This is a genomic window from Bradyrhizobium sp. 87 (genome assembly GCF_023073015.1).
Lineage (GTDB): Bacteria > Pseudomonadota > Alphaproteobacteria > Rhizobiales > Xanthobacteraceae > Bradyrhizobium > Bradyrhizobium canariense_D.
Window position 1 is genome coordinate 222803 of record NZ_JADPIQ010000075.1, and the last position, 115343, is coordinate 338145.

General features: G+C 62.8%; 92 protein-coding genes, 3 tRNA genes and 8 pseudogenes (2 of these 103 running past the window's edge). 43 read left to right on the forward strand and 60 right to left on the reverse strand.

Annotated features, from left to right (window positions below; translation table 11 throughout):
- From ilvD to IVB50_RS17720, 7 genes are all read left to right on the forward strand, one after another.
- A protein-coding gene (gene ilvD / locus IVB50_RS17690; protein WP_247296702.1) for a dihydroxy-acid dehydratase crosses the window boundary here: on the forward strand, window positions 1–609 show its final stretch. 1242 nt of this gene lie to the left of the window's left edge; the window shows 609 of its 1851 coding nt (coding positions 1243–1851); its start codon lies off the left edge, out of view; it ends in the stop codon at window positions 607–609.
- A 238-nt stretch (window positions 610–847) separates the two neighbouring features.
- Entirely contained in the window at window positions 848–1171 is a 324-nt protein-coding gene (locus tag IVB50_RS17695) for a hypothetical protein (RefSeq protein WP_085385228.1), read from the forward strand.
- A 283-nt stretch (window positions 1172–1454) separates the two neighbouring features.
- A tRNA-Ser gene (locus IVB50_RS17700) sits at window positions 1455–1544 on the forward strand.
- A 170-nt stretch (window positions 1545–1714) separates the two neighbouring features.
- A complete protein-coding gene (locus tag IVB50_RS17705) occupies window positions 1715–2851 on the forward strand; it encodes an integrase arm-type DNA-binding domain-containing protein (protein WP_247296704.1) in 1137 nt (378 codons plus the stop codon).
- Window positions 2852–2993: 142 nt separating this feature from the next.
- The gene (locus IVB50_RS17710; RefSeq protein WP_247296706.1) at window positions 2994–3173 is read left to right on the forward strand and encodes a transcriptional regulator; all 180 of its coding nucleotides are present in this window, start codon (window positions 2994–2996) and stop codon (window positions 3171–3173) included.
- Between the two features lie 155 nt (window positions 3174–3328).
- On the forward strand, window positions 3329–4426 hold the full coding sequence (locus IVB50_RS17715; protein ID WP_247296708.1) for an AAA family ATPase: 1098 nt from the start codon (window positions 3329–3331) through the stop codon (window positions 4424–4426).
- A gap of 243 nt (window positions 4427–4669) precedes the next feature.
- Window positions 4670–4966, forward strand: coding sequence for a hypothetical protein (locus IVB50_RS17720; RefSeq protein ID WP_247296710.1), 297 nt, complete (start codon window positions 4670–4672; stop codon window positions 4964–4966).
- A gap of 863 nt (window positions 4967–5829) precedes the next feature.
- On the opposite strand, the gene IVB50_RS17725 is transcribed toward IVB50_RS17720, so the two are convergent.
- Window positions 5830–6285: a DUF4145 domain-containing protein gene (locus IVB50_RS17725; protein ID WP_247296712.1), complete on the reverse strand. Its 456-nt coding sequence runs from the start codon at window positions 6283–6285 to the stop codon at window positions 5830–5832.
- A 635-nt stretch (window positions 6286–6920) separates the two neighbouring features.
- A complete protein-coding gene (locus tag IVB50_RS17730) occupies window positions 6921–7181 on the reverse strand; it encodes a DUF1708 domain-containing protein (protein ID WP_247296714.1) in 261 nt (86 codons plus the stop codon).
- A 303-nt stretch (window positions 7182–7484) separates the two neighbouring features.
- Here IVB50_RS17730 and IVB50_RS17735 point away from each other — a divergent pair, with 303 nt between their 5' ends.
- Both IVB50_RS17735 and IVB50_RS42720 read left to right on the forward strand, forming a co-directional pair.
- The gene (locus tag IVB50_RS17735) at window positions 7485–7928 is read left to right on the forward strand and encodes a DpnI domain-containing protein (protein WP_247296716.1); all 444 of its coding nucleotides are present in this window, start codon (window positions 7485–7487) and stop codon (window positions 7926–7928) included.
- Between the two features lie 227 nt (window positions 7929–8155).
- A pseudogene (locus IVB50_RS42720) lies at window positions 8156–8361 on the forward strand (hypothetical protein); the annotation flags it as partial.
- A gap of 184 nt (window positions 8362–8545) precedes the next feature.
- On the opposite strand, the gene IVB50_RS17740 reads toward IVB50_RS42720, so the two are convergent.
- From IVB50_RS17740 to IVB50_RS17750, 3 genes are all read right to left on the reverse strand, one after another.
- Window positions 8546–9598: a nucleotidyl transferase AbiEii/AbiGii toxin family protein gene (locus IVB50_RS17740; protein WP_247296718.1), complete on the reverse strand. Its 1053-nt coding sequence runs from the start codon at window positions 9596–9598 to the stop codon at window positions 8546–8548.
- Window positions 9595–10296, reverse strand: a complete 702-nt coding sequence (locus tag IVB50_RS17745; RefSeq protein WP_247296720.1) for a DUF6088 family protein — start codon at window positions 10294–10296, stop codon at window positions 9595–9597. The genes IVB50_RS17740 and IVB50_RS17745 overlap by 4 nt, the downstream gene beginning before the upstream one ends.
- A 981-nt stretch (window positions 10297–11277) precedes the next feature.
- Window positions 11278–11517: a hypothetical protein gene (locus IVB50_RS17750; RefSeq protein ID WP_247296722.1), complete on the reverse strand. Its 240-nt coding sequence runs from the start codon at window positions 11515–11517 to the stop codon at window positions 11278–11280.
- A 191-nt stretch (window positions 11518–11708) separates the two neighbouring features.
- Between IVB50_RS17750 and IVB50_RS17755 the strand changes: the two genes are divergently transcribed.
- From IVB50_RS17755 to IVB50_RS17765, 3 genes are all read left to right on the forward strand, one after another.
- Complete coding sequence (locus IVB50_RS17755; RefSeq protein WP_247296724.1) at window positions 11709–14000, forward strand: hypothetical protein; 2292 nt, start codon at window positions 11709–11711, stop codon at window positions 13998–14000.
- 93 nt (window positions 14001–14093) lie between these two features.
- Window positions 14094–17717: a CHAT domain-containing protein gene (locus IVB50_RS17760; RefSeq protein ID WP_247296727.1), complete on the forward strand. Its 3624-nt coding sequence runs from the start codon at window positions 14094–14096 to the stop codon at window positions 17715–17717.
- Window positions 17718–17798: 81 nt separating this feature from the next.
- Window positions 17799–20996: a CHAT domain-containing protein gene (locus tag IVB50_RS17765; protein WP_247296730.1), complete on the forward strand. Its 3198-nt coding sequence runs from the start codon at window positions 17799–17801 to the stop codon at window positions 20994–20996.
- 88 nt (window positions 20997–21084) lie between these two features.
- Here the strand turns inward: IVB50_RS17765 and IVB50_RS17770 are convergent, their stop codons facing one another.
- The 3 genes from IVB50_RS17770 to IVB50_RS17780 form a co-directional block, all read right to left on the reverse strand.
- The gene (locus tag IVB50_RS17770) at window positions 21085–21825 is read right to left on the reverse strand and encodes a hypothetical protein (RefSeq protein WP_247296732.1); all 741 of its coding nucleotides are present in this window, start codon (window positions 21823–21825) and stop codon (window positions 21085–21087) included.
- A gap of 144 nt (window positions 21826–21969) precedes the next feature.
- Window positions 21970–22266, reverse strand: coding sequence for a hypothetical protein (locus IVB50_RS17775; protein ID WP_247296735.1), 297 nt, complete (start codon window positions 22264–22266; stop codon window positions 21970–21972).
- 1403 nt (window positions 22267–23669) lie between these two features.
- Window positions 23670–24041 carry a hypothetical protein gene (locus IVB50_RS17780; RefSeq protein ID WP_143275131.1) on the reverse strand — a complete coding sequence of 124 codons (372 nt, stop codon included), beginning with the start codon at window positions 24039–24041 and terminating at the stop codon, window positions 23670–23672.
- Window positions 24042–24836: 795 nt separating this feature from the next.
- On the opposite strand from IVB50_RS17780, the gene IVB50_RS17785 reads away from it, so the two are divergent.
- Complete coding sequence (locus IVB50_RS17785) at window positions 24837–25172, forward strand: hypothetical protein (protein ID WP_018457874.1); 336 nt, start codon at window positions 24837–24839, stop codon at window positions 25170–25172.
- Between the two features lie 330 nt (window positions 25173–25502).
- Window positions 25503–25667: a hypothetical protein gene (locus IVB50_RS17790; protein ID WP_198957648.1), complete on the forward strand. Its 165-nt coding sequence runs from the start codon at window positions 25503–25505 to the stop codon at window positions 25665–25667.
- A 201-nt stretch (window positions 25668–25868) separates the two neighbouring features.
- Here IVB50_RS17790 and IVB50_RS17795 read toward each other — a convergent pair whose 3' ends face one another.
- Both IVB50_RS17795 and IVB50_RS17800 read right to left on the reverse strand, forming a co-directional pair.
- Window positions 25869–26117, reverse strand: a complete 249-nt coding sequence (locus IVB50_RS17795; RefSeq protein ID WP_018457872.1) for a hypothetical protein — start codon at window positions 26115–26117, stop codon at window positions 25869–25871.
- Between the two features lie 14 nt (window positions 26118–26131).
- Entirely contained in the window at window positions 26132–26311 is a 180-nt protein-coding gene (locus IVB50_RS17800) for a hypothetical protein (RefSeq protein WP_085385231.1), read from the reverse strand.
- A gap of 517 nt (window positions 26312–26828) precedes the next feature.
- Here IVB50_RS17800 and IVB50_RS17805 point away from each other — a divergent pair.
- Window positions 26829–27572 carry a DUF2786 domain-containing protein gene (locus tag IVB50_RS17805; protein WP_018457870.1) on the forward strand — a complete coding sequence of 248 codons (744 nt, stop codon included), beginning with the start codon at window positions 26829–26831 and terminating at the stop codon, window positions 27570–27572.
- A gap of 41 nt (window positions 27573–27613) precedes the next feature.
- Here the strand turns inward: IVB50_RS17805 and IVB50_RS42725 are convergent, their stop codons facing one another.
- Window positions 27614–27820 carry a hypothetical protein gene (locus IVB50_RS42725; RefSeq protein WP_007591053.1) on the reverse strand — a complete coding sequence of 69 codons (207 nt, stop codon included), beginning with the start codon at window positions 27818–27820 and terminating at the stop codon, window positions 27614–27616.
- Window positions 27821–28127: 307 nt separating this feature from the next.
- Here IVB50_RS42725 and IVB50_RS17810 point away from each other — a divergent pair, with 307 nt between their 5' ends.
- From IVB50_RS17810 to IVB50_RS17825, 4 genes are all read left to right on the forward strand, one after another.
- A complete protein-coding gene (locus tag IVB50_RS17810; RefSeq protein ID WP_018457868.1) occupies window positions 28128–28424 on the forward strand; it encodes a hypothetical protein in 297 nt (98 codons plus the stop codon).
- A gap of 186 nt (window positions 28425–28610) precedes the next feature.
- Entirely contained in the window at window positions 28611–30638 is a 2028-nt protein-coding gene (locus tag IVB50_RS17815) for a VTT domain-containing protein (RefSeq protein ID WP_247296737.1), read from the forward strand.
- Window positions 30638–31333 (forward strand): endonuclease/exonuclease/phosphatase family protein, encoded by a 696-nt coding sequence (locus IVB50_RS17820; protein WP_039800285.1) that lies wholly within the window; start codon window positions 30638–30640, stop codon window positions 31331–31333. Before IVB50_RS17815 ends, IVB50_RS17820 begins: the two co-directional genes overlap by 1 nt.
- 129 nt (window positions 31334–31462) lie before the next feature.
- On the forward strand, window positions 31463–31654 hold the full coding sequence (locus IVB50_RS17825; protein WP_018457865.1) for a hypothetical protein: 192 nt from the start codon (window positions 31463–31465) through the stop codon (window positions 31652–31654).
- Window positions 31655–31703: 49 nt separating this feature from the next.
- Here IVB50_RS17825 and IVB50_RS17830 read toward each other — a convergent pair whose 3' ends face one another.
- The gene (locus IVB50_RS17830) at window positions 31704–31928 is read right to left on the reverse strand and encodes a hypothetical protein (protein ID WP_247296740.1); all 225 of its coding nucleotides are present in this window, start codon (window positions 31926–31928) and stop codon (window positions 31704–31706) included.
- Window positions 31929–32166: 238 nt separating this feature from the next.
- Here IVB50_RS17830 and IVB50_RS17835 point away from each other — a divergent pair, with 238 nt between their 5' ends.
- The 3 genes from IVB50_RS17835 to IVB50_RS17845 all read left to right on the forward strand — a co-directional run bounded on the left by IVB50_RS17835 (window position 32167) and on the right by IVB50_RS17845 (window position 34448).
- Window positions 32167–32484 carry a DUF1476 domain-containing protein gene (locus tag IVB50_RS17835; protein WP_026233455.1) on the forward strand — a complete coding sequence of 106 codons (318 nt, stop codon included), beginning with the start codon at window positions 32167–32169 and terminating at the stop codon, window positions 32482–32484.
- A 41-nt stretch (window positions 32485–32525) separates the two neighbouring features.
- Window positions 32526–32840 carry a hypothetical protein gene (locus tag IVB50_RS17840; protein WP_018457862.1) on the forward strand — a complete coding sequence of 105 codons (315 nt, stop codon included), beginning with the start codon at window positions 32526–32528 and terminating at the stop codon, window positions 32838–32840.
- Window positions 32841–33512: 672 nt separating this feature from the next.
- Window positions 33513–34448, forward strand: a complete 936-nt coding sequence (locus IVB50_RS17845; RefSeq protein ID WP_247296742.1) for a septal ring lytic transglycosylase RlpA family protein — start codon at window positions 33513–33515, stop codon at window positions 34446–34448.
- Here the strand turns inward: IVB50_RS17845 and IVB50_RS17850 are convergent.
- On the reverse strand, window positions 34442–35398 hold the full coding sequence (locus tag IVB50_RS17850) for an alpha/beta hydrolase (RefSeq protein ID WP_247296743.1): 957 nt from the start codon (window positions 35396–35398) through the stop codon (window positions 34442–34444). The two genes, IVB50_RS17845 and IVB50_RS17850, sit on opposite strands and share 7 nt — an antisense overlap.
- Window positions 35399–35549: 151 nt before the next feature.
- On the opposite strand from IVB50_RS17850, the gene IVB50_RS17855 reads away from it, so the two are divergent.
- From IVB50_RS17855 to IVB50_RS17895, 9 genes are all read left to right on the forward strand, one after another.
- Window positions 35550–36812 carry a D-alanyl-D-alanine carboxypeptidase family protein gene (locus IVB50_RS17855; protein ID WP_247296744.1) on the forward strand — a complete coding sequence of 421 codons (1263 nt, stop codon included), beginning with the start codon at window positions 35550–35552 and terminating at the stop codon, window positions 36810–36812.
- A gap of 2 nt (window positions 36813–36814) precedes the next feature.
- Window positions 36815–37501 carry a dTMP kinase gene (gene tmk / locus IVB50_RS17860; RefSeq protein WP_018457857.1) on the forward strand — a complete coding sequence of 229 codons (687 nt, stop codon included), beginning with the start codon at window positions 36815–36817 and terminating at the stop codon, window positions 37499–37501.
- Window positions 37498–38544 carry a DNA polymerase III subunit delta' gene (locus IVB50_RS17865; protein WP_247296747.1) on the forward strand — a complete coding sequence of 349 codons (1047 nt, stop codon included), beginning with the start codon at window positions 37498–37500 and terminating at the stop codon, window positions 38542–38544. Before tmk ends, IVB50_RS17865 begins: the two co-directional genes overlap by 4 nt.
- A gap of 110 nt (window positions 38545–38654) precedes the next feature.
- A complete protein-coding gene (metG, locus tag IVB50_RS17870) occupies window positions 38655–40658 on the forward strand; it encodes a methionine--tRNA ligase (protein ID WP_247296749.1) in 2004 nt (667 codons plus the stop codon).
- 13 nt (window positions 40659–40671) lie between these two features.
- Window positions 40672–41448, forward strand: a complete 777-nt coding sequence (locus IVB50_RS17875; protein ID WP_204511191.1) for a TatD family hydrolase — start codon at window positions 40672–40674, stop codon at window positions 41446–41448.
- A gap of 13 nt (window positions 41449–41461) precedes the next feature.
- Window positions 41462–42259 (forward strand): MBL fold metallo-hydrolase, encoded by a 798-nt coding sequence (locus IVB50_RS17880; protein WP_247296751.1) that lies wholly within the window; start codon window positions 41462–41464, stop codon window positions 42257–42259.
- A gap of 165 nt (window positions 42260–42424) precedes the next feature.
- A complete protein-coding gene (locus tag IVB50_RS17885; protein ID WP_018457852.1) occupies window positions 42425–43018 on the forward strand; it encodes a TRAP transporter small permease in 594 nt (197 codons plus the stop codon).
- A gap of 2 nt (window positions 43019–43020) precedes the next feature.
- On the forward strand, window positions 43021–44334 hold the full coding sequence (locus IVB50_RS17890) for a TRAP transporter large permease subunit (protein WP_007591091.1): 1314 nt from the start codon (window positions 43021–43023) through the stop codon (window positions 44332–44334).
- 38 nt (window positions 44335–44372) lie between these two features.
- A complete protein-coding gene (locus IVB50_RS17895; protein WP_247296753.1) occupies window positions 44373–45350 on the forward strand; it encodes a TRAP transporter substrate-binding protein in 978 nt (325 codons plus the stop codon).
- Between the two features lie 87 nt (window positions 45351–45437).
- Here the strand turns inward: IVB50_RS17895 and IVB50_RS17900 are convergent, their stop codons facing one another.
- Genes IVB50_RS17900 through IVB50_RS17910 form a run of 3 tightly spaced genes read right to left on the reverse strand, consistent with a single transcriptional unit; the run spans window position 45438 to window position 50035 of the window.
- On the reverse strand, window positions 45438–47087 hold the full coding sequence (locus IVB50_RS17900; protein ID WP_247296756.1) for an acyl-CoA synthetase: 1650 nt from the start codon (window positions 47085–47087) through the stop codon (window positions 45438–45440).
- A 23-nt stretch (window positions 47088–47110) separates the two neighbouring features.
- On the reverse strand, window positions 47111–49000 hold the full coding sequence (locus IVB50_RS17905) for a TRAP transporter large permease subunit (RefSeq protein WP_247296759.1): 1890 nt from the start codon (window positions 48998–49000) through the stop codon (window positions 47111–47113).
- Between the two features lie 15 nt (window positions 49001–49015).
- Complete coding sequence (locus tag IVB50_RS17910; protein WP_018457847.1) at window positions 49016–50035, reverse strand: TRAP transporter substrate-binding protein; 1020 nt, start codon at window positions 50033–50035, stop codon at window positions 49016–49018.
- A gap of 456 nt (window positions 50036–50491) precedes the next feature.
- Here IVB50_RS17910 and IVB50_RS17915 point away from each other — a divergent pair, with 456 nt between their 5' ends.
- Complete coding sequence (locus IVB50_RS17915; protein WP_018457846.1) at window positions 50492–51688, forward strand: Xaa-Pro peptidase family protein; 1197 nt, start codon at window positions 50492–50494, stop codon at window positions 51686–51688.
- 83 nt (window positions 51689–51771) lie between these two features.
- Here the strand turns inward: IVB50_RS17915 and mdoH are convergent, their stop codons facing one another.
- The 10 genes and pseudogenes from mdoH to IVB50_RS17965 form a co-directional block, all read right to left on the reverse strand.
- The gene (mdoH, locus tag IVB50_RS17920; protein ID WP_026233451.1) at window positions 51772–53916 is read right to left on the reverse strand and encodes a glucans biosynthesis glucosyltransferase MdoH; all 2145 of its coding nucleotides are present in this window, start codon (window positions 53914–53916) and stop codon (window positions 51772–51774) included.
- The gene (locus IVB50_RS17925; protein WP_026233450.1) at window positions 53904–55412 is read right to left on the reverse strand and encodes a glucan biosynthesis protein G; all 1509 of its coding nucleotides are present in this window, start codon (window positions 55410–55412) and stop codon (window positions 53904–53906) included. Before IVB50_RS17925 ends, mdoH begins: the two co-directional genes overlap by 13 nt.
- Before the next feature lie 235 nt (window positions 55413–55647).
- On the reverse strand, window positions 55648–56475 hold the full coding sequence (locus tag IVB50_RS17930; RefSeq protein WP_018457843.1) for a hypothetical protein: 828 nt from the start codon (window positions 56473–56475) through the stop codon (window positions 55648–55650).
- An 83-nt stretch (window positions 56476–56558) separates the two neighbouring features.
- The gene (fsrB, locus tag IVB50_RS17935) at window positions 56559–57851 is read right to left on the reverse strand and encodes a siderophore utilization protein FsrB (RefSeq protein WP_018457842.1); all 1293 of its coding nucleotides are present in this window, start codon (window positions 57849–57851) and stop codon (window positions 56559–56561) included.
- 52 nt (window positions 57852–57903) lie between these two features.
- Window positions 57904–59888: pseudogene (locus IVB50_RS17940) on the reverse strand (TonB-dependent siderophore receptor).
- A gap of 518 nt (window positions 59889–60406) precedes the next feature.
- Complete coding sequence (locus tag IVB50_RS17945) at window positions 60407–61072, reverse strand: methionine ABC transporter permease (RefSeq protein WP_018457839.1); 666 nt, start codon at window positions 61070–61072, stop codon at window positions 60407–60409.
- A complete protein-coding gene (locus tag IVB50_RS17950) occupies window positions 61062–62228 on the reverse strand; it encodes a methionine ABC transporter ATP-binding protein (protein ID WP_018457838.1) in 1167 nt (388 codons plus the stop codon). The genes IVB50_RS17945 and IVB50_RS17950 overlap by 11 nt, the downstream gene beginning before the upstream one ends.
- 226 nt (window positions 62229–62454) lie before the next feature.
- Entirely contained in the window at window positions 62455–63927 is a 1473-nt protein-coding gene (locus tag IVB50_RS17955; RefSeq protein WP_018457837.1) for a DASS family sodium-coupled anion symporter, read from the reverse strand.
- 112 nt (window positions 63928–64039) lie between these two features.
- Window positions 64040–64846 (reverse strand): enoyl-CoA hydratase/isomerase family protein, encoded by an 807-nt coding sequence (locus tag IVB50_RS17960; protein WP_018457836.1) that lies wholly within the window; start codon window positions 64844–64846, stop codon window positions 64040–64042.
- A 33-nt stretch (window positions 64847–64879) separates the two neighbouring features.
- Entirely contained in the window at window positions 64880–65638 is a 759-nt protein-coding gene (locus tag IVB50_RS17965; protein WP_018457835.1) for a hypothetical protein, read from the reverse strand.
- Window positions 65639–65700: 62 nt separating this feature from the next.
- Between IVB50_RS17965 and nthA the strand changes: the two genes are divergently transcribed.
- From nthA to IVB50_RS17980, 3 genes are read left to right on the forward strand one after another with little or no spacing between them, the layout of a single operon-like run.
- Window positions 65701–66324, forward strand: coding sequence for a nitrile hydratase subunit alpha (nthA, locus tag IVB50_RS17970; RefSeq protein ID WP_085349816.1), 624 nt, complete (start codon window positions 65701–65703; stop codon window positions 66322–66324).
- Complete coding sequence (gene nthB / locus IVB50_RS17975) at window positions 66321–66980, forward strand: nitrile hydratase subunit beta (protein ID WP_018457833.1); 660 nt, start codon at window positions 66321–66323, stop codon at window positions 66978–66980. Before nthA ends, nthB begins: the two co-directional genes overlap by 4 nt.
- Window positions 66980–67360 carry a nitrile hydratase accessory protein gene (locus IVB50_RS17980; RefSeq protein WP_018457832.1) on the forward strand — a complete coding sequence of 127 codons (381 nt, stop codon included), beginning with the start codon at window positions 66980–66982 and terminating at the stop codon, window positions 67358–67360. Before nthB ends, IVB50_RS17980 begins: the two co-directional genes overlap by 1 nt.
- A 158-nt stretch (window positions 67361–67518) precedes the next feature.
- Here IVB50_RS17980 and queC read toward each other — a convergent pair whose 3' ends face one another.
- Window positions 67519–68232, reverse strand: coding sequence for a 7-cyano-7-deazaguanine synthase QueC (gene queC, locus IVB50_RS17985; RefSeq protein ID WP_018457831.1), 714 nt, complete (start codon window positions 68230–68232; stop codon window positions 67519–67521).
- Window positions 68233–68368: 136 nt separating this feature from the next.
- Here queC and mazG point away from each other — a divergent pair, with 136 nt between their 5' ends.
- Window positions 68369–69223: a nucleoside triphosphate pyrophosphohydrolase gene (mazG, locus tag IVB50_RS17990; protein ID WP_018457830.1), complete on the forward strand. Its 855-nt coding sequence runs from the start codon at window positions 68369–68371 to the stop codon at window positions 69221–69223.
- 20 nt (window positions 69224–69243) lie between these two features.
- Here mazG and hflX read toward each other — a convergent pair whose 3' ends face one another.
- From hflX to IVB50_RS18010, 4 genes are all read right to left on the reverse strand, one after another.
- Complete coding sequence (hflX, locus tag IVB50_RS17995; protein ID WP_026233449.1) at window positions 69244–70626, reverse strand: GTPase HflX; 1383 nt, start codon at window positions 70624–70626, stop codon at window positions 69244–69246.
- An 11-nt stretch (window positions 70627–70637) separates the two neighbouring features.
- On the reverse strand, window positions 70638–70886 hold the full coding sequence (hfq, locus tag IVB50_RS18000; RefSeq protein WP_007591126.1) for an RNA chaperone Hfq: 249 nt from the start codon (window positions 70884–70886) through the stop codon (window positions 70638–70640).
- Between the two features lie 235 nt (window positions 70887–71121).
- Window positions 71122–72492: a sigma-54 dependent transcriptional regulator gene (locus IVB50_RS18005; protein ID WP_007591127.1), complete on the reverse strand. Its 1371-nt coding sequence runs from the start codon at window positions 72490–72492 to the stop codon at window positions 71122–71124.
- A gap of 15 nt (window positions 72493–72507) precedes the next feature.
- Complete coding sequence (locus IVB50_RS18010; RefSeq protein ID WP_247296762.1) at window positions 72508–74901, reverse strand: PAS domain-containing sensor histidine kinase; 2394 nt, start codon at window positions 74899–74901, stop codon at window positions 72508–72510.
- A gap of 174 nt (window positions 74902–75075) precedes the next feature.
- Between IVB50_RS18010 and IVB50_RS18015 the strand changes: the two genes are divergently transcribed.
- Complete coding sequence (locus IVB50_RS18015; RefSeq protein ID WP_018457826.1) at window positions 75076–75222, forward strand: hypothetical protein; 147 nt, start codon at window positions 75076–75078, stop codon at window positions 75220–75222.
- A gap of 166 nt (window positions 75223–75388) precedes the next feature.
- Here the strand turns inward: IVB50_RS18015 and ntrC are convergent, their stop codons facing one another.
- Genes ntrC through dusB form a run of 3 tightly spaced genes read right to left on the reverse strand, consistent with a single transcriptional unit; the run spans window position 75389 to window position 79014 of the window.
- Window positions 75389–76831 (reverse strand): nitrogen regulation protein NR(I), encoded by a 1443-nt coding sequence (gene ntrC / locus IVB50_RS18020; RefSeq protein WP_007610301.1) that lies wholly within the window; start codon window positions 76829–76831, stop codon window positions 75389–75391.
- 9 nt (window positions 76832–76840) lie between these two features.
- Window positions 76841–78016, reverse strand: coding sequence for a nitrogen regulation protein NR(II) (locus IVB50_RS18025; RefSeq protein ID WP_026233448.1), 1176 nt, complete (start codon window positions 78014–78016; stop codon window positions 76841–76843).
- Window positions 78013–79014 (reverse strand): tRNA dihydrouridine synthase DusB, encoded by a 1002-nt coding sequence (dusB, locus tag IVB50_RS18030; RefSeq protein WP_247296839.1) that lies wholly within the window; start codon window positions 79012–79014, stop codon window positions 78013–78015. Before dusB ends, IVB50_RS18025 begins: the two co-directional genes overlap by 4 nt.
- Before the next feature lie 282 nt (window positions 79015–79296).
- On the opposite strand from dusB, the gene IVB50_RS18035 reads away from it, so the two are divergent.
- Both IVB50_RS18035 and IVB50_RS18040 read left to right on the forward strand, forming a co-directional pair.
- Window positions 79297–80478 carry a bifunctional 2-C-methyl-D-erythritol 4-phosphate cytidylyltransferase/2-C-methyl-D-erythritol 2,4-cyclodiphosphate synthase gene (locus tag IVB50_RS18035; protein WP_247296764.1) on the forward strand — a complete coding sequence of 394 codons (1182 nt, stop codon included), beginning with the start codon at window positions 79297–79299 and terminating at the stop codon, window positions 80476–80478.
- A 3-nt stretch (window positions 80479–80481) separates the two neighbouring features.
- Window positions 80482–81093 (forward strand): CinA family protein, encoded by a 612-nt coding sequence (locus IVB50_RS18040; RefSeq protein ID WP_247296767.1) that lies wholly within the window; start codon window positions 80482–80484, stop codon window positions 81091–81093.
- A 97-nt stretch (window positions 81094–81190) separates the two neighbouring features.
- On the opposite strand, the pseudogene IVB50_RS18045 reads toward IVB50_RS18040, so the two are convergent.
- Window positions 81191–81325 (reverse strand): annotated as a pseudogene (locus IVB50_RS18045) (mechanosensitive ion channel domain-containing protein); the annotation flags it as partial.
- Between IVB50_RS18045 and IVB50_RS42730 the strand changes: the two are divergent.
- A pseudogene (locus tag IVB50_RS42730) lies at window positions 81319–81423 on the forward strand (cytochrome c4); the annotation flags it as partial. The pseudogenes IVB50_RS18045 and IVB50_RS42730 sit on opposite strands and share 7 nt — an antisense overlap.
- Window positions 81424–81564: 141 nt before the next feature.
- On the opposite strand, the gene IVB50_RS18050 reads toward IVB50_RS42730, so the two are convergent.
- A complete protein-coding gene (locus IVB50_RS18050; RefSeq protein WP_018457820.1) occupies window positions 81565–82035 on the reverse strand; it encodes a type II toxin-antitoxin system RatA family toxin in 471 nt (156 codons plus the stop codon).
- Window positions 82036–82041: 6 nt separating this feature from the next.
- Window positions 82042–82998, reverse strand: coding sequence for a lipoyl synthase (lipA, locus tag IVB50_RS18055; protein WP_007591147.1), 957 nt, complete (start codon window positions 82996–82998; stop codon window positions 82042–82044).
- Between the two features lie 130 nt (window positions 82999–83128).
- Here lipA and IVB50_RS18060 point away from each other — a divergent pair, with 130 nt between their 5' ends.
- Window positions 83129–83731, forward strand: a complete 603-nt coding sequence (locus IVB50_RS18060) for a DNA-3-methyladenine glycosylase (RefSeq protein WP_247296769.1) — start codon at window positions 83129–83131, stop codon at window positions 83729–83731.
- A gap of 2 nt (window positions 83732–83733) precedes the next feature.
- Here IVB50_RS18060 and IVB50_RS18065 read toward each other — a convergent pair whose 3' ends face one another.
- The 10 genes and pseudogenes from IVB50_RS18065 to IVB50_RS18110 all read right to left on the reverse strand — a co-directional run bounded on the left by IVB50_RS18065 (window position 83734) and on the right by IVB50_RS18110 (window position 95217).
- Window positions 83734–86610, reverse strand: coding sequence for a valine--tRNA ligase (locus IVB50_RS18065; RefSeq protein WP_247296772.1), 2877 nt, complete (start codon window positions 86608–86610; stop codon window positions 83734–83736).
- Between the two features lie 140 nt (window positions 86611–86750).
- Window positions 86751–87548: a DUF2497 domain-containing protein gene (locus IVB50_RS18070; RefSeq protein WP_247296774.1), complete on the reverse strand. Its 798-nt coding sequence runs from the start codon at window positions 87546–87548 to the stop codon at window positions 86751–86753.
- Between the two features lie 306 nt (window positions 87549–87854).
- Window positions 87855–89246, reverse strand: coding sequence for a TolC family outer membrane protein (locus IVB50_RS18075; protein ID WP_247296776.1), 1392 nt, complete (start codon window positions 89244–89246; stop codon window positions 87855–87857).
- A 203-nt stretch (window positions 89247–89449) separates the two neighbouring features.
- A complete protein-coding gene (locus IVB50_RS18080; protein WP_247296778.1) occupies window positions 89450–90112 on the reverse strand; it encodes a protein-L-isoaspartate O-methyltransferase in 663 nt (220 codons plus the stop codon).
- A gap of 136 nt (window positions 90113–90248) precedes the next feature.
- Window positions 90249–90428, reverse strand: a complete 180-nt coding sequence (locus tag IVB50_RS18085) for a hypothetical protein (protein ID WP_026233446.1) — start codon at window positions 90426–90428, stop codon at window positions 90249–90251.
- Window positions 90429–90604: 176 nt separating this feature from the next.
- Window positions 90605–90679, reverse strand: a tRNA-Asn gene (locus tag IVB50_RS18090).
- 134 nt (window positions 90680–90813) lie between these two features.
- Entirely contained in the window at window positions 90814–91182 is a 369-nt protein-coding gene (locus IVB50_RS18095; protein ID WP_085349822.1) for a hypothetical protein, read from the reverse strand.
- An 887-nt stretch (window positions 91183–92069) separates the two neighbouring features.
- Window positions 92070–93605 (reverse strand): annotated as a pseudogene (locus IVB50_RS18100) (amino acid ABC transporter permease/ATP-binding protein); the annotation flags it as partial.
- Window positions 93605–94522, reverse strand: coding sequence for an ABC transporter substrate-binding protein (locus tag IVB50_RS18105; RefSeq protein ID WP_247296780.1), 918 nt, complete (start codon window positions 94520–94522; stop codon window positions 93605–93607). The gene IVB50_RS18105 and the pseudogene IVB50_RS18100, both read right to left, overlap by 1 nt.
- Before the next feature lie 432 nt (window positions 94523–94954).
- A pseudogene (locus tag IVB50_RS18110) lies at window positions 94955–95217 on the reverse strand (hypothetical protein).
- Window positions 95218–95473: 256 nt separating this feature from the next.
- Between IVB50_RS18110 and IVB50_RS18115 the strand changes: the two are divergent.
- The gene (locus tag IVB50_RS18115) at window positions 95474–95686 is read left to right on the forward strand and encodes a hypothetical protein (protein WP_085349828.1); all 213 of its coding nucleotides are present in this window, start codon (window positions 95474–95476) and stop codon (window positions 95684–95686) included.
- A gap of 87 nt (window positions 95687–95773) precedes the next feature.
- Here IVB50_RS18115 and IVB50_RS18120 read toward each other — a convergent pair whose 3' ends face one another.
- From IVB50_RS18120 to IVB50_RS18160, 9 genes are all read right to left on the reverse strand, one after another.
- Complete coding sequence (locus IVB50_RS18120) at window positions 95774–95920, reverse strand: hypothetical protein (RefSeq protein WP_247296782.1); 147 nt, start codon at window positions 95918–95920, stop codon at window positions 95774–95776.
- 188 nt (window positions 95921–96108) lie between these two features.
- Window positions 96109–96182 (reverse strand) — tRNA-Cys (locus tag IVB50_RS18125).
- Between the two features lie 58 nt (window positions 96183–96240).
- Window positions 96241–96993, reverse strand: a complete 753-nt coding sequence (locus IVB50_RS18130; RefSeq protein ID WP_085349829.1) for an ABC transporter ATP-binding protein — start codon at window positions 96991–96993, stop codon at window positions 96241–96243.
- Between the two features lie 10 nt (window positions 96994–97003).
- Window positions 97004–97720, reverse strand: coding sequence for an ABC transporter permease (locus tag IVB50_RS18135; RefSeq protein WP_085385242.1), 717 nt, complete (start codon window positions 97718–97720; stop codon window positions 97004–97006).
- 197 nt (window positions 97721–97917) lie between these two features.
- A complete protein-coding gene (locus IVB50_RS18140) occupies window positions 97918–98652 on the reverse strand; it encodes a tRNA-uridine aminocarboxypropyltransferase (RefSeq protein WP_018457801.1) in 735 nt (244 codons plus the stop codon).
- Window positions 98653–98693: 41 nt separating this feature from the next.
- Entirely contained in the window at window positions 98694–101798 is a 3105-nt protein-coding gene (locus IVB50_RS18145; protein WP_085349830.1) for an efflux RND transporter permease subunit, read from the reverse strand.
- Window positions 101798–104947, reverse strand: coding sequence for an efflux RND transporter permease subunit (locus IVB50_RS18150; RefSeq protein WP_247296784.1), 3150 nt, complete (start codon window positions 104945–104947; stop codon window positions 101798–101800). The genes IVB50_RS18145 and IVB50_RS18150 overlap by 1 nt, the downstream gene beginning before the upstream one ends.
- 36 nt (window positions 104948–104983) lie before the next feature.
- Complete coding sequence (locus IVB50_RS18155) at window positions 104984–106393, reverse strand: efflux RND transporter periplasmic adaptor subunit (protein WP_204511169.1); 1410 nt, start codon at window positions 106391–106393, stop codon at window positions 104984–104986.
- Entirely contained in the window at window positions 106383–107867 is a 1485-nt protein-coding gene (locus IVB50_RS18160) for an efflux transporter outer membrane subunit (protein ID WP_026233443.1), read from the reverse strand. The genes IVB50_RS18155 and IVB50_RS18160 overlap by 11 nt, the downstream gene beginning before the upstream one ends.
- Window positions 107868–108594: 727 nt before the next feature.
- Between IVB50_RS18160 and IVB50_RS18165 the strand changes: the two genes are divergently transcribed.
- A complete protein-coding gene (locus IVB50_RS18165) occupies window positions 108595–109629 on the forward strand; it encodes a cysteine synthase A (RefSeq protein ID WP_247296786.1) in 1035 nt (344 codons plus the stop codon).
- A 21-nt stretch (window positions 109630–109650) separates the two neighbouring features.
- Here IVB50_RS18165 and IVB50_RS18170 read toward each other — a convergent pair whose 3' ends face one another.
- From IVB50_RS18170 to IVB50_RS18185, 4 genes and pseudogenes are all read right to left on the reverse strand, one after another.
- Window positions 109651–110184: a DUF805 domain-containing protein gene (locus IVB50_RS18170; protein ID WP_018457795.1), complete on the reverse strand. Its 534-nt coding sequence runs from the start codon at window positions 110182–110184 to the stop codon at window positions 109651–109653.
- Window positions 110185–110299: 115 nt separating this feature from the next.
- Window positions 110300–112556: pseudogene (locus IVB50_RS18175) on the reverse strand (tetratricopeptide repeat protein).
- 113 nt (window positions 112557–112669) lie between these two features.
- Window positions 112670–114909, reverse strand: a pseudogene (locus IVB50_RS18180) (tetratricopeptide repeat protein).
- A gap of 125 nt (window positions 114910–115034) precedes the next feature.
- Window positions 115035–115343 carry the 3' end of a tetratricopeptide repeat protein gene (locus IVB50_RS18185; RefSeq protein ID WP_247296788.1) on the reverse strand. 1932 nt of this gene lie beyond the right edge of the window, so only the last 309 of its 2241 coding nucleotides appear in the window; the start codon falls outside the window, past its right edge; its stop codon occupies window positions 115035–115037.

Sequence of the window (115343 nt, forward strand, 5' to 3'; positions counted from 1 at the left end):
GCCTTCAGCAAGGACGGCGGCCTCGCCGTGCTCTACGGCAATCTCGCGCAGGACGGCTGCATTGTGAAGACCGCCGGCGTCGACGCCTCGATCCTGATATTCTCCGGCCCCGCCCGCGTATTCGAAAGCCAGGACGCCGCCGTGGAAGGCATTCTGGGCGGCAAGGTCGTTGCCGGCGAGGTCGTGGTGATCATCTATGAAGGCCCGCGCGGCGGTCCCGGCATGCAGGAGATGCTGTATCCGACCAGCTATCTGAAATCGATGGGCCTCGGCAAAGCCTGCGCGCTCGTCACCGACGGACGCTTCTCGGGCGGCTCGTCGGGCCTGTCGATCGGCCATCTGTCGCCGGAAGCGGCCGAAGGCGGCAACATCGGTCTGGTCAGGACCGGCGATCGCATCGCCATCGACATCCCGAACCGCAGCATCACGCTGGAGGTCTCCGACGAGGAGCTCGCCAGGCGCCGCGCCGCGGAAGAGGCGAAGGGCGATGCCGCATGGCAGGCGATCGGCCGCAAGCGCAACGTCTCGACCGCGCTTCAGGCCTACGCCGCGCTCACCACCAGCGCCGCGCGCGGCGCGGTGCGCGAGGTGAAGCGGCGCCCGAAGTAAGTGCGTCACGTGCGGGTGTGATCGCAAGCATCACGCATCGCGCATGGTCAACAAGTTCTGAACGGCGGGCGCGAGCCGGCCGTTTGCATTAAGGATGCCCCGATGAACTTCGGCAGCTCAGAATTTTGCGGCGTATACTGCCATCGATCTTCGCAAATCCGTTTCGGGCAATTGGGGCACCACAATAATGTCTCGCACTCTCGCTGTCGTTTTCTCAACAGTCGTCGCTGCGATTTCAATGACCGGCGCGGCTTCCGCCGGCTGCTACAATTGCTACACGCCGCCGCCGTGCACGACCTGCTACCAGCAGCAATACGTGCAGCCGCAATACCGCACCGTCGACGAGACCGTGATGGTGTCGCCCGGCTCCGTCGTGGCGCACCGCGCACCGGCGCAGTACCGCACCGTGATGGTGCCGCAGACCGTGATGGTGGCGCCGCCGAGCGTCCAGTACGAGCGCATCCCGCCGCAATACGCCACGCGCCAGCGCGTCGAGATGGTCCAGCCGGGCTATTCCTATTACGCCCCGGTGCAGATGAACTGTGCCTCCTGCGGGTACTGAGCCCAAGCTAGCTTACGAAGAATTCAAGCGGCGCTCCCAACGGGGGCGCCGCTTTTCTTTGCAGCCAGCAAACGAGGCCCGGAAACGGAGGCGACTCCAAACCGGGCCTCGCAACCGGCGACGCCCTGGGAGATGTCGCCAGTGTCCGGGATCGCCGAGAGGGCATAGGGTAAGGGAACAGGCTGACGCTCGCCTGACAGATCCGATGTCGGGGAAGGGGCGGGCGCCAACTTCGCGTTGCCATGCGCCGTCGACTGCGTTAAGCGACAGCAATTCCGAACTTGGAAGGGTGGCCGAGTGGTTTAAGGCACCGGTCTTGAAAACCGGCGTGCCCGCAAGGGTACCGTGGGTTCGAATCCCACCCCTTCCGCCACCTGCTAATCCATCAGCGTCTATACACGTCCATCCCTGACACCTAAGCCATTGAGACTTAACGAGAACTTTTATTCTCATGTCGTTCAATGTGTTCGCGTGTCAACCGGCATCCACGGTGCCGACGTGGGTTGGGGCGTGGGTTTAGGCGGACACTTTTGGAGATAGCAGATGGGAATTCTAACAGCGGTGCGCGTGAAACACGCAAAGCCCGGTGACAAGCTCGCGGACGGCGACGGCCTGCGACTCGACGTCGACAAGAACGGGAATGCGAGCTGGGTCTTCCGTTTCAAATCGCCCGTGACCGGCAAAGAGAGGTTCATGGGACTCGGTCCCATTCGGGACGTCGGGTTAGCAGGGGCGCGGGAGGCGGCCGGCGCGGCGCGCGCGCTGGTGCGCAGCAATACCGATCCGATCGAACATCGCATCAGTGAGCGCGCCAAGGCCAAGGCGGCGGCAACGGGAAGTCTCACTTTCGAGGCTTACGCGAAGCAATACATCGCCGGCAAAGAGGTAGGTTGGAAAAACGAGAAGCACCGGCAGCAATGGTCGAATAGCCTGCGCGACTATGCCCACCCGATCATCGGACAGCTCGCCATTCCGGATGTGGATACCGAGTCGGTATTGAAGGTTCTGCGCCCCATCTGGAACGTCAAGAAAGAGACCGCGCGCCGCGTGCGGGGGCGGATCGAGGCGATCTTGAACGCCGCGAAAGCGGAAGGGCTGCGAACCGGTGAAAACCCCGCCTTGTGGCGCGGTCACCTTGACCAAGTGCTTGCGCGGCGCCGCAAGTCAGACGTGAAGCACCACGCGGCGCTGCCCTATGAAGAGGTGCCGCAGTTCTGGCGATCCCTGGCCAGCGACACGAGCGATGCTGCCCGGATGCTTCGATGGATCATCTTGACCGCGTGCCGCTTCAATGAAGCTGCCGATATGGACCGGGCCGTCGAAGTGAAGGGGGAGCTTTGGACGATCCCGGCGATCCGCATGAAAGCGGAGCGTGAGCACAAGGTGCCGTTGACGAATCTGGCGCTGGCGCAACTTCCGTTCCGGCCTGTGTCCGACGTGACGCTCAGCAACTGCATTGCGCGCCATACGGACACGACCGCGACCACACACGGCATGCGGTCGACCTTCCGCGATTGGGCCGGCGACTGCACCAGCTTCCCGCGGGAGATAGCCGAAATGGCTCTGGCGCACGCGGTCGACGACGAAACCGAAGCCGCGTACCGGCGATCCACCGCCCTCGTGAAGCGACGCGAGCTGATGGCCGCGTGGGCTGCCCATTGCGACGGGGCAGGGGCCTAAATCGGAATCTCGTTTTACTTTTGTTTCCTTTGTGGGCGCGTAATTGCCAACGTGGACGCACAAGTGTCGCGTCCCTTTCATATCTGCTCAACCCGCGAATGCGTCGCTTCCGCGCACGGTTCGCCATGTCAGGACCTCAACAATGGACGAATCTTTCACCATCAAAGAATTCTGCGCTGCCGAAAAAATCTCGCGAGCCTTTTTCTACAAGCTGCAATCGCAGGGCAAGGCGCCGCGGACGTATCCGGTCGGCAGCAATCGCCGCATCAGCCGCGAAGCTTACATTGCCTGGCGAACCGCACGCGAAGCCGAAGCCGCTTAACGCAAAAACCCCGACCGCGTGGCGCGCGACCGGGGCTGACTGCGTTCTTGGAATTGGCTCGACACTAGTTTCATAGCGCAATCGGCCTCAAAAATCAAGGCGCTCGCGACCGGGTTTCTGACCGCTGCACGTTCGTGCCGCAGAAATCCAAGTCAATGTCCGATAACGACACGTTTAAATTCAAAACTCTCGGGGATTGCTTCCTCAATCAAGCCGAAAAACAATGGATCATCAAAAACGTCATCGCGAAAGGTGAAACCTCTTCATGGTTCGGGCCGCCCGGCGCAGGTAAGAGCGCGCTTCTGGCCGAGATAGCCTTTCATGTTGTCGCCAAGCCCGACTGGAGAGGGTTCCAGGTCTGCCCCGTTCAAGGCTACGAGAGACAAGCCGTTCTATATTTTGCGCTTGAACGCGCAGACCTAACGGAGCGGCGCATGCTGGCGCACGCGTATCGAGAGGGACTACCGGCCAACCTCCCTTTTGCGATCAGCTCCGAGCCGCTGAATCTCTTGGACCCTAGATGCGTGGATTTGGTCGTCAATACGGTGAGCAAGTTCGAAAATGCGATCGGCGACAGTACCTGCGTCACACTCATCATCATTGACACCTATTCGAAAGCGATCGTCGGAGGCGACGAAGACAAGGCCCAAACGCAGAACCTGGCTGGGATGCACATTCAGCGGATACACGATTGCCTCTACGGCACAGCTCACATTGCGACGGTGGGACACAGCGGCAAAAATCCGTCGGCCGGAGAGCGCGGCAGCAATGCCAGAACGGGCCACGTCGATCTTGCGGTGCAAATATCTGGCGACAAGGTACGCACAGCGACGGTGGTGAAAGCGAATGATCAGCCGCACGGACCCCTTACAACGTTCGCGATTGAAGAATATCAGATGGCTAATTATTGGGGAGATGATTATGCCCTCAAGCCATACACCGTTGCCATCCTAGCGGCTGCCACGCCAGCGCCAGAAGCCCGCACAGCCGCTCCGCAGCGTATCACCGGCAAGCATGCGCAGGCGCTGGACGCGCTCGGGCGGGCGATTGTAGGGCGTGGTGACGCGGGCGCAGTACACACCGACTATTGGAAAGAGGAATTGGCCAAGGTCGGCCTGATAAGGGCGGACGATAAAAATCCGCGCGCCACGTTTGCGCGAATTCGGACCGGAATCAGTCAACACATAATTGCGGAACCGAACGGGCTTGTTCGGATCAATCTTCAACCTGGACAAATACCCCCGCCCGCGTAGCCGTAGCATCGTGTAGCAGCAAACCCCTATAGGGTTTTGCTACGCTACGCTACGTTTCGGGTCTGTAGCATTGCTACCAAATTGCTACGCTTTGCTACATGCTACACAACAATCTCAAAGCCTTAAGCAACCAACAGCATCAACCTGGAAAAAACACGTCTCAATGAGCATCGCTGCGGTTCGGACGATCAAATCACCGCACGAACTGCAAATAAGCATTGAGTATCGAATAGGAGTAAACCAATGAACCAATTAGCTGCCCGTGGAAACCCGAACATGCGACCCGGCGCGCCGTCCGTGAACCCGAAGGGGCGGGGACCGACGAACCGCCAGAAGATTGCGGAGCGGCTGATATCCGATCTCGCCGACACATGGTCGACGCACGGCGCTGCGGTGCTGCGACACTTGGCGACGGAAGACCCTGGCAAGTTCGCGACGATCGCGTTCGGGCTGTTGCCGCGTGACGTGTTCGTGCAGGTCCAGCAAGCCACGCCTGGCGGCCTCACGCCGGAAGAGTATGCGCAAGCGCGGATTGCTTGACGCGATTGAGGCGGCTCGCCTGGGTGATGTAGAGCCCTCGGAAATCTTTGCGGGTATCGAGACCTACCTGAAGGGCAGCTTCGCGAAGACGATCGAACACGCGCCGGTCAGCGTCTCGCCACCGCCATATTGACCATCGGCGGATACAGCATCCTCCAAATGCGCCTGATTTTATTGGGCGTTCACACGTTTCTCGTTTTCCATCCACGGCGCCATCCCCGTTCGATCCAAGACGAAATCTCGCCGTTGGAGAAAGATCAAACGGGGACGTCGGCTCGCACTTTTTCAAATAAGCGACGATTGGAATACGCGCGGGTAGGCCAACTTGGACAGCAAAGCGCTCACGACCCCGCGCTCGGCGATTGGGCAAAGATCAATCGAGTTGATTTAAGGCGAACATCCCCCGCAGTACGCGACCCTTGGACCCTTGCGAGGGCATAACAGATATTTGCACTAGGGTGAGACGCCAAGGCTCTGCGGCAATCCAGTCGAGACGAGGCCCGACGCGCGGCACTCGCTGCTGAGCGAGCGTCAGAGCTGCGACAAAAACGGTCCCGATAGGAAATCCGAGTCGGTCGTGCTGCGGCCTACAACTTGATAGTCTTGTGCTACGACTCAACGGCTATCGCGTTGACGATTGCAGGGGCGGGCGCATTGCAGGTCAAGATTACGTGCGTTGTTAACAGTTCAGCGACCTTTACCTAGAAGTGCGGTGTCAGGGGTGCGACACTAATCAAACAGTGGCGCTAGACATCGTTCGGCGCGCGAAGACGACACCGGTCTATGAGCGCTGCCTACGTTGCAATGGTCGCTCACGGGTGCGAAATCACCAGTATAGGCGCAGCGGGTTTGCGTCGGCCTCTTCATTTTCCCTTTGTCGCTCGAATTTTCTTGGCCAAGGTTTCGATCCTCAAGCCGTCACTGGGTCTGAACAGTAAGTCGAGCTGATGCTCATAAATCTCAAATGCGTTGAGGACTACCTCGCGGCGAACGCCGCTTCCGTGGCTCCCAACGTTGCCGACTTCTCGGAGAGCGTGAAAGACTTCGGACCGTAGATTGTCAGCGCCCTGGATGGACTCAATACGTTTGGCCAGCGGAGGAAGTTCAGATAGGCCAAGCGAGTCGAGCAGTCGTTCAAGGCTTACTCTAATCTTGTTTGCGCACGACGAAAGATCGACCCAGAAGAGGGCGAACGCGGCATCTAGCTCGGCAACAACAGCGCGGGGGGTAGCAGCGGGGACGGTAATGATAGGCGGTGCCGGGTAAATGCCTTTTGGCACCAGAATGTCGTCCTTGCGGACATAGCCCACAACGGCCACTGAACCCTCACACGCGCGACAGTCCAGCATTCCCATGAAAGCAGAGTCGGTGAGCTTTGCTGATTTGTCGTGATAGGGGCCTGCTCGCCGTACGGAATCTTTCCGCAAAACTAAACTGCCCGCCTTACAGTGCGGACAAGGGTAATTCGGTCCTCGTTCCGCGTTAAACGAGTAAGCCCAAAGTCTTTGTTGAAAAGCCATGGTGATGCCTCGGGTAAAACGGCACAATTAGCACATGTTTTGTGCCTTTAAACATCCACCCTTTGTTGGTGGCATAGTTCCTATCGTTTGCTGCCCAGGGGCGGCAAGGGCGACGTCGACATCTGCGAGACCTTGCCTTCAATTTTTCCAATGCGGTGCGCGTGCGCAATCAACCAATATAGCCGGCGCCTCGCGCAGCGCCGCATCGTCCTGGCGCGTCATAGCGACTTCTAACCGGGCGATGAATCCTGGAATTGCAGCGATAGTCTCAGAGGATTTCGACGCAAATCTTGCGGCGCGCGGTCACGCTGCGGGTCACTCGCTGGCGCAATATTGATTCATCTAAATCGCCTGCATTTCACCGCTGCAATGCTAGGTATGTTAATGATAAGTGCCGGTATCGTCGCTTCTCATATAGAGATGAGGACTGTTGTTCACACCGAGGTCTCTCGGTCGACATAGGCCATCCAGCTAGCGAGACCGGCGTATTCTCTCGCCATGCCGTCGAGCAAAATCTGCTGATGCGCTTCTGCGGGAATCACCTGGGGCAAAATTGTAAGGAACAATGCCTGGCGCGGGTGGTCACTGTCCAACATGATGGTCTTGAGCAGATCCTCTCCGTGATGCTTGGGCGCAATGATGGACTCGGCCAGCCGGTAGGCTTTGCCTCTCATGATCGGGTATAGATCAGGCATTCGTTCTCCCTCGGTCTGGCGTACTGAATAGGGAGTAGCACGCCGACGCTCAAGGTCTTGACATCGGCAGTCACCGGTCGAAAGATTTGCTAACCGTCAAAATTGTTTCAGGAGTGAGCCTTGACACGGTTGTCCCCGGAGTGCTGGGCGACCAGCCTAAACTATCGGTGATGCCGCAACTTCGTCGGCGGCCCCTTGCTACGCTTCTTTGATTTTTCAAATAGCTAACCTACCCAAGGCGGTACATAGAAGTGCTGCCCCAGAATCGAATATCAATAGGTTTTTCGTGCAGGAGGGGGATGTATGGCGACCACCCGTCAAGTACTTGGAGATTTCGGAGAAGCTGTCGTAGCGAAAACCTGCCGCTGCCCAAAGTGCAAGCGGCCTAAGACGTTAAGGCGCCTTCCAAATAATTTCAAATGCGCCGATTTGATTTGTGACTTTTGCGGATACTTGGCGCAGGTGAAGGCATCCACAGTTCGTGATCACGATGTCCTTCCGCAGGCGGTATTGGGCGCAGCTTGGGGGCCGCAGCAAGAGCGGATGGAAGCAGCTATCTATTTTCCGCTATTTCTTGTCTTGGTCGCCAGGAAGAAATATTCGATCTTCTATTTGTCGGCCGATCTTCAAACACCCGAGATGTTCAGAGCCCGGAAACCGCTGTCCGCCGATGCGCGACGGGCGGGCTGGCAGGGGTTCGTCTACGACTTAGCAGCAGCGAAGGATAGCTTCGTGCGAATCAAGTAGTAGGCTGGCGAGCGGGTCTCCTGGTGCAAACTAGGAGGGCCAGTCTTCCGCGCAAAGCAATGTGGAATACGTCGTGGATGAAACCCCGGATCCACCGAATTTCGAAGCAAGATCAATAACCCTTGGCGGAGGGTAGATCCGCCGTTGCCCTCCAGCGACGTTCCCAGAGTGGTGGGATAACGTCGGGAAGGGCTATTCGACTAGACGAGCCGGGTAGTCAAGCTCGGATAGAGCAGCTGTGAAGGGCAAAGCAAAAACGGCAAATCATATTCGCAAGTCATAACGCAAATCTCGTGTAAATGGCGACGCAGAGTTGGTGGTCTGGTGCGACTACAGGACCCCTGGAGACCAATCGCGAGGAGGGCCGAGTGAAGGCGCGATCGACGTGCCAAAGGTGCGAGAAGCTATCGAGCGAATAATGGAAGGTGGGAAAACCGGGCGTGCGCGGCTTGCTGTGCTTCAGGCCCCCAGGCCGGACTTGTCATGTTGGGCGGTTGAGACTCGGGTGTATGCGATTGCCGTTTTCATGGGTTTTTGACCTGATTCTGGAACGTCTCGACGACCGCCGATATGTTCCGAATCTGCTGTAACAGGCGAGCGTCATGTTCGGCTCCCTTCTATACAGCGTTTAATTGATCTTCCGCGTGGGCAACGCTTTCGAGGACTCTCTCGAAGCTAGGCACCTCCCCGAAAATCATGACTGACATCGCCTCGTAGTCCCTGCGGAGTGGATCCAGCATTGGCTCGGTAGGACGTAGTCGAAACGAGCCGCGTTGCGCGGCGTCTAGGCCAGTTTTGGTTCGGTGGAAGAACATCCGGGCGTGTCGTACGCAGTCTTCTATCAGCGGATGGTCGGTACAGGCGTTTTCCCCGACAGAGGCGCCCATAAGTCGGTGAACGTCATAGTAATGACGCGACATCCGGCCGTTTCCACGTAACGCGCCTGTCGCTTCAAAATAGAATGTCATGCCGTGCAGTATGAGAATCTTGTCAAGGAAGGTGCGCTCGGGGTCGATGGTCGTCACCTTAGGAATGTTTAACGCATCGCCTTCGATAAAATCGGGTGCGAGATATGGAATGATCGTCTTTTCTTCATTTGGATCGAGCGCAGATTTCGCGCCCGACTCTATCTTTATCGATGGTGTCACGTATTGGGACTTCTCGACCGCGCTCGGGTAGTGGATCAGCAAGCTCTGCCTGTCCTGATCCGCACCGTCCAGAACGACGCTCAGGGATGTGGGATCCTTGCCTGCGCTCTCCATGGTCTTTTTGCCTAACGCATCAAGTTCAACACGCAGCGTATCATCGATATAGGTTTGGCATGCAGTTTTGATGGCGTCGAGGCGCTTAATGCGCTGCTTCTTACTCAAGGCTTCAAGCTCCTGAAAGTCAGCGTCTTCGCCGATATCGGAGCGAAACACCGTAATATCAATGTCCTCGGAAAACCGGGATATCAAACCGTGGCCCTTCGATAACGACGTGCCGCCTTTGAACAGTAGCCGCGGCCCACCAACGTTCAGCCGATGGAATAAGGCGTCGAGAGTCCAACATACCCAGAAGTCTTTTTCTATGTTTTGGACGGTGGTGCCTACCCGGTTAGCCGTTGTGAGGAATAGCCCGCGCTGATCGTCTTCGCTGGACGAGATGATTTTTTGATAAGCGGGGTTCATGCGACGGGAGCTTTCCGGCGCTTTTTGTGACTTGCGGATTTGGGAGCAGAGGTACGTTTGGTGGAGAGCAGGTCGCGCAAAAAATCCTGCATCCAGATCGGCAGAGCTGGTAGCCCTTTCTTTAAATCCCTGCGCATTGCTGCACCTTGTTTGGAGTCAGACAAAAGAGCTTCCATTCTACGCTTGATGCTTTGGTACTCATCGGGGTTCTCGAGCTTTGGCTTCAGCCAATGCAGGGCCTGGACAATGCGCATGGCAGGGTGGCCGGCCCAATAGAGCTTGGTGGCGGAGGTTGGCCGGAAGGTGATGATAAGATTGCCGAGTCGAAGCGGCTTCAGGCGAGCATCCGTATGCACGACGACACGTCCGGGCACAGCATCACTTAGGCCCAAATCGTTGGCGGCCGTCATCCCGTCGACAAGGACACGCACTTGGTCGCGCCGTGCGATAGCGTCGATGACAGCGCGATAATCTGGGGCAGTGGGTTTGCCCGTAAGCCGATTTTTGCGTGGCCGGTCGTACAGGCCGGGGTCGATGCGACGCAGATTGCCAGCGGCTTCCAGACGCTGGAGCGCCTTACTGATCGCGTCACGAGGGCCAAAATCGGAAAAGTCCCCTATCGACCAAACCGCCTGAGGGGAGCTTGCGCAAATTCTTCCGTAAACTCTTGATTTTATGTCATAATTTTCTGTCTTCATGGGTTTCCCTTGTCCCATATTTGTATACGTGTTTGGGACAAATCAAAGACCAGAATCGCTTGTCGAACCAAGGTGAAGATCCAGCCCATTTCATCCTAATGTGGTGAGGTATATATACCTCACCACATTAGGAACTAATTCGACCGGGCCCCAGAAATTTACGCTGATAGGCTAGGTATATATACCATGCCTATCAGCCGCCTTTGTCACAGGAAACATGGCCAGACCGAGCAGCCTAAGCCTAGCAAGGAAAGATATCTTCACGTGGTTCTCTGAAGCCCCACACAGAGTCTACACGGAAACGGAGATAGCTCGGGTCCTTCTTCAAAACCGCTCCGGTTGGAAACTGGCCGCGAGTACACGAGCCTCAGATTTCATTTCGTTTCTGGGAAAACAGGGTGAACTGAAAAAGCAACAGTTCCGATCGACATCCTATGATCGACAAATCACCCGCTACTCGTGGGGAAAGGCTTCTCTTTACGAAATAGCACTTTCCTTTAAACAACGTGCCTATCTTTGCCACGCCACGGCACTGACCCTGTCATTCGGCGCGCTGTTTGACACCCGATCGGCGCCGAAGGTTGACCCCGGTCAACGTCGCCCAATTCCTTGAACCGTCACCGGAATGTTCGTCACGCGTGGGGTCAATGTTGGAAGCCGTTGGGGGTCAAAGTTCGGCGCTTTTTTTCACTGGGCGTGGCGAGGCCGCTCCGGACCTGGAATCCGGGAGGAGATTGAACGAGCGAGCATCCTGGGGGCACCGCATTGGACGTCAGTGGGTCGCCCTGCAGGAAAGGCGATCCGGCCTGTGACCGCTTGATGCCCTCAATCGAGCGCAGACAGAGACCACCACTCGCGAGCTGGGTCTAGACCCCTGAATGGTGCTGATCGTCCACCAGCTTGGCCGTCACCAAACTCCTGACGGGATTCAGTAAAGCCGAACAAAGCTTAGCCTTTAGCAACTGGGACGCTCATACCCGGTCATTGATTCGGCTTGCAGGGAGGACCGAGGTCGGTCCCTTCGCGCTGCAAAACATCGTAAAGGTCCTGGCACTCGGCGGTACAAATCAACAGCGGCTTGCAACTCGCCAGGTATGTCTGAGTGTATTGTTTGATCCTCTCAGGCTTGGATGCTCGTTTCGCATTCGCAGCGGACGCATCTGTTATCCAGGCCGCCGCCGCGATCACAACCGATGCGTAAATCAATTCGCTGCGCTTCATCTCTTGTTCCCTGTCAAAATATAGCCGTGGCCGTTTCAGCTATGACAGAACCACGGCTCGTTCAATTTAAGCCGCGAAGTCAGGCCGAATAGCGCCGGACAAAATCACAACATTCACAACCAAATCGTACCCCTGTCGGGTAGGTCGAAAAATATCCATGCTCAATCTTAACGCGACTATAGCCGAGCGCAATGGACTACAGTAGCTTTTTGCTAGGAATGGACATTTGGGGCGAGGCGAGCATGCGGCTAGGTGATTGTGCTCTGGTTCTCTATTTCAAGAAGTACTTTCACACATTGAACTCGCTCAAGAGTCCGTTGTTTCTGTGCTTGGCGTTTGTCGCATGTGTCACGCTCCCTGGTCAGACTCTCGAACTCTATCGGTACACCGCGCAAGCTTTCGCCGAGTCTTATGCCTCCATCGGGAGCACTCACTCGCATTTCGGGGATCCGCAAGGACTAATCGGATTCATCGTCTTGGCGACGTCGGTGCTGATCGTGTCCTTTGTATTTTTGTCGGTCGCCGCTCATGCTCACAGGACCGCGGTCTCAGATGAGCTCGACGACAGCGACGGCCAGTTCACCCCGGGGCCTTTTTTGACGATTGCCTGCACGCCAGCCCTAGCAGTTGGCGCTGGACTTGTTCTGGCTTCAGCCGACTTTCGTGTGGAGAACATCAAGGAAGTTATGTTGGCCGGCGCACGACTGTCCATTGCGAAAGATTTTTCGGCTCCGGTCCGGATCGAGCAACTCTCCCAAAGCTATGTCGAGGCTCAACTTCAGGTCAACTGGTGGTTACATTTCATGGCCGCGGTCTGCGTCGCGATCGGAGCTTTAGTGTTTCTTCTGTCGCGGCCTTATCTGAGAAAACTGCGCGTGTCCGCCGAACGGACGAAAACACGTTGCGTATATCTCATTGGGTTCGGCTTGCCGATAGTTTTGACCGCTGCTTTCGTCCTTTCGCCAGTCTGGCTCGCCCGAACGCTTTCTTCGTTCGGGGTGCTTTGCCTGTTCTTTGCGGCAGCATCCGTGTTGTTGAGAGCAGTATCGCTCCTGGAGATTCAGGTGAGAATGCCACTGATGTTTCTCGCACTGGTTTGCGCAGCCATCTTCGGTATCTTCGGTCTGAATGACAATCACGCTGTTCGCGCAGTTCGGTCCCCTGAAACAAGCCAGTCATCACGATCACCGCCGGGGACGATTGCAGACGGGTTCGCGCAGTGGCTCAAGGAAAGACGCGATCGCCCCCTCTACGATGTCTATCCGGTGTATGTCGTCGCGACTGAAGGGGGAGGTATTTACGCGGCATATAGAACTGCGACTTTGCTGGCTTCCCTCCAAGACCGATGCCCGAGATTCTCCCATCATGTTTTCGCTATCAGCTCCGTTTCCGGCGGGAGTGTCGGCGCTGCGATATTCAACGGTCTTACACGAAAGATCAGGCAAAGCGACGATCGTTTCAAAGCCGGTTCGGGATGCCGCAAACCAGGTGACAATGTGGGCGGTCAATTCTTCGCCGATGTTTCCGAGGACATACTCAGGGATGACTACTTGTCTCCTGTTCTCGGCGCATTCCTGTTTCCCGACTTCCTGCAGCGCTTTCTGTTCTTCCCAGTCCCGCAATTTGATCGATCGATTGCCTTGGAGAAATCGCTCGAGGAGTCCTGGCAGAGTGGCGTGAAATATTACCAGACCCGTTTCAAGGAACAGTGGGTTGACGAAGGCAATCCCCTGAGTGCTTCATTCTCGACGAGCTGGAGTCCTCGGTTGGAGGCGCCGGCGCTTTTGATCAATACGACCGAAGTGGCATCGGGGCGAGGGCGTGTGATATCACCGTTTTCGATCGATACCGATGAGTTTAGAAGTTTTCCTTGGTTCGCTTCTGGCGATGCGTCGCGCCCCTCTGTCGACATTTCGCTGAGTACGGCAGCTGTTCTGAGTGCGCGATTTCCGTGGCTTACTCCGCCGGGCTCATTCAGCATTGACGTTGCCGGTTCAAAAAAATCGTCGCGCCAGAACATCCAGCTAGTGGACGGGGGCTACTTCGACAATTCGGGAGTGACGATGGCGCTCGCGGCAATGCGCGAAATCGAAGGAGCCATCGCGAACTTAGATCCGGCGCAAAAGATTCAAATCAATCTTATCGTTCTGACGAGTGCCGACTTTGGTGACCCGAGCGGGACGCATAGCGACTATCTGGCACCGGTCCAAACCCTGCTAAGCACGCGTTCAGCACGCGGTGGAATCGCCGTGAAGGAGGCGGAACGCGTCTTTGCAGCCGAAAAGCTGCAAGCAAGCCCGTTCCATTCGCTCGGCAAAGCAGAACTTCTCGGTTATGGCTACCCGTTGCCACTTGGATGGCGGCTGTCACCCATTACTCGATTGTTGATTTTGGGTCAGAGTGACGGAGGCGCGAGCTGCCGACAAAATGTCGGCGACAAACGCTGCTTCCTGGCAAGCGTTGTAGAGGAGTTAAATAAGTAGCGGGGTTTCGTCTCGACGACATCGCCGAATGTCTTTGTCGCCCGTAGATTTGCAGGCGGTGGGCGCGCCCATTTCCAACCAGGGAAGGTCGCTATGAGTTGGTCCCGCGTTTTGTCAGTTGTGGCGCTAGGTCTGGCGCTGGCGGTTGTGCATGAGACGGCTAATGCCCAACGTGATTCGGCCGCCTCACGCGACCAATTCAACTCCGAACTGGGCGCAATCGTGCAGCTTCTCGAATCGAACCAGTATCAATTGGCATTGGCGCGCGCCGTGGAATTCAGAAGCAGCGCGCGCCGCCAGTTCGGAGCATTCAGCCTGGCATATCTTAAATCCCTTGATTTGCTTGCGGAATGCCAGAGGGGCATCGGAGCACTGAAGGATACTGGCGATACTCTCAAAGAGGCATTGGCGATCCAAATCAGGAATAGCGGACAAGACACACCCGACGCTGTGAGACGAGAGTTTGAGCTTGCTGATCTGCTCGCCGGGAATGGCGATCTTCAAGCGTCAGTGCAGCTCTACAAGACGGCGCTCCCCATATTGGAACGGCGCTTGGGAGTTTCGCATCCAACAATCGCACGATTTCGGCATGACTTTGCTCTCGTGCTTCACAAATCGGGTGATGATGCGGCCGCGGACGAAATAATGCGTCGATCGTTGGATGCCTTTGACAAGGGCGGATCGCAATATCTGCTTGTTGTCTCCAGGGTGAAGACCGACCTGGCCGTCATATGCTTGTCCACGAATAAATTGGATGAGGCAGAAAGTCTCCTTCTTTCCGCATTGGAGATCCTCGATGACCCGCGGCAAGAGATCGTGGGTCAGGTAGAGAAGTCCCTCATAGCGCTGGCTGAAGTATATCGCAGAACCAACCGCGAGGAAGCGGCAAGAAAATCCGAGGAAAGAGCTCGCGTAGTGGCTCCTAACCATCAAGCGGAGAGCGCTGCTAAGCTTGAGGCGCTTTTGAGAGGCTTGGCAAACCTCACTATGTCACCCTCGGCAATTCCCACGGCCGAGAGCGTTGCGATCCTTACAGAGCAGTTGTATGGCCCTCGGCGCTACCAAACCGGTATTGCGCTCAACGATCTCGGTCAAATGTATTCCGAGGTAGGACGCTACACAGAGGCGGAGGCGAATCTTAAGCGCGCGGTCGATGTTTTTGATCGAATCCCGGACCGAGACTCCTATCGCGGTTGGGGATCCAACATGGCCACTTCGCTGAATAACCTCGGCCTCTTGTACACGTACACCAGCCGCTATGATGAAGCTCTGCCTTTGCTTGAGCGGGCGCACTTATTGGACCTGGCATTCAGCGGCGAGAACAGCAGCGACGCAGCCGCCAGCATAAACAATATTGGGCTCGTCTATTTGCGAACAGGAAGATTAAGAGAGGCGGAACAAGCATTCAGAGACGCGCTCGAAACAGACGAGCGCATTTCGGGGCCGGCAAGCCGACTTGTCGGAATCCGGCTTATGAACCTGGCGGCTGCGCTGGCCGGTGCTGGAAAGTATGATGAAGCGATGCCCCTGATGCAGCGCGCGCGGACCAACCTCGCGAAGAGGGCTGGAGAAAATTATATCGGCGTAGCGAGTATAGATGGACAAATTGCTGGGCTATTTGCCGAGCTTGGAAAGCTGAAAGAGGCGGAAACCCTCTATTCGCGGGCCATCAGGTCTGTTGATGAATTTCGCCGGCAAGATGGTCAAAAGCTTGTCTCAACGCTCGGGGTCGACAACACCCAGATGTCGCTGTTCAAGGGCTTTGGCCGTGTCTTTGCCAAGGAGGCCAATTGGCAGGAAGCAGTTCGCAACCTCGGCTCGGCGGTGACCCTTGCCGTCGGCCAGGTGGAAGCCCAAGCATCGTCACTGCAAAGAATCAACTCCGGGCAAATCGCCAATCGCGACACCAGGATCCAGCCTACATTCGAAGAATTCGTGAGCGCGGCGGCGCAGTTGAGGCGAGAGGACCCATCGCGAAACTCTGAGCTGGCCGGCCGCACCTTTGAGGCCGCTCAATGGGCGCGAGCGTCGGTGACCGCAGGATCGCTGGCCGAGATGGCTATGCGCGGGTTGGGACGTGGAGAGTTCAAAGCGACAATTCGGGAATTGCAGGACCTGATTGTCGAAAAGGGGTTGATCAGCGCTTACATGGACAGTGTTGTCGGCAATAGCGCCTTCGGGCGCGATGCTGACAAGGAGCGTCGACTGTCGATACGTGCGGGCGAAATCGACGCGCGCATCCTGGCGATACGTTCGTCGCTGAAGGAGGAGCTGCCAAAGGTCGCTAGCCTGATGGAATTCAGCCCCGTGTCGGTTCAAGAGTTACAGGAGCACCAGCTATCTGACGATGAAGCTTTGATACTCTTCCTGGATGCACCAGACACCGGCGTGCGGCCCGAGGAAACGTTCATTTGGGTGATTACGAAGACGAGCGTGGTGTGGGCGAACTCGGATCTCGGGACGTCAGCACTGGCTCGTGAGGTGGCGGCACTACGCTGCGGAGTGGACTACGATGGTGCATGGGTCGTGTTACGGTCGCGCTGCCCAGAACTCCTTAAGGTCGAGCATACCCGAGCAGATGAGGATGCCGGTAAGCCCCTCCCATTCGACCTGGGGCGCGCGCATTCGTTGTATAAGAGCTTGTTCGGGCAGGTGGAAGAAAGCATCAAGAACAAGCGCCTGCTGATCGTTCCGTCGGGAGCGCTGACGCAGTTGCCGTTCCAAGCGTTGGTTACCGCCACCCCGAAGCTCGGTATCCCCGTAGCTTCCGCGGATTATCGTGATGTCGCGTGGTTTGCGCGAAAGTATGCCGTAACCTTGCTGCCAGCCGTCTCGTCCCTCAAGGCGCTTCGGCAATTCGCCAAGGATAGCGTTGCCCCTGAGCGGTTTATCGGTTTCGGTAACCCGCTGCTCCTTGGCGATCCACATGATGCTGGCGATGCTGCCGCCGCAACAGAAGCGCAGGAGAAGCAGCGCTGCGTGGAAGTCAACAATCGACATAAATCGCCTCGCCGTGGCCACCGAAGCGTCGTGTATGACAAGAGCGGCGCGGTCGACCTTGCTGAAATTCGATCGCAGGTGCCGTTACCGTCCACCGCGGACGAGTTATGTGCGATTGCGAAAGATTTGGACGTTGACCCCGCTACCCAGGTGTTCTTAGGCGCACAAGCGACGGAGGCACAAGTTAAGCGGCTATCTGACAGGAACGATCTGCAGAAGTACCGGATCGTCGACTTCGCGACCCATGGCGCAGTAGCTGGTGATTTTTCGAACGCATCTGAACCGGGCCTGATCTTGACGCCGCCAAGAGAGGCAACGGACCTGGATGACGGTTACTTGTCGGCTTCCGAGATCAGCAGCCTCAAGTTTGATGCCGATTGGGTGATCTTGTCGGCCTGCAACACGAGTGCAGGGGTTGCGCCGGGGACCGAAGCGCTTTCCGGTCTGGCGCGTTCGTTTTTTTATGCAGGCGCAAGATCTTTGCTTGTTTCCAACTGGGCCGTCGATTCAGATGCCACGGCTAAGTTGGTGACAAAGGCGGTCGCCGAGCTGAATTCCCATCCCGAGTATGGGAGAGCAGAGGCGTTGCGCCGGTCGATGCTCGATATGATCGATTCTGGAAGTGCGGACGAGGCTCATCCGGCAATCTGGGCGCCGTTCATGCTTGTAGGCGAGGGTTCTTCGTTGACTTCCAGGACCAACATCAAGGCGAGATAGAGCGGCCTTTGGGCGATGCTCGAGCTCTTCTGTGTCGTTCCGCTAAAAGTAGGGACCAAGATGAGACGGCGCGACAGATTTTTGAAACGTATCATCTCTTTGAAGTTCATCGCCAGCATCAGCCTGGCCGTTCTGATTGTCTCAAGTACGCTTTCGGCAGCGCAAGACAGGAGCGTCGAGAAGCTTACGGGGATTGTCGGAAATCTCTACGCGCTAGGGAGGACCGGTGAGGGCGTCGCGCTAGCCGAAGCAGGATTGACAGTAGCCGAGCGGCAGTTCGGTAAGAACGACAGCAATATTGCAACGATACTGAATGTCTTGGCTGGGGGCTATCGGGAGCTCGGACGCAAGGACGATGCCGAACGTGCGTGGCGACGTGCGATGAAGATCGTCGAAGACACGTCGGGCTCCGACGCGGTTCAGTTGGCCCCCATTTTGAACAATTTTGCCAAGCTCCTCATCGAAGAAGATCGGCTGGTAGAAGCAACCACGTTGGCCGATCGGTCGCTTGCAATTCGAGAGCAGAAGCTAGGAAAGGAGCATCAGGCGATGTTCTCGGCATTAGACACAATGATCATGCTCAACAATAAAAAGGGCGCAAGGAGAGACAACGATGCGATCTACAGGCGCATCATAGCTTTGTACGAGAAGCGGAGTGGCCCGCTATCTCCTGACATTGTGCGCGAGGCCACGGCTTACGGGCAGTCCTTGGAGGATCAAGGGCGGTACGAGGAAGCGGAGCCATACTACAGACGAGCCCTGTCGATCCGCGAGCAAGTGTTAGGGCTAAATCATCCCAATCTTAGCGACAGCCTCCAGAATATCTCTGGGCTCTTGGCCAATCAGGGACGCTTTGACGAGGCCGGGTCTTTTGCTGAGCGAGCGCTAAAGATCGATACCGACGCATTCGGACCAAATTCGGGTCAGGTCGCCAAATCGTTGTCGGCTCTGGCGATCGTCCGGCTCGGCCAACATGACTTTGCCGAGGGGGCGAGGCTCATGAAGCAAGCGATAGAGATTTATGACAAGGTTCTCGGTCCCGAATCGGGAGCGTCGGCAACGATGAGGCAGAATCTTGCCGGGACTTTGGCTCAGTTGGGCGAACTCCAAGAGGCGGAGTCGGAAGTTCGAAAGGCCATCGACGTCTTCGAAAAGAGTAATAATCGCCTGATGTTGGGGGCCGCATACGGCGCGCTTGCGTCCATCGAGTACCGCACGGGTCGGGCGGCAGAGGCCGAAGCTCACTATTTGAAGGCGCTCGAATACACACGGGCAACGCTTGGCGACGATAGTCTCGGCACTTATCTGGTCCTCGATTCGCTCGCGGGGTTATTTTTCGAAAAGTCGGACTGGACATCCGCGAACCGATATTATGCCGAAGCTGCAAGTATGGTGGTTCATCACTTCACGCGCAGATATGCGCTTGGCCAAGCGCAAGCGAGCGATGGCAGCGGTGGCGATCAGAGGTTCCGAAGCACTTTTGAAGCGGCGATCAAATCGAATTTTCGAGCAGATGACGTCGTTGAGACAAATGCCGCCCGCACCGCGCGTGCCTTCGAATATGCGCAATGGGGGCAGGCGTCGGCGGCTTCCAATGCCCTGGCCCAGATGTCGGCCAGAGGGGCGATTACAGACGAGAACCTGTCAAAGTTGGTGCGGGAGCGGCAGGATCTCGCGCTTGAATGGCAAGAGAAGAACAAGAGTTATCTTGCGTTCGCGTCCCAGAGCCTGAGAGACCAGTCGAGCGAAGCGCAGTTGCGCGACGCAATGGCAAAGATCGATGCAAGGATGGCTGAGATCGATCGGACACTCAATCAGTCGTTTCCGCAATACATGGACTACGCAAATCCGTCGGCAACGACGATATCGGAAATCCAAACCTTGTTGGGTCCCGACGAAGCGATGATCGGCTTCTTCAGTTCATCTGAGAAGAAGCCGACGACTCAGGAAACGTTTGTCTGGATTGTTACGAAGGACAAGGCGCGGTGGGTGCGCTCTGATGTTGGTACGGAGGCGCTGGGGCGCGAGGTCGCGGCGTTGCGGTGCGGTCTCGACTTTGAGGGTTCCTGGTTGGTGTTAAAGTCTCGATGCCCAGATCTCTTGAAGGTCGAATATACGAAGGCAGACGACGAAAAGGGAAAGCCGCTGCCGTTCGATCTGACGCGGTCCTATAGTCTCTACAAGGCTCTTTTTGGCCAGTTCGAGGACACAATCAAAGACAAACATCACCTTCTGATAGTGCCCTCGGGCGCACTGACTCAATTGCCCTTTCAGGTGCTGGTGACCGATCCGCCCCCAGCGACCGGATATCGTGATGCGCGGTGGCTTATCCGCAAGCACGCGATTTCCATCCTGCCGGCCGTTTCTTCGCTCAAGTCCTTACGGAAGCTGGGGAAAGGCAGTCAGGCGAGCGATCTGTTTATCGGCTTTGGCAACCCCTTGCTGGACGGCGATCCCGCAAGTGAGCCGGATCCACAGAAGAAGGAGGCGATCTTGAAAGCCGCATCTGCAGCGCGCGCATTTGCGAGTTGCGGACCGTCTCCGGGAGGGCTAGCAGCTTCACCGGAACGCAAGGTGGGGACACGCACGCCTTCAAAGGGAAGGGGCGGTCGCATCGATATCGAATACATTCGCCGTCAGGAGCCAATCCCCGAAACCGCGAGCGAACTTTGTGATGTGGCCCGGGATCTGGGTAGCGATACGGCAACGCACGTGTATCTTGGTGCGAAAGCTACGAAGACTGAGCTGAGGTTGTTGTCGGAGAGCGGGGTCCTTGCCAAGAGCAAGATCGTTCAGTTCGCGACGCATGGCGCGATAGCCGGCGACATTTCGCCCACTTCCGAACCGGGGCTGATCTTGACGCCTCCGGCAAGAGACGGCAAAGCAAGCGGGACGGATGACGGATATCTGAGTGCTTCTGATATTGCCGCGCTAAGACTTGACGCGGACTGGGTCATTCTTTCAGCGTGCAACACGGCAGCAGGAGAAGCGGCCGAAGCGGAAGCGTTATCTGGTCTTGCTCGCGCGTTCTTCTACGCGGGAGCGAGGTCATTGCTGGTGTCTCATTGGGAGGTTGATTCTGACGCTACCGTCAAACTCATCACCAGCTCTATAGCGGAGCTCAGGGTGGATCCGGCGACTGGGCGTCCCCGAGTTGATCGGGCCGATGCTCTTCGCCGCGCAATGCTGTCGATGATCGATACCGGCGATAATCGTGAAAGTCACCCGGCGGTTTGGGCGCCGTTTGTTCTTGTCGGCGAGGGGGCCGCGCCACAGTAAGCCATACTGCGCTTTGTGGCTGAGAGATGCCTACTGTGATGATGCGGTGGCCGTGACGGTCTTTGCGTGTTCATTGGCGGCAGCGTCGCTACGGCAGCCGCTGAAGACTGCGTATACCGCTCAGTTGCGTGCCCAAATTGTTGATGAGTTGCTGTTCGAGCACCCGGTTCGCGCCAGCGAACGTCGAGGGCGGCGTCGCCTGGTGTGACTTGAACGGCGTTCCCGCATTCTTGCCGACGGCGAAGCCGAAGCTGAGCTTGTCGGTATTGACCCTGGAAACGGACGCCAAGTTGCCGGGGCCAGCGAAATGAGTGAGCGTCCAGGTCGGACCCGTCGAATTGAGGTTTCGGGTCAAGACGAAGTTGACGATGCCGCCGAACTCTCCGCCCGTCGGGGATAGGTCCGCCTTCTCAACCATGTCAGGCGTGTCGAGCGCGGACGTAACCATGCGTCGCAGGCCGAGATTGCCTGCAAGGTTCGTATCCATGGCCGGACAGATGGAAAGGTCTCTATCCTGGTCCCATCGATGAGCGAGCTCTCTCATGGAGTAGGTCAGATTGATGTTGAGCGTGTCCTCGCGGGATTGGTTGACATTGGCTCCCAGGTTAAAGGCGAAATTGCCATAGGGAAGATTGAAGGAGGGGGCTAGGCCACCGGTGTCGTTGACGTCGAGGCTGAGCAGCATCGCCACTTCGTAGTCGAAGCCGAGCAGCAGCTTGCGATGCTTGTAGGGCTGAGGCACGTCATCGCGGATGAGGTCGATCAGCTCGCACTTGATGCGTTGCACAATGGTGCCGGTCGACGGTGTCCCATGCACGTCGCTCGGCACATCGAAGTTTGGCGGGATCGCCGCACAGCCGGAGAGCGCAATTGAAAAGCTGCAAACCAAGAGACGGAATCGAAGGCCGCAAAGCATCGCGCCAACCCTATAGTAAGCGTTTGGACGTCGCCGTGGAGCGTGCCCGTTCGGGCATCACTGAGGACAGACTGAGCCGGGTATGACGGTCCGACTGAAGCCGCCGACGCTCTTTGCGAGGTTCTGGCAGGCATCATTTGTCATGCCGTTGCGGCAATAGTCTTCCTTATCCGTACCCGGAAATACGATCAGGCACATGCCGGTGGCTGCGGCTGCAGCTCCGCCGGGAGAGGCATTAATGGATGCTGCCGCGGCGTCTATTTCTGCGCGACTGGGTGGCGTTCTGAATTGGTTGAGTACCGCGTGATAGCCCCACCGCATCTTGTCAAAAAGCGAAAAATCATCGTCAGGCATTGGCTGCTCCCCCAAGCGGCAATGGCCGAAATCATGGGAGAGCGTAACCATAGGTAGAAGATTTGCAAGAGGACATTCAATCCATGCTTGTGGATTGCGGAGCGATAGGGGCGATCAGCTTGGAGAAGCCGACGCGCCGGGCGGCTTCAGCTCGTTCAACAGCGCGGCGGGATTGTCAAAAACCCGCGCCAATGGCTTTGGAAGAAGCGCCTTGCTCGCCTGCTGTCATTCGGCGCGCTGTTTGACCCCCCGTCAAAGTTCGGCGCTTATTTACAATCTTGCGCGAAGTGGTCGGGGGCGGCATGGCGTCGAACTATGGGGGCCTGGCGACGCTCTTCAGCGCCGGCATCGCGGCGCGGCTGCACGGTCCCGCGTCGTGGAGCTTAAGACGCCGTGACCTTTTCGCTCCGGCGCTCACGCGTGTTGGCCTCGACCTCCACGCGTCATTTGTTGCGAAACCTGGAAAGACCGCTACGTGCTTCCCGCGATGGAAGAGGGCTTGCGTTGCAAGGGGCTCGCGGCCGCGGTTGGCGAGGCTAGCGGGCCCTGAGGCTCACAACCCACGTGGTCCGGTGCTCACGTGGGATAAGCCGTGGGTTGAGTTTTCAAAATCGGAAATTTAGTCGCAAAAACAGTGTCCTTTGGTTGACACCCCGTCCGCCAAAACACCAGCAAAATCAGCTACTTAGACTTGTAGATTGGCTCCAGCGCACAATCGAACGTACAATCAGCGCGCGCTATCGCGAGCCCGACATTGAGTCAATCTGCCGCACGTTGGCGGCCCAGACTGACGATCCGGTAGAGCGCGCGGCGCTGCTGGAGATCGCCGGCAACTACAGGAAAGCCCCGCCATGTTGAGGCGGCGCGAAGGGCCGCCAGGTGAGGCAACAGGGGTCCTCTGAAGGGCCGAGAACCTACGGCGAATTGACTATCTATTCTTGCGGAACCGGCGCCTAGTAATTCCATCACCGGCCCATCACGGCATATATCGGTGACTGAGAGCCACGTGCTCCCGCCAAATACGCGGAGCCATCTATGGTCAAGCTCATCCCTTCTCTCACTGAACGCCTAACTCAAATGGCGAGCGCCGCTCGAACCCGGGCCGAAGCAACGCCTCCGGGGCCAAAGCGGGAAGCTCTTTTGAAGGCCGCGCAGCTCAGTGAGAACGCGCTGCATATTCAGCAATGGCTGAGCTCCACGAGCTTGCGAAAGCCAACGTAACGATGGGTTCGCAAAGGCCCGCCAGCGTGAACCGGCGCATACGGCCGCCAACTAAGGCAACGTACTTCTACGTGTTCCGCTTATAAATACACGCGCAAGGAACAAACGAAGATTTATTATTAGCGCAATCTGTTCTCGCCCGGAGAACAACGGGCCCGCCGTGAACCGGCGGGCCTGGAGGCTCAGGCTTCGCCCTTCGTCGGGGCAGCCATTGCGGCCAGATCCATCGCGACGGAAACTGAAATCACCGGATCGACATGGCGTAGGTGCGGCTGCCTGACGTCCTCAAAGACATAGATCATGCAAGCTTTGAGGCACAATTCGGCAAGGTCGCGGACCTTGACGTTCGCCAAGGCAAGTTGTGCGGCCTTGAAGGCGTCGCGCGCCTTCTGATGCGCATCGAAGACCGCATCATAGTTGATCTCGTCCATGTGCTTATCGTAGCGCCGGCAATACTTCTTGTGAGCGCGGTGGGCGCCCGGCTGCGGATTGGCTTTTTGCCATTCGCCGCAAGCCTTCCATACCCTTTGGAAGTCCGCAGCCGTCAGCTTCAAGGCCTCGTTCGCTTCATCGAGCTTGTAATAGGCCTCGCGCATTGCGTCGCCGCATTGGGAGCCATCGAAGGCAAGCTTTGGCACGCTGGCTGGAAGCGGCGAGGCCAGCGCTTCTAGAGGCATGCTGGCTACGGAGGCTGCTGCTGCGCCGACGAATACGTTCATGATTGATCGCCCGCATGGGGCGAGATCAGCACGACACCGACGAACTCCCGGCAATGGAGCGACTGTGCCGCGACCTGGTGGAGGAGAGCAGGGTGCCAGGCGAGGCCGGCGCGCTGCTTAAGATGGCCGAAAAGTTCGGTCGTGAGGTTGCGAGACTAACCGTGGATAGGACCGTAGATTGTTCTCGGCGCAGGTGGAAAAGACGAGCGATTCAGCGAGGTTGACCGGGCCCCATTCCGCCACCTCCTAGTCCAATAGTGCCCTAATCCGTCTTTCTGTGTCGAAGAAGCGCTTGATCTAAAACGGTTGGGTTCGTTGCTTGGGCTTGGTGGCAGCGCGGGCTCCAGCAGCGTGCCCACGTGGTCTGGTGCCGCTCTCGGCGCCGGAGCGGGCGGCCTCTCCATTCCCATGTTCGCAAGCGGCACCAGTTCGGCCCCGAGTGGACTCGCCATGGTGGGCGAGAAAGGTCCCGAGCTGGTCAACCTTCCGCGCGGCGCGCAGGTTTTCAAGCCGGTCAAGCGCGGAGAATGCTGGAGGATCAGAGCGGCCCTGCTGTGGTCATGCAGGACGGTGTGCTGGGAGTAGCTGCCGAACTTGTGGACTGGCCGCTCCGCCGCTACGATTTGCGGCATGGGACAGACCAAAAAGCTGATCGATTGCCACGACTGTGACCACCCGGTTTCACCGAGTGCGTCGGCCTGTCCAAATTGCGGCTCGAAGGTGCCGTTCGGTCCTCCCGTTCTTCACCGCAAAAGGCCCCCGGTCTATAACATCGAGGCGCGCAACGACCGCAACATGGTCGTCTTTGCCGTGACGCTGGGAGGCTTAGGCGCAGCTTACGGATTTGCGACAAGCGCAGGGCCGCTTAGCGCTGCGCTGCTGGTCACATCGTACGGCATGCTGGGTGTGTTGGTAGGCGTCCCGCTTGCGGCGTTGTTCAACGTCACGCGCCGGCTGTGGCGGTAGCGACCTCCGGAATCTGGGAAGTCTACGTACCAGCCCAGCGTCGCTCCCGGCGCTCTCATCCGCAATGAGCATGGGCCCTAGTAAGGAAGCGGTGCCATTTCCAAACCCGAGTGACAATCCGGGCCACCCCGAATTCCGGTAGTCTTACGGAATCCTTTTTCGGAACACGGTGTTCTACTGTGAGAACACCGGCGAGATTTAAGTACCAGTTTCTAATTTGCCCGGGATGGCCGCAGTGGGGGCTGGAACCACCCTGCGGCCTTTCGCTTTAGCGAAACCCATTTCTAAGTTGAGCCGTACCGTCTCGGAGGCGAAGTCGGCGGAGAATTCGTGAGCATTCAAATCATTATAGCCGCCATGTTGGAGCGCGAGCTAGCGGCGCGCGGCGTGCAATCGTTGGGACCTTCCGATTGCATGGAGATCGTCGAGAACCTGCTTGAGCGCTTGAAAGATCTGGATCGGGAGTTAGCTGCGCGAGGCGCAACGCGGCGGTAGGCTGATGGACAGACGGCCCCGGGGTCGGAAGGGCCGGGGACTGGTTAGACCGAGGCCGCTACGCGGGAGCTTTGGCATTCTCTTGTTCACGATGCAGGTCCGCAGGAGTCGCAATCGATCGCGGATCGACATTTGCGATTGCGGTCTGGCAGGCGAGCAATCCGGTCATCGGGACGCGTCGCGCCGTGAGCACGATGAGTTTTAGATCGTCTTCCGGTGTCCAATGGTCAGTGCGTATTTGTCCGCTCCAGGCTCAAGATGCTGAGGCCAGTCAATTGCCGTGCAGAACAAGCCGCGTCGCTCGATTTCCCGTGCAAGAGCTTCCGCGCGCAGCCTCGCTGGCAATCCGACAAAACGCGCGCCGGCTAGCCTATCTGCTTGAACCTCTTGGCGAATGAACTCGTGCATCCGCAGAATGAAGTGGTCAGAGAGGCCTTCGAATTCGCTCATGCCAGCCAATCGCGTCAGTCAAAGATATAGGCAACCAGAAAGGTGGATGGCTGCCAAGCGATGAACCCAATCGCCTCCAGCGAAACAGCTGTGGCCAGGAGGGCTACAGCGCTGAAGGTGAGGGGAATGACGAGATCAAAAAAGTTGTGGGGCTCGTCTGCATCTGCAGTTTGAAATGCGGTTCTATTGGACATTCGAATATTCCTCTATTCGAGGTCATATCGAGTTCGACGCTCTCAGCCAAACGTTCGCTGGGGTTAACCTGACCGCTAAACCTTAACAGCGGGTCCAGTCCCTATGTGTCGCGGCACAAAACCGATCGACGGCCTTGATCAGTGCGTCCTTCAATCCACCACTCTGCTGCGGCTAACCTCAACAAGCGCAGGGATCAAAGCCGGCTGGCTGCAAGCTCGAAATACTGTGAACACGACGCCGCCGCCAAAGCCAAGGCGCTCACGCAACCCCGTTCGGCTTGTGGTGGTCTGCTCCCGACAGTGATTTGTCAGTTGCGGTGGAAATCGAGCGAGAGCGCGATTGTAGTGAAGCCTCGTCTCTGCATTCTATGGTCAGTGCCGCGAGGTCGTGCACCGCACGTAGAAGGAGTGAGGTCCGTTCGAAAAAAGTCGAAGATCAATACAGTTGACAAGAGACCCCTTCCGCCGGTCTATCCGACCGGGTTCTATCCGTCGGGTTTACCCGGACAGGTGATCGGTGAATCAGACATCCAATCCAGCTGCACTCGACAAGCTGAAGCTCCGCATTCAGGCGTTGCGTTCCAAGACCATCGCCAATGGCTGCACCGAGGACGAGGCGCTGTCTGCGGCCGCCAAGGTCGCCGAACTGCTGGATCGCCACGATTTGTCGCTGTCCGACGTCGAACTGCGGGCGTCGCCGTGCGAGCGGAAGGTCTACGAGACTTTTCGCAAGAAGCGAATTCCCCTGGACGACTGCATCGGGGCGATCGCTCGTTTCTGCGATTGTCGGGTCTGGCGCGAGAAGAACACGGCCGGCGAGAGCAGCTATGTGTTCTTCGGCCTCGGCGCGGACATCGAGGTCGCGCATTATCTGGCCGAATTGATCGACGGCGCCGTCCGCGCCGAGCTCGGCCGCTTCAAGACCTCGGTCGACTACAGCAGGTTCCGGCACCAGGAGCGGCATCTGGCCAATGCCTCCTTCGCGCTCGGGATGGTGGGGTCCATCGCGGACAGGCTGGTGGCGATCAAGGCCAGTCGCGATCAGATCAACGAAAGCACCGGCCGCGGGCTGGTGGTTCTCAAGACGTCGGTGGTCGATGCGGAGTTCGACAAGCTCGACCTGAAGATGCGGACCCAGCGCAGCAGCAGCCGGATGGTGTCGATGACGGCCTATGAAGCCGGCGGCGCCGCCGGCGCGTCGCTGGCCATCAATCCCGGGCTTGCAGGGTCGCAGTCAAGGACCGCTCCCAAAGGGAGCTGAGCGCGTCGGGGGAGGGCGTGCAGCGTCACCGTCATTGCAGTTCAGTCGATCGACTTCTCGAGCTTCTGGGCTGCCCGGAAGTCGTCCATGTGCTGCAGGTTGGGCCCATACGCAGCCTCCTTGGTCAGCAGGTGGTAGATCCGGGCCACGACGGTTTGCAGATGTTTCATTCGTCCGCGCGGCATCGCCCGGGCCTTGCAAAGGGCTCGGACCGCGTGCGCTCGGAAATAATCAAAAGCGTCTGACATCGCGGACTCAACGTCCCGCGAAACGATTGGTTCTTGGATTGGTCCTCGTTCGCGCGCCCCAAAGCGCCTCCAGGAACGCTGTCGAATGGGAGAACTTAGCTCGTCACGAAGCTATGGGATGGGCGAGGTATGTTCTTCTTTTTCTCGAACCGGCTGGGATGTCTCGGCTCGCTGCTGGTCTCCGGGTTGATCACTCTCGCGCTGCTTGTTCTGTTCGGGATCGTTCGGTTCTAACCGCCCGCGGGTTCAGGAACCTGGCCCTCGCTGACCCGTTGTTGGCACTCTCGTCCAGCCATGGAGGGCGCCCTTGGAAAGTACGATCATCGGAGAATTCGACACGCGCCGCGGCGCCGAGCTTGCGGTTGAGCATGTCGTGCAGGAATGCGGCGTGCCGCGAAGCGACGTCTTCGTCCAGCCCGTCGGTGGCGCGAACACGTCGGGGACACGCCCGGCCGGTCCTGACGCCAAGGCCGCGCCTGCGCCGGAGGGACACCAGAAGCTGGAAGGCCGGATCGAGGTCTCCGTGGATTTTCACGGCGATGCGCCTGAGAAGATCGCGGACGCCTTGAAAGGCGCAGGTGCGAAGACTGTCCGAACCAAGTAGCGGCAATGGGCGACTGTGGCGCCGGAATCCGCGCACGCTGAACGGCCACTCTGGTTCTGAGTCGGGGAACCCCTTGCGCGGTCAGTGCGTTTCAACGCGAACGCAGATTGCGAGGTCTCCCTGCTTCAGAGCTCATCGACCCTGATCCCCGGCGACACCGTCTGGCGGCGGTGCGAGGCGCGGCGTGTGGCGGTTCTGAACGATGCTGCCGCTTATTTCGCGGCCCTGCGGCAGACCCTGCTGCAGGCGCAGGACCTCGTCTATATCGTCGGGTGGGATATCCATAGTGAGACCAGGCTGGTCGGCGAGTCCGGGCGAGCGGATGATGGCTTGCCGGAGCAACTCGGCCCATTCTTGCGCGCGCTGGTCCACCGCCGTCCCACCTTGCACATCAACATTCTCGTCTGGGACTTCGTCTCGTTCTACGCCTCCGAGAGGGAATGGAATTCCGCGGCCAAATTTACCGCCGACACAGATGGCCGCGTCCGGTTTCACCTGGATGCCACGCTTCCCTTTGGGTCGGCCCAACACCAGAAGATCGTCTGTGTCGATGGTTCACTGGCGTTCGTCGGCGGGCTCGATCTGACGATCAGGCGTTGGGACACCAGTGATCATCGCGCCGATCACGCATCGCGCTGTGATCCCCAGGGCAAGCCATACCTGCCGTTTCATGACGTTCAATGCGTGGTCGATGGGGATGCGGCGGCGCAGTTGTTCGACCTCGTGGAGCAACGCTGGCGCGCGGCGGGCCAACAGATTGATGATCGGCGCCCGCTGAAAAGCTTGCGCTGGCCGGCGATTGTGCCGGTCGAGGCTGAACATATTCCGGTGGGTATCGCCAGGACCGAGGTGGTTTGTCCGGCAGGTTCGACGCTCCGGGAGGTCGAACGCTCGCTGATTGCAGCGATGCGGTCCGCGACGAAATTCGTGTACATCGAGAACCAGTTCACCAGCGCCACCAAGATCGCGCGCGAATTGGCGGAGCAGATGCTGCGCGTGCCTTCGCTTCGGGTTCTGATCGTCACCCCAAAACTGCACTCCTCATGGCTGGAATCCCAAGCGATGCAGAACGGCCGGGGCGCTTTCATCGATTGCTTCAGTTCGGCCGGCGTCGCCGATCGCATCCGCTTCGTCTACCCGGTCTCGGGGAACGGGGATACGGAAGCGGCCGTGATGGTGCACAGCAAGCTCATGATCGTCGACGATCGGATCTTGAGGATCGGTTCGGCCAATTTGAACAATCGATCGATGGGTGCCGATAGCGAATGTGACCTGATTTTCGAAGCCGCATCAGACGAGCATCGGGAGTTCATCGCCTCGGTCCGCCGTCGCCTAATCGCCCATTTCTGCGGTCTCGATGAACAGACCGTCGCGCAAAACGAAGATCGTCTTTTTGCGCTCCTGGACGACGTCGCAAGCGGGACGAAGGCGCTGCGGGACGTGGAATCCTCGGTCCTGACAAGCGCTCTGGCCACGATGGTTCAGCCGGTGGCGGACCCTGAGGCGCCTCTTCATCTGGAGCGGGCGGCATCGCGCATGTGGAGCACGAAGACAATCATCGGGATCGTCTCGATAGCCGTGGCGCTTTTCGGCCTCGCGATGGCCTGGTCGTACACCTCCTTGAGCGATTTCGCCGACGCGGGCCGAATGTCGACATTCCTGTCTGCCTACGCGCACTCCATCTGGGGGCCGCCATTCGCGATTGCAGCTTTCGTCGTCGGCGGGTTGGTGGTGTTTCCGGTTCTCGTGCTCATTGCGGCAACTGCTGCCGCACTCGGACCATGGCTGGGCTTCGTCACCGCCATGACGGGCGTCTCGCTCAGCGCCTTTGTCCTGTTTGCGATCGGGCGGGCACTCGGCCGCGAACGTCTCCAGCATTTGCTGGGGCGACGTACCGCGCGCATCCAGGAACGCGTTGTCGGCAAGGGCATTCTGGCTGTCGTCGTCATCCGGATGATCCCGATCGCGCCGTTCTCAGTGGTGAATGTCGTGGCTGGCGCGAGCACGCTGCCTCTGCGTGACTTCCTGGTCGGAACGCTGCTAGGCATGACGCCCGGCATTCTCGCCATGGCAGTTTTGGGGGCTCAGATCGCTGATCTCGCCAGGAACGCGTCCTGGGTCAACATGTTGCTGCTCGCACTGGCGTTCCTGGGCTGGCTCGCGATCTGCGCCGGCGCGCAATTCGTCGCGACGTGGCTCGCCGGGAGGCGCTGATGCGCTTCATGACGTGGAATGTGCATGGCACCTTCAATCTCAATCCGAAGTTCGATCTGGAAGGGATCTGTTCCATCATTCGCAAATGGGCTCCCGATGTCGTCGCGCTTCAGGAGGTGGATTCGCGATCGCGATCGGACGATCCGTTTGCGAAGCTGGCGAGCGTTGTCGGCGATCACGGTGTTCACGCCAAGTCGATCGTCACGGCCGATGGCGACTACGGCCAGACGCTCCTGAGCCGCTTTCCATTCTCCGGCCCGCCCGAGATCGTCGATGTGTCGTATCGTGAGCGGGAGCCGCGCCGAGCGATCGCCGCGGGACTGCTGACACCGGTTGGCGATGTTCGCGTGGTGGCCACGCATCTCGGCCTGAGCATCCACGAGCGCCACGCGCAGGCTCAGGCGCTGGTGAGCCTGGTGAAACCTGGAAGGACCGTCGTCCTCGGGGATTTCAACGACTGGTTCTGGATCAAATCGGTGCGGCGCGTGCTCGCGCAGGTCTGCCCAAACCGTACGCGGCTGCGAACTTTCCCGTCGCATTTGCCCCTGCTGCGGCTTGACCGGATCTATGCGACGTCCGACAGCCCGATCGGGAAGGTTTGGACCGACGAAGGCGCGAGGGCCTATTCAGACCATTTGCCTGTTATTGCAGACATCGAGATCCCTGCGGGGTCAAACGCATCGAAAGTGCGATAAAAAAAGTGCTGTCTGCAGAAGGACTTGGCTACTGTGCTTGGGGTTGTTTTCGCACAACATGCAGTCGGCCCGCAGTGCCGCTCAGCGGGACCACGAGGAACTCTTTCCTCACCTCAGCATTATCTGGCCATGACGGAAGACATTTCCTACCGGCGCAAGCCCTTGACTCCCGAGCAGCGGCAGGCGCGCGATGCGACACGCCGTGTCGAAGCCGAAAAAGCCATGCGCGATCATGAAGCTGCGCAGAAGGCGTTTTATGCCAACAAGGAACGGCTAAGGGCCGAACGGTTGGCACGTGAACAGACGGAGGCGAAGGGCTGACCGTACGCGGTCGCCCCGTCAAGGATGTCCTTGCCCGCGAGCGCCGGTCTCAGTGCCGGTGAGGGATGCGGGTCACGCTCAACGCCTGCTTCAGCGCCTGAACGGCACTTGCGAAAGGTCTGCGAGGCGATTGCGCCTCGATCGCTTCGGCTGCGACGCGACAATCGTCAGCGACCTTGAGCAACCCGCCTCGCGCGAGGTCCATGGTGGAGAGAGCTGCCTGCTCCAGGCAGACCCGTTCAAGCCGTCGAAACTCCCGCAGTTCTTTGCTCATGCGTCAGCTCTCGATGTCCCCGGCGCCATGCCGGCGCTGAGTCTGCTTAATGAACAGTAAACATCTCTGCCTAGCCGGGTTGGCTGGCGTAGAGCTAGTGGGTGCCTTGGGCACGCCCAGCGGGCTTGACGGCGTTTGGCTTCCGCCGGAAGCTTCCAACGACCCTGAATTGAACCACGGAGACGTTCGCTTCCAGCCAGTCCGATCCCGATCAGCGCAAACGACAATGGAGCTGACCATGACCACGTTCGACAAGCGCGAGCAGGGCTTTGAGGCCAAATTCGTCCACGACGAGGAGCTCATGTTCAAGGCCACGGCCCGGTCCAACAAGCTGCTCGGGCTCTGGGCCGCAACCCAGCTCGGCCTCAGCGGCGATGCCGCGGCCGGCTACGCGACCGCGTTGGTGACGGACCATCTGGAGAGCCAGTCGATGGATGAGATCCTCGACAAGGTGGCAGGCGATCTTGCCGCCAAAGGCGTCGCACGCGAACAGGTCGCAGCCAGGCTTCAGGAATGCTTGCACCATGCGTTGTTGCAACTCGAAGCGGACAAGTGAAAGCAAGCCGGCCCTCGACGGCTGGGATCGGGAGGCGGGCGGTGACTTGCGGAATATCTTGCGGAGTATCTTGCAGCAGCCTCGGCAAATGGGCCGGCGCGATCGCACTCGCTGCTGCGATCCTGGTCGGCTGCAGCGGCGCTGAGGTATCGGCCACGCCGCTGACGCCATTTCGCTACGAGGCGCAGGCGCAGCGTCATTGCCCGCACGACCGGGTTGTCTGGCTCGATTTCAGCAAAGGTGTCTATTACGGCAAAGGCCAGAAGCGGTACGGCCAGGGTTTTGACGGCAGCTTCGTCTGCCTGAGCGAAGCCCGTGACAGTCTTTATCGGCGTTCGCTGCTTGGACTGCGGTAAGCGTATTGTTCGGGAAGTGCTGGGTGCTCAGGCGAAGGCCAATGCCACGAGGCTGGAGCACAGCAGGACCAGACCACCGGCGGTCAATGCCAGGAAGCCATCGGATACGAGGTCATGGTTGCGCATGGGACACCTGCCGCTCTCGTCTGCGATGCTCGATCGGATCGATTAAAAATGTCCGAACGCGCCGTCTTGAAAGGGTGATGCTTGCCGTCCGCGCGAGTGCCTCAGGCCCTCGTGCGGTAACCTTCAAACGCATGGGCCAGGAAGATCCCCGCGCTTACCAAACCCATCAGTGCCGAAACCGTCTCGATCATCGTCTCATTCCATTCCGCCCTGCACGCGAGAAAACGCGGGCGGCCTTGCACAGTCAAAAGAATTCCAGTGAGCGGCGCGACAATGGGGGTGGAGTGAGGATTTGGCGCAACAGAATGTCCAGGCGTGGCACAGAGCAGGGCACCGGCGCCCCGTAGTTCAACGGGGCGAGCGCATACCCCCTGTTTACCATCCCGGCGTGAACGCCGTGCGCTCCCCATTTCCGCCGTGTTCGGGTTGCGTTATCGTTACCACTTCCGACGCGGTGGTGGGCCGCCTCGGAGCAAAGGACCGGACAGCGCTACCCGTAGCCAAAGCGGGTTAGGTACGCCTCCGGCAAAGTGGTATTTGGGGCGAATGGGGATCCGACGGTCAGATTCGGTTTTGCGGGCCGCGCGCGCTGCTGCGATGGCCGCGACCTGCCTTGCGCTCGCCAATTGCGCCTCCTCCAACAAATTCGCCAGCCGGGTCGATCCGAAATACGGCGTGTCCTCGAGCCCCCGGGTCGTGGCTTTGGGCGATCCGGTCCCGAAGGGCGGCGGCGCCTATCGCGTCGGCAAGCCCTATGTGGTGGGTGGCCGGACCTATGTGCCCGAAGAGGACGTCAACTACCGCGCCGAGGGCATGGCGTCCTGGTACGGCGACGATTTCCACGGCCGCCTGACCGCCAATGGCGAGGTGTTCGACATGGGCTCGCTGACCGCGGCGCATCCGACCCTGCCGATGCCGTCCTATGCGCGGGTCACCAACGTCTCGAACGGCAAGTCGCTGATCGTCCGCGTCAATGACCGCGGGCCCTATCACGGCAACCGGCTCATCGACGTCTCGAACAAGGCCGCCGAACTGCTTGAATTCAAAGGCAATGGGATCGCCAAGGTCCGTGTCGAGTATGTCGGCCGGGCGCCGCTGGAAGGCTCCGACGACCGCCAGCTGATGGCCACCTTGCGCACCGGGACCCCGGCGCCGTCACCGTCGATGGTCCGGGTCGCCTCGGCGAGACCCTTCGTGCCGGAGCTGCCATCGTCGAACCGCGGCGCCATGCGCGGCGAAGTTCCGACGCCGGAGGGACGGCCCTACAATCTCGGCAACACCTCCGCCGACATGGCTTCACTCAGTGCGACCTCGGAAATGTCGGCCTCGAGCCGCAACCGGGGCCGGGCGCTCCAGAACGCGCGCGCCGTGTCCTATGACGGGGACGGCCGCTATGCGACCGAGAGCACTCCGTCCGGCGCCTACGCCTCGGATGGCGCTGCCGAGGCCCGCGGCATCCTGAGCGGCCGCGGCCTCTACTGAGCCGCGCTTTCCTTCAGGAAACTCATCAACGCCGCATTCACCTCGTCGGGCCGCTCCTGCTGGACCCAATGGCCGGCGCCCTCGATGATCAGCTTTCGCTTCAGATTGGGCAGCACGCGCTCGAGTTCGTTGACGCGCTTGGCTCCGATCAGGCCGGTGATGACGGCGTCTTTCGAACCGGCAATGAAGAGCGACGGCTGATGGATTTGCGCGTCCTGCCAGGGCGCCGTCAGCTCCCAATTGCGATCGAGGTTGCGATACCAGTTCAGCCCGCCGCGGAAGCCGGACTTGCGGAAGGTTTCGGTGAAATAGGCAAGGTCAGTCTCGGTGAGCCAGGCCGGCACAGGCTCCTCCGGGTTGCCGTGGCCGAGGAATCCCTTGCCCTCCAGCACGAACATGGCTGCGGAGGGATCGGCAAGGCCGCGCCCGCCGAGCACGATGCGCATGGTGCGCGCGACGTCGCGCTCGAACTCGGCTTCGGCAACGCCGGGCGCCTGGAAATACTGCCAATAGAAATTGGTGATGCCGCCCTGGCGCAGGAGATCGAGCGGCTTGCCGCGGCCGCGGAACGGCGGCGGCACGCTCAGCCCGGCGACCGCCGTGAAGATGTCGGGCCGGAACAGCGCCGCGTGCCAAGCCACCGGTGCACCCCAGTCGTGGCCGACCACCATGGCCTTGGTCTCGCCAAGCGCCTGCACGAGGCCGACGATATCGCCGACCGTGTCGAAGATCGAATAGGCCGTCGCCTCGGGCGGCGCTGAGCTCTGGCCATAGCCGCGCATGTCGGGGGCGACGACGCGAAACCCGGCCTGCGCCAGCGCCGGGATCTGGTGGCGCCAGGAGTAGGAGAGTTCCGGCCAGCCGTGGCACAGCACCACCAGCGGCCCCTGACCGGCTTCACGGATGAACAGGTCGATCCCGTTGGCCTTGATCACGCGGGTGGATGACATCGCTTTTCCGCCTTGTTTCAGGGGTTTGGTCAGAAAATCTGAGGTGCCACGATAGGGGCGGGACGAGAATCGTGCAATCTCGGGACAAGCGGCCACCCCGTGTTGTTTGCACCGGCTCCAACTGTTAGAACGCCGCTCTCAGGGCTTGGCCATGGAATTTCATCTTTCCTCGTTTAGGCGCACCCGGTTTACCGCCGGAGCGCTGGCGCGCTGGCTGATCGCGACGGCTCTGGTGGCGGCCATTGGCTGGAGCGGGGCGCTCTACGCCGCCAACCAGAGCGTCCAGGGCGCCAAGAAAACAGATGATTCCGGCTTCGACGGCGACGCCCCGACCGCGATCCTGATCGAGGCCTCCAGCGGCAGTGTGCTGTTCGAGAAGAACGCCGACGAGCTCCGCGCGCCCTCGAGCATGATGAAGCTGATGACCGCCGAGGTCGTCTTCAACGCCATCAAGAAGGGCGACATCAAGCTGACCGACGAATACCGGATCAGCGAGAACGCCTGGCGCAAGGGCGGCGCACCCTCCGGCGGCTCGACCATGTTCGCCGCCATCAACAGCAAGGTCACGGTCGACGATCTCCTGCACGGGGCGATCATCCAGAGCGGCAACGACGCCTGCATTGCGCTGGCCGAGGCCATGGCGGGCAGCGAGCGGATTTTCGCCGCCGACTTCATGACCAAGCGAGCTCGCGAGCTTGGCCTCACGAAATCGACCTTCGGCAATTCCAACGGCCTGCCGGACCCCGCCAACAAGATGACGGTGCGCGAGCTCGGCATTCTCGCCCGGCACATCATTCTCGACTTCCCCGAATTCTACAAACTGTTCGGCGAGAAGGAATACACCTGGAACAAGATCCGCCAGCCCAACCGCAATCCGCTGCTCAATTCGATGGAAGGCGCCGACGGTCTGAAGACCGGCTACACCAAGGAAGGCGGCTACGGCATGGTCGGCTCGGCGGTGCAGAACGGCACGCGGCTGATCGTCGTCATTAACGGGCTGGAAGACCCCGACGATCGCGCGACCGAAGCCAAGAAGATGCTTGAATGGGGTTTTCGCAATTTCGAGACCCGCACCCTGATCGCGGCCGATCAGCCGGTCGGCTACGCCAAGGTGTTCGGCGGCGAGAGCCGCTCGGTCAAACTGGTCGCCAAGACGCCCGTGAAGGTGATGGTGCACAAGAACGGCAGCGACAAGCTGATCGCGCGCGTCGTCTATAACGGCCCGGTGCGCGCGCCGGTCGAGGCCGGGCAGAAGGTCGGGCTGGTCAGGGTCTGGCGCAGCGGCAACATCGCAGTGGAGACGCCGGTCTATGCCGCTGACGCGATCGGCACCGGCTCGACCGTGCGCCGCGCGATCGACGGCGCCAGCGAGCTGGTGATCGGCATGTTCCGTGCGGGCGCCGAGAAGCTCTGATCATGAGTGAAAGCGCGGTAAAGTGGCCGTCCGGACGCGGGCGTTTCGTCACCTTTGAAGGCGGCGAGGGGACGGGCAAGTCGACCCAGATCAAGAAGCTCGCCGACCGTCTCAAGGCCGCCAGGATGCGTATCCTCGTCACGCGCGAGCCGGGCGGCTCGCCGGGCGCCGAGATCATGCGCCATCTGGTGCTGTCAGGCATGGGCAAGCTGCTCGGACCCGAAGCCGAGACGCTGCTGTTCGCGGCCGCCCGCGACGATCATGTCCACACCGTGATTCAGCCAGCGCTCAACCAGGGCACGTGGGTGCTGTGCGACCGCTTCGCCGACTCGACGCGGGCCTATCAGGGCAGCCTCGGCCGCGTGCCGGCCGCGCTGATCAACGCGATGGAGCGGGTCACGATCGGCGATCTCAAGCCGGACCTCACCATCATCCTCGACCTGCCGGTCGAGATCGGCCTGCAGCGCGCGGCCGCGCGCCGCGGCAGCGGCACGCCGGACAGGTTCGAGGCCGAGAAGCTCGGTTTCCATCAGGGCCTGCGCGAAGCCTATCGCAAGATCGCGGCGGACGATCCCGCGCGCTGCGTGCTGATCGACGCCAATTCCGATCCCGACACGGTTGCCGGACGCATCTGGATCGCGATGCGTGATCGCCTGCTCCCGACGCCGGCAACGGTGGTGTCCATATGAGCCCGCGTCAGACCGAGCGCGAAACTGCCATGTCTCATCCGCGCGAGACGAGCGTTCTGTTCGGCCATCGCGAGGCCGAGACCGCGCTGCTCGCCGCCTATCGCAGCGGGCGCATCCCGCACGCCTGGCTGATCGGCGGGCCGCAAGGCATCGGCAAGGCGACGCTGGCGTATCGGATGGCGCGCTTCGTGCTCGCTCACGGCCAGCCGCTGGCGCCTTCCGTGCAGCGCGCCGAAGACCTCGCCATCAATCCCGATCACGCCGTGGCACGGCAGGTTGCTGCGAGTTCGCACGGTGGCCTGCTGACGCTGGAGCGCACCGCCAACGACCGCGGCGTAATGCGCACCGTGATCACCGTGGACGAAACGCGCGAGACGATCGGTTTCTTCGGCTCGACCGCGACAGCCGAAGGCTGGCGCGTCTGCATCGTCGACACCGTCGACGAGCTCAATCCGAATGCCGCCAACGCGCTGCTGAAAATTCTCGAGGAGCCGCCGCAGCAATCGCTGTTCCTGCTGGTGAGCCACGCGCCGGCGCGCGTGCTCGCCACGATCCAATCGCGCTGCCGCAAGCTGCGTCTCCGCGCGCTCGCAACCGACGACGTGATTGCTGCAGCCGCAACCGCTGCCGATCTCGACCCGAACGATCCGGCGTTGCGCGAGGCGGCGGAGGCGTCCGAGGGCAGCGTCGCGCGGGCGCTGACGCTGCTCGGCGGTGACGCCCTGAAGCTTCAGCAGCGCACGGCCGCGCTGCTGGCGCGACTGCCGCAGGTCGATCCGCGCGAATTGCATACGCTCGGCGAATCGCTCGGCACCAGCGACCGCGTTGCGCTTGCCGCCTTCATCGACGGCATCGATCGCTGGATCGCGGAACGCCTGCACGCCGACGAGGCCAATGCCAACCAGAACCTGCCGCGCCTTGCGCGCCTAGCTGAGGTATGGGAAAAGATCGTCCGCGCCGCGCGCGACACCGAAACCTATAATCTGGAGCGAAAGCCCTTAGTCTTCTCGGTGTTCGGCTGGCTGGCGGACGCAACGCGCTAGAGCATGATCCGGAAAAGTGTGCAGCGGTTTTTCCGATAGGATCGTGCTCAAGACAATAAACTAACGCAGGTTCGTTTCCCAATTTCGAGAAGCCGGTAAAGGAATTCGTCGTGGCAGCGCGAGCTAAGAAAATCGCTAAAGGCAAGAGCAGCAAGAAGAAGGCTGCCACCAAGGCCGTCAAGAAAGGCGCGAAGAAGGCCGTGAACGCGCGCGCGCGCAAAGCTGCCAAGAACGTCAAGAAAGCCACGAAGACCAAAAAGACGGCCGCCAAAAAAACCGGGAAGAAGAGCGCCGCGAAGACGGCAAAGAAGGCAGCGAAGAAGCAGGTCGTCGCCAAGAAGACGGTGAAGACAGGAACCAAAAAGCCAGCCAAGGCTTCGGCGAAGAACAAGGCCTCGGCGAAGAAGATAGCCAAGACGGCGAGGGTGGCTGCGTCCGCAGTGACCGCCGCACCAGCTCCTGTCGCGACGCCGCCGAAGACTGCGAAGCCCGATGTATCGAAACCCAAGGCCCCGCGCGCGCCGAAGTCCATCGCAGCGCCGCACGCCAACACGCCCGTGGCCGTCCCCGCGCGCGACAACGTCTTCTACATCACGACTGCGATCGCCTATCCCAATGGCAGCCCGCATATCGGCCACGCCTATGAGGCGATCGCGACCGATACGTTGGCGCGCTTCGCGCGACTCGACGGCAAGGATGTGTTCTTCCTGACCGGCACCGACGAGCACGGCCAGAAGATGGTTCAGACCGCGGCCGGCGAAAAAATGTCCGTCTCGGAGCTCGCCGCCCGCAATGCCGGCCGTTTCAAGCAAATGGACGAGCGCCTGAACGTGTCGTTCGACCGCTTCATCCGCACCACCGAGGAGCAGCATCACCGCTCCAGCCAGGAGATCTGGCGGCGCATGGAAGCGAACGGGGATATCTATGCCGACATCTATGCCGGCTGGTATTCCGTGCGCGACGAAGCCTATTACGCGGAGGACGAGACGCGCCTGAACGAGGACGGCGTGAGGCTCGGGCCGCAGGGCACGCCGGTCGAATGGGTCGAGGAGAAGAGCTACTTCTTCCGCCTGTCGGCCTATCAGGACAAGCTGCTCAAGCTGTACGAGACGCAGCCCAATTTCATTGGGCCCGACTCCCGCAAGAACGAGGTGGTGAGCTTCGTCAAGGGTGGCCTGCGCGACCTCTCGATCTCGCGCACGACGTTCGACTGGGGTGTCAAGGTGCCCGGCGACGAAGATCACGTGATGTATGTCTGGGTCGACGCGCTCACCAACTACATCACCGGCGTCGGCTTCCCCGACGAGAGCGACAACAACTGGCGTTATTGGCCTGCCGACGTGCACATCATCGGCAAGGACATCATCCGCTTCCATGCGGTGTACTGGCCGGCTTTCCTGCTGTCGGCCGGGATCCCCCTCCCGAAGCGGGTCTATGCCCATGGCTTCCTGTTCAGCAGGGGCGAGAAGATGTCGAAGTCGGTCGGCAACGTGGTCGATCCCTTTAACCTCGCCGACCAGTACGGCGTCGACCAGATGCGCTATTTCTTTCTGCGCGAGGTGCCGTTCGGCCAGGACGGCAACTACAATCACGAGGCCATCGTCGCGCGCATCAATGCCGATCTCGCCAACGATCTCGGCAATCTCGCGCAGCGCTCGCTGTCGATGATCGCGAAGCAGCTCGGCGGCGTGCTCCCGGAGCCCGGCGAATTCAGCGATAACGACAAGGCGATCCTGTCACAGGCTGACGACATGCTCGCGGCGTCCCGCGAAGCGATGGCGACGCAGCAAATCCATCACTGGCTCAATGCCGTGTGGGCCGTGGTCGCGGAAGCCAACCGCTATTTCGCGGGCGAAGCGCCGTGGGCGCTCGCCAAGACCGATCCTGTCAGGCAGAGGACGGTGCTCTACGTCACCGCCGAAGTCGTGCGCCAGATCGCAATCCTGGCCCAGCCGGCGATGCCGACGGCCTCGGGATTGCTGCTGAACAGCCTCGGTATCCCCGAAGCGGAGCGCAACTTCGCCGCGCTTGGTGGCGCAACGCGCATCGCGCCCGGTACGACGCTGCCCGCGCCGACGCCGGCCTTCCCCCGCTATATCGAGCCGGCAGCCTAAAGGCGTTCGCACCATGCTGGTCGACAGCCACTGCCATTTGGATTTTCCGGATTTTGCGGAGGATCTCGACGGGATCGTGTCGCGGGCGCGAGCGGCCGGCATCGGCCGCATGGTCACGATCTCGACGCGGGTGAGGAAACTGAACCAGCTTTTGGCCATCTCCGAGCGCTATGACGACGTCTATTGCTCGGTCGGCACCCATCCGCATAACGCTGATGAAGAAGACGGCATCGCGCCGGACGAGCTGATCGCTTTGACGCAGCATCCCAAGGTCGTCGCGCTCGGCGAAGCCGGGCTCGACTATTTCTACGACAACGGCTCGCCGGAGGCGCAGGCGAGGGGCTTTCGTGCCCACATCGCCGCCGCCCGCGCCACCGGCCTGCCGCTGGTGATCCACACCCGCGAGGCTGACCAGGATTGCGGCCGTATCCTTGAAGAGGAGACGGCAAAGGGATCGTTTCGCGCGGTGTTGCATTGTTACACCGGCGGGCGCGAGCTGGCGCTGAAGGCGGTCTCGCTCGGGCTCTATATCGGCTTCACGGGCATCCTGACCTTCAAGAAGTCCGAGGCCTTGCGCGCGCTTGCGGCCGAACTGCCGTCCGACCGTATTCTGGTTGAAACAGACTCGCCCTACCTTGCGCCGGGCAAGTTCCGGGGCAAGCGCAACGAACCGGCCTATGTGGTCGAGGTCGCAAAAGTGCTCGCCGAAACACGCGGCGTGTCGTTTGACGAGATCTCGCGCCAGACAAGCGAAAACTTCTTTCGCCTGTTCTCCAGGGTGAAACCTTAGAACTGGGAGCCGCATGACGCTGACGCTGACGATCCTGGGCTGCGGCTCCTCCGCCGGCGTGCCGCGTCCGGCACTCGGCTGGGGTGCCTGCGATCCCAACAATCCCAAGAACCGCCGTCGCCGCTGTTCGCTGCTGGTCGAGCAGACATCGGGCGAGGGCACCACGCGTATCGTGATCGACACCTCGCCTGACCTGCGCGAGCAATTGCTCTCGACCAATGTCGACCACATCGATGCCGTGTTCCTGACCCACGAGCACGCCGATCAGACCCACGGCATGGACGACCTGCGTTCGGTCGTGATGCACATGCGCCGGCGGATTCCGACCTATCTCAATCAGACGACTGCGAACGACATCATGTCGCGGTTCTCCTATTGCTTCGTCTCACCGGCGGGCAGCGACTATCCGCCGATCCTGACGGCGCAGTCGATCGAGGCCGGTGACAGCCAGACCATCCAGGGGAAGGGCGGCCCGGTGACGATGACGGCCTTCCTGGTGCAGCACGGCAACATTCCCGCGCTGGGCTATCGCATCGGCGATGCCGCCTACACGCCCGATCTCAACGACATCCCACGCGAGAGCTGGAGCGCGCTGGAAAATCTGGATCTCTGGATCGTCGATGGCCTGCGCTACACCAGCCATGTCAGCCATTTCAGCATCAACGACGCGTTGTCCTGGATCGAGCGCTTCAAGCCGAAGCGCGCCGTCATCACCAACATGACGGCCGACGTCGATTATGAGGTGATCCGGCAGTCGCTGCCGGCGGGAGTGGTGCCCGCGTATGACGGGCTGCGGCTGGAGACCCGCTGAACCTGCGGGGGAAATTCCGGCGAGAGCCGGCATACTCCTTGCTTGCGCTAGCCCCATCATGTTGATCTAACGTCTGAAAGACAGGCGCCGGGCAGGGGCGATATTCATGCAGGACCGGCGCGCGACGTGCGATCGCCGGGACCTTCTGAATCGCTTCGTATGAGGATGGGGATCGCGTTGGCAGGGGACGATGTTACGAGCCGGGGGCCGGTGCGACGCGCGCTAGATCTCCTTTATCTCGGTGCGGGCTACGCCGCCGGAGCCTTCATGGTTGCGATCTTTGCAATCATGATGATCATGTCGATCGGGCGCCAGTTTGCGGTCAACATTCCCGCCGGCGATGATTTCGCCTCATGGTGCATGGCCGCGATGGCATTCCTCGGCCTCGCTCACACCTTCAAGCGCGGAGAGATGATCCGGGTCGGCCTGTTGCTGGAGCGTCTGCATGGGCGCTCCAAACAGGTGGCGGAGGTCGTGGCCCTTGGTATTGCCGCCGCTTTCATCCTCTATTTCACCCGGCATGCCGTGCAGATGACCTACGATTCCTGGCGCTTCAACGACGTGGCGCAGGGCGTCGTCGCGCTTCCGCTCTGGATTCCGCAGCTCGGGTTTTCCGGCGGACTCGTGATCCTCTCGATCGCGCTCATTGATGAAATGGTCAGTGTCATCAGCGGCAACCGGCCGAGCTACGAGAAGGGCTCGCCGGACGAGACTCCGGACGAATTCATCGAGCGGATATCGCAGGGCGGCGGAGGTTGACGATGGCCAATCTCGGCATGATCGAACTATCGTTCATTCTGCTCGGCGTCATGATCGTGCTGCTGGGAAGTGGCATCTGGATCGCGGTTTCGCTGGGGCTTGTCGGCTTCGTGGCGATGGCGCTGACCACGAGCCTGCCGCTCGGCTCCGTGCTTGCGACCACGACATGGAGCGCAAGCTCGTCATGGACGCTGGCTGCGCTGCCGTTGTTCATCTGGATGGGCGAGATCCTCTTCCGCACCAAATTATCCGAGGAAATGTTCCGGGGCCTGTCGCCCTGGGTGCAGTGGCTGCCGGGGCGTCTGACCCATGTCAACGTGATCGGCTGCGGCATCTTCGCGGCAGTGTCGGGTTCGTCGGCGGCGACCTGTGCGACCATCGGCAAGATCGCGCTGCCCGAACTGGACAAGCGTGGTTACGATAAGGGCTTGAGTCTAGGCTCGCTCGCGGGCTCCGGCACGCTCGGCCTGCTGATCCCGCCGTCGATCCCAATGGTGGTCTATGCGGTCACGGCGAATGTCTCCGTGCTTCAGGTGTTCCTCGGCGGCTTCCTGCCGGGCGTGCTCGTGATGGTGCTCTATTCGGGCTACATCATCATCTGGTCGCTGCTGAACCCGAAGAAGATTCCGCCGCGCGATCCCCCGATGCCGTTCCGCCAGAAGCTGCGCGAGTCGGCCAGGCTTGCGCCCTGCCTGTTGCTGATCCTGGCAGTCTTCCTCTCCCTCGTGCTCGGCTTCGCGACGGCGACGGAATGCGCCGCCTGGGGCGTTTCGGGCGCGCTGCTGCTGGCGTGGTGGAGCCGCACGCTCACGCGCAAGAACTTTCTCGAGAGCATCATGAGCGCGACGCGCCTGACCTGCATGATCATGCTGATCCTGGCAGGCGCTGCCTACACGACCGCAGCGATGGCCTATACGGGCATTCCGGCGGCGCTCGCCACCTGGGTCCAGGGCCAGCAGCTGACGCCGGGCATGCTCGCGCTGTATCTGAGCATCATGTACATCATCCTGGGATGCCTGATCGACGGCATCTCGATGATCGTCCTGACCGCCGTGATCGTGCTGCCGATGGTCAAGCAGGCCGGGCTCGACCTGGTCTGGTTCGGCGTCTATCTCATCATCCACGTGGAGATGGCGCAGATCACGCCGCCGGTCGGTTTCAATCTGTTCGTGCTCCAGAACATGAGCGGGCGTGATACCTTGACCGTCGCGCGGGCGGCGTTCCCGTTCTTCGTCCTGTTGCTCGCCGCCGTGTTCATCATCACGGAATATCCGCAGATCGTGATGTTCCTGCCCAAGCTTGCTTTCCCAGACTGAGCGTACCGGTTTTGAAATTGACTGTGAGGAGAAGCCCGATGATGTCTCGTTTATTCCGCGCATCCTTGATCGCCAGCGCCGTGCTGGCTGCGACACCCGCTTTGGCTCAGACCAAATGGAATCTGCCGGCGGCATATCCGGCCGACAATCCGCACTCCGAGAATCTCGTCGCGTTCGCCAAGGACGTCGAAGCCGGCACGTCCGGCAAGCTCCAGATCACGGTTCATCCGGGCGCCTCACTGTTCAAGGCGCCCGACATCAAGCGCGCGGTGATGACCGGGCAGGCGCAGATGGGCGAAGTCTTGCTGTCGATCCACGAGAACGAGGATCCGGTATTCGGCGTCGACGTCGTGCCATTTCTGGCGACCAGCTTCCCGGATGCCATGAAGCTGTACCAGGCGTCGAAGCCGCTGATTACCAAGAAGCTCGATGCGCAGGGTCTGAAGCTCCTGTTCGTCGTGCCGTGGGCGCCGCAGGGCGTCTATGTCAGCAAGCCGCTTGCGACCATCGAAGACATGAAGGGCCTGAAATGGCGGGCCTACAACGTTGGGACCGCGCGCATCGGCGAGCTGGTTGGCGCGCAGTCGGTCACCATTCAAGCCGCCGAGCTGCCGCAGGCACTTGCGACCGGCGTCGTGAACTCGTTCATGTCGTCAGGCGGCACGGGCTACGATGCGAAGGCATGGGAGTCGCTGAAGTACTTCTATGATGTGCAAGCCTGGATCCCGAAGGACTACACCTTCGTCAACAAGGCGGCGTTCGAGGCGCTCGACAAGCCGACCCAGGAGGCCATCCTCAAGGCCGCCGCGACCGCGGAAACCCGCGGCTGGAAGGCCTGGCAGGACAAGAGCACCTGGTACATCGATCAGCTCAAGGCCAAGGGCATGACGGTCGAGCCGCCGAGCCCGGCCCTGAAGGCTGGCTTCCAGAAGATCGGCGAACAGCTCACCGCCGACTGGCTCAAGAAGGCGGGAGCCGACGGCCAGGCCCTGGTTGACGCCTACAAGAAGATGTGAGGACGACGGGGCTCGGCGAACCCGACTAGTCGAAACTGCGCAACGACTTCGCGGCGACACCCAACCGCCGCGGAGGTCGAGACAAGCTCAGGCCGAGATCGCCTTCGCCGATCCCGCTTCATTGCGCAGCAGGAATTTCTGGATCTTTCCCGTCGACGTTTTCGGGATAGGCCCGAACACCACGGACTTCGGCGTCTTGAAGCCGCTCATATGCGAGCGGCAGAAGGCGATGATATCGGCTTCGCTCGCGCTTGCGCCGTCCTTCAGCTCGACGAAGGCGCAGGGCACTTCGCCCCATTTCGGATCGGGCTTTGCGACCACGGCGGCGAACAGCACGGCCGGGTGCTTGTAGAGAATGTCCTCGACCTCGACGGAGGAAATGTTCTCGCCGCCGGAGATGATGATGTCCTTGGAGCGATCCTTGATGATGACGTAGCCGTGCGCGTCGAGCACGCCGAGATCGCCGGTGTGAAACCAGCCGCCCTCGAAGGCTTCCTGCGTCGCCTTGTCGTTCTTGAGGTAGCCCTTCATCACGATGTTGCCGCGGAACATGACCTCGCCGATGGTCTCGCCGTCGTGCGGTACTTGCCTCATGGTTTGCGGATCGATGACGGTGACGGCTTCCTCGAGCGGGTAGGGCACGCCCTGCCGCCGCTTCAGGCTGGCGCGCTCGGCTGCGGGCAGATCATCCCAGCCAGGCTGCTCGGCGCAGACGGAAGCGGGGCCGTAGACCTCGGTCAGGCCATAGACGTGCGTCAGCTTGATGCCGATGCTCTCGGCGCCCTCGAGCACCGCGACCGGCGGCGCGGCACCGGCGATCAGGCCGACGACGCGGCGCGCGGCATCGCCCTTCGGTGCATCGGGCGCGTTGATCAGCGTGTTGTAGACGATCGGCGCGCCGCACATATGGGTGACGCCGTGCTGCTTGATCAGCTCGAAGATTTTCGTCGGCTCGACCTTGCGCAGGCAGACGTTGATGCCGGCGGCGGCTGCGATGGTCCAGGGGAAGCACCAGCCGTTGCAGTGGAACATCGGCAGGGTCCAGAGGTACACCGGATGCTGGCCGAGTTGGCCCGCGAGAATATTGCTGACGGCGTTCAGATAGGCGCCGCGGTGATGGGTGACGACCCCCTTGGGATTTCCCGTGGTGCCCGAGGTGTAGCTCAGCGCGATCGCATCCCATTCATCGCCCGGCAGGATCGCCGCGAAGTCAGGATCGCCTTGCGCGAGCGCGGCCTCGTACTCGATCTCGCCGATGCGCCCGCCGCCTTTGAAGGCGGCGTCGTCGACGTCGATCACGAACGGTTTTGGGCCACTCATCTGTGACAGCGCATCGGTGATCACGCCGGAAAATTCGGGGTCGACCAGAATGATCCTGGCGCCGCCATGGTCGAGCTGAAATGCGATCGAAGGTGCATCCAGCCGGATGTTCAGCGCATTGAGCACCGCACCCGTCATGGGGACGGCGAAATGCACCTCGTTCATCGCCGGAATGTTCGGCAGCATCGCCGCGACGGTGTCGCCGACGCCGATGCCCTTGCCGGCAAGGTACGAAGCAAAGCGCTTGCAACGCTCATGCGTCTCGCGCCAGGTGAAGCTGCGCCCCTCGTAGACCGTGCTGACGTGATCGGGATAGACCGCGGCGCTGCGTGTGAGAAAGCTCAACGGGCTCAGCGGCACGTAGTTGGCGGGCGTCTTGTCGAGGCCGATATTGTACTGGTTCTGCCGCTCGCTCATCGACACCTCCCTTACGCGCCGGCCTACAGGAATCCGATGGAGATCCACGGAAAGACGGCGACCACGATCAATCCTACCAGCAGCGCCAGCAGATAGCCCCAGATCGGCCTGATGCCTTCGGCCGGATCGACGCGTCCGATGGCGCAGGCGGCATAATAACCGACCCCGAAGGGCGGGGCGAATAGCCCGATACCCATGGCGAGAATGATGACCATGGCATAGTGCACCTCGTGGACGCCGACGGCGCGCGCAATCGGAAATAACAGCGGCCCGAACAGCACGATCGCCGGGATGCCCTCGAGCACGCTGCCGAGGATGGTGAAGGCCAGGATCGAGACGGCGATGAAGGTCGCCGCGCCGCCCGGCAATCCGGTCATGGCGGATGCCAGCGCCCGCGAGAAGCCTGATTGCGTCAGGCCCCAGGCCATGCCGGTCGCCGTGCCGATGATCAGCAGGATCGCGCCCGACAGCGCCGCGGTTTCGACCAGCATCGGAAACAGCCGCCGCCAGTCGAAGCGGCGGTAGACGAGGAGGCCGACCAGGGCGCCATAAACGATGCCGATCGTGGACACTTCGGTGGCGGTGGCGATGCCTTCGACCACGGCGTAGCGGATCACGAAGGGCAGCGCGAGCGCGGGCAGGGCGATGACGAAGGTCTTGCCGATCTCGCCGCCTGTGGCGCGGCGGACATGGCTCATGTCCTCGTGGCGATAGCGCCACCACACCAGCATGCACAGCGTTATGGCCAGCACCACGCCGGGCAACAGGCCGCCGGTGAACAGCGCGGCGATCGAGACGCCGGTGACCGATCCGATCGTGATCAGCACGAGACTCGGCGGAATGGTTTCGGTCTGCGCGCCGGTGGCCGCAAGAAGCGCGACGAGATCGCCGGGCTTGGCGCCGCGCTGTTTCATCTCCGGGAACAGCACGGGCGCGACCGCGGCCATGTCCGCGGCCTTGGCACCTGAGATGCCGGAGACCAGGTACATCGCGCCGACAAGCACGTAATGCAGCCCACCGCGGACATGGCCGAGCAGGCTGGCCAGGAACGCCACCATGGCCCGTGCCATGCCGGTCATTTCAATCAGGAGCCCCAAAAATACGAACAGCGGCACCGAGAGCAAAATGAGGTGGCTCATGCCCTCGTCCATCCGCCCGACCAGTACCATGACCGGCGTGCGCGTGGTCAGTGCCAGATAGCCGAAGATCGCGAGCCCGAAGCCGAACGCGATGGGAACGCCGGCAAAGACGCAGAAGCCGGCGACGCCGACGAAGAAGATGACGAGGTTGAGATTGCCGAGCGGCCGCAGATATGGCTGCGCCAGCCAGAACAAGCCGACGACGACGGCAACGGCGACCGCGGCCGTCAGCACCATGCGGTAATCGACTGCGCGCAGCAGCCGCAACAGCGCGAACGCCGCCATCAGGCAGATGCCGGCCGGCAATGCCGCGGCGCGCCACATATTGGAGATCTGCAGCGCCGGCGTGGTGATGAAGCTTTCCTCGTAGGCGTAGTCCCAGGACGGCCAGACGATCAGCGCCAGGAAGGCCAGCGCCGCGCAGGTCGCGACCAGATCGAGCCAGGCCCGCGTGGCCGGCCTGGTGCTGGCGACGACCGCGGTCATGCGCATGTGCTCGGAACGGCGGAACGCCACCGCCGCGCCCAGCATGGCGAGCCACAGGAACAGGATCGAGGCCAGCTCGTCCGACCAGATCAGCGGCCGGTGCAGGCCGTAGCGCGCGACCACGCCGGCAAACAGGATCGCAATCTCGGCGACCACCAAAATGGCCGCCGGAATTTCGACGAGGAGACCGAGTGCGCGCTCCGTCGAGGCCAGCAAGGAAGGCCGGCGAGGGGACCGAACAGCCGCCTCGCCCGCCACTCCGCTCACTTCGACCTCAAGATGAGCCATGACGGCTCCAACGCGTTACGACAGCTTGCCGACGGCTTTTTCCAGCAGGTCCCAGGCCTGGTCGCCATATTTGCCTTTCCACTCGGCATAGAAGCCGGCGGAGCGCAGCTTGTCGCGGAACGGCGCGACCGCGGGCTGATTGAAGGTCAGGCCCTTGCCCGCGAGCTCCTGCTGCAGATTGGCATTGAGCTTGGCGGTATCCTCACGCTCCTTGAGCGCTGCGGCATTGATGTTCTTGGCGACGATGGTGCGCACATCCTCGGGCAGGCTGCTCCACGCCTTGCGATTGGCCAGGAACCAGAAGCCGTCCCACATGTGGTTGGTCAGCGAGCAGTATTTCTGCACCTCGTAGAGCTTGGCGGTCGAGATGATCGCCAGCGGGTTCTCCTGGCCCTCGACGATCCTGGTCTGCAGCGCGGAATAGACCTCGGCGAAATTGATCGAGGCGGGCGCCGCATCGAATGCCTTGAACATCGAGGTCCATAGCGGCGACACCGGCACGCGGATCTTGAAGCCCTTGAGATCGTCCGGATGGGTGATCGGCTTGCTCGACGACGTGGTCTGGCGGAAGCCGTTGTCCCAAATCTTGTCCATGACTTCGAGCCCGGCCTTCTTGATCTCGCCGCGGACAAAGGCGCCGAGATCGCCGTCCATCGCCTTCCAGACCGTGCCGTAGTCCGGGAACGCGAAGCCGATGCCGTTGATGGACGCCGCCGGTACCAGGGTCGACAGGATCAGCCCCGACAGCGTGAAGAACTCGACGCCGCCGGACCGGATCTGGCTCAGCATGTCGGTGTCAGACCCGAGCTGGTTGTTCGGGAAGATCTGGAGGTCGAACTTGCCGCCTGTCTCGGCCTTGATCGCCGCGGCCATCTCCTTGGCGCGCACGTTCAGCGGATGCGTGTCCGGCAGGTTATTGGCGTATTTGTAGGTGAACTCGGCGCTCTGGGCGCGGGCCACATGGGGCGCACTGAGGCCGCCCAGGACCGCGGTCGCGGCGGAGGCCTTGAGAAGCGTGCGGCGGGAAAAGCTCATGGGTCTGCTTCCTCGGAAAGTTTGTTGTTGTTCTGAGATGCAAACCTATACGGACGGAAGGTCAGAAGGTCATCTGCGATCTCGCGAAGCCTCGCTTATTGCAGCCGGACATCCTCACGGCAATATCGGCTTTCGGCGGCATCGGCCCGATTCAAAAACCGAAAAACAACCCCATGCACAGTAGCCGTCGAAAGTCGGGACCACGTCCGACGGCCAGCCTGGAAAAGGACCGGGAACGAAGGTGCGATGAGAGGAATTCTAGCTAAATAACTGATCTGATTTGATATAATTATATTCCATAATATACCTTATGCGAATCGTGGATATGGCTGTGCAGGTCAGGCCAGATCATTCCGCAGCTACCCAGAACCCCTCTTTCGGATCAAACTTGTGCCAACAAATCCCCGGGCAAACCGACGCAGCGGTTGTCGCCACGGCAGCATTGGGAGGTTCGTCATGCAGGAGAACGTCGCCCGCGCAGACCGCTCGCGCGCCATTCCATTCGACGCCGCCAAGCTCGACCGCCTGATGGAGGCTGCCGGCCTCGACGTCCTGGTCGCGACCTCCAAGCACAATGTGCAGTACCTGCTGGGTGCCGAGCGCGCGATCTTCTTCGACTACATGGATGCGCTCGGCGTCAGCCGCTATCTGCCGGTGCTGGTCTATCCCAAGGGCGCACCCGACAAGGCGGTTTATGTCGGCCACCGTCTGGAAACCCATCAGCGCGCCGTGGCGCCGCCATGGGTGGCGCAGGTGCGGACCGAGTCCAACGGCTCGGTCGATGCGATTACGCGGGCCGTAAGCCTGATCCGCGATGCCGGCGTGCCCCTGAAGCGGGTCGGGGTCGAGATGGCGTTCCTGCCGATGGATGCGGGCCGGGCGCTCAGTGACGCCCTGCCCGGCGCCGAGCTCAAGGACGCGCTGCTGGTGCTGGAGCGGCTGCGGGCGGTGAAGTCGGCGGACGAGCTTGCGAAGCTCAAGACGGCGTCCGAACTGGTGATCGCCTCGATGCTGGCGGTGATCGCCGGGCACGGGCCGGGCACGACCAAGCAGCAATTGTCGGACGCCTTGCGGCTCGCCGAAGCCAATCGCGGGCTGACCTTCGAATACTGCTTGCTCGCCTGCGGCAACAGCCACAACCGGGCGCCCTCGGCGCAGCGCTGGGAGCAAGGTGACGTGCTGTCGCTCGATTCCGGCGGCAATTATCACGGCTATATCGGCGACCTCGCGCGCATGGCCGTGCTCGGCGATCCCGATGCCGAGCTGAAGGACTGTCTGGCCGAGATCGAGGCGGTCCAGCGCGCCGCCTTCGCGGCGGTCAGGCCGGGCGCCATGGGCGGCGACATCTACGTCGCGGCCGAGCGGCAGCTCGCGAAGATCACCCAGCGCGACTGCACGGAGTTTTTGGCCCACGGCATGGGCCTCGTCAGCCACGAGGCCCCTCGCCTGACGGCCAAAGGTCCGATCCCCTACGACGACACGGATGCGCGGCTGCCGCTCGAAACTGGCATGGTGGTGTCGATCGAGACCACGATGAAGCATCCGAAGCGCGGGTTCATCAAGCTCGAGGACACGGTTGCGGTGACGGCGACGGGTTACGAGATCTTTGGCGAGGGTGGTCGCGGCTGGAATTTGGGTGGCAGTTCGCTGTAGGCTGGGACCGCGCGCACAGCAGACATCTCGCTCTCGGCCCAAGCCCAGCCGGGTCGTCAACCCCTGTCCTACACCGCCATGACCTAGACTTCCGCGGAAGCGGTAGCTCGCGGCATGCGCATGACCTGCTCGAGGGCGTGTGGGTGCTTCAGCACGGCAAGCGTCTCGCGTGCGCTGAGGCTGCTGACGACTTCCTCGAAATCGTCGCTCTGCTCAATCTTGGCCCGGCCGATCGCGAGATCTATGTCGATTTGGCCCGATTTGCGCGGCGGCGTTTCGAGGGACTGCATGTGCGGTCCCAGCAACGCGGGATTCTGTCTAAGTTCGATCAGGGCCCCGTGTGGCTCGATTCGATCCAGGCTGGCAAGCTCTCTCGCCCTCTGCAGCAGCGCCGGCACGCGATTGTCCTCCGGGGTTGCAAACAGGCGCGCCATTCGCGGTGCCGTCGAGGTGACGAGACCGATCGGAATGGCGCAAACCAGGCCGATGATCACCGGTGACATCCAGAGCAGCAGCGGAAGCGACACGGCGTAGGCGCTTGCCGCCATGGCCAGACCGCATAGGGTCGGCACCGTGAACTTGCGATAGACTTCGTCGCGCGTGATCCTGCCATCGCTTCGCCGTTGCACTTGCCAGCCCGCGTCACGGCCCAGCAGGATCTCCGCCACGGCGGTGGATTGAAAGATCATCATGGAGGGGGCGATCAAGGCGGCAAGCAGGCTCTCGGCGACCACCGCCAGCAGCACGCGAAATCCGCCGCCGAATGCCTGCCGTTCCGCACGCTTGGTGAGCAAAACGAGGTAGGCCAGCAATTTGGGCACGATGAGCAGCCCCATTGTCGCGGCAAAGACCCAGGCGGCGAGCACGGGATCCTGTGCGGGCCACGTTGGAAACAACGAGAAGCCCTTGGGAAAGTACTCCGGCTTGACGAAATAGGCCTGCAAGGAGGTCAGGATTCCGAGCAATAGAAACAGCAGCCACAGCGGCGCGGTGAGGTAGGATCCGATCCCGGTCAACAGGTGAAGCCTGGAGACCCAGTGCAGGCCTCGAGCCGGTAGAACGGCAAGATGCTGGAGATTGCCCTGACACCAGCGGCGGTCGCGCGCCGCGAAATCCAGAAGCGACGGGGGCACCTCCTCGAAACTCCCGCCGATACCTGGAGCCATGAAAATTCCCCATCCCGCTCGTCGCATTAGTGCGGCTTCGACAAAATCGTGGCTGAGGATATGGCCGCCGAAAGGCTTCCTCCCGCGCAACTCGGGCAGGCCCGCCTCTTGCGCAAAAGCCTGCACCCGGATGATGGCGTTATGTCCCCAGTAGTTGCCCTCTGAGGCGTGCCACCAGGTGTTCCCGGCCGCGATCAGCGGGCCGTACAAACGACCCGAGAACTGCTGAAGCCGGCTAATCAGGGTTCGCGCATTGACGACGATCGGAAGCGTTTGAATCAGCGCGGCTTGCGAGTTCGATTCCATCGCGCCCGCCAGCCGCACGATGGTCTCTCCGCTCATCAGACTGTCCGCGTCGAGAATGATCATGTAGTCGTAGGCGCCACCGAACCGCCTCACCCATTCGGCGATGTTGCCGGACTTTCGGGCGGTGTTGTCGGATCGGTGACGATAGTAGAGATGGCCCGAACCGCAGTTGCGCTGCAGTTCCAGAAACGCAAGCTCCTCGGCAATCCAGATGTCCGGATCTGTCGTGTCACTGAGCAGAAACCAATCGAACAACGGGTCCTGTCCGGTTTCGTCGACCGACTCGTACATGGCGCGGAGTCGCGCCATGAGATGGTGCTGATCCTCGTTATAGGTCGGCAACAGCATCGCCGTTCGGCCGGTGATCGTGGGCAGCGGACCCTGGCTGTCAATTGGCAGCACATCCGGTCGCCCCCGCAGGAGCACAAAAAAACCGGCGACTGAAGACACGAACGAAAACGCGATCCAGGCGAGCAGCACGAGAAACAGCCCGAACACCATGCCTTCGAGGACCGTGACGCCACCAACCTTGAGAACATCGTACATCTCAACAGCGCCCGCAGCGGTAATCGCGACCGTTCCGCCAAGAATGAACAGGCGTCGCGCTGCAACGGCAGGGGCGGTCCGCAGTCGCCCCGGATCGGCACGGTTAGTCCGGTCCAATCGGCAAGGCTGCATGGGGAGAGGCGTTTCGTCGGGAAGATACCGAGTGCCAAGCTCAAGCGAGAGCGCGGGCGAGGTCGTCAGGGCGCCCATCGGTAAACCCAGACTTCAGAGATCGGCTGTTCGCCCTGCATCAAGATCGCCCTCAACTCGATCGGCGCGTCCTTCACGGCGCACTGGAAACTCAGGCGCCAGCCACCGGTTTCCGGGTTTGGCTGTGTGACGACGTTCTTGATCTCGGATTTGTCGGCGCTGACGGCACCCCTTACCTTGTTGGGATCGACCGCCTTCAGTCCGTCCCCGACGATTTCGAGCACGAACAATTTGCTGTCGTCGCCCCGCGCGCCAACGCCTGTGCGGGTGAACCGAGCCAGCGAATTGGGCTTCGGCGCGTCCGGACCCCAGTGCAGACGGTAGGTGTAGTTGTTTTCGCTCTTGGCCTGGAGAGCTGTTTTCGGGCGCCAGAAGGCGGCGATGTTGTCGTGAACTTCCTCCTTGGTCGGGATCTCAAAGAGGACCACACTGCCCTCTCCCCAATCTCCGATCGGTTCGACCCAGAGGCTTGGGCGACGCTCAAAGCGCGATTCGATGTCCTCGTAGGCAAAGAAGTTTCGTTCCCGCTGCATCAGGCCGAAGCCGCGAGGATTGAGATCATTGAATGTGCTGGCTTGCAGATCGCGCGGATTGTTGAGAGGACGCCAGAGTTGCTCGCCCTTTCCGTTGAACACGGCGAGCCCATCGGAGTCGTGCACGGCAGGGCGGAAATCGTCGACATCGTGTCGGTCGTTCGGACCGAAAAAGAACATGCTTGTCATGGGCGCCAGGCCGGCATGCTGCAGCTCGATCCGCGGATAGAGCGACATCTCCACGTCGAAGACCGTCGGAGCGCCCGGCCTGATCGTGAAGCGATAGCTTGCCGTAGCGCTCTTGCTGTCAAGCAGCGCATGGACCACCACAGATGTGGCACCCGGCGCGGGCTTCTCCAGCCAGAACGCCTTGAAGAAGGGAAATTCCTCCCCCTTGCTCTCGCCGGTATCGATCGACAGACCGCGCGCGGACAGGCCATACGTCTCGCCTTTGGCAACGGCACGGAAGTAGCTGGCGCCGAGAAACGCGCAAACCTCGTCGTAATAGTCGGGGCGATTGATCGGGGCGTGAATGCGAAACCCGGCAAACCCGAGATCGGCGTCCGGTACCTGGCCGATATTGTCGCCGAATGCAAAATCGTCGCGCCGGTACCTGATCGGTACGGCTCGTCCGCCGGCGACCTCGTAAATGTCGACCCTGTTCTTATAGAAAAAGCCGCGGTGGAAAAACTGAACCTCGAAGGGCAGCTTCTCGCTACGCCAAGCCGCGCGCTCCGGCAGAAAGCGAATTGACCGGTACTGGTCGTAGGTGAGATCCTTGAGCGCGTCCGGGACCTTTTCCTCTGGTGGCGCAAAGGGCTTACTCGCCAAATTGCGGGCAAGGTCGCGGACATAAGAGGGACCAAACGGCAACTCCGCCGCCGATGCCGCAGAGACTGCGCCAGGTAGTAATGTCGCCAATGGCGTCAATGCCGAGGCTTCCAGGAATTGCCGGCGATTCAACTGTGCTACCCGTTCGGTTCCAACCGCAGTGCAACCCCCTCGTCGCGAACGAGTTCCACGAGCGCCGCCGAATCCGGGCGGAGTGTGGCCGACGACCTCGTCGAGCGGGCTTGGGGCGATTTCGCGCTGCTTGGCCTTGGTTGCGCCTGCAGGACAAGCTGCAATTTCCGATTGCGCATTCTTGAGCCAGGGCGGCGCGCAACGTTGTAGCCCCGAAGGTAACTGGATGATCGCTCTAGCGCACGAGCAGCAACTCCAGCTGGCTCTGCGCTTTCTTGACCGCCGTCGCATACCAGCTCTGGCTTGGTGCCTCCTTGGCGAAGCACGCCGTGTACGCGGTCATCGCGTTGTCTTCGCGGGTGATGTCGCCGCGGGGGTCTTTCTTGTCGATGGGTTTGGCCATCATCTGCTTCCAGACCTTTTCGCAGGCCGGGATCTCAGCCGTCTTCACCGCGTCGCTTGCGGCGAGAAAGAAGACCTTGTCGCCATGGATCGCGACGACGTCGATTTCATGCGGCGGTCCCTTCAGGTCGCCATTGCCGCGCACGCCCAGCACGGCGACGGCCGCGCTCGCTCCCGCGGGCTTCGTGATCGGCAGTTCGGCGTATTTGGCGAAGGCGGAGTCCTGGATCGCCTGATAGTAGAAGCGGTCCGATTTGAAGGCCGCGCCGATCTCCTGCGGCATGCCGTCCTCGCGGTGCTCGCGAAGCCAGTGCCTGAGCAAGCCGGTCGTGGTCGCCACCGCTTGCATCTTGTCGCCTTCGGAGGCGAAGCCGAGGCCGTCGAGATGGCCAAAGCCGGAGTCGCCCTTGAAGAGCGTGTCCGCATTCGTCTTGCCGTCGGCCGGCAGTCCCTTGATCACGACGGGGCCCACCAGGCCGCGCAGGACGCCCGTCAACTCCTTGAGCGCCGCATCGTGCTGCTTATAGGTCTCGTCGTTCTCCGCAGCTTTCGAGAACTTTGCGATGTAGCGATCGCGCAGGTCGAGATAATGCTGCTCGGGCGTGGCCGCATCGGCGGGCGTAGCAAAGACGAGCAGGCAGAGCAAGGCAAGCGATCTCATGCGATTTCCGGAAAGGCGGGGAGTGATCTCCAGTCTTTGTGCCGGTGCCGGGCCGTAAGGTTCATCCGCGCCGGACGAACGCCCTACTCCGCCGGCGTCAGTTGCTGCCGGCTTGGGCGCATCGCAGCCGTCGCCCGCACGCGGACACGGGCGCGGCGCTTGCGCCACCAGATCACGATTCCGGTGACCGAGAGCGCCGCCACCACCAGCCCCATGACCGAGATCAGAATGCGGCCGAACAGCCCGACGATGCGGCCCGAATGCAGCGGGAATTGCGCCTGTACGAAGATGTCGGCGGCGGTGCCGACCCAGGGCAGCCGTTCGCCGATCGGACGACCGTCCTCGCTGTCGTAATAGAGCTGCGCCGGGCCGACGCCGCCGGCGCCGTGATCGTCGCCGGGGTGGAAGAAGGCCGCGGCATAGACGCCGTGGGCCGGGCCGTGATTGACCGAGCCGACCGGGATGGTCCACCCTCGCCCCTTGCCGTCGACCGCCGCGCGCGCGGCGATGTCGGCGAAGCTGACCTTGGGCTCGATGGGGTCGTCGAGATCGCGATACGGCCGCTGCTCATAGGGCGTCGGCGTGTAGTTCGACACCATTTTCATCAGCGGCGAGAACACCTCGAAATAGAGGTTCAGCGAGAACGCCGTGAAGGCGATGATGAAGAGCACGCCCCAGGTCCACAGGCTGAAAGCGCGGTGGATATCGAAATTGATCCGGTAGGCGCTGCCTGACGTCTTGATGGTCCACGCGGGCGCCCAACGCGCCCAGAAGCCGCGTTCGAGCTGGCGCGTGACCTGGGGTGCCCGCGCCGCCCGGGCGCGCCGGCGCGAGGGCAGCGTCAAATACAAGCCGACGAAGCAGTCGATGGTCCAGATGATGGCGATCACGCCGAGCAGGCGCATGCCCCAGCGGTCGCTGCCCCAGAATTCCGGGATGTGCATGGTGTAGTGCAGCTTGTAGAGGAACGAGACGAAGTTTTCGCGCGTCACCGGCCACACCGCGCCCCAATAGCGCCGGCCGAGCTCGGCGCCAGTATTGGGGTCCAGAAAGATCTGATTGTAGTCGAGCGGATAGCGCTTGCCGGTCGCGGGATCGATCCTGGGCATGACGAAGAACCACAGCGAGTGGCCCTCCTCCGGCGTCATGAACAGGTAGACAACGCGCGCGCGGGGATCGCGCTGCTCGATCATCTTGGCGAGATCGATCGAGGGAATGGCCGGGCCCTTGCTGCTGACGTCGAACAGATGGCTGTTCAGGACCTCGTCGATCTCGTGATCCCAGGAGATGATCGCCCCGGTGATACCGGAGAAGAACAGGAATCCGGCCGTGAGCAGTCCCGCCCAGCGATGCAGCTTGCCGAATATCGCTCTCATCGTCTTCTCTCATCAAGCAGGCCCGGCCGCCATTGCCGGACCGTCCTAGACCTCACCACCGATACGTCAGCTTGCCGATGGCCTTGCGTCCCTCTGCGTAGAAGCAGCCCGACAGGCTGTAACAGGCGGCGACGTAGCGGGTGTCGGCGAGATTGGTGACGTTCAGCGACAGGCGCCAATTGTCCCTGGTGTAGGCGAGCAGCGCGTCCAGCACGGTCGCGGATCCGACCTTGAATGTATTGGCGTCATCGCCCCAGGTCGCGCCGACATAGCGGACGCCGCCGCCGAACTGCAGGCCCGCGAGCGGCCCGGTCTGAAGCGTATAGTCGTTCCACAGCGAGGCGCGGTTGAGCGGCACGGTGACCGGCGCCTTGCCGACATTCACCGGATCCTGCGTGACGATTGCATCGACATAGGCATAGGCCGCGCGCAGGTTCCAGCCGTCGGCGAGCGACATCGTGCCTTCGAGCTCGAGGCCGCGCGATTTCACTTGACCGGTCTGCTCGGCAATGTTGAGCGGAGGCGCAAAGGTGACGACGTTGTCGCGCGTCAGGTCGAAGGCGGCGAAGGTGAACAGCGCGTTCCATCCGAGCGGCTGGTACTTGACGCCCACCTCGTAGCACGCCGGTCTCGGGATTGAGCAGCTGTCCGCTCGGGCCGGTCGCGAGCACCGGCAGGAACGATTCCGAGTAGCTGAAATAGGGCGCGATGCCGTTGTCGAAATTGTACATCATTGCGGCGCGGCCGGTGAAGGCCGACGCATCCTTCGCGACCGACGTATTGAAGATGCCGCTGCCGACCTGCGTCGTTACAAAATCCTGGCGGCCACCGAGCTGGAACGAGAGCCGGCCGAGCTTGATCTGGTCCTGCGCGTAGAGGCCGACCTGCGACTGCTTGACCCCGGTGTCGTCGCTCATGGCGCCCATGGTCCAGTCGTAGCTGTAGACCGGGCTGAAGACGTTGATCTCGGGCGCGGACGTCGTGACGCCAAAGGCGGTGTCGCGGAATCTGGTGTTGCGATAGTCGATCCCGACCAGCGTGGTGTGGCTGAGGAAGCCGGTGGTGAATTTGCCCTGGAGCTGGTTGTCCACGGCGAAGGAGTCGATGTAGGAGTTGCTGTAGCTGCCGAAACGGGCGAGCTGTCCCGCGGCCTCGTCGGTATAGCCTCCGCCGAAAAACACCTTCTCCTCGTTGTGCTGGTAGGCGTAGCGCAAATTCTGCCGGAATGTGATGTTGTCGGTGAAATTGTGCGAGAGCTGGTAGCCGGCGGTCGCGATCTCGGTGTTGAACGCGTTGAAGCTCGGCACGCCCGAAGAACGAGACCGGGATGGTGCGGCCGTTGTTTGGCCACACCGTGCCCGAGGCCGGCAAGAACTGGAGGCCCCACCCTGCCCGGTCGCGCTGGTAGTTGGCGAGGATCGTGATGGTGGTGTCATCGTTCGGCTTGAACGTGACGGCGGGCGCGACGAAGACGCGGTTGTCCTTGGTGAAGTCGACCTGGGTTTCGCCGTCGCGCACCACGCCGGTCAGGCGCCACAGCACGGTGCCGTCCTTGTTGGCGGGACCGCCCATGTCGAACTGGCCCTGATAGCGGTTGAAGCTGCCGCCCGAGATCGAGACCTCGCCGAACTGCTGGGCCGTCGGCAGCTTGGTCACGTAGTTGAGGATGCCGCCGGTGCCGCTGCCGCCATACATCGCCGAGGATGGGCCCTTGAGAACCTCGAGACGCTCGGCGCCATAGGGATCGAGGCCGTTGAAGTGCACGTAATTGCTGGAGGGAATCCGCAAACCGTCGACATAGAGGCCCGACATGGTGGTGTCGAAGCCGCGGATCTGGAGGGCGCCGAAGCGCGTGTCCGAGCCGCCGTTGACGTCGCCGCTGACGCCGGCGGTGTAGCGCAACGCCTCGCCGATCGAGACCGCGCCCTGGTTCCTGACCTGGTCGGTCGTGACGACGGAGACGGACTGCGGGGTTTCGATCAGCGGCGTATCCGTCTTGGTCGCGGTGCCGCTGCGCGTCGCAACGAAACCGCGCACCGGACCATTGGAGCGTTCACCGGTGGCGTCGTTCGAGGATGCCGACTGGGTTGGCGCAGCTTGCTGCGACGGAGAGCGACGATTGGCGCGCGCGGTGCGTGTCGCCGCTGACTGTCGCGTTGAGGCGACCGCTGCAGGCCGGGCGCGCTGAGCCGGGGCTTCGACGGTGACGGCGGGGATCTGCGTTTGCGCCTCCACGGCACCGAAGGGAACGACGAGAGCAAATGTGCTGGCCGCTCCGAGGAAGAGAGTCTGTATCTGTCGACGACGCGTGTCGGCACGCGAAGCAAGTTGGAAATCGGTCACGTTTGTCGAGGCCCCACGCACTGCCGGCTTCGCCGGTATCGTTTTTGATGCCTCGCCCTAACGCAGGCGATTTCGGAGTGCGATAGGAACTGCGTTAGAATTTCTCCAGACGCGTGCGCAACGCGTGCGACGAATGCACTCAGTCGTGTCTCGAAGTTTGGAATGCTTCCAGACCGACAAGAACCTGCTTGTTCGAAATGTCTTAAACGGCGTCAGCGATGTCGCAGCCGGCGATTAACCCGGCGCGCGAGATAATCGCCGGCGCTCTGCACGAGCTGCACCAGCGCGATCAGCACCACGACGACGGCCAGCATCATCTCCGGCATGAAGCGCTGATAGCCGTAGCGGATGCCGAGATCGCCCAGGCCTCCGCCTCCGACGGCGCCGACCATGGCGGAATAGCCGAGCAGGCTGACAACCGCGAGCGTCAGCGCCAGCAGAAGACCCGGCAGCGCTTCGGGGATCAGCACCTTGAGCACGATCTGCATCGGCGAGGCCCCGAACGAGGACGCCGTCTCGATCAGGCCGCCATCGACCTCGCGGATCGCGGCCTCGACCAGGCGCGCGATGAACGGCGCCGATGCGATCGTCAACGGTACGATCGCGGCCGTCGATCCGATCGAGGTGCCGGCCACCAACCGCGTGAACGGGATAATGGCGACGACCAGGATGATGAAAGGCGTGGATCGCGTCGCGTTGACGACGGCACCGAGCACGCGATTGACGATGGGCGCCGCGAACAGCTCGCCTTTCCGGCTGGTCGCGAGAAAGACGCCGAGCGGCAGGCCGAAGGCGGTGCCGATCAGCGCGGCGAGCCCGACCATGTACAGGCTCTCGCCGGTCGCCTGGATGATCAGGTTGATGAGTTCAGGCGACATAGCCGAGACGCTCCGCGGGGAATTGATATTGTGAAAGCCAGGCCAGCGTGCGCGTCGTCGCGTCCTCGCCGCCGGACATGCCGAGAGGGATACCAAGCGTCAGCGAGCCCACATGCTGGCCGCCGATCTCGTCGATGCGGGCCGACAGCAGCGACACGTCGAGGCCGAGCTCGCGCGCCAGCCGCGCCACCATCGTGTCGCCGGCCCCTGCCCCGCGCACCTTGACGCGGATCACGGCCTGTCCGGCCGGAGGCTGCTCCGAAACGATCCGGCTCGCCAGCGACACCGGCAGGCTGTCTCCGATTACTTCGGCCAGGAAGGATTGCGTGATCGGATGCTTGGGGTAGGTGAAGATGTTGGCGACATGGCCGCTCTCGACGACGCGGCCGGCATCGAGCACCACGACATCCCCCGCAAGTTGGCGCACCACGGACATCTCATGGGTGATCAGTACGATGGTCACGCCCAGCTCGCGGTTGATGTTCGCGAGCAGATCGAGGATCGCCCGCGTGGTCTGCGGATCGAGCGCCGAGGTCGCCTCATCCGACAGCAGCACGCTCGGCCGCGTCGCGAGCGCACGGGCAATGCCGACGCGCTGCTTCTGGCCGCCGGAGAGTTCTGACGGGTAGCGATCGTGCTTGTCTGCGATGCCCACCAGCGCAAGCAGCTCGGCCACGCGCGCGCGGATATCGGCCTTGGCCCAGCCGGCGATCTCCAGCGGCAGCGCGATGTTGGCGGCAGCGGTGCGGGAGGACAGCAGATTGAAATGCTGGAAGATCATGCCGATCGAGCGCTGCGCCAGCCGCAAGTCGCGGCCCGAGAGCGCCGAGATATCTCTGTTATCGACGACGACGCGGCCCGTGGTCGGCCTCTCCAGGCCGTTGATGAGCCGGACCAGGCTCGATTTGCCGGCGCCGGAGCGGCCGATGATTCCGGTGATCGAACCGCGCGGGATGGCGAAGTCGATGTTTTGCAGGGCATTGACGCCGGGCTTGCCGCGATAGGCCGGATAGGTTTTCGAGATGCCTTCGAAGCGGACCATCGCGTCGGACGCAGTCGCGGCAGGTGAGATCGCGTGAGCTGAGATCGCGTCAAACTTTTCGATCGGCTGTCCGATCGCGAGCGACGGGTGGACGTTCATGGAGGCGGCCTTCATGCACAATAGTTCCCTTGCCCCTGGGCATCCGGGAACGGTCGCATCAAGCGACGGAGAGTGAAACCGCGATGAGGACTCGGCTGGAGCGCGCTGCACCGCAGCACGCACAATCGCCCTTTCGGGTCGCTCTGGCAATGTCAGATATTTGCGGGGAGTTGGACGAAGTTTTTCAAATGTCTTCCCGCTGAAGAAAATTCATCTGCCGCCGCATTGCCTCCCGCCCGACTCAGTGGACCTGCAACCAGGGCCATACGATCAGCAGGAGCCCCGCGAAATAGAGCATCCCAAAGATCAGCCCAAAACCCCAGAACTGACCCTTGCCGATATAGCCGCTCCCGAAATACATCGGCGCCGGCCCGGTCGCGTAAGGCGAGATCACCCCCATCAGGCCGAGCGAATACATGCAGAGCATGGCGAGCGTCGTGACTGGTAGGTCGGGGATGCCGGATCCGACCGCGAGCACCACGGGCAGCACGGCGGCGGCATGCGAGGTGATGCTCGAGAAGAAATAGTGGATCCAGAAGAACAGCGCGACCAGCAGGAGCATTGCGGTCGACGGCGACAGCCCGGCGAGCGGCTTTGCGTATTCGGTCGCGAACCATTTGATGAAGCCGATCTCGTTGAGGCCCGAGGCCAGCGTCAGCAGCGAGGTGAAATAGAAGAACACCTCCCAGGCGCCCTTCTCGGCGACGATGTCGGCAAACTCGATCACGCCCGTCACCAGCATCAGCGAGATCACGATGAACACGACGGTGGTGGCGTTGACGAAATTCGAGCCCAGAAGCGGCACGCGGATGTCCGGGCTCGAGCCCGCGATCCACAGGAACATCGCGAGCAAGATCAGCGCCAGCATGATCCATTCATTGCGCGACATCGGGCCCATCTCCGCGAGCTCCTTCGATGCCCATTCGGAAATTTCCGGGCTGCTCTTCACCTCGGGGCGGCAGACCGCGTAGCTGAGCAGCGGGACCAGCACCATCAGGAGCAGGCCGAGCGGCGCAAAGCCGATGAACCACTGCGCCCAGCTGACGTCGATTCCGGCGGTCTTCTTGGCGATGGCGAGCGCCGCTGCATTGGGCGCCAGCGCGGTGAAGAACAATGAGCTGGTGACGGCGGTCGACGCGAACGCGGTCCACATCACGTAGGTGCCGATCTTGCCGGCAGTCGGTCCTGGCTCGGAGCCGTAGATGCGCGGGATGTTGCTGATGATGGGATAGACGATGCCGCCGCTGCGCGCGGTGTTGGACGGTGTCGCCGGCGCCAGCAAGAAGTCCGACATCGCCACCGCATAGCCGAGACCTAGCGTGTTGGTGCCGAGCTTTTGCACCAACACGAGCGCAATACGCCGGCCCAGCTGGCTCTTGCGGTACCCGATCGAGAACACGAAGGCGCCGACGATCAGCCACACCGTGCTCTCGGCAAAGCCCGCCAGCATCCAGCGCAGCGATTTGGTCGGATCGGGATCGATATAACCGCCGACGCCGGCAACCGTCAGCCCGATCAGGCCGACCGCGCCGACCGGCATCGATTCCAGGATGAGCCCGGTGATGACGGCCGCGAAGATCGCAAAATAGTGCCACTGATTGGCGTTGAGCCCTGCGGGCACCGGCCACAGATAGATCAGCAGCCATACCGCGAGCGGCGCGATCAGCTTCCAGCGAAACCCTTTCGCCTCGGGTGCCTGCGTGCCAGTGGTCATGGGCCCTCCCCCTCGATCGTCATTGTCGTCTGCCGGCCCGTTGATCGGGCCTATTTTGTCCCAGCGCCGCGTATACGGATAGTCGGCGGCGCAATCAATGCCTGGCCGGCTTCTACCGCCCTCTGAACTTCGGTTTGCGTCGCGTCAGGAACGCCTCGACGCCCTCCTTATGGTCCTCGCTAAGGCTTGCCAGGGCGAACTGGTCGACGTCCATGTGGCTGGCGAGATTATCCAGCGCATGCGCCAGCCGGTTGACCGTGAGTTTCGTCATGGCAACGGAGAGCGGCGGCTGCGCGGCCACCTTGCGCGCAAGCTCCATCGCGGCATCGAACGCATGGCCGGGATCGACCACCTGCTCGACCAGGCCCCACTCATAGGCTTCATCCGCGCTGATGCGCTGATCGGCCAGGATCACCGCCTGCTTGGTGCGCGCCGGGCCGATCAGATGCAGCATGCGCGGAATGCTCTGCCAGCTCATGTTCATGCCGAGCCCGATCTCGGGCACGCGCAGATGGGCATCGCGTCCCATGACGCGGAAGTCGAGCGCGACGGCCAGCGCCACGCCGCCGCCGACGCAAAACCCCTCGATGGCGGCGATCGTGATCTGCTCCATCTCCTGCCAGGCGTGGGTCAGGCGCGGTCCGAGCTTGAGATGCCGCCGCAGCGTGCCGAGGTCCATGTCCTTGCGCGCGCGGCCTTCGGCATCCTTGAGGTCGAAGCCGGCGCTGAACGCAGCCGCGCTGCCTGTCAGCACCACGGCAGAGGTTGCGGCGTCATCCTCAAAACTGCGCGCGGCCGCGGTGAGCTGGCGTAAAGCCTCTGGCGATAGCGCATTGATGCCGTCGCCGCGGTCGAACCGCACCACCGCAATCCGTCCCTCCGGCCCGAGGCCCTTCTCGATCTTGACATAGTCAGGCAACGCAAACTCCCCTGGTCTTGGTCTTCCTGGCGCTCACAGATGCCCGGTGCGCCGATGTTCGGGTTCGCTTCCATGGACCGGAAACCGGATCGTGGTCCCGATGGTGATCCAGTTGGCATTTTCGCCGGTGATGTTGCGGCCGTAGATCAGATCGACGGAGAATATCTCGTTCGGTCGGTAGCGGACACCGGTCTGGAAACGCGGCTGCACGATGCTTGCGACCTCGGCGGCGCCGGCCTGCCCGTACGCCTCGATCGTCCATTGCAGCGTGTCGGTGAATTTCCAATCGAAGCCGATGCCGTAGGTCAGGTAATGGCGATCCACCGTCCGATCCCAGAGCCAGCCGCCGTTGACGTTGATGCGCATGGTCTCCGACAGGCGGAAGGTCGCGGGGATGACGGCAAAGGCGGCTAGCGCCTCGCCGGTCGCCGCGTCGAACGATCCTCCGCCATAGGCCGACAATCCCCACCGGCCGATTCCGGTCGGGACGAAATTCGTCTTGGCTTTTGGCGCGATTGTCGTGCTCCAGTCGCCGCCGCTCCGGGCCCGGATGGTCTGCAGGCTCAGCTCGATCGGCCTGAAGGGATCGACGACACAGGAGGGATTGGCGACCGCCGAAAAATCCGTGTTGGAAGCCGCCGACAGCCAACTTTCCACCTTGCAGGAGCCGACATCGGAAATGTCGGCGGCATCGACCGCATAGGCGCCATTCGCGGCGCGCGCATCCTGCGCCGCGAATGCGCCAAGAGCCGCGATTGCGACGGTTATTCCGGTTCTTGCAGCCCAGCCCATGGTGCGATGTTAGCAGAGTCTTCGCCTCGACAACGCCCGGATTCTGGGACTATCTTCGCCCCATGAGCGACCATCATCACCACGATCACGACCATTCCGAGCTGTCGGAGACCGAGCTGCGCGTGCGCGCGCTCGAGACGATCCTGACCGAAAAAGGCTATGTCGAGCCGGCCGCGCTCGACGCCATCATCCAGGCCTATGAGACCCGGATCGGCCCCCATAACGGCGCGCGCGTTGTCGCCAAGGCCTGGAGCGATCCGGCGTTCAAGAAGGCACTGCTGGAGGACGGCTCGAAGGCGATCGGCACGCTCGGCCATGTCAGCCGCGTCGGCGACCACCTCGTCGTGGTCGAGAACACGCCGCAACGTCACAACATGGTCGTGTGCACGCTGTGCTCCTGCTACCCCTGGGAAATGCTGGGGCTGCCGCCGGTCTGGTACAAGGCCGCGCCCTATCGCTCCCGCGCGGTGAAGGACCCGCGCGGCGTGCTCGCCGATTTCGGCGTGCAAGTCGCCAAGGACGTTGAAATCCGGGTATGGGATTCGACCGCCGAAACGCGCTTTCTGGTGCTGCCGATGCGCCCCGCAGGGACCGAAGGCTGGAGCGAGGAGCAGCTCGCCGAGCTGGTCACGCGCGATTCCATGATCGGCACCGGCTTTCCCAAGGCGCCGGGGGCGCCGTCATGAACGGCGTGCACGACATGGGCGGCATGGACGGGTTCGGCAAGGTCGAGCCCGAACCGAACGAGCCGGTGTTCCACGAGGAATGGGAGTCGCGTGTTCTCGCCATGGTACGCGCGATGGGCGCGGCCGGCGCCTTCAACATCGACACCTCGCGCTTCTATCGCGAGACGATCCCGCCGCATATCTATCTCTCGAGCTCCTACTACAAGAAATGGTTTCTCGGGCTCGAGGAGATGCTGATCGAGAAGGGCTACCTCACTCGGGAGGAAGTCGCCGCCGGCCACGCGATGCAGCCGGCCAAGGCGCTCAAGCACGGCAAGTTTGATCTCGGCCAGGTCGAGCGCATCATGGTGCGCGGCAAGTTCGCCCGCCCTGCCCCGGCGCCGGCGAAATTCAAGATCGGTGACAAGGTCCGCGCGAAGAACATTCACCCGGCGACCCACACCCGCCTGCCGCGCTACGTGCGTGGTCATGTCGGAATCGTCGAGCTGAACCATGGCTGCCACGTGTTTCCGGACTCGGCGGCGATGGAGCTCGGCGAGAATCCGCAATGGCTCTACACTGTCGTGTTCGAGGGCCGCGATCTCTGGGGCGCGGACGGCGATCCGACCTCGAAAGTCTCGATCGATGCGTTCGAGCCGTATCTGGACCCGGCGTGATGAGCAGCACGGCTGCTGCTGCCGCGACGGCAGCGATCCCGAGCATTCCGCGCGACGATGACGGCCCGGTGTTCCGCGCGCCCTGGGAGGCGCACGCCTTCGCGATGGCGCTGACGCTGCACGAGCGCGGCGTGTTCACCTGGCCCGAATGGGCGGCAGCCCTGGCCTCCGAGATCAAGCGCGCGCAGGCGGCCGGCGATCCCGATACGGGCGAGACCTACTATCTCCATTGGCTCGCCACGCTGGAGGGGCTGGTCGCGCGCAAGGGCGTTGCGTCTGCGGAGACGTTGCATCGCTACCGCGACGCCTGGGACCACGCGGCCGATCGCACCCCGCACGGCAAGCCGATCGAGCTGAAGGCGGAGGATTTTGCGCCGTAGTCCCTTTGCGCGTTGCTTGGGTACACTCTAATCCCAACCAACACTGTCATTCCCCGCGAAGGCGGGGAATCCAGTACGCCGCGGCCTGTCGATTATCGCTACCTTCTCGGAGTACTGGATCACCCGCTTTCGCGGGTGATGACACCGAGTCTATGGTATCACCGTCCCGCCACGTACTCCCGCCACCCCTTCGCCCGCAGGCTGCACGCCGGGCATTCTCCGCAGCCGTATCCCCAATCATGCTGCGCGCCGCGTTCGCCGAGGTAGCAGGTGTGCGACTGCTCGCGGATGAGGTCGACCAGCCCGTCGCCGCCGAGGTCATGGGCGAGCTTCCACGTCGCGGCCTTGTCGATCCACATCAGCGGGGTATGCAGCTCGAACTTGCGGGCCATGCCGAGCGACAGCGCGGCCTGCATCGCGCGGATGGCGTCGTCGCGGCAATCGGGATAACCGGAATAGTCGGTCTCGCACATGCCGCCGACGATGTAACTGATGCCGCGCCGATAGGCCAGCGCCGCGGCGAAAGTCAAAAACACCAGATTGCGGCCGGGCACGAACGTGTTCGGCAGGCCGTCGGCGCCCATCGCAATCGCGACGTCGCGCGTCAGCGCCGTCTCGGACACGGCCGCCAGCGTCGGGATCGCTAGCGTGTGGCTCTCCCCGAGCCTGGAAGCCCAATCCGTGCGCAGGCCCTTGATGCCGTCGAACAGCCGGTCGCGGCAGGCAAGCTCGATGGCGTGGCGCTGCCCGTAATCGAACCCAAGCGTCTCCACGTGCGCAAAACGATTCAGCGCCCAGGCAAGGCAGGTGGTGGAATCCTGGCCGCCGGAAAACAGCACCAGCGCGGTTTCGGATGAAGATGCGTCAGTCATGGCCCGCGCTTTAGCACTGCGCACGCGGCTCGCCAATCTGGCGCGCCAACCGGTGGAAATCACCCTGTTCCGCCGCGCTACGCTGGGAACGGGGGCGCTTTTGGCATAAGGCTTGAGAGCCAGGAGAATGCCCGCAATGACCCCTTCCCGCGACATTTCCCGCCTGATCGAGATCATGGCGGCGCTGCGCACGCCGGTGACTGGCTGCCCCTGGGACCTCGAGCAGAATTTTGCGACCATCGCCCCCTATACGATCGAGGAAGCCTATGAGGTGGTCGAGGCCATCAGCCGCGGCGATCTCGACGATCTCTGCGAGGAGCTCGGCGACCTCCTGCTGCAGGTGGTGTTCCATGCTCAGATGGCCGAGGAGCAGAACGCCTTTGCCTTCGGCGATGTCGTCGAGGCCATCACCCGCAAGATGATCCGGCGCCATCCGCACGTCTTCGCCGACAAGGAGGGCAATCTCGCCTCCTCCCACGTCAAGGAAGTCTGGGACCGCATCAAGGCCGAGGAGAAAGCCGAGCGCGCCGCGCGCCGGCCACCCCAGGAAGCGCCGTCCCACAAGTCGCTGCTGTCAGGCGTGAAGGCCGGCCAGCCCGCCCTGACGCGCGCCATGGAGCTGCAGCGCAAGGCCTCCACTGTCGGCTTCGACTGGAACGATCCGCGCGCGGTGCTGGCAAAAATCCGCGAGGAAGCCGACGAGATCGAGGCCGCACTCGATCGCAACGACAGCGAGGGGTTGGCGGAAGAGACCGGCGACCTGATGTTCGCGCTGGTCAACCTCGCCCGCCATGTCGATGCCGATCCGGAAGCCGCGCTGCGGGCGACCAACACGAAGTTCGAGCGGCGGTTTGCCTATATCGAACGGGCGCTGGAGGCGCAGGGGCGGACCCTCGAGCAGGCGTCGCTGGCGGAGATGGACGCGTTGTGGAATGAGGCGAAGAGTGCGAAGCAGTCGTCACCAGAGGAGCGCAAGCAAGCCGGCCGCTAACTCGGCCGGGACGACACTAACTACACGGACAGTCGCGGCACCGCATCGAACCGGTTCACCACGATATCCCGCTTGGTCTCGTCCACCCGCACCGTCATGTCGAAGCGGCCGTCGTGCAGCTCTTTCGCCAGCACTTCGGAATTCCGATGCAGCCAGCTGATGCCGGCGCCGTCGGAGGCATCGATGGAGAGGTCGAGCGTGATGCGCTTGGCGGCCAAGCGCTCCTCGATCGCGGCGAGCAGCGCGTCGACCCCTTCGCCCGACACGGCCGACACCAGCATCGCGGGATGGTCCTCCGGCCTGCGCGCGGCGATATTCAAGAGTTCTTCGCGCTGTTCGGGACCATAACGGTCGATCTTGTTCCAGACCTCAATGATGCGGCCTGAATCATCGGGATTGATGCCGAGCTGGCGCAGCACCGCGTCGACGTCGCTCTGCTGCGCCTCGGCATCGTCGTGCGAGATGTCGCGCACATGCAGGATGACGTCGGCCTCCAGCACCTCCTCCAGCGTGGCGCGGAAGGCGGCGACGAGCTGCGTCGGCAGATTGGAGATGAAACCGACGGTGTCCGACAGCATCGCCTTGCCGCCATGCGGCAGGGTGAGCGCGCGCAGGGTCGGATCCAGCGTGGCGAACAGCATGTCGGCGGCCTGCACGTCGGCGCGGGTCAGGCGGTTGAACAGCGTCGATTTGCCGGCATTGGTGTAGCCGACCAGCGCCACGACGCGGTACGGCACCCGCTGGCGGCCTGCGCGATGCAGGCGGCGTGTGGCCTGCACCTTCTTCAGTTCGCCCTCGAGCTTGGAGATGCGCTCCTGGATCAGGCGGCGGTCGGCTTCGATCTGCGTCTCGCCGGGACCGCCCATGAATCCAAAGCCGCCGCGCTGGCGCTCGAGATGGGTCCATGAGCGCACCAGGCGCGAACGTTGATAGTTGAGATGCGCGAGCTCGACCTGGAGCGAGCCTTCCTTGGTCTTGGCGCGGCGGCCGAAGATTTCCAGGATGAGACCGGTGCGGTCGAGCACCTTTGCCTGCAACTCCTTCTCGAGGTTGCGCTGCTGGATCGGCGCAAGCGCGCAATCCATCACCACGAGTTCGACGTCGAGGCTCTTGGCGAGCGCGGCGATCTCCTCGACCTTACCCTTGCCGATATAGGTCGCAGGGCGGATCTGGCTGATCGGCGCGATGATGGCGTCGGCAACGACGAGATCGATCGCGCGCGCGAGGCCGGCGGCTTCGTCGAGCCGGGCTTCCGCGTCACGCACGACATGAGCTTCCGATTGCGCGTCGGCACTGCCTGCGCGCACCCGCAAATAGGGACCGATGACAAGCACCCGCCCCGTCTGCGTACCCCCTGCCGACCGCGGACGGTCGGCATCCCCGTCGAAATTCCGGGGTTCCAATCAGATCACTCTCAAGCCGGCTGATCCTCGCCGCCTTCGAACAGCTGGATCGGAGCGCCCGGCATGATGGTCGAGATCGCATGCTTGTAGACGAGCTGCGAGTGACCGTCGCGCCGAAGCAGCAAACAGAAATTGTCGAACCAGGTCACGATGCCCTGGAGCTTCACTCCGTTGACCAGAAAGATCGTCAGTGGCGTTTTGGTTTTGCGAACGTGATTAAGGAAGGTGTCCTGCAGGTTTTGTGCGCGGTCTGCCGCCATTTTTTTTCTCGCTTTGAGTTTCTTTTTATTGCGCCGGTTGCGGCCCTCTTTTGAAACTCGGGGTCCTCGTCCGGTTGCCGTCCCTCATGAGATCCCCCTCGGGGGGACAGCGGTTCAATTAGAGGACAGGTAGGCTTATTAGGCAAGCCGCTTCACGCGGCAGCCCATGCCGTATTGCCCCGAAAAACTACGGAAATCGATGATTTTCCTCGCCTATTCCAACGACGTCGCAGCGTTAGCCGACGCCGAGCGCCTTCAACTTCCGGTGCAGCGCCGAGCGTTCCATGCCAACAAACTCGGCCGTGCGAGAAATATTTCCTGAAAAACGGCTGATCTGTGCAATCAAATAGTCGCGCTCGAACACTTCGCGCGCTTCGCGCAGCGGCAGGCCCATGATGTGCTCGCCATTGTTGCTGGTCGGCATCGCGGGCACCATGGAGCCGACATCCTGCGGCAGCATGTCGGCAGTGATGATGACTTCCGGCCCGCCAGCGGCGAGAATCATGACTCTCTCAACGTTGTTGCGGAGCTGGCGCACATTGCCCGGCCAGACATGCGACTGCAGTACCGCCATCGCGTCCTGGCCGATCTGCCGCTTGGGCAGGCCGCTGCCCGCGGAGATCTGCTCCATGAAATAGTCGATCAATTCCGGAATGTCTTCACGCCGCTCCGACAATGCGGGCACGCGGATCGGCACCACCGAGAGCCGGTGATAGAGGTCCTCGCGGAAATGACCGGCCGCGATTTCCTCTTCGAGGTTGCGCGCGGTGGAGGAGATGATGCGGACGTCGACCTGCACCTTGCCGTTGCCGCCGACGCGCTGGAACGACTGCTCGACCAGCACGCGCAAGATCTTGTTCTGGGTCTCGCGCGGCATGTCCGCGATCTCGTCGATGAACAGCGTGCCGCCATGAGCCTCTTCGAGTGCGCCGGGCTTGCGCGCGTGCTCGCCGTTGGACTGCTCGATGCCGAACAGCTCGTGCTCCATCCGCTCGGGCGTGATCGCAGCGGCGTTGATGACGACGAAGGGGCCGTCGGCGCGGCCCGAGGCCGTGTGCAACGTGCGGGCGGTCAGTTCCTTGCCGGCGCCCGCGGGGCCGACGATCAGGATGCGGCTGTTGGCCTTGGCCGCACGCTCGATGGTCTGGCGCAGCTGGTTCATGCTGGGCGAGCGGCCGACCAGCGAGCTTGCGCTCGGCGCGAGCTGCTTCAGCTCCTTGACCTCGCGCTTGAGCCGCGAGTTCTCCAGTGCACGGTTGGCGACCAGGATCAGCCGGTCGGTCTTGAACGGCTTCTCGATGAAGTCGTAGGCGCCACGCTTGATCGCGGCGACCGCAGTCTCGATGTTGCCGTGGCCGGAGATCATCACGACCGGCAGATCGGGGTTGTCCTTCTTGACCTGCTCCAAGAGCTGCAAGCCGTCGAGCTTGGAGCCCTGCAGCCAGATGTCGAGGAACACCAGATGCGGCCTGCGGTTGGCGATCTCGGCGAGCGCCGTATCGCTGTCGCGCGCGGTCCGGGTCACGAAACCCTCGTCTTCGAGGATGCCCGCAACGAGATCCCGAATATCGGCCTCATCATCGACAATCAGAATTTCACTTGCCATGGATCGCCTGTTTTCTCAGCTGCCTGTTGAGGCTTTGATCTTCGTTGAATCATTGGTCTTTTCAGCCGGCTTTTTGGTTTCGACGGCCGCCTCTTTTGTTTCCGGATCCTTGAGGGATTGCGTGGCCGTTTCGCCGCTTTCCGGCTTGGTCGTTGCCGCGGCTGCCGGTTCGGCCCCCTCGCTTTTCGCGGGAGCGCCGGCGATCGCAAAACGCATCCGCATCCAGGCGCCGCGCTGGCCCTCGCGGAAGTCCGAGGCATCCTTCAGCTCGATGCGCCCGCCATGGTCTTCCAGCACGCGACCGACGATCGCGAGCCCAAGGCCGGTGCCTTTGGCGCGTGTCGTCACATAGGGCTCGAGCAGGCGCGAGCGCGCCACCTTGGGCAGACCGATGCCGTTGTCGACGACGTCGATCAGCACGTCCTCGCCCTCGCGCGAGACCACGACGTCGATCCGGCCCTTGCCGAGCTCCTCCAGGGGGACCTGCTCGATTGCCTCGGTGGCGTTCTTGACGATGTTGGTGACGGCCTGCGAGATCAGCCGCCGGTCGAACTGCGCGCGCAGCGGGTCTTCCTTGAACTCGGCCTCGATATCGATCTCGGGGTGGGCGACCTTCATCAGGAACACCGCCTGCCGCACTGTGTCGGCGACGTCCTCACCCTCCATGACCGGCTTAGGCATCCGCGCAAAGCGCGAGAACTCGTCGACCATGCGGCGGATGTCGTCGACCTGACGCACGATGGTGTCGGTGCACTGTTCGAAGATCTGCTTGTCCTTGCCCTCCGTGATGTCCTTGCCGAATTTGCGGCGAATGCGTTCGGCGGAGAGCTGGATCGGGGTCAGCGGATTCTTGATCTCATGCGCGATGCGGCGCGCGACGTCGCCCCAGGCCGAGGTGCGTTGCGCCGAGACCAGTTCGGTGATGTCGTCGAGCGTGATGATGTAGCTGTCGTGCGGCTGGCTGGTCTTCTCGGCGCTGACGCGGACCGACAGATTGCGTTCCTGCCCGTCGCGCGTGATCGTGATCTGCCCCTGCACCAGGCGCTGGGTCCCTTCCCGCGCCGTCTTCATCATCTCTTCGAGCTCGGGCAGCACGTCGGAGAGCGGATGGCCGAGCGTCTCGGCTTCGGAGTGACCGATCAGCTTTTCGGCGGAACGGTTGAGAATGCCGACGCTGCCTGAGGTATCCACGCCGATGATGCCGGCGCTGGCGGACGACAGCACCGCCTCGATGAAGCGGCGGCGGCTGTCGATGAGCTCGCTGGCGTTGACGAGCTCGTCGCGCTGGCTACGCAACTCCTCCGTCATCTTGTTGAAGGTCTCACCCAGCTGGGCGAGGTCGCCTTCCGACTGGTGCACCGGCACTTTCACATGGAGATCGCCCGTCGAGACCGTCTGGGCCGCGTTCATCAGCCGCCGGATCGGCGAGACCAGCGAGTTGGCGAAGTTGAGGCCGATCAGCACCGAGGCCATCAGGATGGTCAGCGCGATCACAGCGAACATCAGCGCGAACGCGACCTGGATGCCGAGCCGGCGCGACTCGATCTGGGCGTATTCGGCGACGCTGACCTCGGTCTGCTTGAGCTGGTTGACGACATTCGGATCGAGCGGCCGTGCGACGTAGAGGAATGTGTCACTGAAGGCGCGCAAGCGGACCACCGCGGCGACGAAGCTCGCATCGGGCAGCACCGCGATCTCGGGTTCGGATTCGTTGACGTTGCTGAGGAAGTCCGGTGCCGGCGGCGAATAGGCCAGCCGCATGCCGGTGTCGGCGGATTCGAGAATGTTGGTGTTCTTGTCGATGATCATCGCGCCCGGCAAATTGCGCGAGGCGGCGCTGGACGTCAGCAATTCGCGAAACGAGCGGCGATCCTGGTCGTAGAGCGGCCGCGCGTGGGCGATGTCGTTGGCCATGCCGAGAATGTCGCCCCGGATCAGCTGCGCATGGTCCTGCATGTAAGCCCGCGCGATCGTCAGTGAATTCTGGATCACCTCCTTGGTCGGGCCGGAGAACAGGCGGTCGAGGCCGCGCTCGATGGTGACGTTGGCGACGACGGCGACCAGCACCGCCGGCAGCACCGCCACGATCGAGAACAGGCTGACGATCTGGACATGGAGGCGCGCCGCCGCCCTGCCCCGCCGTCGCGCCAGGATCAGCTGCCAGAGCTCGCGGATGATGATGCCGACCAGCAGCAGGATGGTGGCTGCGTTGCTCAGATAGAACGAACGGACAACTTGCGGCGTCAGTTCGATGCTGGTGAGGCCGGTCAGGACCAGGAAGGTGAGCAAGGCCGACAGCAGCGCCAGCGCCACGGCGAACGGCGCCAGCCAGCGTCGCGCCGACCAACGCCGGGGCTCTTCTGCTGGGGCCGTGTCAAGGGATGCGGCCGAGGTGTCTGCGCTGGTCATTCCGGCAATGGGTGCTGAAAACGGGGGGCCGCGGCGGGCGGCTACTGATGTATTCGTACCACATTGTTGCCGAATTGCGACAATTCCGCGGCGTCACCGCCGCGACCGACCCGCGCATCCACAGCGACATGCCGGAGGGCGGGAACGGATTCCAGCCCCGGCGGCTTGACCAGCATGCACAGGTTCTTTCTCGCAATGATGGTATCGGCCGTGCTGCTGCTGATCGTGGCGGCGGACCTGCTGGTCAATGGTCTCGGGGTGCAGGAGCCCAATGCGAACGTCGCCAGCGCAATACAGGTCTCAGGCCGGTTTGTCAGATAGGTGTGAGGCCGCGTCCCGCGGCTGAAATGACCTTTTGAATGTTCCTGCGGAACATTTCAGTCCGATCGGGACTTCTGCTCACCGCGTCAGCCACGACGGCCAACGCGATCGGACAGGCTCAGCTCCGCTTGGTAGGGGGAGCTGAGCCACCGGCCGTTGCGGGGGGCTAGCCGCCGCTCCGATACACCTGGATATCGAGATCCCGGATCTTCTTCCGCAGCGTGTTGCGGTTGAGGCCGAGCAGATCGGCGGCGCGGATCTGGTTGCCGCGGGTGGCCGCGAGCGCGGCCGTGAGCAGTGGCACCTCGATCTCCTTCAGGATGCGGTGATAGAGGCCCGGCGGCGGCACGCCGTTCGGGAAGCCCTGGAAGTGCGAAGAGAGATACGCCTCCACGGCGCCGCCGAGATTGTCGACGCCATGCTGGACTGCGGCACCCGGGCTGACCGTGGGTGGCGCCAGCTCGCCGTCGATGACGGACCCCGTGATCACGTCCTGCGGATAGAGCGCGGCGAGGCGACGGGCGAGGTTCTCGAGCTCGCGCACATTGCCCGGCCAGCGGTGCTGCTTCATCCGCTCCAGCGCCAGCGTGTCGAGCTTCTTCGGCGGCAGGCCGTCCTTCTCCGCCAGCGCGAAGAAATGACGGATGAGATCGGGCAGATCCTCGATGCGCTCGCGCAACGGCGGCAGCCGTAGCGGGACGACGTTGAGGCGGAAGAACAGATCTTCGCGGAACAGGCCTTGCTGGATCAGGACGCGCAGATCCTTGTTGGACGCCGCGACGATGCGCACGTCGGTCTTGATCGGGGTGCGACCGCCGACCGTGGTGTATTCGCCCTGCTGAAGCACGCGCAGCAGACGGGTCTGCGCCTCCATCGGCATGTCGCCGATCTCGTCCAGGAACAGCGTGCCGCCCTCGGCCTGCTCGAACCGGCCGGAGGCGCGGGTGTTGGCGCCGGTGAAGGCGCCGCGCTCATGGCCGAACAGTTCCGACTCGATCAGGTCGCGCGGGATCGCCGCCATATTGACCGCGACGAACGGTCCATTGCGGCGCTTGCCGTAGTCGTGCAACGCGCGCGCCACCAGCTCCTTGCCGGTACCGGACTCGCCTGTGATCATCACGGTGAGGTCGGTCTGCATCAGGCGCGCCAGCACGCGATAGATTTCCTGCATCGCCGGCGAGCGGCCGACCAGCGGGATCGCCTCCATCTCGGCGTCCTCGTTCGGCGTCGAGACCCGCTCCTTCGGCTCGGCCAGCGCGCGGCCGACGATGGCGATCAGCTCCTTCAGATCGAAGGGCTTCGGCAGATATTCATAGGCGCCGCGCTCGGAGGCCCGGATAGCCGTCATGAAGGTGTTTTGCGCGCTCATGACGATAACAGGCAAATTCGGCCGCATCTTCTTGATCCGCGGCAACAGGTCGAACGCGTTCTCGTCGGGCATCACCACGTCGGTGATGACGAGATCGCCCTCCCCCTGGCTGACCCAGCGCCACAGCGTCGCGGCATTGCCGGTCAGCCGCACTTCGTAGCCGGCGCGCGATAGTGCCTGATTGAGAACCGTGCGGATGGCGGTGTCGTCATCAGCAACGAGAATGCTACCTGCGGGCATCGTTAATCCTCATTTCGCCCCCTGTGACGCAGACGACGACTTCCCGGCAGAGCCGTCGTGACTGCTTTGATCGGCATGTTTCACCGATGTGGAATACATCGGCATCAGCACGCGGAAGGTTGTCTTGCGCGGCTGAGATTCGCATTCGATGATGCCCCCGTGATCCCCGATGATCTTTGCGACCAGCGCGAGGCCCAGACCCGAGCCGGTCTGTTTGGTGGTGACGAAGGGATCGAACAGGTTTGGCAGAAGATCGTCCGGCACGCCTGGTCCGTTGTCCTTCACGCAGAATTCGAGCGGCAGGGATACACGGGATTTTTGACCCGGGACTGACAGGCGGACGCCGGGGCGGAACGCGGTGGTGAGCTGGATTTCGCCGTCGGGAACGTCGATCAGCGCTTCGGCGGCGTTCTTCACCAGGTTGAGAAACACCTGGATGAGCTGGTCCTGGTTCGCCAGCACCGGGGGCAGCGAGGGATCGTAATCCTCGACGAAGCGGATGTTGCGGGCAAAGCCGGACTGCGCCAGCCGTTTGACGTGATCGAGCACCGAATGAATGTTGACGGGGCCGCGCACCACGGGGCGCTCGTCGCCGAACACCTCCATGCGGTCGACCAGCGTCACGATGCGGTCGGCCTCGTCGCAGATCAGCCGCGTCAGCATGCGGTCTTCCGAGGAGGCCTGCTGCTCCAGGAGCTGCGCGGCGCCGCGGATGCCCGAGAGCGGGTTCTTGATCTCGTGCGCCAGCATCGCGGCGAGCGCGATCACCGAGCGCGCGGCGCTGCGATGGGTGAGCTGGCGGTCCATCTTGTCGGCGATGGAGCGTTCCTGAAGCATCACCACGATATGGCCGGGCCGCTCCGTGACGGGGGCAACGTGCAGATCGACCTGGCGGTCCCCGCCCATGCGCGGCGTGCCCAGATCGACCTTGTACTCGTTGACAGGTGCGTTCGACGAACGCACCTGGTCGATCAGCGCCAGCAAGGGGCTGCCAAACGGCACCAGCTCTTTCAGCGACTGCCGCTTCAAGAACTGCGTCGAGATATCGAAGAAGGCTTCGGTTGCGATGTTGGCGGCGACGATTTTGCCGTCCGGCCCGATCATCAGCACGGGATTGGGAAGTGCGTCCAGGATGGCATCGCTGTCGGACGGAAACGGCCGACGATGTTCAGCAACTGAGCTCATGCAGCGGCGCTCCATGCGAAGTCGTCGAAGGCATCTTGCAGTGACCGGTGAACGAGGTGCGGATCCTCCGAGGTGAGGATTTTCTGGCGCCAGGATTTCAGCTTCTCGGCCGGCGCACGACTCACATCGGCCGCGACGTCGAGCGCCCAGCCCAGATGTTTTCGCGCATGCCGCAGGCCGATGCGCAGGCCGTAGAGCGCGCAGACGCCTTCATAAAGCGTGCGCACATAATGCAGCTGCGTCTCGAGCGGCGGCGTGGCTTCCACCGCCCCACCCTTGAGGCGGCGGCCGATCTGGCCGGGCAGCCAGGGCTGGCCCTGCGCGCCGCGGCCGATCATCACGGCATCGGCGCCGGAGGCCTTTAACGCCGCGAGGGCCTTCTCGTAAGTGGTGATGTCGCCATTGACGACGAGCGGAATGGAGATGGCCTCGCGTACGGCGCGGATCGCATCCCAATCGGCCTCGCCCCTGTAGAACTGGCAGCGGGTGCGGCCGTGCACGGTGACGAGCTTGATGCCTGATGCCTGTGCGCGCCGCGCCAGTTCCGGCGCGTTGCGGGTGCGGTCGTCCCAGCCGAGCCGCATCTTCAGCGTCACCGGTACCTTCACCGCCGCGATCGTCGCTTCGATCAGGCTAACGGCGTGGTCGAGGTCGCGCATCAAGGCGGAACCGGACTGGCCGCCGGTGACGTGACGGGCCGGACAGCCCATGTTGATGTCGATGATATCGGCGCCTTCGGCTTCAGCGATCCGGGCGCCCTCCGCCATCCAATGCGTCTCGCAACCGGCGAGCTGGACCACGTGGGGACCGATCCCCGTGGCTTCGCAGCGCAACCGGGACATATGATGGCCATTGGCGAGTTCGTCGCTGGCCGTCATTTCGGACACCACCAGACCGGCCCCCAACTCCGCGGCAAGCCGGCGGACGGGCGAGTCAGTCACCCCCGACATCGGTGCCAGGAAGACCGGGGTGGCGACATCAATATCGCCTATCTTCAATGGCTTAGAGCCTGATACTACCGAGCCGGTCACAGGGGTCTCGTTGCGTTGGCAGCGCCTCATCGCGCCTGCCATGACCCTATCTTGCGCACAATTCTTGTGCAGTCAAGCGTCATGCCTACAGTTTAGACAGTTCTGCAAATCTTTCAAGTGCAGTGCAGCAAAATGCTGTTTCCCACAATCCGGGGAAACCCCCTTTCATTGCGGGCCTGCCGTGCTAGAGGCATGCGGCGATCACCCCACCCCCGACTCTCTTCATCACCAAATGAGTATTTGAGTCCTATGGCGAAATCACAGCGCACCGCAGTCGTCCTCGTCGCTGCCGGACGCGGCCTGCGCGCAGGCGCCGGTGGCCCCAAGCAATATCGCGAGATCGGCGGCGTGCCGGTGATCTATCGCGCCATGGAGGCCTTCAGCCGTCATGCGGACGTGTTCGCAGTTCAGCCAGTCGTGAACCCGGACGACAGCGCCATGTTCACGGCGGCGGTCGCAGGGCTCGGCCACGAGGCGCCGGTCAATGGCGGCGCGACCCGGCAGGCCTCGGTGCTCGCCGGTCTCGAAGCGCTCGCCAGGCACAAGCCCGACATCGTCCTGATCCACGACGCCGCGCGACCCTTCGTTTCGGAAGGCGTGATCACCCGCGCGATCGATGCGGCCAGCCGCACCGGCGCCGCGATCCCCGTCGTTCCCGTCACCGACACCATCAAGATCACCGGCGAGAATGACAATGTCGAGGACACGCCGGACCGGGCGCGGTTGCGAGTTGCGCAGACGCCGCAATCCTTTCGTTTCGACGTCATCCTCGAAGCGCATCGTCGCGCGGCCAAGGACGGGCGCAGCGATTTCACCGACGATGCCGCGATCGCCGAATGGGCGGGATTGACGGTTGCAACCTTTGAAGGCGATGTTGCCAATATGAAGCTCACCACTCCCGAGGATTTCGTGCGCGAGGAAGCGCGGCTGGCAAGCCTGCTCGGCGACATCAGGACCGGCACGGGCTACGACGTCCACGCCTTCGGCGAGGGCGACCATCTCATGATATGCGGCGTGCGCGTGCCGCACACCAAAGGCTTCCTGGCCCATTCCGACGGCGATGTCGGCCTGCATGCGCTGGTCGACGCCATCCTGGGCGCGCTCGCTGACGGCGACATCGGATCGCACTTTCCGCCCAGCGACGCGACGTGGAAAGGCGCCTCCTCCGACCAGTTTTTGCAATACGCCATCGAGCGCGTCACCCAGCGCGGCGGCCGCATCGCCAATCTCGAGGTGACCATGATCTGCGAGCGGCCGAAGATCGGCCCCTTGCGCGAGACCATGCGCGCGCGCATCGCCGAGATTTCCGGCGTCGACATCTCCCGCGTCGCGGTCAAGGCGACCACCAGCGAGCGGCTCGGCTTCACCGGCCGCGAGGAAGGCATCGCGGCCACCGCGAGCGCCACCATCCGTCTGCCCTGGAGTGTCTAGGCCATGGCCGGCAGCGACGCACGCGCCCTCTCCCGCTCGCTGCTCGATTTGTGCCGGATGCGCAAGCTGACGATCGCGACCGCGGAATCCTGCACCGGCGGCCTGGTTGCCGGTGCGCTGACCGACATCCCCGGCTCTTCCGACGTCATCGATCGCGGCTTCGTCACCTATTCCAACGACGCCAAGCGCGCGATGCTCGGCGTCGAGGCAAGCACGCTCACCAATTTCGGCGCCGTCAGCAGGGAGACGGCAACAGCCATGGCGGTCGGCGCGCTGGAGCGTGCCGGCGTCGATCTTGCAGTCGCTATCACCGGCATTGCCGGCCCCGGCGGCGCCACGCCCGGCAAGCCGGTTGGCCTCGTGCATTTCGCCGCCGCCGCGCGCGACGGACGCATCGTCCATCGCGAGCATCGCTTTGGCGCCATCGGCCGCACCGCCGTGCGTCAGCGCTCCGTGGTCGAGGCGCTGCGCATGCTGATGGATCTCGCCCGCGGCCAGCAAGTTACGGCCAAGCCGAAACGTGCCGCCGCAGTAACCCGCCTGCGCCCGCGCGTGACACGATCACCGCGCCGGCACGCGGTGAAGCGCAGGCCGCCGCGCTCACCGCGGGGGTGAGATCCCTTACGCAGCCGCGAGTTAAGCACTCACGTGATCGAGCACGCACTGCTTGATCGCACTGTGATTGACGATGGCTGCGCCCCACACCAGCCCGTAGCGACTTGACCTTCCCCGCCATGCCGGTGACCTCGACGTCATTGCCGATGTGGAAGGGTCGAAACAGCAGCAGCATGACGCCGGCGGCGATGTTGGAGAGTGGGCCCTGTAATGCCAGACCAACGGCGAGAGATGCGCAACATTGCCCGTGCGATGACGCCGCTGGAGATCGAGCAGGCCGCTGCGTATTATGCCTCGCAGCCGCCGGATGTCGTGAAGGCGGTGGATTGAAATTTTGGCACGCCTGCCTTCCCCATCGTCATTGCGAGCGCAGCGAAGCAATCCAGAGTCTCTCCGCAGAGGGATTCTGGATTGCTTCGTCGCAAGGGCTCTTCGCAATGACGGAGGAGAGAGCGTGCCCGTCCGCAACCACTACGACGACACCAGCTTCCGCCGTCCGTAGATCGCATCCGCCCGCTTCTCGAAGGCGATGGAAAATCGCGCGAACGCGGCGTCGAACATCGAGCCCATCAGGAGCGCCAGCATGCGGCTCTTGAACTCGTAGGCAAGGAAGAAGCCGACATCGCAAACGCTCTCGCCTTTGGGCTCGAACGTCCAACGGTTTTCCAGATTGCTGAAGGGACCTTGCAGATATTCGACCAGGATCTTCAAATTGGCGCGGTCGAGCGTCACGCGGCTGGTGAAGGATTCCCTGACCAGCTTGAACGACACCGTCATGTCCGCGACCAGCACCTCGGTGCCGTCGGGTTTCGCCATGCGCTGACGGACCTTCAGCGCACTGCACAGCGGCACGAATTCCGGGTAGCGCTCGACGTCAGCGACCAGATCAAACATCTCGGACGCGCTGTGATCGACACGACGCTTGCTCGAAAAATTGGGCATGGCGATTCAGCGGGCGCTTGCTGCCCGCGCGGCCTTCAGTTTCGCAAAATCCTCGCCGGCATGATGCGACGAACGGGTGAGCGGGCTCGCAGACACCATCAGGAAACCCTTGGTGTAGGCGACCTTCTCGTAGGACGAAAACTCGTCCGGCGGCACGTAGCGCATCACGGCGTGATGCTTGCGGGTCGGCTGGAGATATTGCCCGATGGTCAGGAAATCGACGTCGGCGGAACGCAGATCGTCCATCACCTGCTGCACCTCGTGGCGCTCCTCGCCGAGGCCGACCATGATGCCGGACTTGGTGAAGATGGTGGGATCGAGCTCCTTGACCCGCTGCAACAGCCGGATCGAATGGAAATAGCGCGCGCCCGGCCGCACCGTGAGATAGCACGACGGCACGGTCTCGAGATTGTGGTTGAACACGTCGGGCTTCGCCGCGACGACGACCTCCAGCGCCCCCTCCTTGCGCAGGAAGTCGGGCGTCAGGATCTCGATCGTGGTCGAGGGGCACGCGGCGCGGATCGCGCGGATGGTCTGGGCGAAATGCTCGGCGCCGCCGTCAGTGAGATCGTCGCGGTCGACGGAGGTGATGACGACATGGGCAAGCCCGAGCTTGGCCACGGCCTCGCCGACGTTCTGCGGCTCGGCCGCGTCAAGCGCGTTCGGCATGCCGGTCTTGACGTTGCAGAAGGCACAGGCGCGGGTGCAGGTGTCGCCCATGATCATGAAGGTCGCGTGCTTCTTGTCCCAGCACTCGCCGATATTCGGGCAGCCCGCCTCCTCGCACACCGTATGCAGGCCGTTGGCGCGCACGATGTTGCGCGTGTCGGCATAGCCGCGGGTGTTGGGCGCGCGTACGCGGATCCAGTCCGGCTTCGGCGGCGAGGCGGAATCGGGCCGGTTCACCTTTTCGGGGTGACGTGGGCGCAGCGGGTTCGAGATGGTATCGACGATAACGACCATGGGGTGTCCGGTCTGACCAAGTCCTACCTAGTCGGTCTGGCCGGGCATCGCAACCCGGCTCGCACCGCTTCAGGGAACATGGCAGATATGGGCAATATCCTGCTCTGTTCTCTGGCGATTCTCACCTCGAATGGCTCCAGTCTCGAAGACCTCTACTCCTCGGCCCGGCAAAGCCCTGAAGCGTACCTTTTTCGCGCGCAGCGTCCACGAGGTCGCGCCCGATCTGATCGGTGCGACCATGCTGGTCAACGGCGTTGGCGGGATCATCGTCGAGGTCGAGGCCTATCATCATACCGAGCCGGCGGCGCACTCCTACAATGGCCCGACGCCGCGGAACCAGGTGATGTTCGGCCCGCCCGGCTTTGCCTATGTCTACCGCTCCTACGGCATCCACTGGTGTGTGAACTTCGTCTGCGAGGAAGAAGGCTCGGCCAGCGCCGTGCTGATCCGCGCGCTGGAGCCGACCCACGGAATCGCCGCGATGCGGCGGCGCCGCCATCTCCAGGATTTGCACACGTTGTGCTCGGGCCCGGGCAAGCTGACCGAAGCGCTCGGCATCACCATCGCGCACAATGCCTTGCCGCTCGACCGTCCGCCGATCGCGCTGCATGCGCGGACGGAGGACGTCGAGGTGGCGGCCGGCATCCGGATCGGCATCACCAAGGCGGTCGAGCTGCCCTGGCGCTATGGTGTCAGGGGCTCGAAATTCCTCAGCAAGCCGTTTCCGAAATAAGCTTACGACGCCTGCTTGAGCCGCTCCAGCGCCTCGAGCAGCTTGGCCTTGCGGGCGAGCGCGGCCTCGCGCTTCTCGCGCTCCTCCTCGACGACCTCCTCGGCCGCGTTGGCCACGAATTTCTCGTTGGCCAGTTTGGACTCGGCACGCTTGATGTCGGCGTCGGCCTTCCCGATCTCCTTGTCCAGACGCGTGCGCTCGGCGACGACGTCAATCACGCCCTTCAGCGGCAGCGCGGCCACCTCGCCGCGCACCAGGAGCTGGACCGCGCCGTCGGGCGCACGGTCCGCGAAGGAGATGTCCGACAGCCGCGCCATGCGCTTGATGACGTCGCTCCAGCGCGGCGCGCGCTCCTTCGTCTCGGCCGAGGCGCCTGCGAGCACCAGCGCCGTGAGGGTCGCCGGCGGGATGTTCATCTCGGCGCGCACCGAACGGATCTGCGTGACAAGGTCAATGACCCAGCCGATCTCGGCCTCGGCCGCGGGATCGGTGAAGTCGGCATGGTCGAAGATCGGCAGCACCCAAACCGGCGAGACGAGCGCGTCGGTCGGCCCCGTCGTCGCCGCGAGCATCGCAAGCTGCTCCGGCGTCGGCCCGGCCGGCTTCAGCGGCCACGGTGCCAGCGCGAGCAGACCGTCGCGCTTGGCCGTCACCTCCCACAGCTCCTCGGTGATGAAGGGCATGAAGGGGTGCAGCAGTTTCAGGATCTCGTCGCGCGCCCATGCCACCATGGCGCGGGTCTCGGCCTTGGCAGGGCTGTCGGGGCCGAGTAGCACGGGTTTTGCGAGCTCGAGATACCAGTCGCAATAGACGTTCCACACGAAGCGGTAGATGCTGCCGGCGGCGTCATTGAAGCGATAGGCCTCGATCGCCTCGGTCACCTCGCGCGTGGTGTGCGCACTCTCATGTGCGATCCAGCGGTTCAGCGTCTCTTTGACCTTCGCCGGCTCGAAGCCTTCGGGCACGGCGCAATGGTTCATCTCCGCAAAGCGCGACGCATTCCAGAGCTTGGTCGCGAAATTGCGATAGCCCTCGACACGGCTGGTGGCGAGCTTGATGTCGCGCCCCTGCGCGGCCATCGCGGCCAGCGTGAAGCGCAGCGCGTCCGCACCATATTGGTCGATCAGGCTGAGCGGATCGATGACGTTGCCCTTCGACTTCGACATCTTGGCGCCCTTCTCGTCGCGGACGAGGGCGTGGATGTAGATCGTCGAGAACGGCACCTCCTTCATGAAGTGCAGCCCCATCATCATCATGCGGGCGACCCAGAAGAAGATGATGTCGAAGCCCGTCACCAGTGCGTTGGTCGGGTAGTAGCGCTGCACTTCCGGCGCGTCTGCGGGCCAGCCGAGGGTCGAGAATGGCCACAGCGCCGAGGAGAACCAGGTGTCGAGCACGTCCTCGTCGCGCGTGATGAAGCCGTCACGCTTGTTGCGGTCGAGCGCCATCTCGCGGCCCTGCTCGACCGTGATGACTTCCTGCTCGACGTAATAGCCGAGGGCGTGGCTGACGGCCTCCTCCTCGGTCTCGGCGACGAACACCTTGCCATCAGGACCGTACCAGGCCGGGATCTGGTGGCCCCACCAGAGTTGGCGCGAGATGCACCAGGGCTGGATGTTCTCCATCCACTCGAAATAGGTTTTTTCCCAGTTCTTTGGCACGAAGGTGGTTTCGCCCGAACGCACGGTGGCCATCGCGGGCTTCGCCAGCGTCTTGGCGTCGACATACCATTGGTCGGTCAGATAGGGCTCGATCACCGTGCCGGAGCGGTCGCCATGCGGCACCATGTGGGTGTGAGGTTCGATCCGCTCGACGAAACCGAACGATTCCAGTCGCTCGACGATGCCCTTGCGCGCTGCAAAGCGATCGAGCTTGTTGAACTCCTCGGCGAACTGCGAGGCACCTTCCGGCAGGTCGCGCAGATAATCCTCGTTGTCGAGGAGATCGAGGCAACCTTCCTTGTCGATGACGCTGATTCGGGCGAGGCCGTGGCGATTGCCGACCTCGAAATCGTTGAAGTCGTGCGCCGGCGTCACCTTGACCGCGCCCGAGCCCTTCTCCGGATCGGAATAATCGTCGGCGACGATCTGGATCTTGCGGCCGACCAGCGGCAGGATCACGTTCTTGCCGACCAGCTTCTGATAGCGCTCGTCGTCGGGATGCACGGCCACCCCGGTATCGCCGAGCATGGTCTCCGGGCGCGTGGTGGCAACGACGATGAAGCTCGAGGGATCCTCGGGGCTGAAGATCTTGCCCTCGATCGGATAGCGCAGGTACCAGAGGCTACCCTTGACCTCGGTCTGCTGCACTTCGAGATCGGAGATCGCGGTGAGCAGCTTGGTGTCCCAGTTCACCAGCCGCTTGTCCTTGTAGATCAGGCCGTCGCGGTGCAGCTCGACGAACACCTTGACCACGGCCTTGGACAGGCCCTCGTCCATGGTGAAGCGTTCGCGCGACCAGTCACAGGAGGCGCCGAGCCGCTTGAGTTGGTTGATGATGGTGTCGCCGCTCTCGGCCTTCCACTGCCAGACCCGCTCCAGAAACTTCTCGCGGCCCATCTCGCGACGGCTGGGCTGCTGGCGCTCCATCAGCTGCCGCTCCACCACCATCTGGGTGGCGATGCCGGCATGGTCGGTGCCGGGCTGCCACAGCACGTCGCGACCGCGCATGCGCTCGAACCGGCACAGGATGTCCTGGAGCGTGTTGTTGAGGGCGTGGCCCATGTGCAGCGAGCCCGTCACGTTCGGCGGCGGGATCACGATGGTAAAGGGCACAGCGTCGCGGCGGTCTGGGCGGCCGGCCTTGAAGGCAAGGCTGTCCTCCCACACGACGGACATGCGGGCTTCGATATCGGCGGGCTGGTAATTTTTCTCGATCATGGCGCTGTTAGAAAGCCGCGCAGGGGGTCCAAGTCAACGGAAAGGTCAAAGGAAAGCCAGGCGGCAACAGGGCTTTCCGGTCCGGTCGGGAGACAGAATATGACCCACAAGCAGGGCTTTATGAGGGCTCTGCGGCCGATCTACCTGCCGCCGCGCGATACCCGCTCGATTTCGGCCTTCACGATGCGTTCGACCAGGCCCGGCAAATTGTCGTCCAGCCAGGATTTCAGCATCGGACGCAGCATCTCCTTGACCAGATCCTCCAGCGTTCGCGCATTGCTGCTGAGCACCGTGTGGGCCAGGGAATTGAAGGCGGATTCGACCGCGGAGACCGTCGATTGCGCCAGCATCGGCTGTTGGGGCGGCAGCGGCGGCGCATCGAAGTCCACGGGCGCATAGGATGCCGGCGTCGGACGCGGCGGCGGCGATTCGGCGAATTCGAGATCGTCGCGCGGCTCGACCTTGCGGAAGCTCGGCGGCGGCGGAGGCGGCGTCGGCTCCATCGCCAGCGCCATATCGTCGGTCAATTCCAGCACGTCGGGCTCAGGTTCGGGCTCCGGCTCGGGAGCACGGATTTCCGGCGCGGGCGTGGCTGCGTCGAGCCCCGCCAGCAGCGCGTCGATATCGTCCTGATTGTTGGATGCATCCACCTCGGGTGCGGCGGCCGGCGGCGCTGCCGGCTTTGCGGCCGGAGCCGGTGCCGGCTTTGCGGCCGGAGCCGGTGCCGGCTTTTCGGCGGCCGGTTTGGGCGGCGCGACCTTGGATGGCGGAATATCGTTGATCACCTGCGGCTTCGGTGACGCGGCGGGGGCGGCAGCTTTCTCGGGCTTAGCGGCATCCGCCGGCGGCGGCTTGGCCTCATCGTCGGCAATGATGCGCCGGATCGAGGCCAGAATCTCCTCCATCGAGGGTTCTGTGACCTTTGCAGGCTGCGTCATCTCCGACTCCACATCATCAACGCCCTCGCATGCGTTGTTTTACACCAAGCACAACAGGATTGGCCGGTTCCGGATGGGTGGCCCGACATTTTTCGTCGTGGCAGCCCGACTTGTCCCCAGATGACGGCTCAACGTGCAACGGTGCGCCCCTGCCCTCGGCACTCATGCTTTACGCACACGGCATCGGATGCAGAGCGAATCGACCCGCATCTTCTTGGCAAGGCTATGTCAGGGATTTTGATGATTGCAAGTAAACCACCGGTCGGCCTCGGCTATTTGCGAGGCCGACCGGATGATTACGGGACTCTAGCGTCCGTCTGGCGTGCGTACGCCGGCCCAGCTGTCGCGAACCTGCTGATAGTGAACGCTGGGATCGTAGACCGTGGTGTTGAGGCCGAGGACCTGCGGCGCGAGACGGCCGACCGCGTTGAGCACCGAATAGGACGCCACCACGCGGTCGTGCTGGGCAGTGACGAGCGCCACGCGCGCGTTGACCAGCGCCTGCTGCGCGTTGAGCACGTCCAGCGTGGTGCGCTGGCCGGCCTTGGCTTCCTCGCGCACGCCGTTCAGCGCGATCTCGGAGGCCGTAACCTGCGCCTGCGCGGACTGCACCTGCGCCTTGCCGGCTTCCAACTGGCCCCAGGCCTGCACGACGTTGGCACGGGTCTGATCGCGTGTGGTTTCAAGATTCAGGCGCTGCTGCGCCAAGTTCTCTTTCGATTGGCGGATCAGCGCATATTCAGCGCCGCCCTGATAGATCGGCACCGAGGCGGTCGCGATGGCGGAAGCGGTCGTCGTTCGGAAGACGGTCAGGGTCTGCTGGTACGACTGGGTGATGCCAGCCTGAACCGTGAGGGTCGGCAGCAGCGCGCCTTCGTTGATCTTGACCTGGAGATAATTGACGTCGATGCCGAACATCGATGCCGTGACGTTGGGGTTCTCCACTAGGCTGAGACCGACGGCGGAGGCGAGCGTCCCGGGCAGGAAACGATCGACCGGCGAGCCCGGCGCAAGGTTCGTCGGCTCGTTGCCGATGATCCGGCGGAAATTGGCACGCGTCGTCGTGAGATTCGATTCGGCCGTCAGGGCCTGGGTCCTGCCCGCCGCGAGCTGCGCTTCGGATTGCGCCACGTCCGTGCGCGTCACCTCGCCGACATTGAAGCGATCGCGCGTTTGCTTGAGCGTCTGTTCGAGGACGCGCACATTGCTGCGCTGAACTTCGAGTGTGGCGGAGTCACGAAGATAATCCATGTAGCTGGTGGCAGCCTGCAGCAGGACCGTCTGCTCGAGCACACGCAACGCCTCGCGGGATCCCGAGACCTGGCTTTCCGCCACGCGCGTCCTGTTGGCGGTCTGATTGCCGTTATAGAGCGTCTGGTTGATGGTCAGGCTGGCGCTATTGGGCTGAAGGGGCGGGTCGCTATGGATCGGCACAGCCTTCTGCGTCTGCTGAATATCCTGATATTGATAGCCGGTGCTGAGGTTGATCCCGACCTTGGGGCGATAGCCCGACAGCGCTTGCGGCACGTTCTCGTCAGTCGAGCGCACCTGGGCGCGCTGCGCGTTGAGCTGCGGATTGTTCTGATAAGCGCGCACCAGCGCAGCCTCGATCGTATCCGCCAAGGCAGGCGTCGGCGCGGCAAGCGCCAGCAGCAGGACCGAAACCGCTGCTCCGGTGAAGAGCTTCACCCCATGCATCCAAAAATTCCGTTCATTCTAACGCCCGGCTCGTGCCCGCGAGCTGGGTTACCGTCTACGAGTGGAGTCGTTGCCCCGCCGCAACATAGGACGCGGTCAAGCGCGACGGAACTACCTGAGGGGTGTTCTCGGTGGAAACTCTTCACGTGCAGCATCCCGGCCACACTTCTGATTCAGAACGGGATTTTAACGGGCCAAAGCCGTCAGAAGACGAAGGCGGCGGCCCGTTCCAGCCCCGGAAGGACCGGGGCTGCGGCATCGAACAGCGCCCGATGGCCGAATTCGCCGTGGGTATGGGTCACGATCATGGCTCGCGGCGGCCTGGATTCGGCCGAGACCCCCACCAGGCGCCCCCCCTCCTTGAGCTGCCCGAGCAGCCCTGCCGGGGTCACCTCGGTGGCGCCGTTGAGGACGATCGCATCATAGGGACCTGCGGCGGCATCACCCTCGGTGCAGGCCGCGGCCTTGCAGGCCACGTTGGCCAACCCGAGGGCGGCGAAGGCGTCGTTGGCCTTTGCCGCCAGGCCCAAATCGCATTCCGTCGCGATGACTTTGCGCGCGAGCTTGGCGGTCAGCGCAGCGAGATAGCCCGTGGCGCAGCCGACGACCAGCACGTCGTCATCCTCGCCGATCTCGGCGGCCTGGAGCAGCTTGCCGGTCAGCTGCGGCTTGATCAGGAACCGCTTGGCGCCTCCCTCGCTGACGTCGAGATCGAGGTCGAGATACGCCAATGCCTGCCGGCTGGCGGGCACGAAAGCCTCGCGCGGAACCGTGAGCATGGCGTCGAGAACACGACGGTCGGTGACGTCACTGGTGCGCACCTGGCCATCGACCATTTTTAGGCGCGCCGTCGAGAAAACGGACATTTGCGGACCCTGCAAGGCGGACGATGCCGCGGACGAAAGTTGGCGGCATCTTTGGAACAGGCCCTGCGAAAACGCAACATGGCTTTGGCCCGCAAACCGGGCCCTTCCGCAACTCGCAACGTCGAGGGTGAGCCGCCTATTCGATCGTGACCGCGAGGCGGCCGATCAATGCGGCGACTTCGTCCAGCCGTGCCGAATCGTGGGTCTCGACCGCCCGCGCCAGACAGGCGAGGCATTCGTCGTCGCTGAGTTCGGGGATGTCCGCCGGCAGAATGGAGGGGGCCAGCGGGAAACGGTCGACCTGGATGTCTCGCATGGGAATCAGCTCCGTAAAGGACCGGCCTCTGGAAGCTCGATTTCAATTGAGTCGTTTTGGCGTCACCAGGGAGGATGCCGGCTCGCGACGGTACACATCTAATTGAGGATCTGCCGCAACGAGATCGCACGCCAGATCAGAGTCTGGGCCCAAGTTACTGAAAATGAAGCGGAATTTGGCTCCCCGGGCTGGATTCGAACCAGCGACCATCCGATTAACAGTCGGATGCTCTACCGCTGAGCTACCGAGGAAAAGGGCGAACCTGTCGTTCGCGCGCGGCTGCGTATAACAAAGCCGCTTGCGCTTGCAAAGGACGAATTCGCTATCTGGCACATTGCGGCGAGGAAGGGCACGCGGCCCCTCCTCCGCCCGGCCTCAGGTCAAGTTACTCGGCGACGAACGAAGTGGTCTTGGTGCCGGAATCGTAGCGCAGCCGGAGTGCCGTGAACTTGCAGAGGTTGACGTTCTTCCAGAGCACGGTCTCGTCATAGTTCTGCCAGTCGACGCGGACGTTCCAGACGCATCCTTCGTCGTCATCGTCGAACTCGACATAGGTGCTCGCCTGGTTCTGCAAAACCTTGTCCAACTCGTTGTCCCATTCGTCCATGCCATCGTCCGGGGCGTTGAAGCCCAGGAATTTGATGGCATAGCCGGTCTCGTTGACGACAGTGACGTTGCGGGCGTCAGCCGCGTACGACGGCGCGGCGGCAATCGATAGACCGACCGCGATCAGTGCAGACAGAAAATACTTCATATGAAATTCCCCCGATCGAAACGGGCTTTCGGTGCCTGACGTCGATCGGCGCAGGCGCCGCGGCAAGGGCTGCCATCGCTCTGCAAGAGCAACGCTGCATCGTTGGCGCGGCCTCTTACCGCTTCTCTTAGCCTCGCAGCCAGTGCAGGCGTGATCGGCACGCTGTAGCGCTCAAGTTTTTTCTGGCTGCGGTTTCTGCCGCCGCCCTTGGCCGACTTCGGCATCATCAGCTTCGGCCGCACTGGATGATCGTGAAAGTCTTCGACGCGCAAACGCACAGCCTGTGACGGCCGGGCGCCAGTAATCGCCAGCGTATCGACGAGGAGCCCGAGCTTGTTGTCGTGGTCGTAGGCGGCGCCTACGAATTCGCGCACCTTGTCGTCGGGCAAGATGACGTTGCGTGCTTCGATGGCATCCGGTAACCCGGCCAGCCCGACTTCCCATGCCTGCCGGTTCTGGATGCGATCATCATGCTGTCTCGCCAGCTCCAGCGCGGCGCCGACACAGCGGCAAAGCCGGTTGATTGTTGCGGCCGACATCTTGGTAAGGAGGCTGTCGCGCCACTTCTTCAACTCAGCGGCGGTGAGCAGCGCCACCGGTTTCGCGAGCAGCACCTTGGTGAGATGCACGCGCGGCCATTCGGCATTGTAGGGATTGGCCCCGCGAGCTTCGAGGTCGGTCTTGTAAGCAGTAAGCGCACCATCGACTGCGATGGGTGCGGTGTCAGCGTCGCCACGCGCCAGCTTCTTCGCGGCGTCCTGCGCCTCGTAGAACGTGAGCACACTCTTGCCGTCGCTCTCCTCGTAGTCCTCGGCGAGCGCAAAGCCCTTGGTCCAGTAGGCGCCGTGACCATCGCTGGCCTTGAGCACCCAAGTGCCGTTGGTCTTGGAGAGCACCTCGTGAGCCGGCCCCTCCTCGATGATCGTGCCGCCGCTCAGGAACGCGACGCGGTCGGCGACCTCGTCTGCGAAGCGGATCTGGTGCGTCGAGATGATCATGGTGAGGCCGTCATCGACGGCGAGACGCCGGATCACTTCCAGCACCTCGCTCACGAGCTCGGGATCCAGCGCCGAGGTCGGCTCGTCCAAGAGTAGCACGCTGGGGTTCGGTGCGAGCGCTCGGGCGATCGCGACGCGCTGCTGCTGACCGCCGGAGAGATGCCGCGGCAGCGCGTCGGCTCGGTGCGACAGCCCGACCCGGTCGAGCAGCTCGGCGGCGCGGCGATCGGCATCGATGCGGGTCATGCCGTGCACCCAGCGCAAGGGCCCGGCGATGTTCTCCTTGGCCGAGAGGTGGGCGAACAAATTGAATTGCTGGAACACCATGCCGACGCCCACGCTTGCCCGCTCATTGGCGATCGCGCGGGGCGGCAGCAGCTTGCCGTCGTCGCCAAAACCGAGGCGGCGGCCGCCGACACGCACCGTGCCTCCGTCCCAGCTTTCGAGATGATTGATGCAGCGGAGCAGCGTGCTCTTGCCGGAGCCGCTGGGCCCGAGCAGCGCGACGACCTCGCCGACGCGCACCGTAAGATCGAGGCCGCCAAGCACCTTTTGCGCGCCGTAGCTCTTGGTGAGGTCCTTGGTCTCGACCGCGATGTTGTTGCGTGAAATCGTCGCCGCGCGCCGGGTGCGTTCCTCGCGGGTCAAGGCCGGCGGCGGCGTGTCGGTGAGATCAGCCTGTCCAGGCACTTGGACGTCGACGGTCGCTGCGGCAAGTTCGAGCTTGGTGGCGAGATCGACGCGGCGCCAGGGTAGATAATCGGCGAGCTTGCGCTGGCGACCTTTGGTGCGATCGAGATCGAGCAACCATTCGACGAAAAGCTGGATGATGCTGATGGCAAAGGTCAGCACCAGGTACAGCAGGCCCGAGGCGAAGAAGATCGAGAAGAAGTCAAAGGTCGAGGACGCAAGCTGGGTCGAGCGCAGGGTCAGCTCCTGGACCGCGACCACGGAGGCGAGCGACGAATTCTTCAGCGCACTCACGGCCTCGTTCCCGAAGGCCGGGATCATGGTCCGGATCGCCTGCGGCGCGATCACCCGCCACATCAGGATCCGCGGCGTCATGCCGAGCGCCTGGCCGGCCGTCACCTGCCCGCGATCGACGCCGAGCACGCCGGCGCGCAGCATCTCGGCGATGAACGGCGCCTCGTTGCAGGCCAGCGCAAGGCCGGCGGCCAGCACTGCCGGCAGCTTGATGCCGATATGCGGCAACGCGTCGTAGGCGAACACCATCTGCAGGATCAGCGGCGTGCCGCGGAAGATCACGGTGTAGGCCCTGGCGATCGCCGCCAGCAGCCAGAAGCGGGAGAGCTGCATGCCGGCGAGGATCAATCCGCCGCCGAGCCCGAGGGCAGTCACCTCGAGGGTGAGCTCGATGCCCTCGAGCAGATACGGCATGCTCAGGTAATGGAGGAACAGCGACATCAATCGGCCGTCAGAACGTCAGGCTCCTTGAAGTTGTTCACATCGAGCCCATGCTTCTTCAGAAGCTCCATATGCGTGCCGGCCTTCTGCACTTCGATCAGGGCTGCGAGCACGGCGTCGCGGAATTTCGGCTTGTCCTTCGGAACGCCGATTCCGACGGAATACGGGATCGTCACCGCGGTCGCCTTCTCCAGCTTGTCCGGATAGGCCTTCACCGCGCTGTCGACGGTGTTGACGTCGTTGACATAGGTGTCGGCACGACCGGCAAGAATCGCCTGGATGCAGTTGGCGTTGTTGTCGTAGAGCTGGATGGTCGGCTCGGCCTTGCCGGCCTTCTTGCACTCGGGCATCAGCGCCTGGATCAGCGGCACCTCGACATAGCCGGTGTTTTCGGCGGCAGCCGCGCCGCACATCGACATATTGATGCCGTTGATGCCCTTCGGATTCCCCTTGGCGACCAGCACGCCGTCGAACACTTTCGAATAGGTGATGAAGTCGGCGGCCTTGGCGCGCTCCTTGGTGGCGTAGATGTCGGAAATCACGATGTCGGCTTGTCCCGCGGCCAGCGTCGTCAGGAGCGCCGCGAACGTCACCGGCTTGTAGGTCAACTTGAAGCCGAGGCATTCGCCGATGGCTTCGCCGAGATCGATGTCGAAGCCGATATACTTGCTCGGATCCTTCGGATCGATGGTCTCATAGCCCGGCGTGTGCGGGTTGATGGCGTTGACGAGGGTCTTGCCCTTCCAGTCCGGATATTTGTCCTGGAGCGCGGCGCAGGCCGCAGGCGCCGCAGCCTGCGCGCTCAGGGGCGCGGCTGCCAGCGCGCCGAAAGTGACCGCGGCGCCGAGCGCGGCCTTGTGCCAAGACAGCGATGCACGTGCGTTCCCCCGCGCCTGGGGCAATACGGGTCTCTCCATCTCCAGCTCCTTCGAATTGTCATGGCAATGGCCATGTTCCAGATCGCGGAAGCGAGCCTAGGAGGAGAGCGGACCGGAAAGCTTGTCCGCGGGCGTACAAAAAATTGGATGGAGGGAGCCCGCCATTTGGGCAGGCAGCTGCTCAAAAACTGTTCGTGAATGCGGGACGCTGTAGCGCGCAATTCCGAATTCGGGGAAACCACATGATCTTGCGTGACGCCGCGATCTGCACGATCAGGGAATCATGCGGTGAGGTCATTTGACAGAGATATGACAATCAAAGGACGCATCTGCGGCCGACATCCGAAGCACTTCCCCCGCCGTCCCCAGCCTGTCCGCAGCATACCCACAGGTGTATCCACAGGACGACTATGCCGGATTCGCCTGCCCGCGCGAGCCACTTGCTGCGCACAAACCCACAGGGCCGGTATGTCAGCCGCCGGCCTGATCGAACACGATGCGGCAAGCCTCACTCAAGCTTGGCCTGTTACGGCGCAGGCAGGCCGTGATGGCGCGGACGTTGGGGATTTCGCCGGCGCAGAGCCGGTAGACGTCGGGGTACAGGCCCGGCGCTGCTCGGGTGTTCCCTGCTGCGCATGGGCGGCGGAGGCAAACAGCGTCAGGAACAGCCCGACCGTCGAGGCCCGGCGCGCCCGGCTTTTCACGCCCGCAAATCGCAAGAACCGCGCCTTCATGACCAGTCTCCCGTCTGCTTTGCCCGACCGGCCTGTATTGGCCGGTGTGCAAAGGGGTAGGAGAAATAAACAGCGAAAGATGGGACATCCTTCACACTGCGGGCACCCCGGCAGGAACCTAAGTTTCCCAACGCGATTTCATCAATCGCTAACCAATCGGGACCCGATTGGCGGATCGTTAAAATGCGATCGATCGGCTCAACCGGGAAACAAACCGGCTTTGCGATATTGCGCCATCCGCGGTCCGGAGGGTGTGATGAGCGAAGCCGAATTCAACTTGCTGCTGGATGCCGTCCAGGACGCCATGGTCCATGAAGATCTGGCGTTCGTGCCGGGGGAGGATTTCGTGCCGCGCTCGTGGACGTATTACGCGAAGCCCAACGCCTCCGCGAAGCCCAAGGCCGCCAATGACAATGAGGGCGCCTGGCCCCTGGTGCCTTTCCCGGACGGCTGGTACGCGGCCTGCTGAAGCCAATTTCACCGTGAGCCGACGCGCCCGCGCTCCGCGGGCGTTTTGCTATGGCAGCTACGCGGTGAAAATCCCGCGTGATCGCGATCAGGTCTTGACCCGCTCCCCGCCGTCCTGCTGCGCCTGGTCGGGTGCGGCCGGCGGAAAGATGCTGTCATAGATCGCACGGGCCTCGCGAATGAGGCGGGCCCGCTCCAGCTCGGATTTCGGGACAAATCGGACGATTTCGCTCACGTGCTCTCCAGCGCTCGATCGTTGGGATGCATCATTTCGCAGATGCGAAGACTATGCCAGCGGGCTGAATGGCGGGTTTCCCCCGGGCCCCGGGCGAACCCGGTGTGCGCCGCCAGCATGCATCGCTCGCGCGGGCCGATGGCAGCCGCGATACGATCGAATATTGCTGAAATATCAGGAGGTTGAGATGGAGGCCACGTCGGGACTCGAACCCGAGTAAACGGTTTTGCAGACCGGCGCGTAACCACTCCGCCACGTGGCCCCAACGAGGGCGGAGCAATATAGGGGATCACAGGTTTAGGCAACCCCGACCGGACCAGCTACGCCTTCGCGCCGCCGAGATATTGGCCGAGAATTTCATCGGTCGCGCCGGCGGCCACAATCCGCCCCTCCTCCAGCAGGATCGCGCGGTTGCAGGTGCTCTTGATCAACTCGATGTCGTGCGAGGCGAGCACCAGAATGCCGGCGCGTACAACGATCTCGTCGAGCCGCTGCCGCGCCTTCTTGCGGAACTGCTGGTCGCCGACGCCGATCCATTCGTCGAGCAGCACGATCTCGCCCTCGACGGCGGTTGCGACTGCAAAGATCAGGCGCAGCATCATGCCGCTGGAATAGGTGCGCAGCGGCAGGTCGAGCCGGTCGCCCAGTTCGGTGAATGCGGCGATCTCCCCCCGCTTGGCGTCGATCTCGGAGCGCCGTGCGCCGATCACGAGGCCACGCCGCATGATGTTCTCGTAGCCGGTCGCTTCCTCGTCGAATCCGGCCGAGAGATCGAACAGCGGCAGACAGCGGCCCAGCACGTCCACGCTGCCCGACGTCGGATGGTAGATGCCGGCGAGCACCCGCAGCAGCGTGGTCTTGCCGGCGCCATTGGCGCCGATGATGGCGACGCGATCGCCGGCACGGATGTCGAGGTTGACGTCATTCAACGCGGAGACGATGTGCGGGGTCGCCGTGGTCCGCCGCAGTGTCATCGCGTTGACGAACCGGCTGCGCAGCGAGCGGTCGCGGAACGACAGCACCGGAAACCTTACCGAGACGTTGCGAAGCGCGATATGAGCTGCGGGGGTCATATCTCGTGCCTCACAGCCAATACGCCACACGATGGCGGTATTTCGCGTAGCAGCCGAGGCCGATGACGGCCACGACGGTCGCATAGATGACCCCGAGGAGCCATTGCTCCGCATCGGTCGACTGCGACAGTAGCGGCCTGCGCACCAGATCGAGCAGCGTCGCGAACGGATTGGCGCGGATCAGCCAATAAAACGCGGTGCCGCGCGCGCTGTCTTCGGTCCAGATGATCGGCGTCAGGAAGAAGACGAATTGCAGGCCGCTGACGATCGCCGAGCCGATGTCACGAAACCGCGCGCAGAGCATACCGAGCGCGACCGAGCCACCCAGCAGCACAGTGAGCAGGATCGCGAAGCCCGGTACCGCGAGCAGCATGCTCCCATGCAGCGGCCACGGCATCAGGAGATAGAGCAGGACGACGATCACCAGATGATGCGCGAAGATGAGGACGTTGCGCGCCATCATCTGGAGCACGTGCACGATCAGCGGCGCCGGCACCGCCTTGATCAAATGGCCTGATGCCACGAAGATGTGGGAACCTTCCTGGAGCGTCGTCGCGATCAGCGTCCAGACGATCAGGCCGACGGCAAAGTGCGGCAGAAAGCTCGTGATGTCCTGTCTGAACAGTGCCGCATAGACCGTGCCGACGCTGGCAATGGTCGCCGCGAGCGTCAGTGTGATCCAGAGCGGGCCGATCACGGTACGCCGATAGCGCAGCGAAACGTCCATCAGGGCAAGCGTGCCCCAACGATCGAACCGCGCCGCCTGGGCAAGGATCTCCTTGGCTGCAAGCTGAATGCGACGGCCCCTTCGTTTCCGGCGTTCCGATCGTGCGAGAGCATAGCAGATAGCGGCCTATTGGCCGACGGTCTCTATCCGCCCGCCTCTCGCGGGACAATCGGCCGTACGGATGATCCGGACCGGAGTCAGGCTCGCTTGACCCGCCGGACACCGCGCCGGCGGTCCTTCACCGGCGGCTTTGGCGCCAATTCGGGCATCTCGGTCTGGACCTCGCGGTAGCGGGTTAACATCCGTTCAAAGCTGGCATTCAGCGTCTCGGCGATGTCCGGGCGCTTCTCCAGAGCGGAGAGGATCGTCGCCGCAGCCTCGATGGTTGACAGTCCGTCCTTCCGAGGCTCCTTGCGCAGGCGCCCGTACCGCGATGGGGTGGTCGGGTTCAGGATGACGCGCTGGCATTTCAGCATCCACGGGTTGCGCCACCACAGGGCCTTGGCTTGGCTCCAGGTGCCGTCGAGCAGCACCACACCTTCGAGCTTGCCGAGGCGCGCGCGCTGGTTGTCCGCGACCTCGCTCTTGCGGTTGAGAGCCAGGATTTCGCCCTCGGCCTCGAGATCGGTGGCGTGCGCCGAGCCGAGATAGAGCACCGCCCAGTGCGAGGCGTTCTCGATGGGTTGCCCCAGCGCTTTCGACAGGCTCGGCCAGGACAGGCCGACCCGCAGCGTGGCACCGGCGAAATGCTTCGCAAGCAGCCGCGCAGTGCCGAGCGCCCTGTCCTGCTCCTGCGGATGCTGAAGGATCAGGAGCGAGAGCCGGTTCTTGATGGGCGTGACGCTGTCGCAGATGCACAACGGCATCGGCTTCTGGCAGTGCGGGCATTCGGGGATCGGATCGGCCGGCGCGGCGGCGGTGGGGTTCGACATAGTCGCCGCTATACGCTCTGCACGGCGGTTCAACAACCCGCCTATTCCGCCGGCGCGGCCAGCGGGCGCGGTTCGGAGCGGCGGCGCAGGCGGTCGACCAGCAGGTAGATCACGGGCGTGGTGTAGAGCGTCAGGATCTGCGAGACGAACAGCCCGCCGATGATGGTGATGCCGAGCGGACGGCGGAGTTCCGTGCCGGGCCCGGTCGCGACCACCAGCGGAATGCCGGCGAACAGCGCCGCCATCGTCGTCATCAGGATCGGCCGGAAGCGCGCCTGGCAGGCCTCGAAGATCGCCTCCGCCGACGACAGGCCGCGCTGGCGCTCGGCATCGAGCGCGAAATCCACCATCATGATGCCATTCTTCTTGACGATGCCGATCAACAGGATGATGCCAACGAAGGCGATCACGGTCAGTGGCGTGTTGGTGAGCTGCAAGGCCAGCAGCGCGCCAAGTCCCGCCGAGGGTAGCGTCGAGATGATCGTGAGCGGATGGGCGAGGCTCTCGTAGAGCACGCCGAGCACGATATACATCGCCACCAGCGCGCCGAGGATCAGGAGCGGCTGGCGGCCGCTGGTCTTGGCGAAATCGCCAGCATTGCCATCAAAACTGCCGCGAATGCCTTCCGGCATGTGCAGCTCCTCGACCGCGCGCTGGATGTTCTGCGTTGCGGCCTGGATCTGCACGTCCGGCAACAGGTTGAACGACACCGTGGTCGATGGGAACGACTGCGAATGATAGACCGCGAGCGCGGCGAGCCCGCGCGTCGCATGCACCACGGCCGACAGCGGCACCTGCGCGTCGCCCGCGCCGGCGACATAGATGCGATCGAGGTTGGAGGGGTCGACCTGGAATTTCGGGTCGATCTCCAGCACGGTCATGTACTGGTTGCGCTGGGTGTAGATGATCCCGATCTGCCGCTGCGAGAACGCGTTGTTGAGCGCGTTGTCGATATCCTGGACGCGGACGCCGAGTGCGGAGGCCTTCTGGCGGTCGATCGACAAGGTCAATTGAAGCCCGCCGGGATCGCGGTCGCTGGAGATGTCGGTGATGCCTTCGACGCTCTCCATGCGCTTGGCCACGATCGGCGCCCACTTTTGCAACAGGCCGAGGTCGGTGCTGGTCAGCGTGTATTGGTAGTCGGAATCGCTCTGCCGTCCGCCGGCGCGCACGTCCTGGGCGGCGAACATGAACAGGCGGATGCCGGGCACCGGGTATAACGCCCGCCTGAGACGGTCGATCACCACCTGGGTCGAGACGTGGTCGCGCTCCTCCGGCGGCTTCAGGCTGATGAACATGGTGCCGCGATTGGAGGTCGCGCCGCCCGGTCCGCCGCCGCTGCCGACGGTGGAGCCGATGCCGGCCACTGCCGGATCCTGCATCACGATGTCGGCGAGCCGCTGCTGCAGGCTGAGCATGGACTGGAACGAGATGTCGGCCGAGGCGCGCGTCGCCCCGATGACGAAGCCGGAATCGTCGGTCGGGAAATAGCCCTTAGGGATCTTGATGTAGAGCGTAATTGTTAGGCCGATGGTGGCGAAGAACACCAGCAGCGTCAGCAGCGGATATTCCAGCACGGTGCGCAAGGTGCGGGTGTAGAACGCGACGATGCGCGACAGCGAGCCCTCGATGATCCGGTCGAACAGGGTCGCCGTGCCAGACGTGGTCTGGCGGATGTAATGGGCGCAGATCATCGGCGTCACCGTCAGCGACACCAGGGTCGAGACCAGGATGGCGAAGGTCAATGTCAGGGAGAACTCGCGCAGCAGCCGGCCGACGACGCCATCCATGAAGATCAGCGGCGTGAAGGCCGCGATCAGCGACAGGCTGATCGACACGACGGTGAAGCCGATCTGCCGGGCGCCGTCCAATGCCGCCTGGAGCGGGCGCATGCCGTGCTCGAGATTGCGGTACATGTTCTCGATCATGACGATGGCGTCGTCGACCACGAAGCCAACGGAGATCGCCAGCGCCATGAGCGAAAGATTGTCGATCGAGAAGCCCGCGACCCACATGCCGGCGCAGGTTCCGGCCAGCGCCAGCGGCACCGAGATTCCGGCTGCGATCGTCGGCGTGAGCCGTCGCAGGAATACGAACACGACGACCATCACGAGAATGGCAGTCGCGAGCAAGGTCCACTGCATGTCGAGCACGCTGGCGCGGATCGTACTGGTGCGGTCGACCAAGGTGGAGATATCGACCCCGGCCGGGATCCACTGCTTCAGCGCGGGGATCAGCGCCTTCACCCGGTCGACGGTATCGATGACGTTGGCATCGCCCTGCTTGGTGATCTGGATCAGCACAGCCGGCTGCTTGTTGAACCAGGCGATGGAACGGGCGTTACGGACGGAGTCCTCGATGTCGGCAACATCGGAGAGCCGGACGAAATTGCCCTTCGCGCTCTTGATGACGATGTCGCGGAACTCTTTCGCCGTCCGCATCTGCTTGTTGAGCGACAGCGTCTCGCTCTGGCGCTCGCCGTTGAAGATGCCGACCGGACCGAGCGGGTTGGCGTTGATAATCGCAGTTCGCACGTCGTCGGTGGCGATGCCGGCATTGGACAGCGCGACAGGATTGAGCTGAATCCTGACCGCCGGCTGGTCGGCACCCGAGATCGTCACATTGCCCACCCCCGGCACCTGCGAGATGCGCTGCGCCAGCACGGTGTCGGCGACGTCGTAGACCGCGCTGGCGGACAGCGTCTTCGAGGTCAGCGCCAGCACGAAGACCGGCGCGCCTGCGGTGTTCGCCTTGCGGAAGCGCGGCAGCGTCGGCAAATCGCTCGGCAGGTCGACCAGCGACGCATTGATTGCCGCCTGCACGTCGCGGGCGGCTTTGTCGACGTTGCGGCCGATGTCGAACTGGAGCTGGATGCTGGTCGTGCCGAGTGACGAAGTCGAGGTGATCTGGTTGATGCCCGCGATCTCGCCGAGCCGCCGCTCCAGCGGCGAGGCAACCGTCGCGGCCATGACGGACGGGTCGGCGCCAGGACGGCTGGCCGAGACGAAGATGGCGGGAAAATCGATGTTCGGAACCGAGGCAACGGGGAGGAACTCGTAAGCCACGATACCCAGCAGGAACAACCCGATCGACAGCAGCGTGGTCGCGACCGGGCGGCGGATGAAGGGCTCCGAGATCGATGCCATCACTGCATCCCCTCGGTCGCGCCCGCGACGGGCGGACCGCCGGATTCGGCCGGCGGCAGCGCCTGCTCGAGGCGGCGGTTGATGCGGTCGAGGGCGAGATAGATCACCGGCGTGGTGTAGAGCGTGAGCAATTGGCTGAGCAGCAGGCCGCCGATAATGGAGATGCCGAGTGGGAAGCGCAGCTCGGCGCCGGTGCCGCTCTCGATCGCCAGCGGCAGCGCACCGAACAGGGCGGCCAGCGTCGTCATCATGATCGGACGGAAGCGCAGCAGACAAGCCTGTACGATCGCCTCGTTCGGCGACATCCCCTGCCCGCGCTCGGCCTCGAGCGCGAAGTCGATCATCATGATCGCGTTCTTCTTGACGATGCCCATCAACAGGATGATGCCGATCAGCCCGATCACCGAGAGATCCTGCCCGCACAGCATCAGCGCCAGGATCGCGCCGACGCCGGCGGACGGCAGCGTCGAGAGGATCGTGATCGGATGGATGTAGCTCTCGTAGAGCACGCCGAGCACGATATAGATCGTGATCACCGCGGCCAGCAGCAGCCAGGGCTGGCCGGCGAGTGCCTTGGCGAATTCGGCGGCGTCGCCGGCATAGACGCCGACGATGCTGTTGGGCATCTCGATCCGGGTCTCGATGGTCTTCACGGCCTCGACGGCATCGCCAAGCGCCGCGCCCGGCGCGAGGTTGAAGCTGAGCGAGATCGACGGGAATTGCGCCTGGTGCGAAATCGCGAGCGGCGCGGTGGTGCGCGTCAGCGTCGCCACGGCGGAGAGCGGCACCTGCGCGTTGGGCGCACCGGCGGTCGCGCTCGCCGCGCCCGGCAGATAAAGCTTCGACAGGATCGAGGGATCGCGCTGGTACATCGGCAGCGCTTCCAGCACCACGCGGTACTGGTTGGCCTGGCCGTAGATGGTCGAGATCTGGCGCTGCGCGAAGGCGTCGTTGAGCGTGTCGGTGATGCCCTGGAGGCTGACGCCGAGCTGGCCGGCGCGGGTGCGGTCGACCGTGAGCTGCGCCCGCAGACCGCCTTCCTGCGCTTCCGAGGAGACGTCGCGGAACAGCGGATCGCGCCGCATTTCGGCAACCAGCTTGCGCGCCCATTCCGACACCAAAGCGGCGTCGGTGCCGGTCAGCGTGTACTGGTATTGCGAACGGCTCGACTGGGTCGAGATCTGCACGTCCTGCACCGGCTGGAAATAGATGGTCATGCCGGGGATGGCGGCCACCCGCTCCTTCAGGCGGGTGATGACGACGCTGACATCGTCGCGCCGCTCGCCGCGAGGTTTCAGCGTCATGACAAGACGGCCGACATTGGTGGTCGGATTGACCGAGCCTGCACCGATCACCGAGACCACGCCGGTCACATCGGGGTCGGCCTTGATGGCGTCGGCCGCCTCGGCCTGCCGCTTCTGCATCTCCGCAAACGAGACGTCGGGACCGGCTTCGGTCACCGCCGTGATCGAGGCGGTGTCCTGCAGCGGCAGGAAGCCCTTTGGCGCGACGACATAGAGCGCCAGGGTCGCGATCAGCGTGGCGAAAGTCACGACCAGTGTCGCGCGCTGGCGCTCCAGCACCCAGAGCAGCGTGCGGTGATAGAACCCGACGGTGCGGTCGATGAAGCGGCTGACCGCGGCAAGACCCGGCACTGCCAGCTCTTCATGGGCATGCTTCAGCAGGCGCGAGCACATCATCGGCGTCAGCGTCAGCGACACCACGGCGGAGGTCACGACCGCGATCGTCAGGGTCAGCGCGAATTCGCGGAACATGCGGCCCACAAGGCCCGACATGAACAACAGCGGGATGAACACCGCAATCAGCGATACCGTCAGCGAAATCACGGTGAAGCCGATCTCGCTGGCGCCCTTCAGCGAAGCCTCCATCGCGCTGTCGCCGTTTTCCATGTGGCGGACGATGTTCTCGATCATCACGATGGCGTCGTCCACGACGAAACCGGTGCCGATGGTGAGCGCCATCAGCGACAGATTGTCGAGGCTGAAGCCGGCAAAATACATGATGCCGAAGCTCGTGATCAGCGACAGCGGCAGCGCCACGCCGGCGATCAGCGTGGCGCGTAGCGAACGCAGGAACAGCAGCACCACCAGCGTCACCAGCACGACGCTGAGGATCAGCGTGAACTGCACGTCGCGCACCGAGGCACGGATGGTGACGGTGCGGTCGGAGACGATGGTGAGGTTCACGCCGGCCGGAATAGCGCGCTGGACCTTTGGGATTTCCGCCCGGATCTGGCTGACGACGTCGATCACATTGGCGCCGGGCTGACGCTGGATGTCGATGATGACGGCGGGCGAGCCCTGGTACCAGCCGCCGGTGCGGTCGTTCTCGAGCCCATCGACGATCTGGGCGACGTCGGCGATCGTGACCGGCGAGCCGTTGCGGTAGGCGATGATGACAGGCTTGTAGGCGTCGGCGGCGGCGATCTGGTCGTTGGCGGCGATGATGTAGGATTGCTGCGCGCCGTCGAGCGAGCCTTTCGGCCCGGAGACGTTGGCACTGGCGATCGCGGTGCGCAGGTCTTCCATGGCGATGCCATAGGCGGCGAGCCGCGCGAGATCCGCCTGGATGCGGACAGCTGGCTTCAGTCCGCCGAGCACAGAGACGCGCCCGACGCCGGAAATCTGGCTCAGCCGCTGCGCCAGAAGCGTATCGGCGATGTCGCTCATCGCCCGCAACGAGATTGTGTCGGAGCGCAGCGCCAACGTCATCACCGGCGCATCGGCCGGGTTCACCTTGGCGTAGGTCGGCGGATAAGGCAGCGTCTTGGGCAGCACGCCGGCCGCCGCGTTGATCGCAGCCTGGACGTCCTGGGTGGCACCGTCGATGTCGCGGTTGAGATCGAACTGCAGCGAGATCTGGCTGACGCCGAACGAGCTCGTCGAATTCATCGCCGACAGCGACGGGATCTGGCCGAGCTGCCGCTCCAAGGGCGCGGTGATCAGCGAGGCGATCACGTCGGGGCTCGCGCCGGGCAATTGCGTCGTCACCTGCACGGTCGGGAAATCGACCTGCGGCAGCGCGGACACCGGCAGCGCGAAATAGCCGAGCAGCCCGCCAATCAGAAGCGCGATGCCGAGCAATGAGGTCGCGATCGGACGGCGGATGAAGGGTTCGGAGACGCCCATGGGATGCGCCTGCCGCTCAGGCGGCTGTTGTCGGGATCATGGCTGCTTAGCTCCACTTCCCGATGCACCCGGACTTGACGGAGGCCCTGGTGCCGGTCCGGTCTGGCCCTTCTGGTCGCCTTCGCTGCTCTTGCGCTTGGCGCGGAACTCGCCGTCCTTGTCTTGTCCGTCCTTCTGGCCGTCTTTTGCGCCGTCCTTCTTCTGACCATCCGGCCCGCGCGAGCGCTTGCGCGGCGCGAGATCGGCCGACGGGGTCTGATCGTCGCGCCCGATGACCACCTTGGAGCCGTCGGACAGATTGGCAAAGCCCGTCGTGACGACCTTGTCGGTCGCCGACAGGCCACTGGCGATGACGGCGTCATGCTCGTTCTGCTGCGTCACCGTCACCGGCTTGGCCGAGACGATGTTATCCTCGCCGATGACATAGCTGAAGGTGCCGATCGGTCCGCGCTGCACGGCAGAGGTCGGTACCACCAGCGCCTGCGTCAAGGTCTCGACCTTGAGGCGGACATTGACGAACTGGCCGGGCCAGAGCTGGTAATTGGCGTTGGGAAATTCGGCCTTGAGCCTGAGCGTTCCCGTGGTCTGGTCGACCTGGTTGTCGATGCCGGTGAGCTTGCCGGTGTCGATCACGGTGAGGCCGTCATTGCCGAACACGTCGACCGCGAGCGTGCCCTTCGATGCCGCGGCGTTGACGCGCATGATCTGCTGCTGCGGCAAGCTGAACCACACCGCCATCGGCTGCAATTGCGTGATCACCACGAGACCCGTGGTGTCCGAGGCATGGATGATGTTGCCTTGATCGACCTGGCGCAGGCCGGCGCGGCCCGAGATCGGCGCCACGATCTTGGTGTAGCTCAGCGTCGCCGCTGCATTGTCGATCGCGGCCTGGTCGGCCTTGACCAACGCCTCGGTCTGCGCGACCAGCGCGCGTTGGGTGTCGGCCTGCTGCTTGGATCCGGCATTGGAGGCAGCTAACTGCTCGTAGCGCGTAAGGTCGATACGCTGGTTGGCGAGCTGGGCCTGGTCCTGCGCCTTCTTGGCGACGGCCTGATCGTACGTCGCCTGGTAGAGCGCCGGGTCGATCTCGCCGACCACGTCGCCTTTCTTGACGTCCTGTCCCTCGGTGAAATTGACCGCGATCAGCTTGCCGTCGACCTGCGAGCGGACGGTCACGGTGTTGAGTGCGCGGATCGCGCCGACGCCGTCGAGGTAGACGGGAACGTCCTGGATGCGGGGCGTCGCCGCCAGCACCGGCACCGGCAGATCCGGCCGCTGATTGCGGCCGTTCGCCTGCTGCGGCTGCTGGTGCCAGATGGTCCAGCCGTAGTAGCCGAGCCCGCCGAGGATCGCCAGCGTGATCAGGGTCATGACGAAGCCGCGCCCGCGCGACTTCTTTGCCGTTCCCTCCTTCGCGCCTTGCTTCGTATCCGGCTTAAAGAGCATTGACCGGTTTCTCCATCCTCGGCTCCCAGCCGCCGCCGAGCGCCTGATACAGGCTGACGATAGCAAGAAGGCGGGCAAGTTGCGCCTGTGACAGCGCGTCTTCCGCCTGGAACAGGGTCAGTTGCGTATTGAGCACGGTGACGATATCGGCGGTACCGGCGCGCAATTGCTGCTCGGAGAGATCGAATGCGCGGCGGGAGGCGTTGAGGACGTCACGCTGCAATTGCAGCCTGATCGTGGTCTGCTTGATCGAGAACAGCGCGTTGTCGACGTCGGCAAAGGACTGGATGATGGTCTTGCGGTAGGTCTGGAGCAATTCGTCCTGCCGCGCCTTGGCAAACTCGAAATTGCCGAGGATCTTGCCGCCGTCGAAGATCGGCTGCGTCGCGCTGCCGACGAGCTGGAAGAATGCCGCATGCGGCTGGAACAGCGAGACCAGGGCCGAGCTCTGATAGCCGCCATTGCCGGTGAGCTGGATGGTCGGAAAGAATTGCGCGCGGGCATTGCCGACGTTCGCTGTCGCGGAGGCGAGCTGGGCCTCCTGCCGGCGAATGTCGGGCCGCTGCGTCAGGAGCTCCGACGGCAGTCCCGGCGTCACGCGCGGAATCGCGATCCGGTTCAGCGAGCCGCCGAGCACGCGCACGCTCTCCGGCGGCCGCGACACCAGGACTGCAAGCGCATTGACGTTCTGGTCGAGCGTCTGGCGCAGCGGCGGCACCAGTGCCTTCTGGTTTGCGAGCACGCTCTCCTGCTGGGCGACGTCGAGGTCGGTGCCGGTGCCGGCCTTGCGCCGTTCCCTGACGGCATCGAGGATGCGTTGCGCGCTCGCGATGTTGCGCTGTGAGGTCCTGATGCGATCCTGCGAGGCCAGCACCTGGAAATAGGCGTTAGCGACGCCTGCAAGCGTGGTCAGCGCAACGACGTCGCGATCGAAGCGGTTGGCATTTGCCGTCTCTTCCGCCGTTTGCAGGGCGTCGCGATTTTGGCCCCAGAAATCGAGCTGGTAGCTCGCGCTCAGCGAAGCCTGGTAGTTGACGACCTCACGGCCGCCATTGGTTAGCCCCGAGGCGGAGGAACCGGAGGTGCGCGAATAGGCCTCCTGCCCGGTGCCGGACAGGCTCGGCAGCAGCGCCGCACCCGCCTGCCGCGCCTGAGCGTCGGCCTCGACGATGCGCGAAACGGCGGCGGCGATGTCGAGGTTGACGGTGTGCGCCTCTTCCATCAGCTGTGTCAGCTCCGCGGAGCGGAAGCTGCGCCACCAATCCAGCGACGGCGGCGCATCGGCCTTCCCGGCATATTTGTATTGCGTGGGAACGTCGAGCGCGGGATCAGGAAGATCCTGCGTCAGCACGCAGGCGCCCGAACCGGCGGCGAGGCAAGCGACCGCAAGCCAGCGCGCCGCACGTCGCGTCCGGGACGTCGCGCCTGGTGACCGCCGCACGGCGATCGCCGGAACACGTTGTGTCACATCCACCCCCCGCCGGGCAGATCGAACCGCCGCCGCGCGGCCGGATTAGCCGATTCGCAGCGCGGTCGTCGGGGGGCTTTGGACAACTCGTTCACAAGTGATGCTTTCAGCGAAATTGTGCGCCTCATACTAGCCGGACGCGGAACCGCGGGACAGTCCCGCAGTTGCGAGGTGCCCCCCAAAGCGCGACGATCTTAGAGCTGAGAAAATACAAAAGGGTGCTGTCCTGCAGGTGTTTCTTGAATTTCAGGGTCGTTCCTGAGTGCGTTCGAGCTTACCAAGATTTCATGTGATACTGCCGCCACACCGACGCCAACCCCCTCCAATCCGCCTGCACCGCTCGCGATGCGGCTTCAGTCCGGCCGCGAAACCGGGCCTGGCCACTTTCGCGAGGTTGTCCATTAACGGAAAACGAATAAGCGTTCGTCGTGCCGATATCTTGACCGCCTCCCGCGTACTATCCGCACTCTTCGACGGCGACGGCTGACATCCAATGGAGGGTGCGCTCGCGACGACCCTTATCTTCCATGTTTTGGCAGAAGCCGGCCACATCCTCCTACCGATATCCCGCGGCGTAGCACAGCAGCAGCAGCGGCGATCTCTCCTTCCAAATTTTCACTGCTTACGGGGATTTTCGCGGGTTTCGCCGCAGCGCAAAAGCCTTCCCCTTTGGCATTTCAAGCACTAGGTTCTGGCCAGCCTAATCAACCCCTTGCCAGTGATTTCCCCTGACATGATTATCAAAAACGACGTTGTCGAAGCCATCGGCAACACCCCGCTGATCAAGCTCAAGCGCGCTTCCGAACTGACCGGCTGCACCATCCTGGGCAAGGCCGAATTCATGAATCCCGGCCAGTCGGTGAAGGATCGCGCCGGCAAATGGATGATCCTCGAGGCCGAGAAGCGCGGCGAGCTCAAGCCCGGCGGTCTCGTCGTGGAATCGACCGCCGGCAATACCGGCATCGGTCTTGCGGTCGTGGCCAGCGCCCGCGGCTACCGCACGCTGATCGTGATCCCGGAGACGCAGAGCCAGGAGAAGAAGGATTTTCTGAAGCTGTGCGGCGCCGAGCTGCTGGAATCGCCGGCCCTGCCCTATTCCAATCCGAACAATTACCAGCATGTCGGCCGCCGTCTTGCCGACGAGCTGCGCAAGACGGAGCCGAACGGCGTGCTGTTCGCCGACCAGTGGAACAACCTCGACAATGCGAAGGCGCATTACGAGTCCACAGGTCCCGAGATCTGGGAGCAGACCGGCGGCAAGATCGACGGCTTCGTCTGCTCCGTCGGCAGCGGCGGCACGCTGGCCGGCACCAGCCGCTTCCTGAAAGAGAAGAGCAAGGACGTCAGGATCGCCTGCGCCGACCCGCACGGCGCCGGCATGTATGAATATTTCAGAACGGGCGATGCCAAGGCGACGCCGGGCGGCTCGATCACCGAGGGCATCGGCCTCAACCGGGCGACCGCAATCGTCGAGAGCGCAAAGGTCGATGACGCCTATCTCATTCCCGATGCGGAAGCAGTCACGGTGATCTACGAACTGCTCCAGCACGAAGGCCTGTGCCTCGGCGGCTCGACCGGCATCAACGTTGCCGGCGCGATGCGTCTCGCAAAACAGCTCGGGCCCGGCAAGACGATCGTCACCGTGCTTTGCGATTCCGGCAGCCGTTACCAGTCGAAGCTGTTCAATGCGGACTTCATGCGCGCCAAGAGCCTTCCTGTGCCTGAATGGCTGGAGAAGCGCAGCAACATCAAGCTGCCGTTCGTCTAGAACGTTCCGGAAGCCGGCCGTCTAGCTCCAGTTCGAGCGAGACGATCCCTGCGACACCCGCGCGAGGCGCTCGTTCGATAGCGAAGGCTTGTTCGCGCGTGTGCGCGGCGGGAGGGGAGCGCCGTAGGAGCCCTCGCTGTCGCCGCTCGGCCAGAACATGAGCGCGAGCATCAGCGCGAGGTTGACGAGCGCGCCGACCGCCGTTGCCTGGTGCTCCTCCCCGATCGCCCAGGCCGGAAACCGGCCCGCGACGACATGGTCGACGATCATGAGCGCGAACCAGGCAGGCACCACGCAGACCGGATCCCAGCCGATGTCGCGGATGCGCATCGATTGCAGCGTGAGGGTCGCAACTCCGAAGAACACGATCGCGGCGATCATCGCCCAGCTCTTGGTGAGGTCTTCGGGTCGGATCGCGCCGGGCGAGGTGTTGTTCAGCACGGCCATTGCGATTGCAAAGCAGATCGCCGTCATCACGATCGCAAGCGCGACCGTCGCGAGGAAGAAATGCAATCGCCCGAGCCGGGCGTTCAAGCCGAAGACGAAACCGAGCATTGGCGCACCCTTTTGGCGCCACATGCCCAGAGATAGCTTTCGGAGCCATGAACCGGCACGGTCGCGCAGCGCCGCATGGTTTCCGGAGGACTAAGGTGGCCGGCGCAATTCGAGGCTACGCCCCAACCGGCAGGGTCAGGCCCCCGCTGCCTTCGACAGCCGCGGCACAATAGTCGCGCAGAACTGGCGATAGCCCGCTTCGACCTTGCGCGTGTAGATTTCGACATTGCCGGCGGGAGACGCTGCGATCCGGGCCGGCAAGTCGCTGCGCAACCTCGCCAGATACGCCGGCTGCGCCGCATATTTGCAGGCGATCGCGGCATAGCCCTCGTCGTCCTCGGCGACCCAGTCGTCGAGACCGACCGCAGCCACGATCGAACCACCGGCACGCGACGAGGCGCCGTTGCCAAGCTTGGCCACGACCGGAACGCCCGCATAGAGCGATTCCCAGGTGCTGACGCCGCCATTTTGCGGGAACGTGTCGAGCGATATGTCGACGTTCGCAAACGCCCGCAGGTGCTCGGGGCGCGGCGACGAGCCCAGGCAGGTGACATTCTCCTCGGCAACGCCCTGTGCCACGAACCGCGCGACCAGATTGTCGCGCAGTATGGGATCGTCAAGCAGAGTATGCTTGATGATGATCTTCGAACCCGTCACCTCGCGCATCACTTTCGACCACACCCCGATGGCCTCGTCTGAGATCTTGTAGATGCGGTTGAATACGCCGAAGGTCACATGGCCGTTGCGGAGCATGGGCGGCTCCGATGCAGGTAGATCCAAAATGGGATCGATCGTGATCAGGCACGGCAGGTCGTAGACCTTTTCAGCCAGCAGATGGCGCGCCGATTGCGGAATGAAGACGGGATCCGCGAGCACGTAGTCCATGGTCTGAAGGCCCGTGCCCGTGGCGTGACCAAACCCCGAGACCTGGATCGGGGCCGGCTTGCGGGCGAAGACATGGAGCCTGTTGCCGGTCGTGTGCCCGGATACGTCGATCAGGATATCGACCTTGTCGGCCTGAATGCGATCGGCCAGTTCGTCGTCCGACATCTGCCAGGCGTCGACCCAGACATCCGCCGAGGACCTGAATGCGGCGGTCATCTCATCTCTTACCGGCGAGCACGAATAGCAGACGATCTCGAACCTGGCATGATCATGATGGCGCAGCACCGGCAACAGAGCGAACGCCGCCGAGTGATGCCAAAACTCGGCAGCAACATAGCCGACCACGATCGCCTGTCGGGATCAAGCTGCCGGGGGGCAAGAGTCCTTCGCGGCAACTTCGAGCCGATCGCGTCCCACCACTGCTTTCGTGCGGCCTGCTGAACCGCGAAATCGGCCTCGGAGAGATAGTCGAGGAAGAAGATCTTCCGGCCGATCAAGGATGCATCCGGCACAATGGCCAGCGCCGCATCGAGAAGCTCGATCGCCGACGCGATCTCTCCCTGATTTGCAAAACAAGCGCTCAGCAGCGCCATCGCGATCGCTGAGCGTGGATATTCCTCCAGCAACATGGTGCAGGCTAAAATCGCTTGCGCCGTGTTTCCCATGGCGAGCGCGACTTGTGCCTTCCCCTGCAAGGCCACCTCGAGCTTGGGCGCAAGCGCAAGGGCCGCGTCGAAATCCGCCGCCGCCTGTTCCAACCTCGACGTCTCAAGATTGAGCCGTCCACGGTTCGCCAGGATTTTCGCCGAGCCTGGCCTGATCGCGAGCGCCGCCTCCAGCGCGCCTTTGGCCTCGTCGAAGTTTTTGAGCTCGATATTGACCAAACCTTTGCCGACGAGCGCCTCGACGTTTCGCGGCTGAAACAACAGTGCGCGCTCGAAGCTCTGTTTGGCGCGATCAAGCTGGCGCAGCGCGAGCTCTGCCAGGCCGCGATTGCAAAGCGCATCGGCATGATCGGGCTTCAGCCCGATCGCGCGATCGTACAGTTCGATAGCCTGCTCGACGCGGTTTAGATGCAACAAGGTATTGCCGAGATTGGCCAAGGCCATCGGGAAGCTGGGCTTCAACGCGATGGCTCTCTCCAGGGACGTACGCGCGTCCTCATATTCCCCAAGTGCGAAATGCGTGGCTCCCAAATCGGAAAAAGCCTGTGCCGAGCGTGGGTCGACCGTCACGGCATATTTGAGGGCCTGTTTCGCTGCCTCGAAGTGTCGGCTCGCGAACGCGCCCAAGCCAAGCAGGTGCAAGGCGCCGAAATGCTCCGGAAGTTCATTCAGGATCTGGCGGCAGAGCGCCTCGGTCTCCGCATACCGGCCCTGGCCATAGGCCGCATTCGCGGTCGAAATGATCGCGTCCGCCTGCTTCTTCAATTTCTTCTGCAATCGCGCGTTCTGGAACGCGCGCGCGCCGGCGCCGCTGCTCTGCAAGGATTCTCTCCGGAGGATGCCCGAGACGATTCTAGCTGATTCGCGGCCAGAGCCGCCGGTTTAGGCGGCCCGGCAATCCCCCGGAAGATGCCGGTGCCCAACCCGGGCCTCGCCTACGCAACGTCAGCGTTATCCGCGGCGGCGGCACAATAGTCGCGCCAGAACTTTCGGTAACCCGCCTCGAGCTCCCGCGTGTAGGTCTCGACATTGCCGGCGGGCGAAGCCGCGATCCGGGCCGGCAATTCCGTGCGCAATTTCGCCAGATAATCGGGCTGTGACGCAAACCTGCGAGCAATCTCGACATAGCCATTGTCATCTTCGGCCACCCAGTCGCCGAGGCCGACGGCAGTCACGATAGAGGCGCCGGCACGCGAGGAGGCCCCGATGCCGAGCTTGGCCACGACGGGAACGCCCTTGTAGAGAGATTCCCAGGTGCTGATGCCGCCATTTTGCGGGAACGTGTCGAGGGACATATCGACCTGGGCGAAAGCCGCCAGATGGTCGTCGCGCGAGGTGGTGCCGAGGCAGGTGATGTTCTCCTCGACAACGCCCTGCGCGAGGAAACGCGCGACCAGACTATCGCGCAGCAGGGGATCATCGAGCAGACCATGCTTGAGGACCATCTTCGATCCCGGCAACTCCCGCATGATGCGCGACCACACACGGATCGCATCATCCGATATTTTGTAGATGCGGTTGAACACGCCAAAGGTGACGTAGCCGTTGCAGAGCATCGGCAGCTCCGAAGGCGCCTGATCCGAGACAGGCTCCATGGTGATCAGACACGGCAGATCGTAGATTTTCTCGGCAAACAGATGCCGAACCGACGGCGGAATGAAAATGGGATCCGCGAGCACGTAGTCCATAATCGGCATGCCTGTGCCCGTCGCGTGTCCGAAGCCAGTGGCCTGGATCGGGGCCGGCTTACGCGCAAAACACTGCAGCCTGTTACCGGTCGTGTGGCCCGAAACGTCGATCAGGATGTCGACATTGTCGGCCTGGATACGATCGGCGAGTTCGTCGTCCGAAAGCCCCCAGGCATCGACCCAGACGTCGGCCAATGATTTGAACATGGCGGTGTACTCGTCCGCGCCCGGCCATGAGTAGTAGCAGATGATTTCAAATTTAGTGTGATCATGAAGGCGCAGCACTGGCAGCAGCGTGAGCCCCGCGGAGTGCTGCCGGAATTCGGCAGCGACATAGCCGACCACGATCCGCTTTTCCGGGTCCAGCGGCCGCTTCGGCAACTCCCTTCGCGGCTGCTTGGAGCCGATCTGGTCCCACCAGGATTTTCGCACCGCCTGCTGGACCACGAAATCGGCCTCGGCGCGGTAGTCCTCCAGGAAGATCTTTCCTCTGATCGCATCCCCATAGTCCGGCCGGACTGCCAGCGCGCGATCGAGATACTCGATCGCTGCGTCCATGTCCCCCTGGTTCGAATAAGAGAAGCCCATCAGCGCCAGCCCCACCTCGGAGCGCGGATTTTGCTCGATCAGGGCCGTTGCGGCTGCCATCGCCTGCGCGGTCTTTCCCATGACGAGGCAGGCCTGGGCCTTGCCGCGTAGCGCCAGCTCGAGCTTGGGCGAGATCGCAAGCGCCGCCTCGAAATCCGCAAGCGCGGGCTCCAGGCGCTGCAACTCGTAACTGAGCCGCCCGCGTTGGGCCACGATCCTCGGCGAGCCGGGCTTGATCGCCAGCGCCATGGCAAATTTGGCGGCCGCCTCGTCGTGGTGCCGCAGCTCCATGCTGACCATGCCGCTGCCGACGATAGCCTCGGCGTGACGGGGCTGAAACAGCAGGGCGCGGTCGAAGCTTTCCTTGGCGCGCATGATCTGTCCAAGCACAATCTCGACCATACCGCGATTGCAGAACGCGTCGGCATAATCCGGCTTGATCTTGATGGCGCGCTCATGCAGCTCGAGCGCCTGTTCGTACTGCCCCAGATGCATCAGCGTGTGCCGAGGTTGGTCAGCGCGACCGCAAAATTCGGCTTTAGCGCGATGGCCCTCTCCTGGCACCGCCGCGCCTCCTCGTAATTGCCGAGATCGAAATGCACGGTCGCGAGGTTGCTATGGGCATCGTGCAGGCGCGGATCGAGCACAATCACGCGCTTGAGCAGCTGTTGCGCCTCCTCCAGGCGCCGGCCGTCATGCGCGCACATGCCGAGCAGGTGCAGAGCGTCGACATGATCGGGCAGCGCTTTAAGGATCTCCCGGCAGAGTGCTTCAGTCTCAGCATATCGGCCCTGGCCATAGGCGGTAGCCGCGGCGGAGAGGACGGCGTCCGCCTGCTTCATCAATTTCTTCTGCAATCGCGCGTTCTGGAATGCGCGCGCGCCGCCGCTGCTCTGCAAGGTGTCTCTCCGGAAGATGGCCCGGGGCAGAGTCTAACTGATTCGCAAGCCCGACCTGCCGGTCAGCTGGCACGGTGACACCCCCGGGATTTCCCGGGGCTCAGCGGCCCGGCGCTGCCGGTCCCCTACGCAACCTCGCTGCCTTCGACAGCCGCGGCACAGTAGTCGCGCCAGAACTGGCGATAGCCCGCTTCGACCTCGCGCGTGTAGATTTCGACATTGCCGGCGGGGGACGCTGCGATTCGGGCCGGCAAGCCGCTGCGCAACCTCGCCAGATACGCCGGCTGCGCCGCATATTTGCAGGCGATCGCGGCATAGCCCTCGTCGTCCTGCGCGATCCAGTCGTCGAGACCGACCGCAGCCACGATCGAACCACCGGCACGCGACGAGGCGCCGTTGCCGAGCTTGGCCACGACCGGAACGCCGGCATAGAG

Bases quoted from the DNA above. Each gene is read 5' to 3' on its own strand.
- IVB50_RS17900 (WP_247296756.1), bottom strand. From the start codon at position 47,087: ATGAGCGAGCGGCAGAACCAGTACAATATCGGCCTCGACAAGACGCCC.
- IVB50_RS18165 (WP_247296786.1), top strand. From the start codon at position 108,595: ATGATTATCAAAAACGACGTTGTCGAAGCCATCGGCAACACCCCGCTG.
- IVB50_RS42725 (WP_007591053.1), bottom strand. From the start codon at position 27,820: ATGTCAGACGCTTTTGATTATTTCCGAGCGCACGCGGTCCGAGCCCTT.
- IVB50_RS18115 (WP_085349828.1), top strand. From the start codon at position 95,474: ATGAGCGAAGCCGAATTCAACTTGCTGCTGGATGCCGTCCAGGACGCC.
- tmk (WP_018457857.1), top strand. From the start codon at position 36,815: ATGAGTGAAAGCGCGGTAAAGTGGCCGTCCGGACGCGGGCGTTTCGTC.
- mdoH (WP_026233451.1), bottom strand. From the start codon at position 53,916: ATGGGCGCCCTGACGACCTCGCCCGCGCTCTCGCTTGAGCTTGGCACT.
- IVB50_RS17715 (WP_247296708.1), top strand. From the start codon at position 3,329: ATGTCCGATAACGACACGTTTAAATTCAAAACTCTCGGGGATTGCTTC.
- queC (WP_018457831.1), bottom strand. From the start codon at position 68,232: ATGACTGACGCATCTTCATCCGAAACCGCGCTGGTGCTGTTTTCCGGC.
- IVB50_RS17880 (WP_247296751.1), top strand. From the start codon at position 41,462: ATGACGCTGACGCTGACGATCCTGGGCTGCGGCTCCTCCGCCGGCGTG.
- mazG (WP_018457830.1), top strand. From the start codon at position 68,369: ATGACCCCTTCCCGCGACATTTCCCGCCTGATCGAGATCATGGCGGCG.
- IVB50_RS17845 (WP_247296742.1), top strand. From the start codon at position 33,513: ATGGGGATCCGACGGTCAGATTCGGTTTTGCGGGCCGCGCGCGCTGCT.
- IVB50_RS17745 (WP_247296720.1), bottom strand. From the start codon at position 10,296: ATGAAGACAGAAAATTATGACATAAAATCAAGAGTTTACGGAAGAATT.
- IVB50_RS18145 (WP_085349830.1), bottom strand. From the start codon at position 101,798: ATGGCATCGATCTCGGAGCCCTTCATCCGCCGCCCGGTCGCGACCACG.
- IVB50_RS17915 (WP_018457846.1), top strand. From the start codon at position 50,492: ATGCAGGAGAACGTCGCCCGCGCAGACCGCTCGCGCGCCATTCCATTC.
- IVB50_RS17865 (WP_247296747.1), top strand. From the start codon at position 37,498: ATGAGCCCGCGTCAGACCGAGCGCGAAACTGCCATGTCTCATCCGCGC.
- IVB50_RS18010 (WP_247296762.1), bottom strand. From the start codon at position 74,901: ATGACCAGCGCAGACACCTCGGCCGCATCCCTTGACACGGCCCCAGCA.
- IVB50_RS17895 (WP_247296753.1), top strand. From the start codon at position 44,373: ATGATGTCTCGTTTATTCCGCGCATCCTTGATCGCCAGCGCCGTGCTG.
- IVB50_RS17965 (WP_018457835.1), bottom strand. From the start codon at position 65,638: ATGGGCTGGGCTGCAAGAACCGGAATAACCGTCGCAATCGCGGCTCTT.
- IVB50_RS17930 (WP_018457843.1), bottom strand. From the start codon at position 56,475: ATGAGATCGCTTGCCTTGCTCTGCCTGCTCGTCTTTGCTACGCCCGCC.
- IVB50_RS18150 (WP_247296784.1), bottom strand. From the start codon at position 104,947: ATGGGCGTCTCCGAACCCTTCATCCGCCGTCCGATCGCGACCTCATTG.
- IVB50_RS18025 (WP_026233448.1), bottom strand. From the start codon at position 78,016: ATGAGCTCAGTTGCTGAACATCGTCGGCCGTTTCCGTCCGACAGCGAT.
- IVB50_RS18170 (WP_018457795.1), bottom strand. From the start codon at position 110,184: ATGCTCGGTTTCGTCTTCGGCTTGAACGCCCGGCTCGGGCGATTGCAT.
- IVB50_RS18005 (WP_007591127.1), bottom strand. From the start codon at position 72,492: ATGGCAAGTGAAATTCTGATTGTCGATGATGAGGCCGATATTCGGGAT.
- IVB50_RS17705 (WP_247296704.1), top strand. From the start codon at position 1,715: ATGGGAATTCTAACAGCGGTGCGCGTGAAACACGCAAAGCCCGGTGAC.
- lipA (WP_007591147.1), bottom strand. From the start codon at position 82,998: ATGGTCGTTATCGTCGATACCATCTCGAACCCGCTGCGCCCACGTCAC.
- IVB50_RS17785 (WP_018457874.1), top strand. From the start codon at position 24,837: ATGGGACAGACCAAAAAGCTGATCGATTGCCACGACTGTGACCACCCG.
- IVB50_RS18095 (WP_085349822.1), bottom strand. From the start codon at position 91,182: ATGAAGTATTTTCTGTCTGCACTGATCGCGGTCGGTCTATCGATTGCC.
- IVB50_RS17955 (WP_018457837.1), bottom strand. From the start codon at position 63,927: ATGACCACTGGCACGCAGGCACCCGAGGCGAAAGGGTTTCGCTGGAAG.
- nthA (WP_085349816.1), top strand. From the start codon at position 65,701: ATGAGCGACCATCATCACCACGATCACGACCATTCCGAGCTGTCGGAG.
- IVB50_RS17875 (WP_204511191.1), top strand. From the start codon at position 40,672: ATGCTGGTCGACAGCCACTGCCATTTGGATTTTCCGGATTTTGCGGAG.
- IVB50_RS17825 (WP_018457865.1), top strand. From the start codon at position 31,463: ATGACGGAAGACATTTCCTACCGGCGCAAGCCCTTGACTCCCGAGCAG.
- IVB50_RS17885 (WP_018457852.1), top strand. From the start codon at position 42,425: ATGGGGATCGCGTTGGCAGGGGACGATGTTACGAGCCGGGGGCCGGTG.
- fsrB (WP_018457842.1), bottom strand. From the start codon at position 57,851: ATGAGAGCGATATTCGGCAAGCTGCATCGCTGGGCGGGACTGCTCACG.
- IVB50_RS17760 (WP_247296727.1), top strand. From the start codon at position 14,094: ATGAGTTGGTCCCGCGTTTTGTCAGTTGTGGCGCTAGGTCTGGCGCTG.
- IVB50_RS17750 (WP_247296722.1), bottom strand. From the start codon at position 11,517: ATGAAGCGCAGCGAATTGATTTACGCATCGGTTGTGATCGCGGCGGCG.
- IVB50_RS17855 (WP_247296744.1), top strand. From the start codon at position 35,550: ATGGAATTTCATCTTTCCTCGTTTAGGCGCACCCGGTTTACCGCCGGA.
- IVB50_RS18140 (WP_018457801.1), bottom strand. From the start codon at position 98,652: ATGTCGAACCCCACCGCCGCCGCGCCGGCCGATCCGATCCCCGAATGC.
- IVB50_RS17710 (WP_247296706.1), top strand. From the start codon at position 2,994: ATGGACGAATCTTTCACCATCAAAGAATTCTGCGCTGCCGAAAAAATC.
- IVB50_RS18075 (WP_247296776.1), bottom strand. From the start codon at position 89,246: ATGCATGGGGTGAAGCTCTTCACCGGAGCAGCGGTTTCGGTCCTGCTG.
- hfq (WP_007591126.1), bottom strand. From the start codon at position 70,886: ATGGCGGCAGACCGCGCACAAAACCTGCAGGACACCTTCCTTAATCAC.
- IVB50_RS18070 (WP_247296774.1), bottom strand. From the start codon at position 87,548: ATGACGCAGCCTGCAAAGGTCACAGAACCCTCGATGGAGGAGATTCTG.
- IVB50_RS17775 (WP_247296735.1), bottom strand. From the start codon at position 22,266: ATGCCTGACGATGATTTTTCGCTTTTTGACAAGATGCGGTGGGGCTAT.
- IVB50_RS18015 (WP_018457826.1), top strand. From the start codon at position 75,076: ATGCACAGGTTCTTTCTCGCAATGATGGTATCGGCCGTGCTGCTGCTG.
- IVB50_RS18060 (WP_247296769.1), top strand. From the start codon at position 83,129: ATGGCTCCAGTCTCGAAGACCTCTACTCCTCGGCCCGGCAAAGCCCTG.
- IVB50_RS18040 (WP_247296767.1), top strand. From the start codon at position 80,482: ATGGCCGGCAGCGACGCACGCGCCCTCTCCCGCTCGCTGCTCGATTTG.
- IVB50_RS17910 (WP_018457847.1), bottom strand. From the start codon at position 50,035: ATGAGCTTTTCCCGCCGCACGCTTCTCAAGGCCTCCGCCGCGACCGCG.
- IVB50_RS18085 (WP_026233446.1), bottom strand. From the start codon at position 90,428: ATGCGAGACATCCAGGTCGACCGTTTCCCGCTGGCCCCCTCCATTCTG.
- IVB50_RS18105 (WP_247296780.1), bottom strand. From the start codon at position 94,522: ATGGAGAGACCCGTATTGCCCCAGGCGCGGGGGAACGCACGTGCATCG.
- IVB50_RS17945 (WP_018457839.1), bottom strand. From the start codon at position 61,072: ATGTCGCCTGAACTCATCAACCTGATCATCCAGGCGACCGGCGAGAGC.
- IVB50_RS17905 (WP_247296759.1), bottom strand. From the start codon at position 49,000: ATGGCTCATCTTGAGGTCGAAGTGAGCGGAGTGGCGGGCGAGGCGGCT.
- IVB50_RS18035 (WP_247296764.1), top strand. From the start codon at position 79,297: ATGGCGAAATCACAGCGCACCGCAGTCGTCCTCGTCGCTGCCGGACGC.
- IVB50_RS17720 (WP_247296710.1), top strand. From the start codon at position 4,670: ATGAACCAATTAGCTGCCCGTGGAAACCCGAACATGCGACCCGGCGCG.
- IVB50_RS17950 (WP_018457838.1), bottom strand. From the start codon at position 62,228: ATGAAGGCCGCCTCCATGAACGTCCACCCGTCGCTCGCGATCGGACAG.
- ntrC (WP_007610301.1), bottom strand. From the start codon at position 76,831: ATGCCCGCAGGTAGCATTCTCGTTGCTGATGACGACACCGCCATCCGC.
- IVB50_RS17800 (WP_085385231.1), bottom strand. From the start codon at position 26,311: ATGTCCAATAGAACCGCATTTCAAACTGCAGATGCAGACGAGCCCCAC.
- IVB50_RS18135 (WP_085385242.1), bottom strand. From the start codon at position 97,720: ATGGACGTTTCGCTGCGCTATCGGCGTACCGTGATCGGCCCGCTCTGG.
- IVB50_RS17730 (WP_247296714.1), bottom strand. From the start codon at position 7,181: ATGCCTGATCTATACCCGATCATGAGAGGCAAAGCCTACCGGCTGGCC.
- IVB50_RS18155 (WP_204511169.1), bottom strand. From the start codon at position 106,393: ATGCTCTTTAAGCCGGATACGAAGCAAGGCGCGAAGGAGGGAACGGCA.
- nthB (WP_018457833.1), top strand. From the start codon at position 66,321: ATGAACGGCGTGCACGACATGGGCGGCATGGACGGGTTCGGCAAGGTC.
- IVB50_RS17795 (WP_018457872.1), bottom strand. From the start codon at position 26,117: ATGAGCGAATTCGAAGGCCTCTCTGACCACTTCATTCTGCGGATGCAC.
- IVB50_RS18130 (WP_085349829.1), bottom strand. From the start codon at position 96,993: ATGACCCCCGCAGCTCATATCGCGCTTCGCAACGTCTCGGTAAGGTTT.
- IVB50_RS18050 (WP_018457820.1), bottom strand. From the start codon at position 82,035: ATGCCCAATTTTTCGAGCAAGCGTCGTGTCGATCACAGCGCGTCCGAG.
- IVB50_RS17820 (WP_039800285.1), top strand. From the start codon at position 30,638: ATGCGCTTCATGACGTGGAATGTGCATGGCACCTTCAATCTCAATCCG.
- IVB50_RS17830 (WP_247296740.1), bottom strand. From the start codon at position 31,928: ATGAGCAAAGAACTGCGGGAGTTTCGACGGCTTGAACGGGTCTGCCTG.
- IVB50_RS17890 (WP_007591091.1), top strand. From the start codon at position 43,021: ATGGCCAATCTCGGCATGATCGAACTATCGTTCATTCTGCTCGGCGTC.
- IVB50_RS17695 (WP_085385228.1), top strand. From the start codon at position 848: ATGACCGGCGCGGCTTCCGCCGGCTGCTACAATTGCTACACGCCGCCG.
- IVB50_RS17850 (WP_247296743.1), bottom strand. From the start codon at position 35,398: ATGTCATCCACCCGCGTGATCAAGGCCAACGGGATCGACCTGTTCATC.
- IVB50_RS17740 (WP_247296718.1), bottom strand. From the start codon at position 9,598: ATGAACCCCGCTTATCAAAAAATCATCTCGTCCAGCGAAGACGATCAG.
- IVB50_RS17755 (WP_247296724.1), top strand. From the start codon at position 11,709: ATGGACTACAGTAGCTTTTTGCTAGGAATGGACATTTGGGGCGAGGCG.
- IVB50_RS17835 (WP_026233455.1), top strand. From the start codon at position 32,167: ATGACCACGTTCGACAAGCGCGAGCAGGGCTTTGAGGCCAAATTCGTC.
- IVB50_RS18080 (WP_247296778.1), bottom strand. From the start codon at position 90,112: ATGTCCGTTTTCTCGACGGCGCGCCTAAAAATGGTCGATGGCCAGGTG.
- IVB50_RS17735 (WP_247296716.1), top strand. From the start codon at position 7,485: ATGGCGACCACCCGTCAAGTACTTGGAGATTTCGGAGAAGCTGTCGTA.
- IVB50_RS17980 (WP_018457832.1), top strand. From the start codon at position 66,980: ATGAGCAGCACGGCTGCTGCTGCCGCGACGGCAGCGATCCCGAGCATT.
- IVB50_RS18065 (WP_247296772.1), bottom strand. From the start codon at position 86,610: ATGATCGAGAAAAATTACCAGCCCGCCGATATCGAAGCCCGCATGTCC.